General features: G+C 47.1%; 101 protein-coding genes (2 of these 101 running past the window's edge). 28 read left to right on the forward strand and 73 right to left on the reverse strand.

All coding sequences use genetic code 11. From position 1 onward, the window contains the following. The 14 genes from B9Y77_RS08645 to B9Y77_RS08715 all read right to left on the reverse strand — a co-directional run. A protein-coding gene (locus tag B9Y77_RS08645) for a glycosyltransferase family 4 protein (RefSeq protein ID WP_085491240.1) crosses the window boundary here: on the reverse strand, positions 1–584 show its 5' portion. It extends 628 nt beyond the left edge of the window; 584 of the gene's 1,212 nt are visible here — the first part of the coding sequence; the start codon lies at positions 582–584; its stop codon lies beyond the left edge, outside the window. Positions 585–589: 5 nt separating this feature from the next. Continuing rightward, positions 590–1,903 carry a nucleotide sugar dehydrogenase gene (locus B9Y77_RS08650; RefSeq protein ID WP_073423698.1) on the reverse strand — a complete coding sequence of 438 codons (1,314 nt, stop codon included), beginning with the start codon at positions 1,901–1,903 and terminating at the stop codon, positions 590–592. A 22-nt stretch (positions 1,904–1,925) separates the two neighbouring features. Continuing rightward, positions 1,926–3,296 carry a nucleotide sugar dehydrogenase gene (locus tag B9Y77_RS08655; protein ID WP_085491241.1) on the reverse strand — a complete coding sequence of 457 codons (1,371 nt, stop codon included), beginning with the start codon at positions 3,294–3,296 and terminating at the stop codon, positions 1,926–1,928. A gap of 90 nt (positions 3,297–3,386) precedes the next feature. Next, entirely contained in the window at positions 3,387–5,528 is a 2,142-nt protein-coding gene (locus B9Y77_RS08660; RefSeq protein ID WP_139829287.1) for a CotH kinase family protein, read from the reverse strand. A gap of 321 nt (positions 5,529–5,849) precedes the next feature. Further along, complete coding sequence (locus B9Y77_RS08665) at positions 5,850–8,510, reverse strand: CotH kinase family protein (protein WP_254899973.1); 2,661 nt, start codon at positions 8,508–8,510, stop codon at positions 5,850–5,852. Between the two features lie 179 nt (positions 8,511–8,689). Continuing rightward, the gene (locus B9Y77_RS08670) at positions 8,690–9,553 is read right to left on the reverse strand and encodes an EamA family transporter (RefSeq protein ID WP_085491244.1); all 864 of its coding nucleotides are present in this window, start codon (positions 9,551–9,553) and stop codon (positions 8,690–8,692) included. Between the two features lie 3 nt (positions 9,554–9,556). After that, positions 9,557–11,836: a lytic transglycosylase domain-containing protein gene (locus B9Y77_RS08675; RefSeq protein ID WP_085491245.1), complete on the reverse strand. Its 2,280-nt coding sequence runs from the start codon at positions 11,834–11,836 to the stop codon at positions 9,557–9,559. A gap of 17 nt (positions 11,837–11,853) precedes the next feature. After that, the gene (gene ptsP / locus B9Y77_RS08680; protein ID WP_073423704.1) at positions 11,854–13,686 is read right to left on the reverse strand and encodes a phosphoenolpyruvate--protein phosphotransferase; all 1,833 of its coding nucleotides are present in this window, start codon (positions 13,684–13,686) and stop codon (positions 11,854–11,856) included. Continuing rightward, complete coding sequence (locus tag B9Y77_RS08685; protein ID WP_073423927.1) at positions 13,658–13,930, reverse strand: HPr family phosphocarrier protein; 273 nt, start codon at positions 13,928–13,930, stop codon at positions 13,658–13,660. Before B9Y77_RS08685 ends, ptsP begins: the two co-directional genes overlap by 29 nt. A gap of 7 nt (positions 13,931–13,937) precedes the next feature. Beyond that, positions 13,938–14,858 (reverse strand): MlaD family protein, encoded by a 921-nt coding sequence (locus B9Y77_RS08690; protein WP_073423705.1) that lies wholly within the window; start codon positions 14,856–14,858, stop codon positions 13,938–13,940. Between the two features lie 61 nt (positions 14,859–14,919). After that, a complete protein-coding gene (locus tag B9Y77_RS08695; protein WP_073423706.1) occupies positions 14,920–15,576 on the reverse strand; it encodes a TrmH family RNA methyltransferase in 657 nt (218 codons plus the stop codon). Further along, complete coding sequence (locus B9Y77_RS08700) at positions 15,569–16,660, reverse strand: hypothetical protein (protein ID WP_085491246.1); 1,092 nt, start codon at positions 16,658–16,660, stop codon at positions 15,569–15,571. The genes B9Y77_RS08695 and B9Y77_RS08700 overlap by 8 nt, the downstream gene beginning before the upstream one ends. A gap of 19 nt (positions 16,661–16,679) precedes the next feature. Then, positions 16,680–18,197, reverse strand: coding sequence for a M16 family metallopeptidase (locus B9Y77_RS08705; protein ID WP_085491247.1), 1,518 nt, complete (start codon positions 18,195–18,197; stop codon positions 16,680–16,682). A 281-nt stretch (positions 18,198–18,478) separates the two neighbouring features. Further along, on the reverse strand, positions 18,479–19,507 hold the full coding sequence (locus B9Y77_RS08715) for a vWA domain-containing protein (RefSeq protein WP_085491248.1): 1,029 nt from the start codon (positions 19,505–19,507) through the stop codon (positions 18,479–18,481). Positions 19,508–19,753: 246 nt separating this feature from the next. On the opposite strand from B9Y77_RS08715, the gene B9Y77_RS08720 reads away from it, so the two are divergent. Beyond that, a complete protein-coding gene (locus B9Y77_RS08720; protein WP_085491249.1) occupies positions 19,754–20,926 on the forward strand; it encodes a GGDEF domain-containing protein in 1,173 nt (390 codons plus the stop codon). 150 nt (positions 20,927–21,076) lie between these two features. Here B9Y77_RS08720 and B9Y77_RS08725 read toward each other — a convergent pair whose 3' ends face one another. The 4 genes from B9Y77_RS08725 to B9Y77_RS08740 all read right to left on the reverse strand — a co-directional run bounded on the left by B9Y77_RS08725 (position 21,077) and on the right by B9Y77_RS08740 (position 23,948). Next, the gene (locus B9Y77_RS08725; RefSeq protein WP_085491250.1) at positions 21,077–22,180 is read right to left on the reverse strand and encodes a vWA domain-containing protein; all 1,104 of its coding nucleotides are present in this window, start codon (positions 22,178–22,180) and stop codon (positions 21,077–21,079) included. A 148-nt stretch (positions 22,181–22,328) separates the two neighbouring features. Beyond that, positions 22,329–22,652, reverse strand: coding sequence for an AzlD domain-containing protein (locus B9Y77_RS08730; RefSeq protein WP_083555496.1), 324 nt, complete (start codon positions 22,650–22,652; stop codon positions 22,329–22,331). Beyond that, complete coding sequence (locus B9Y77_RS08735) at positions 22,649–23,359, reverse strand: AzlC family ABC transporter permease (RefSeq protein ID WP_073423713.1); 711 nt, start codon at positions 23,357–23,359, stop codon at positions 22,649–22,651. The genes B9Y77_RS08730 and B9Y77_RS08735 overlap by 4 nt, the downstream gene beginning before the upstream one ends. 145 nt (positions 23,360–23,504) lie before the next feature. Next, positions 23,505–23,948 carry a hypothetical protein gene (locus B9Y77_RS08740; RefSeq protein ID WP_073423714.1) on the reverse strand — a complete coding sequence of 148 codons (444 nt, stop codon included), beginning with the start codon at positions 23,946–23,948 and terminating at the stop codon, positions 23,505–23,507. Between the two features lie 96 nt (positions 23,949–24,044). Here B9Y77_RS08740 and mltG point away from each other — a divergent pair, with 96 nt between their 5' ends. Next, positions 24,045–25,058, forward strand: a complete 1,014-nt coding sequence (gene mltG, locus B9Y77_RS08745) for an endolytic transglycosylase MltG (protein ID WP_254899974.1) — start codon at positions 24,045–24,047, stop codon at positions 25,056–25,058. 81 nt (positions 25,059–25,139) lie between these two features. Here the strand turns inward: mltG and B9Y77_RS08750 are convergent, their stop codons facing one another. From B9Y77_RS08750 to B9Y77_RS08820, 15 genes are all read right to left on the reverse strand, one after another. After that, the gene (locus B9Y77_RS08750) at positions 25,140–27,398 is read right to left on the reverse strand and encodes a patatin-like phospholipase family protein (protein ID WP_085491252.1); all 2,259 of its coding nucleotides are present in this window, start codon (positions 27,396–27,398) and stop codon (positions 25,140–25,142) included. Next, positions 27,370–28,377, reverse strand: a complete 1,008-nt coding sequence (locus tag B9Y77_RS08755; protein WP_085491253.1) for an ATPase, T2SS/T4P/T4SS family — start codon at positions 28,375–28,377, stop codon at positions 27,370–27,372. Before B9Y77_RS08755 ends, B9Y77_RS08750 begins: the two co-directional genes overlap by 29 nt. 11 nt (positions 28,378–28,388) lie before the next feature. Next, positions 28,389–30,041: a type IV pilus twitching motility protein PilT gene (locus B9Y77_RS08760; RefSeq protein ID WP_085491254.1), complete on the reverse strand. Its 1,653-nt coding sequence runs from the start codon at positions 30,039–30,041 to the stop codon at positions 28,389–28,391. Beyond that, complete coding sequence (locus B9Y77_RS08765) at positions 30,038–30,841, reverse strand: ABC transporter permease (RefSeq protein ID WP_085491255.1); 804 nt, start codon at positions 30,839–30,841, stop codon at positions 30,038–30,040. Before B9Y77_RS08765 ends, B9Y77_RS08760 begins: the two co-directional genes overlap by 4 nt. Then, positions 30,828–31,739, reverse strand: a complete 912-nt coding sequence (locus B9Y77_RS08770; RefSeq protein WP_085491475.1) for an ABC transporter ATP-binding protein — start codon at positions 31,737–31,739, stop codon at positions 30,828–30,830. The genes B9Y77_RS08765 and B9Y77_RS08770 overlap by 14 nt, the downstream gene beginning before the upstream one ends. 20 nt (positions 31,740–31,759) lie before the next feature. Further along, positions 31,760–32,077: a hypothetical protein gene (locus B9Y77_RS08775; RefSeq protein WP_085491256.1), complete on the reverse strand. Its 318-nt coding sequence runs from the start codon at positions 32,075–32,077 to the stop codon at positions 31,760–31,762. A 152-nt stretch (positions 32,078–32,229) separates the two neighbouring features. Continuing rightward, positions 32,230–33,051: a hypothetical protein gene (locus B9Y77_RS08780; protein ID WP_085491257.1), complete on the reverse strand. Its 822-nt coding sequence runs from the start codon at positions 33,049–33,051 to the stop codon at positions 32,230–32,232. A gap of 133 nt (positions 33,052–33,184) precedes the next feature. Continuing rightward, positions 33,185–33,709 (reverse strand): FISUMP domain-containing protein, encoded by a 525-nt coding sequence (locus B9Y77_RS08785; RefSeq protein WP_085491258.1) that lies wholly within the window; start codon positions 33,707–33,709, stop codon positions 33,185–33,187. A gap of 152 nt (positions 33,710–33,861) precedes the next feature. Beyond that, positions 33,862–34,617, reverse strand: a complete 756-nt coding sequence (locus tag B9Y77_RS08790) for a phosphoglycerol geranylgeranyltransferase (RefSeq protein WP_085491259.1) — start codon at positions 34,615–34,617, stop codon at positions 33,862–33,864. Between the two features lie 186 nt (positions 34,618–34,803). Beyond that, a complete protein-coding gene (locus B9Y77_RS08795) occupies positions 34,804–36,483 on the reverse strand; it encodes an FISUMP domain-containing protein (RefSeq protein WP_085491260.1) in 1,680 nt (559 codons plus the stop codon). Between the two features lie 9 nt (positions 36,484–36,492). Beyond that, the gene (locus B9Y77_RS08800) at positions 36,493–37,323 is read right to left on the reverse strand and encodes a TIGR02147 family protein (protein ID WP_073423724.1); all 831 of its coding nucleotides are present in this window, start codon (positions 37,321–37,323) and stop codon (positions 36,493–36,495) included. A gap of 287 nt (positions 37,324–37,610) precedes the next feature. Continuing rightward, positions 37,611–39,614, reverse strand: a complete 2,004-nt coding sequence (locus B9Y77_RS08805; RefSeq protein WP_085491261.1) for an FISUMP domain-containing protein — start codon at positions 39,612–39,614, stop codon at positions 37,611–37,613. Between the two features lie 8 nt (positions 39,615–39,622). Then, a complete protein-coding gene (locus B9Y77_RS08810; RefSeq protein WP_085491262.1) occupies positions 39,623–40,456 on the reverse strand; it encodes a TIGR02147 family protein in 834 nt (277 codons plus the stop codon). A gap of 316 nt (positions 40,457–40,772) precedes the next feature. After that, positions 40,773–42,368, reverse strand: a complete 1,596-nt coding sequence (locus tag B9Y77_RS08815) for an FISUMP domain-containing protein (RefSeq protein WP_085491263.1) — start codon at positions 42,366–42,368, stop codon at positions 40,773–40,775. A gap of 9 nt (positions 42,369–42,377) precedes the next feature. Then, a complete protein-coding gene (locus B9Y77_RS08820; RefSeq protein WP_085491264.1) occupies positions 42,378–43,211 on the reverse strand; it encodes a TIGR02147 family protein in 834 nt (277 codons plus the stop codon). A 321-nt stretch (positions 43,212–43,532) separates the two neighbouring features. Here B9Y77_RS08820 and B9Y77_RS08825 point away from each other — a divergent pair, with 321 nt between their 5' ends. Then, a complete protein-coding gene (locus B9Y77_RS08825; RefSeq protein ID WP_085491265.1) occupies positions 43,533–44,531 on the forward strand; it encodes a GSCFA domain-containing protein in 999 nt (332 codons plus the stop codon). A gap of 145 nt (positions 44,532–44,676) precedes the next feature. Here B9Y77_RS08825 and B9Y77_RS08830 read toward each other — a convergent pair whose 3' ends face one another. The 11 genes from B9Y77_RS08830 to B9Y77_RS08880 form a co-directional block, all read right to left on the reverse strand. Continuing rightward, positions 44,677–46,488: an FISUMP domain-containing protein gene (locus B9Y77_RS08830; protein ID WP_085491266.1), complete on the reverse strand. Its 1,812-nt coding sequence runs from the start codon at positions 46,486–46,488 to the stop codon at positions 44,677–44,679. 13 nt (positions 46,489–46,501) lie between these two features. Continuing rightward, positions 46,502–47,332, reverse strand: coding sequence for a TIGR02147 family protein (locus B9Y77_RS08835; RefSeq protein WP_085491267.1), 831 nt, complete (start codon positions 47,330–47,332; stop codon positions 46,502–46,504). A gap of 311 nt (positions 47,333–47,643) precedes the next feature. Beyond that, the gene (locus B9Y77_RS08840; RefSeq protein WP_085491268.1) at positions 47,644–49,131 is read right to left on the reverse strand and encodes a DEAD/DEAH box helicase; all 1,488 of its coding nucleotides are present in this window, start codon (positions 49,129–49,131) and stop codon (positions 47,644–47,646) included. 44 nt (positions 49,132–49,175) lie between these two features. Then, on the reverse strand, positions 49,176–50,264 hold the full coding sequence (locus B9Y77_RS08845) for a GGDEF domain-containing protein (RefSeq protein WP_254899975.1): 1,089 nt from the start codon (positions 50,262–50,264) through the stop codon (positions 49,176–49,178). Positions 50,265–50,439: 175 nt separating this feature from the next. Beyond that, on the reverse strand, positions 50,440–51,126 hold the full coding sequence (locus B9Y77_RS08850) for a methionine ABC transporter permease (RefSeq protein WP_085491270.1): 687 nt from the start codon (positions 51,124–51,126) through the stop codon (positions 50,440–50,442). Further along, positions 51,123–51,932, reverse strand: coding sequence for a methionine ABC transporter ATP-binding protein (locus B9Y77_RS08855; protein WP_085491271.1), 810 nt, complete (start codon positions 51,930–51,932; stop codon positions 51,123–51,125). The genes B9Y77_RS08850 and B9Y77_RS08855 overlap by 4 nt, the downstream gene beginning before the upstream one ends. 9 nt (positions 51,933–51,941) lie before the next feature. Next, positions 51,942–52,736, reverse strand: coding sequence for a MetQ/NlpA family ABC transporter substrate-binding protein (locus B9Y77_RS08860; RefSeq protein WP_085491272.1), 795 nt, complete (start codon positions 52,734–52,736; stop codon positions 51,942–51,944). 115 nt (positions 52,737–52,851) lie between these two features. Then, complete coding sequence (locus B9Y77_RS08865; RefSeq protein WP_085491273.1) at positions 52,852–53,301, reverse strand: zinc ribbon domain-containing protein; 450 nt, start codon at positions 53,299–53,301, stop codon at positions 52,852–52,854. Positions 53,302–53,564: 263 nt separating this feature from the next. Next, positions 53,565–56,213 (reverse strand): alanine--tRNA ligase, encoded by a 2,649-nt coding sequence (gene alaS / locus B9Y77_RS08870; RefSeq protein ID WP_085491274.1) that lies wholly within the window; start codon positions 56,211–56,213, stop codon positions 53,565–53,567. Between the two features lie 126 nt (positions 56,214–56,339). Next, positions 56,340–56,825 (reverse strand): hypothetical protein, encoded by a 486-nt coding sequence (locus B9Y77_RS08875; protein WP_085491275.1) that lies wholly within the window; start codon positions 56,823–56,825, stop codon positions 56,340–56,342. A gap of 117 nt (positions 56,826–56,942) precedes the next feature. Next, complete coding sequence (locus tag B9Y77_RS08880; RefSeq protein ID WP_073423739.1) at positions 56,943–57,983, reverse strand: family 16 glycosylhydrolase; 1,041 nt, start codon at positions 57,981–57,983, stop codon at positions 56,943–56,945. Positions 57,984–58,352: 369 nt separating this feature from the next. Between B9Y77_RS08880 and pflB the strand changes: the two genes are divergently transcribed. Beyond that, positions 58,353–60,608 carry a formate C-acetyltransferase gene (gene pflB, locus B9Y77_RS08885; protein WP_085491276.1) on the forward strand — a complete coding sequence of 752 codons (2,256 nt, stop codon included), beginning with the start codon at positions 58,353–58,355 and terminating at the stop codon, positions 60,606–60,608. A 119-nt stretch (positions 60,609–60,727) separates the two neighbouring features. On the opposite strand, the gene B9Y77_RS08890 is transcribed toward pflB, so the two are convergent. The 3 genes from B9Y77_RS08890 to B9Y77_RS08900 all read right to left on the reverse strand — a co-directional run bounded on the left by B9Y77_RS08890 (position 60,728) and on the right by B9Y77_RS08900 (position 63,366). After that, complete coding sequence (locus B9Y77_RS08890; RefSeq protein WP_139829288.1) at positions 60,728–61,399, reverse strand: MBL fold metallo-hydrolase; 672 nt, start codon at positions 61,397–61,399, stop codon at positions 60,728–60,730. 62 nt (positions 61,400–61,461) lie between these two features. Next, the gene (locus B9Y77_RS08895; RefSeq protein ID WP_085491278.1) at positions 61,462–62,394 is read right to left on the reverse strand and encodes a hypothetical protein; all 933 of its coding nucleotides are present in this window, start codon (positions 62,392–62,394) and stop codon (positions 61,462–61,464) included. Positions 62,395–62,418: 24 nt separating this feature from the next. Then, positions 62,419–63,366: a hypothetical protein gene (locus B9Y77_RS08900; protein WP_073423743.1), complete on the reverse strand. Its 948-nt coding sequence runs from the start codon at positions 63,364–63,366 to the stop codon at positions 62,419–62,421. A gap of 312 nt (positions 63,367–63,678) precedes the next feature. On the opposite strand from B9Y77_RS08900, the gene pflA reads away from it, so the two are divergent. Further along, positions 63,679–64,458: a pyruvate formate-lyase-activating protein gene (gene pflA / locus B9Y77_RS08905; protein ID WP_085491279.1), complete on the forward strand. Its 780-nt coding sequence runs from the start codon at positions 63,679–63,681 to the stop codon at positions 64,456–64,458. A gap of 241 nt (positions 64,459–64,699) precedes the next feature. On the opposite strand, the gene B9Y77_RS08910 is transcribed toward pflA, so the two are convergent. Both B9Y77_RS08910 and B9Y77_RS08915 read right to left on the reverse strand, forming a co-directional pair. Continuing rightward, complete coding sequence (locus B9Y77_RS08910; RefSeq protein WP_073423745.1) at positions 64,700–65,902, reverse strand: type II secretion system F family protein; 1,203 nt, start codon at positions 65,900–65,902, stop codon at positions 64,700–64,702. A 3-nt stretch (positions 65,903–65,905) separates the two neighbouring features. Then, positions 65,906–66,973 carry a type IV pilus twitching motility protein PilT gene (locus B9Y77_RS08915; RefSeq protein WP_073423746.1) on the reverse strand — a complete coding sequence of 356 codons (1,068 nt, stop codon included), beginning with the start codon at positions 66,971–66,973 and terminating at the stop codon, positions 65,906–65,908. Positions 66,974–67,024: 51 nt separating this feature from the next. On the opposite strand from B9Y77_RS08915, the gene B9Y77_RS08920 reads away from it, so the two are divergent. After that, positions 67,025–67,543 carry a TlpA family protein disulfide reductase gene (locus B9Y77_RS08920; protein ID WP_085491280.1) on the forward strand — a complete coding sequence of 173 codons (519 nt, stop codon included), beginning with the start codon at positions 67,025–67,027 and terminating at the stop codon, positions 67,541–67,543. Between the two features lie 111 nt (positions 67,544–67,654). On the opposite strand, the gene epmA is transcribed toward B9Y77_RS08920, so the two are convergent. Next, entirely contained in the window at positions 67,655–68,626 is a 972-nt protein-coding gene (gene epmA, locus B9Y77_RS08925; protein ID WP_085491281.1) for an EF-P lysine aminoacylase EpmA, read from the reverse strand. After that, positions 68,626–70,002: an FISUMP domain-containing protein gene (locus B9Y77_RS08930; RefSeq protein WP_085491282.1), complete on the reverse strand. Its 1,377-nt coding sequence runs from the start codon at positions 70,000–70,002 to the stop codon at positions 68,626–68,628. Before B9Y77_RS08930 ends, epmA begins: the two co-directional genes overlap by 1 nt. Positions 70,003–70,221: 219 nt before the next feature. Between B9Y77_RS08930 and B9Y77_RS08935 the strand changes: the two genes are divergently transcribed. Next, a complete protein-coding gene (locus B9Y77_RS08935; RefSeq protein WP_085491283.1) occupies positions 70,222–71,445 on the forward strand; it encodes an aminotransferase class V-fold PLP-dependent enzyme in 1,224 nt (407 codons plus the stop codon). A 25-nt stretch (positions 71,446–71,470) separates the two neighbouring features. Next, on the forward strand, positions 71,471–72,304 hold the full coding sequence (locus B9Y77_RS08940) for a tRNA threonylcarbamoyladenosine dehydratase (RefSeq protein ID WP_085491284.1): 834 nt from the start codon (positions 71,471–71,473) through the stop codon (positions 72,302–72,304). Between the two features lie 85 nt (positions 72,305–72,389). On the opposite strand, the gene B9Y77_RS08945 is transcribed toward B9Y77_RS08940, so the two are convergent. The 12 genes from B9Y77_RS08945 to B9Y77_RS09000 all read right to left on the reverse strand — a co-directional run bounded on the left by B9Y77_RS08945 (position 72,390) and on the right by B9Y77_RS09000 (position 83,352). Further along, the gene (locus tag B9Y77_RS08945; protein ID WP_085491285.1) at positions 72,390–72,875 is read right to left on the reverse strand and encodes a hypothetical protein; all 486 of its coding nucleotides are present in this window, start codon (positions 72,873–72,875) and stop codon (positions 72,390–72,392) included. 78 nt (positions 72,876–72,953) lie between these two features. Then, positions 72,954–73,547, reverse strand: a complete 594-nt coding sequence (locus tag B9Y77_RS08950) for an N-acetyltransferase (RefSeq protein WP_085491286.1) — start codon at positions 73,545–73,547, stop codon at positions 72,954–72,956. Then, the gene (locus B9Y77_RS08955; RefSeq protein WP_015731907.1) at positions 73,535–73,729 is read right to left on the reverse strand and encodes a hypothetical protein; all 195 of its coding nucleotides are present in this window, start codon (positions 73,727–73,729) and stop codon (positions 73,535–73,537) included. The genes B9Y77_RS08950 and B9Y77_RS08955 overlap by 13 nt, the downstream gene beginning before the upstream one ends. Before the next feature lie 240 nt (positions 73,730–73,969). After that, complete coding sequence (locus B9Y77_RS08960; RefSeq protein WP_085491287.1) at positions 73,970–76,273, reverse strand: AAA family ATPase; 2,304 nt, start codon at positions 76,271–76,273, stop codon at positions 73,970–73,972. A gap of 92 nt (positions 76,274–76,365) precedes the next feature. Next, the gene (locus B9Y77_RS08965; RefSeq protein ID WP_085491288.1) at positions 76,366–77,547 is read right to left on the reverse strand and encodes a PD-(D/E)XK nuclease family protein; all 1,182 of its coding nucleotides are present in this window, start codon (positions 77,545–77,547) and stop codon (positions 76,366–76,368) included. 107 nt (positions 77,548–77,654) lie between these two features. After that, positions 77,655–78,332, reverse strand: coding sequence for a hypothetical protein (locus B9Y77_RS08970; protein ID WP_085491289.1), 678 nt, complete (start codon positions 78,330–78,332; stop codon positions 77,655–77,657). Positions 78,333–78,356: 24 nt separating this feature from the next. Continuing rightward, positions 78,357–79,454, reverse strand: a complete 1,098-nt coding sequence (locus tag B9Y77_RS08975) for a PD-(D/E)XK nuclease family protein (RefSeq protein ID WP_139829289.1) — start codon at positions 79,452–79,454, stop codon at positions 78,357–78,359. 51 nt (positions 79,455–79,505) lie between these two features. Further along, positions 79,506–80,270 (reverse strand): hypothetical protein, encoded by a 765-nt coding sequence (locus tag B9Y77_RS08980; RefSeq protein ID WP_085491290.1) that lies wholly within the window; start codon positions 80,268–80,270, stop codon positions 79,506–79,508. After that, positions 80,267–80,842: a hypothetical protein gene (locus B9Y77_RS08985; protein ID WP_085491291.1), complete on the reverse strand. Its 576-nt coding sequence runs from the start codon at positions 80,840–80,842 to the stop codon at positions 80,267–80,269. Before B9Y77_RS08985 ends, B9Y77_RS08980 begins: the two co-directional genes overlap by 4 nt. Positions 80,843–80,851: 9 nt before the next feature. Continuing rightward, positions 80,852–81,541, reverse strand: a complete 690-nt coding sequence (locus tag B9Y77_RS08990) for a hypothetical protein (protein WP_085491292.1) — start codon at positions 81,539–81,541, stop codon at positions 80,852–80,854. 689 nt (positions 81,542–82,230) lie between these two features. Then, on the reverse strand, positions 82,231–82,761 hold the full coding sequence (locus B9Y77_RS08995) for a type II toxin-antitoxin system death-on-curing family toxin (protein ID WP_085491293.1): 531 nt from the start codon (positions 82,759–82,761) through the stop codon (positions 82,231–82,233). A 69-nt stretch (positions 82,762–82,830) separates the two neighbouring features. Next, positions 82,831–83,352 (reverse strand): phospholipase D-like domain-containing protein, encoded by a 522-nt coding sequence (locus tag B9Y77_RS09000; protein WP_085491294.1) that lies wholly within the window; start codon positions 83,350–83,352, stop codon positions 82,831–82,833. A 113-nt stretch (positions 83,353–83,465) separates the two neighbouring features. On the opposite strand from B9Y77_RS09000, the gene B9Y77_RS09005 reads away from it, so the two are divergent. From B9Y77_RS09005 to mnmA, 4 genes are all read left to right on the forward strand, one after another. Then, entirely contained in the window at positions 83,466–84,482 is a 1,017-nt protein-coding gene (locus B9Y77_RS09005; RefSeq protein ID WP_085491295.1) for a helix-turn-helix transcriptional regulator, read from the forward strand. A 361-nt stretch (positions 84,483–84,843) separates the two neighbouring features. Continuing rightward, the gene (locus B9Y77_RS09010; protein WP_073423763.1) at positions 84,844–86,130 is read left to right on the forward strand and encodes an O-acetylhomoserine aminocarboxypropyltransferase/cysteine synthase family protein; all 1,287 of its coding nucleotides are present in this window, start codon (positions 84,844–84,846) and stop codon (positions 86,128–86,130) included. A 25-nt stretch (positions 86,131–86,155) separates the two neighbouring features. Next, entirely contained in the window at positions 86,156–87,088 is a 933-nt protein-coding gene (cysK, locus tag B9Y77_RS09015) for a cysteine synthase A (protein ID WP_014545807.1), read from the forward strand. A gap of 208 nt (positions 87,089–87,296) precedes the next feature. After that, on the forward strand, positions 87,297–88,397 hold the full coding sequence (gene mnmA / locus B9Y77_RS09020) for a tRNA 2-thiouridine(34) synthase MnmA (protein WP_254899976.1): 1,101 nt from the start codon (positions 87,297–87,299) through the stop codon (positions 88,395–88,397). A gap of 4 nt (positions 88,398–88,401) precedes the next feature. Here the strand turns inward: mnmA and B9Y77_RS09025 are convergent, their stop codons facing one another. From B9Y77_RS09025 to nifH (B9Y77_RS09035), 3 genes are all read right to left on the reverse strand, one after another. Next, positions 88,402–88,803 (reverse strand): DUF2442 domain-containing protein, encoded by a 402-nt coding sequence (locus tag B9Y77_RS09025; protein ID WP_085491297.1) that lies wholly within the window; start codon positions 88,801–88,803, stop codon positions 88,402–88,404. A 1-nt stretch (position 88,804) separates the two neighbouring features. Further along, entirely contained in the window at positions 88,805–89,050 is a 246-nt protein-coding gene (locus B9Y77_RS09030; RefSeq protein ID WP_073423768.1) for a DUF4160 domain-containing protein, read from the reverse strand. A gap of 200 nt (positions 89,051–89,250) precedes the next feature. Continuing rightward, entirely contained in the window at positions 89,251–90,096 is an 846-nt protein-coding gene (gene nifH / locus B9Y77_RS09035; protein WP_014545810.1) for a nitrogenase iron protein, read from the reverse strand. Between the two features lie 411 nt (positions 90,097–90,507). Between nifH (B9Y77_RS09035) and B9Y77_RS09040 the strand changes: the two genes are divergently transcribed. The 7 genes from B9Y77_RS09040 to B9Y77_RS09070 all read left to right on the forward strand — a co-directional run bounded on the left by B9Y77_RS09040 (position 90,508) and on the right by B9Y77_RS09070 (position 98,701). Further along, positions 90,508–91,380: a radical SAM protein gene (locus tag B9Y77_RS09040; RefSeq protein WP_014545811.1), complete on the forward strand. Its 873-nt coding sequence runs from the start codon at positions 90,508–90,510 to the stop codon at positions 91,378–91,380. Beyond that, entirely contained in the window at positions 91,373–92,683 is a 1,311-nt protein-coding gene (locus tag B9Y77_RS09045; RefSeq protein WP_085491298.1) for a nitrogenase component 1, read from the forward strand. The genes B9Y77_RS09040 and B9Y77_RS09045 overlap by 8 nt, the downstream gene beginning before the upstream one ends. Before the next feature lie 10 nt (positions 92,684–92,693). Then, positions 92,694–94,163, forward strand: a complete 1,470-nt coding sequence (locus tag B9Y77_RS09050; RefSeq protein WP_014545813.1) for a nitrogenase component 1 — start codon at positions 92,694–92,696, stop codon at positions 94,161–94,163. A 408-nt stretch (positions 94,164–94,571) separates the two neighbouring features. Continuing rightward, a complete protein-coding gene (locus tag B9Y77_RS09055) occupies positions 94,572–95,729 on the forward strand; it encodes a trans-sulfuration enzyme family protein (protein ID WP_085491299.1) in 1,158 nt (385 codons plus the stop codon). 10 nt (positions 95,730–95,739) lie between these two features. After that, positions 95,740–96,651 (forward strand): PLP-dependent cysteine synthase family protein, encoded by a 912-nt coding sequence (locus B9Y77_RS09060; RefSeq protein ID WP_085491300.1) that lies wholly within the window; start codon positions 95,740–95,742, stop codon positions 96,649–96,651. Positions 96,652–96,689: 38 nt separating this feature from the next. Then, on the forward strand, positions 96,690–97,559 hold the full coding sequence (locus B9Y77_RS09065) for a class I SAM-dependent methyltransferase (RefSeq protein ID WP_085491301.1): 870 nt from the start codon (positions 96,690–96,692) through the stop codon (positions 97,557–97,559). Positions 97,560–97,696: 137 nt separating this feature from the next. Continuing rightward, entirely contained in the window at positions 97,697–98,701 is a 1,005-nt protein-coding gene (locus B9Y77_RS09070) for a DsrE/DsrF/DrsH-like family protein (protein ID WP_073423775.1), read from the forward strand. 11 nt (positions 98,702–98,712) lie between these two features. Here the strand turns inward: B9Y77_RS09070 and B9Y77_RS09075 are convergent, their stop codons facing one another. The 7 genes from B9Y77_RS09075 to nifH (B9Y77_RS09105) form a co-directional block, all read right to left on the reverse strand. Continuing rightward, positions 98,713–99,477, reverse strand: coding sequence for an ABC transporter permease (locus B9Y77_RS09075; RefSeq protein ID WP_085491302.1), 765 nt, complete (start codon positions 99,475–99,477; stop codon positions 98,713–98,715). Next, positions 99,474–100,289: an ABC transporter ATP-binding protein gene (locus B9Y77_RS09080; RefSeq protein WP_085491303.1), complete on the reverse strand. Its 816-nt coding sequence runs from the start codon at positions 100,287–100,289 to the stop codon at positions 99,474–99,476. Before B9Y77_RS09080 ends, B9Y77_RS09075 begins: the two co-directional genes overlap by 4 nt. 9 nt (positions 100,290–100,298) lie before the next feature. Further along, the gene (locus tag B9Y77_RS09085) at positions 100,299–101,327 is read right to left on the reverse strand and encodes an ABC transporter substrate-binding protein (protein ID WP_085491304.1); all 1,029 of its coding nucleotides are present in this window, start codon (positions 101,325–101,327) and stop codon (positions 100,299–100,301) included. A gap of 17 nt (positions 101,328–101,344) precedes the next feature. Next, positions 101,345–102,556, reverse strand: a complete 1,212-nt coding sequence (locus B9Y77_RS09090) for a hypothetical protein (protein WP_085491305.1) — start codon at positions 102,554–102,556, stop codon at positions 101,345–101,347. A gap of 442 nt (positions 102,557–102,998) precedes the next feature. Further along, positions 102,999–104,351 carry a nitrogenase component 1 gene (locus tag B9Y77_RS09095; protein ID WP_085491306.1) on the reverse strand — a complete coding sequence of 451 codons (1,353 nt, stop codon included), beginning with the start codon at positions 104,349–104,351 and terminating at the stop codon, positions 102,999–103,001. Between the two features lie 17 nt (positions 104,352–104,368). Continuing rightward, positions 104,369–105,973, reverse strand: coding sequence for a nitrogenase component 1 (locus B9Y77_RS09100; RefSeq protein ID WP_085491307.1), 1,605 nt, complete (start codon positions 105,971–105,973; stop codon positions 104,369–104,371). Positions 105,974–105,999: 26 nt separating this feature from the next. Next, the gene (gene nifH, locus B9Y77_RS09105; protein ID WP_014545823.1) at positions 106,000–106,845 is read right to left on the reverse strand and encodes a nitrogenase iron protein; all 846 of its coding nucleotides are present in this window, start codon (positions 106,843–106,845) and stop codon (positions 106,000–106,002) included. 402 nt (positions 106,846–107,247) lie between these two features. Here nifH (B9Y77_RS09105) and B9Y77_RS09110 point away from each other — a divergent pair, with 402 nt between their 5' ends. From B9Y77_RS09110 to B9Y77_RS09150, 9 genes are all read left to right on the forward strand, one after another. Next, positions 107,248–107,658 (forward strand): NifB/NifX family molybdenum-iron cluster-binding protein, encoded by a 411-nt coding sequence (locus B9Y77_RS09110; protein WP_085491308.1) that lies wholly within the window; start codon positions 107,248–107,250, stop codon positions 107,656–107,658. A 1-nt stretch (position 107,659) separates the two neighbouring features. Next, the gene (locus B9Y77_RS09115; protein ID WP_085491309.1) at positions 107,660–108,160 is read left to right on the forward strand and encodes a GNAT family N-acetyltransferase; all 501 of its coding nucleotides are present in this window, start codon (positions 107,660–107,662) and stop codon (positions 108,158–108,160) included. A gap of 15 nt (positions 108,161–108,175) precedes the next feature. Continuing rightward, positions 108,176–109,162, forward strand: coding sequence for a PLP-dependent cysteine synthase family protein (locus B9Y77_RS09120; protein WP_085491310.1), 987 nt, complete (start codon positions 108,176–108,178; stop codon positions 109,160–109,162). A gap of 245 nt (positions 109,163–109,407) precedes the next feature. Then, on the forward strand, positions 109,408–110,160 hold the full coding sequence (locus B9Y77_RS09125) for a hypothetical protein (RefSeq protein WP_085491311.1): 753 nt from the start codon (positions 109,408–109,410) through the stop codon (positions 110,158–110,160). 16 nt (positions 110,161–110,176) lie between these two features. Then, on the forward strand, positions 110,177–111,274 hold the full coding sequence (locus tag B9Y77_RS09130; RefSeq protein ID WP_085491312.1) for an ABC transporter substrate-binding protein: 1,098 nt from the start codon (positions 110,177–110,179) through the stop codon (positions 111,272–111,274). 168 nt (positions 111,275–111,442) lie between these two features. Next, positions 111,443–112,531, forward strand: a complete 1,089-nt coding sequence (locus B9Y77_RS09135; protein ID WP_014545829.1) for an ABC transporter substrate-binding protein — start codon at positions 111,443–111,445, stop codon at positions 112,529–112,531. 15 nt (positions 112,532–112,546) lie between these two features. After that, entirely contained in the window at positions 112,547–113,533 is a 987-nt protein-coding gene (locus B9Y77_RS09140) for a PLP-dependent cysteine synthase family protein (protein ID WP_085491313.1), read from the forward strand. A 69-nt stretch (positions 113,534–113,602) separates the two neighbouring features. After that, positions 113,603–114,565, forward strand: coding sequence for an ABC transporter permease (locus tag B9Y77_RS09145; protein WP_014545831.1), 963 nt, complete (start codon positions 113,603–113,605; stop codon positions 114,563–114,565). Further along, positions 114,559–115,343, forward strand: partial view of an ABC transporter ATP-binding protein gene (locus B9Y77_RS09150; protein WP_085491314.1) — the 5' portion only. Its footprint extends 19 nt past the window's final position; the window shows 785 of its 804 coding nt (coding positions 1–785); it begins with the start codon at positions 114,559–114,561; its stop codon lies off the right edge, out of view. Before B9Y77_RS09145 ends, B9Y77_RS09150 begins: the two co-directional genes overlap by 7 nt.

The following is a 115,343-nucleotide window of genomic DNA, read 5'->3' on the forward strand; positions in this document are numbered from 1 at the left end:
ACAATCGTCACATCCTCTTCGCGCTTTTTGCCGCGACGCATCGCAATTTCCTTGTACGATTCATTCGTGACTATGGCATGCTTTGCAAAGAAGTACGTGAGGCGTTCCACAAGAATCATCGCGCGGTAGCCAAGCCCTTTCTTGCCAAACTTTGCAATCCAGAGTTCCGGGTTGATGTCGTGGTGGTCAAAGAGGAACTTGCAACGCGTAAACGTAAAGAACAAGAATGCCGCAATGAAAATCAAGTCCGGCGGATTGCAAGCATGGATCACATCCTGCACGCCCTGCTTTCTAAACACCTTGAACAAGAGACGAGTCTCATGATAAAGGGCACAGAAATATTCCTTGAAATAATCAAGCGTCCTGTTCGCTTCCGGCAAAGGATGGCGATAAATCTTGATGCCCTCGAGTTCCTCGTATTCTAGGGGATACTTTTTTGTCTGGGGACAAATGACCGTCACCTCAGCGCCCGCTTCATGCAAAGAAGTCGCTTCTTGCCATACGCGACGGTCAAAAGGCACCGGAAGATTTTCAACAACAATGCAAACTTTCTTGCCAGAAAGTTCCTTCAAAGACTGATCCATAAAAATTACCAGCAAAAACCTTCGTAATTAGGCAGCGTTTCCACGGACGAATCCTTCACGCGCACCAAGTCCAAAAAATGTATTTCGGGGTTCTTGCGAATAAGTTCCGGAATTTCCGGATTTCGAACAGTAATAATGACAAGCGAAGTGGACTTCACGACATCTTCAACTTTTTGCACCAAAAGCGGGAGCAAGTGCGGGATGCGCTTATTAAGTTCACGCAGGTTTGTTTCCTTTTCGCGAGCGATATTCAAATAGCGGTCATAAATGCTCAAAGAGCACCCCTTACCAAGCACGCCTTCAGCCAAACGAATCGCAGCCGAGTTGCGCAAGTCATCCGTACCCGCCTTAAACGTCAAGCCGATAATGCCCACAGAACGCACGCCAATCTGCTGCACGCGTTCCAGCACACGTTCAATGTGCCTATTGTTGCTGCATTCAATCGAAGAAAGCACAGGAACTTCAACCTGGTTCGATTCCGCCAAGAAATTCAGACCTCGCAAATCCTTCGGCAAGCAAGATCCGCCATAAGCAAAGCCCGGCTTGAAGTAATACGGAGAAATGTTCAGCTGCGTATCCATGCAGAACAAGTTCATGACGCTATGGCTATCGATATCGAGCTTTTTGCAGATAGCGCCGATTTCGTTACCGAACGTGACCTTCAGTGCATGGTAGGAGTTATTGACAAATTTTATAATCTCCGCCACCTTAGGTTCCACTTCGACAATTTCACTGCCAAGCGATTCATAAATTCCCTTGAGGCTATCCAGGGCACGGCGGCTATTGCAACCAATCACGGTCAACGGCGGGTTCAGGTAATCGGCAACAGCCATACCTTCACGGAGGAATTCCGGGTTCGAGGCCACGGCAAAGTTGATTCCTTCACGCTTGCCCGAAATCTTTTCAATCAAGGCAGTTGCAAGAGCGTTCGTTCCAGGAGGAACAGTACTGCGGATAACCACAATGTGGAACGTCGACTTTGAACGGATAGCTTCAGCAATTGCACGAACTGCAGACATCAAATACGTCGTGTCCAAACGACCATCTGGAGCATTAGGAGTACCCACGCACAAAAACGAAATATCAGTCTTTGAAACCGCTTCAACCGCAGACGACGTCGCCGAGATCAGTCCCGCCTTAAAGCCATCCTGCATAACTTCATCGATATCTCGTTCTACGATTGTCGGAAGCCCATTGGCGATCCGGCGAACCTTGTTTTCATCAACATCGTAGCCAACAACCCGGTGTCCAAGTTTCGCAAGACAGGCGATTCCAACGCAACCCACATAACCCAGTCCAAAAACACTAATAGAAGCCATAACCCATTTTCTCTTAAAAAAACTACTCCGCCTTACCCTTACCGATACTCGTCACTTCAAACCCAATCTTGCGAAGAGCATCGGCATCCAAAATATTACGACCATCAAACACAAAGGCTGGCTTTGCCATCGTACTGTAAATGCGTTTCCAGTCGAGTTCAGCAAAGCACTTCCATTCAGTACAGACGACAACAGCGTGTGCACCTTCGGCAGCCTTGTACGGATCTTCTTCAAACGTTACCTGTTCAATCACATCCTTGAGGTCGCGCTTTGCGTCCGGGATAGCCTTCGGGTCAGTCACGACAGGCAGTGCATGTTCGGCGAGCAAGTCGCGTACAACGAGGTTCGCCGGGCTTTCACGGGTATCCCCCGTATTTGCCTTGAACGCAAAACCGAACACGGCAATCTTCTTGCTCGCAATCGTGTTGAACATCGTCTCGAGCATACGGTCCACCACGCGGTGGGTTTGCCACTCGTTGATCTTCACGACACTTTCCCAGTAGGCGGCCACTTCGGGGAGTCCATAGTAACCGCACAGGTACACGAGGTTCAAAATATCTTTCTTGAAGCAGCTACCACCGAAACCGATGGATGCCTTGAGGAACTTGGAGCCAATGCGGCGGTCCTTGCCCATCACGTAAGCCACTTCATCGACATCCGCGCCAGTACGTTCGCAAAGAGCGCTAATCGAGTTGATAGAACTGATGCGCTGAGCGAGGAAGGCGTTCGCCGTAAGCTTCGTGAGTTCGGAACTCCAGAGGTTCGTCGTAAGGATGCGGTCACGCGGTACCCAGTGGGCATACACGTCCACGAGCTTCTGGCAGGCTGCAAGGCCCGATTCCGTCTGATGGGAGCCGATAAGCACGCGGTCCGGTTCAAAAAGGTCGTTGATGGCGGTACCTTCGGCCAAGAATTCCGGGTTAGAGAGCACTTCGAAGTGGAGTCCCTTATCGTTGGAATTCAGGATTCGTTCCATGGCGGCGGCAGTACGCACCGGGAGCGTCGACTTTTCGACGATAATCTTGCCTTCATCGGCAATTTCCAAAATGTTGCGGGCGGTCTTTTCCCAGTACTGGAGGTCAGAAGCCTTGCCGGCACCATGGCCAAACGTCTTCGTCGGGGTATTCACCGACACAAAGATGATATCCGCTTCCTTGATAGCGGCAGGAATATCCGTGCTAAAGAACAGGTTACGGCCACGGGCGCGCTTTACAACGTCATCCAGACCTGGTTCAAAAATCGGGAGATTTTCGCTATTCCAGGCATCAATACGCGACTGGTTGATATCAACTACGGTAACCTTAACATCGGGGCACTTATCGGCAATAACGGTCATGGTGGGGCCACCGACGTAGCCAGCACCAATGCAAACAATTTTAGTTTCGAAACTCATGATGTTACAAAATAGCAATTACAACATGTGTAAATAACAACTGTACTCAAAATGTGCGTAATTTATAAGCCGTTTAGAAGGCATAAAGGCTTATTTGAAGACAGCAGTGAGCTCGCTTACGTATTGTGGCTGTATCATACGCAAAGGAGCCGTCTCGCCATCACTCCACCCTACAAAAGTACTTCCAGAATGCGGCTCCGCATAGAGCGTTACCGGAGAATCTTCAAAGAAATTCACAGACATTTTGACCTCATCTACAGGGAGATCGTGCACAAGAATCCTTCCCGAGCCTTCCACCGCTAAAGTGACAGACGCCACATCCCCTAATCCAAAGAATTCCTGGAGTTCCTTCGTCATTACCGCCGCACGAGTTCTAACAAATTCTTCAACATTTTCCAGTTCCGTTTCCATTTCAAAAGCATTATGCTCCCAGCGTTTCTGATCGCGAGAAATTTCGGCCTGGATTTCAGCCATCATCTTCTTTACACGTGCAAGCAACTTTGAGCTTTCAAAATTCTTTTGGAACAGTACCGCCAGACGATTTATAAAAGCAGATTTAAACCCAGGATTTTCCAGCAGCTTACGCAACAGGAACGTGTATTCCGGACCATTCGGCCAGGAATTTCCATCTTCTGCCGTAGCATATTCAAATACATTGTTTGCATACAGACTAAGTCCGCTATCAAATCCAAAATCCAAATCGAAAAGGAACCATTTCCATTTTGTCTGCAATTTTGAATTTCGCCATTTTTTGAGATTATTTGCCGGCCAGTCGCGATTGTCTACATACAGTTCCGTATGCACATAATTGAGGTAATTATCAACATCTATTTGCGATGCTACATACGCATAATTTTCATCATCAGCAAGGCTATGCGATTCCAGCCAATCTATCAGAGCCTCATAATCAACCGCAGAGCCCGCAGACACTGCATTTTCCGCATCAAGCAAGTCGATATCGTCCGGATTCATTCCATAACGCGTTTCAAAGTAATATTCATTCGATCGTTCACGAAGGTCCTGAATGCCATAGTATTCGCCATTGTAGTAAACAACCGCATAACGTCCATGACGGCTATCAAGTCCAAGATCATCACCTATAGAACTTCCAAGCCTGTCGCGGACGTAATCCATTCCAAAATTATTGCCAAAATTGCGCAAAATAAAACTCTTGTATTTGTGCAGTTCAGGGTAATCCGGGAACAGCGCATAATCCAAGCGCTTATCGCCATACTTTTCGCGGAACGTTATAGCGACAGACTTTTCCTTTTTGATGCGGCTGTAATTACCATAAACCTGAAGCCCAGCTAGTTTCACAAACGAAGGAGCGGCAGCGTCCTTTTCCATCAATTCTACAACTACAGGAATTTCCTTGTCCTGCCAATAATTCGCACCTTTTTCAGGTACTTTCCCATCGGGAAAATTTCCCTTCATAAAAAGTCCAGAGTCAGGGTCAAAAAGAGATTTCGGATCAGTCGTCAAGAACACCGCAGGAATGGTTGGCGCACTCTCAAAAACATAAGTACGCACAAGTTCTTCTCCACTCAGCGCCCCCGCGACAAAAGAAGCGCAACGGATAGTCTTTGTAGTGTCAATTCTCAAAGCAGTCGTCACCGGGCTTTCCGCCGTAGGGAGAGCCCCACCCACAGCACAACGCACTGTAGCACTCTTCGGAAACGATACCACAAACGGTTCTGCATAAAATCCCGACGGAGGAAGTTTCACCAAAAAATCCACCGAAGGCGAACGTGTCGGCACAACAGTTCCTACCGTTTCTCCATAAGGAGAAGGCTCGCTATAACCAAAGTCCAACGAAATACCATCACTCAATGTTCCAAGCGACCATGACATTTCAGGCGGCAATTTCGGATACTCGACATAATCAAGAATTTGACCATCGCCATTGACAAGGTAAAGGTTTCCGCCATCCTTATCGAGCTTAAAACCTGCATGCGGTTCAAGCCCACCATTTCTCGTCACGGTTAAATTTTTTCCAGACATGAATACAATCATGAATTCATCTGGGGAAATTTTCACGTCGCCAAACATCCATTTAAACGGCTCTTCAGAATCATCCGTCAAATACTTTCCAGACAAGTCCACCGTATCCGCAGATCGATTGAAAAGTTCCACCCAGCCCGCATCGCCACCGTCGTAATCTTTGTACACTAGGTTAACGGTATTGATTTCAGAAAAGACAACAGGAGAACGCTCCGCCAAAGGGAGTTTCATAACAGGCTGAGTTTTATTTGAAATATTTTCTGAATCCGTAGCGACCGGATTCGAATCGGAACATGATGCAAAAAATGCAAAAGCTCCGAGTACCAACAAAAACAGGGAAAATTTTTCTCTCACCCAACACCTCAAATATCCGCATCTAAATATATATGCGACATGAGGAGCTAGAACTTTTTTAAAGACTATTTTTGACGCAAAATTTCGGGAATAAGCTTGCTAAAAACTCACTCGAAACTTACTTTTTTACTTCGGGTTCCGAAAGAACAACCTTTTTTCTTCTGGGTCTGCGAACGATAAAAAATATTCCGTTCCTATTTATTTGAAGATGGCCGTAACTTCACTGACGCATTCCGGCAAAATCACCCGTGTGGGGCTAGATTCGCCATCACTCCAACCTGCAAAAGTACTTCCCATAAGAGGCTCCGCACTGAGCGTCACCGGGAATCCCGTAAAGAAATTCACAGTCATTTTCGACACATCAACAGGAAGATTATGCACAAGGATCCGCCCAGAGCCACTTACAGACAAGCTTACAGCAGCCGTTTCGCCTAGTGCAAAAAATTCCTGCAATTCACCATAAACGACACTAGGGCGGTTCATCGCAAAATTCTTGATGGCGTTGAGCTGTTTTGTCATTTTCGAAGCGCTCAGCCCCCAGCGTTTTTGATCACGAGAAATCTCCGACTGAATTTCAGCCATCATTTTTTCAATGCGAGCAAGCACCCGCGAACTTTCAAAATTCATCTGCAAGAGTACCGCCATTCGGTTGATAAACGCGGCCTTGAAGCCTTCATTTTCGAGCAAACGTCGGAACAACAAAGTTGATTCAGGTCCATTTGGCCACGATTCACCATCTTCTGCCGTCGCAAATTCAAATATGTTATTCTTATACTTACTATAATCATTACCAAATCCAAAATCAAGATCATACAGGAACCATTTCCACGGAGTCTTGGAACTTGTATTACGCCACTTCTTGAGATTATTCGCGGGCCAGTCGCGGTTATTTGCAAAGAGCTCCGTATGCATGTAATTGATGAAATTGTCGACATCTATTTGCGATGCGATATAAGCATAGTTCTCTTCTTTATCTAGATGGTTGGATTCCAGCCAATCCATCAACGCCACATAATCAACAGCCGAGCCCGCAGAAACAGCATTATCCGCCTTGAGTAAATCTATTTTATCCGGATCAAGTCCGTAATGCGTTTCAAAATAGTCTGCCGTTGAGCGTTCACGGATGCTGTGGATGCCGAAGTATTCTCCGTTATAATACACAACGGCAAATCGTCCGCGCTGATAATCGACGCCAAGCCCTTCGCTCACGGAACTTGCCAAGCGGTCGCGTATGTAGTCATTTCCGTAGTTGCTCCCGTTGTTGCGCAGCAAGAACACCTTGAACTTGTTTAGCTCCGGGAATTCAGGAAACAGCGGATACTTCAGGTGAGAATCACCATACTTTTCACGGAACGTAATCGCTACCGACTTTTTATCATTTTGCCTGCTGTAATTACCAAAAATTTTGAGTCCAGCATTTTTCGCAAACGCAGGCGAACTCGTTCCCGGCTCCATCAACTCCACCGTCACAGGGATTTCCTTATCGAGCCAGTAATTAGCTCCGTAGTGAGGTTCCTTGCTCTGAGCATTTGGACCTTCCATATAAATACCAGTATCCAGATCAAAAAGTGAATTCGGGTCAGTCGTGAGAAATACCGCAGGCACTGTAGACGCAGCCTCAAAAATGTAAGTACGTGTCACCACATCGCTCGGAAGGCTTTGCGGAGCGATTTTTGCACAGCGTATTACCGTCGTCTTGTTGATTAAAATACTCTTCTGAAATACAGTCTCTTCCGAAGGCAATTTGCCACCTGTTTCGCACACGGCATTATTCGTACTTTCAAGATTTAGAACAAAAGGTTCTGTATAAAATCCCGAAGGCGGAAACAGTAAAGTGTCGATATTCTCTTCGCGAGTAAATGTCAGCGAACTACTATAACCATACGGTGAAGGGTCGGCATATCCCCAACTTCCCCCATAATTCCATGTTTTCCCGAGAGGCAATTCCGGATACGACACAGAATCCACAATTGAAGCATCGGCATTTACCAAATAAAGCGAGCCTCCCTTTTTCGAAAGCTTGAAGCCTGCGTGTGGTTCATGGCCGCGGTTCCGCGCAATGTAGCTGAAAACCTTAAGGGTTACTTCTTGAGATTCACTTGCCTCGGGGCTCAATCGCGTCCCATAAATATTCGCCAAATCAGGGAATGTTGTTCCTGTAGGGAGCGCCATACGGTAAACCGTCGAAGAATCTCCAGTTCCTTCAAGAACCATCTCGTAACCTTTCCAGTCATCAATATCGGGCTGTGCCAAGCGAACCGAAACATTGCGGCCCTTTGTAATGTACGCCTGTATCAAAATTTCATTTGCCGCCGAAATATCCAACACATCCGAAGGGTCACTACTCCCCGTTCCTACGAAAAACGAAATGGACGACCAACCAAGTTCCTCGTTTTCACCCAGTTTCATCACCGTACCAATGCGACTCTGTCCATTTTCACTAAAGCATTTTTCATCGTATCCCGGCAACGGGTCGGCATAGCTGTAGCCCGGAGGATCGCTCTCAGCATCCGTCCAAGTCCAGCAACCAGACCCAATCATATCAATAGAATCATGCGGCATTACGTAATCGGGATAGTTCTTTCCCGAGAGGAAAATGACCAAAAACGAGTTCGGCGCCATTTTCACATCGCCCAATTTCCACTTGAAGGGTTCTTCCCACGAGTCCGTCAAGTACATTTCAGACAAATTTACTGTATCAGCAGATGTATTAAAAAGTTCTACCCAACCGGCGTCATCGCCTTCGTGGTCCTTGAAATCAACGTTAACCGGGTCGACCTCGGTGAACATCACAGGGCCGCCAACAAACGGAAGTTTCGTGCCACCCGCATCACCACTTGCCGAAGAGCTGCTTTCCATATCTAAAATCAACGAACTAGGGTTATCGTCAGTACATGCCGACAAAACCAGCGCTACAAAAAGAAGAGACCCAAAGGCCCTGTAGACCCGAGCTGAAAAATCATTCCAACACACCATAATGTGGAATATATATTATGCTTGAGTATTTGGAATGCTAGGCTCGGAATATAAGAAAAAAACTACTTCTTAATTTCGGGTCCCGAATCGGCCACCTTTTTTCTTCTCGGTCTGCGAACGATAAAAAGGCAAGCGCCAATCAGCACGAGAGTGACAGAAATCACCTTGCCCATCGGGAACGCTTCGTAAAAAACGAGTGCGCCCGCAAGCGTCGGAACAGCGGCACCGACCGCAGCACTGAATGGGATAATGAACAACGCACGCCCACGAGAGAAAGACACCTGCGAATACAAGAACGCAATGCTGTAAGTCGCCACATAGCCAAGCGTTCTAAAATCCATGAGCAGGTTTACCACCGACGAAAAATCGATATTGTCGAGGTCAAAGTCCATCGCCAAGCTCTTGTAAAAAGCAGCCGAAAGCCCAAAGCCAACGCCCATGATAAGCGAGTCCACCATTTCACGGTCTTTTACCCAGAGGTGCGCAATGAGAGTCGCAAAGCTAAGTCCGCCCGCATACAGCCAAAGCGTCCCGATATTCTGCACCGCCGTCGATTCCCCTAGATTTTCAACGGAGTAAAGGAGGCCCGCCACGACAAAGCAAATTGCCACCACAATGCGCTTGGTCAAGACTTCCTTGAGGATGCAAAATCCCATCAACGCCGTCAGCACCGGATTCAAGACCATCATCGGCTGCACCTGACTCAAGTCATACTGAGCCATGGCAATGTAATAGCCAAGCGTTGCAAGCCCGGAACATGCAATGCCGAGCCACCAAAACTTATTCGTGATAACGCCCTTGAAAAATTCCCAGGGCCTAGAAGTTCCGCCCGTGCGCTTGCCAACAGTGGACACCCCGGACTTTTCTAGGATGTTTCCACAAGCAAATAAAAACGCAGGACCAATGGTTAAGAGTAGGAATAGCATTCGCTAAATCCCGTCATAGATTTCTTTGTAGATCCAGTAATTTCCCATGACGCGCTTGACGTAGTCGCGGGTTTCCCAGTAGCTGATTTCTTCGACGCGCAAATCCCACGGGAGGCCTTCGCTTTCAGACTGCCAGCGCTTCGTCGGCTTGGGACCTGCATTGTAGTTGCAAAGCACATACATGTAGTCGTTCTTGTACTCATCCTTGAGGTCCACCAAATAGCGGATCCCCAAGCGGATGTTCATGTAGGCATTGTACAAGCGTTTCGGATTAAAGCCAGAAATTTCTTCCTTGTCGGCAAGCATCTTACCCGTCGCAGGCATAATCTGCAAAAGGCCGCAGGCGCCCGCAGGCGATGTAATCTGGAAATCGAAAATGGATTCCTGACGCATCACGCTATACACAAAGAACGGATCGATGCTCGTGCCCGAATAGTAAACCACAGGGTCAGCATACGGAACCGGGAACAAATAATGCAAAACATCTATCGGCGGCGTCATGAACAGGCGCCTATCCATCTTCGCCTGGAACTGGCGTGCAAGCCTGTAACCGGCAGCCGTTTCGCCCATCTCGTAGAACAGTTTTCCGTATTCGTACAAGAAATCCATGCGCTTGAAGTTTTTCTTCTTGACTTCGTCATACAGCCTAAACGCTTCTTCTTCAAAACCATACAAGAAGAGCCTCTTGATGCGTTCGTAACGTTCCTTGCTGTACGAGGCATCCGGCTTTCCGAGCTTATTCACCGAGCGGATCCATTCGATCGTCGCCGCATGGGACATCGGCACGCCATGAGCATACGGGATCTTGTCCGCAGGCAACAAATGATTGTCCAAAAGCTTCATGCGGCTGCGGTGTGCATAATACGAAAGCGGGAAGTCCTTGATGCAGTCGAGATAAGCTTCACGGGCAAGCGAATCCTCGCCCATCTTCTTGTAAGTATCGCCAAGGAACATTCTCGAAGCACTACCGCTCCAGAGGAAAGGATCCTTCGTCGCATCGCGGAAGTATGCCGCAGCCTCGACCCACATGCCGCGCTTAAAGTAGCAGTAGCCAATGCGGAATCTCGCCCACTGGCGTTTCAGATTGCTCTTGAAACGCTTATGGATGAGTTTCTTGTAGCAGTCAATCGCCTTATCGTACATCAGCTTCTGTTCAAATTCAAAGCCGCGCAGCCAGAGGTTATTGGCGTTTTCGGTGCTGAACTGGCTCACGTCCTGCAAAAGCGAATCGTAAGTGTGGATTTCTTCGTCAAATAGCCCTGCCGCTTCCTTGCGGTAAAGCTTGAGTATTGCCTGAATCCAGGAAGGACGCGCTTCCACATTTTCAATCAAGTTGCGGTACTGTTCAATCGCATCTTCATTACGGTTCAGAGAACGGAGTGCCGCCGCACGCTTTTCCCACAGCATAATGCGCGTGTTCAAATCTAGCGTGCTCTTTTTCAGGCGTGCATAAGCCGGGTCATCAAGCACCACCACCGAAGCAGGATTTTTCTGCGCCTGCTGCGCATCCAAAATTTGGATAGAATCGAGCAGGTCGATGCAGTTCTTCATTTCGTCCTTGGTGCAGGCAAGCTTGGCATAGGCCACTTTTTCGGCAAGCGATTCAGGCGCCCCCAGCACTTCCCTCAAGCGGCGCACAGAAGCATAAGCGGAATCCTTATACGATGTACGGCTCGTGAGGAGCTTCATGTACATGCGTTTTGCCTGTTTCAGCTGGTAAGAATCTTCCAAATATTGGGCGTAACGGTACTTCAGCGGATCCACATCGTCGCCATCCGGATTTCCATTGAGGTAGACCATCAAGGAGTCCGCACGAGCAACATCATTCAGCGAATAATCCGCCATTGTCGCTTCAATTCTCAAGCGGTCCGCCGCATCACGCCAAGCCCTGTCGTTTTCCAGGCTCTTTTCGAGTCGGAGCGTTTCGCGCATCTTGGCATACTTTTCCTGCTTGAAGTTTGCCTTCGCCATGCGGAGCACAACAGGTCCAAGCAATTCCGGTTCACGCTTACGCAAGGAATTATAGGCAGCATAGGCACTGTCCCACTGGCCACTGTAATAGTAATAGGCAGCGCGGGCAAAATCGCGATGGTTCTGCGGAACTGAAATATCGTTCATTGTTTTCTTCGCACGGGCAGCACGAACAACCACATCCTGGAACTGGTCCGGAGCAATCATTTCCTGATCCGCGAACGGAGACTTGTAGGTGGAATATACCGAACCATCCACCTGAGCATACAAGGCGGCTGTACACGCAAACAATAAAGAACAAAATAATTTCATCAGCAAACCAACAATTTTTATTTTTCGACTTGTCCCACAAATCCAGATATACCAAGTTCCATAATGGTTTGTGCATACTTTTTATGCAAAAACTCATTTACACTCTCGGCATCATCCATTTGCAAGACAGTCAAAGCCGCATCACGAACATCTTCAAAGTTGATCGAGCGGATAATCTTCTTCGTCGTCATCACGCTCCACGGCGTCATCGAAAGTTCATCGACACCGAGTCCAACCAACAAAAGCACACTCATCGGGTCCGTACACATTTCACCGCAAACCGCCACAGGGATTCCTTCACGGTGCGCAGCCACCACAGTCTGGTAAATCATGCTGAGCACTGCCGGATGGTGCGGCTGGAACATGTCGGTAATAAGTTCGTTCGTACGGTCAACCGCAAGCGTAAACTGGATCAAGTCGTTAGTACCCAAGCTAAAGAAATCGACTTCCTTAGCAAGTTTGTCCACAATCATCACAGCGGCAGGGACTTCGATCATCGAGCCAATTTTAACGACCGGGAGCTTATGCCCTTCATCTTCGAGCTGCTTGCGGGCTTTCGCAATGCACGCCTTTGCACGCCTGAGTTCCGTCATGCTCGAAATCATCGGGAGCAAAATGCGCAAATTGCCCTTCGTATTTGCAAGCAACAAAGCGCGCAACTGCGTAATAAACACATCTTCGCGATCCAGGCACACGCGGATAGAGCGCCAACCCATAAACGGGTTCGATTCATTCACCGCAGAAACCCCAGAAACAAGCTTGTCACCGCCCGCATCAAGCGTACGGATTACAACCGGGTGCGGCGCCATCTTTTCAAGGATATGCCTGTAGGCGCTTTGCTGTTCCTTTTCGGTCGGAGTGCCTTTTCTAAAGAACAGGAATTCTGAACGGTAAAGACCGATACCGGTAGCGCCAAAGTCCGTGACCTTGTCCGCTTCCGTCGGGATTTCAATGTTCGCGTGCAACACAATATACTTGCCATCGCGAGTCATCGGTTCCAGCTGGCGCATCGTGAAAAGTTCACGGCGCTGGCGTTCGAACATTTCCTGGCGTTCATGGAACTTGCGGATATCGTCTTCATTCGGATTGATGATGACCTTACCATCAGCACCGTCAACGATAATCGTATCGCCACTCTTGACAAGGGCAGCCACATTCCTAAGGCCAGATACAGCCGGGATCTGCAACGCTCTAGACAAAATAGCGACATGGCTTGTACGGCCACCCGTATCCATCACGATAGCGTTAACTTGTCCGGGCTTCAAAGTCATCAAGAAGCTTGGAACAAACTCATGGGCCACGAGGACAACGCCATCTTCATGAGACACGTCCTCCAATACCGGTCCGGAGTCATCCATCGCAGACATCAGGCGGTTGTACAAGTCCCTGAGGTCTGCCGCCTTGTCACGCATGGCAGGCGAATCAATTTTTTCGAACTTTTCGATGTAGGCGCTAAAAACAACATGCACCGCCCACTTCGCGTTCTTGTGCTTTTTCCTGATTTTGTCGAGGACTCCATTCACGAGCCCCGGATCCTGCAAGATCATCAGGTGCGTTGCAAAAATCAGGCTGTCCTTGATGCCAGCTCTGGATTCTGAAATTTCTTTAATCTGGGCGATTTCCTTGGAGGTCTTACTAATCGCCTTCAAGAACATCTGTTCTTCTGTAGCAAGCCTGCTTTCCGGAAGAGTCTCATCGACCACCGAAAATTCGCGGTTTGCAACAGGGAACACCGTCCCCATGGCAAAGCCCGGAGACGACGGAACACCAACAAGCTCTATCCTCTGGGACTTCGGCTCATTGGCAGTCTTGGCCACAAAATCAGCAGGGTTCTTCGTTGAAGTGGTCATCAAAAAGCTTTTCCAACTGCTGAACGACGAGCTCTTCATCCTCGCCATCGATTTCGAACTTGACTTCGGAACCCGCAGGGATGGCAAGCATCATCACATTAAGGATGCTCTTCGCATTGGCCTTCGAACCATCAAACACGATGGACACATCACTCTTAGCCTGCCCCGTGATATCAACAATCATTCCGGCCGGACGGGCGTGAATGCCCAGTTTGTTGGAAACAGTAAGTAACTTTGTAATCATCAATTCCTCAGAAGAAATCCACATTAATATCAAGACCATCCTGCAAGATAATCTTGAACAAGCTGTCCGCAGAGCGCACTGTTTTGACAAGGTCGTCGTGAAGCTGTCTGTCGTTCAGCAAAATCCCGACGGTATTGTCTTTCGAATCCATCTTGGACTGCACCTTGGCAATAAGTCCATCCAAATGCTTGGTCACGCCTTCAAGTTCGGAGATCAAGTGGTTTGCATTCCCCATGACCTTGTCCGTTCCGGCAAAAAGACCGTTGATCGGTTCCTTGACGCCATCGACAAGTTCGTTTACCTTGAGCGTCACCTTGTTCAGGTTTGCAAGGCTCTTTTTGAGCTGCGGGTCGGTCGTTGACACAAGCGACATCAAGCGGTCTTCAAGATTTTCGGCCTTCACCAAAAGTGTCTTGAAACGGTCCTGGAATTCCGGGTTTGCAATCGTTCCGTTCAAGGCAGTCTTTACCGCTTCCAAGAGCACCTTCGTCGAATCGCAAACTTCACCGGCAAGGCCAAGCGCTTCGGCAATGCCCGCATCGAACTGTCCCGTGATGGTATCGCCCGGCACATAGTATTCTTCGGAATCGCCGAGGATCATGCCAATCTGGCGTTCACCCATGATGCCGATGTTCTGCACACGAATTTCGGAATCCTTCGGGATTTTCACATTGGACTTGAGCCTGACCGTCACCACAACGCGGTGTCCAGAAAGTTCGATGGATTCCACACGACCAAGCTTCACGCCATTGATTTTGACCGGGTCATCCAAAACAAGCGTACTCACCTGCGTAAAGCGCAAGTGGTACACGTCGAAAGTTTCACGCAGATCCTTCTCGTTCAAAAAGAACATGCCAAATATCAAAATGAAAATGGCTAAAAGAACGACAAGTCCGACGGAAAAGTATAAAGCGGTATTCTTTTTCATTCTAAAAACAATCTAGCATATTTTGCGATTGGCATTGGCTGCATCTTGAAAAATAAGAGGATTATCCCTCCACCCTCACGATGGGGCTATTCGTCTCGATGCCGTTCACATGGCGATCCAGCCAGTCGAGCAACAAGGCGTCGCGTTCAGCCTGCGGCAAGGCAAACTTTTCACGGCCCTGCTTCTGCATAAACACGTCGAGGTACGTCATCAGTACGCCACCAGCAACAGAGACGTTCATCGATTCCGTAATGCCGTACTGCGGGAGCTTAAATTCATAGTCCGCATGGGCAAGCGTGTCCGGGTGGTTCCCGTGGAATTCACTGCCCAGGTAAAAAGCCATCGGCTGGCTCAAATCGAGGTCAAGCACAGAGTTCGTCGTGTTCGTGCTCGCCACTGCAATCTTGTAGCCCTTCTCGCGGAGCTTTTCCATGCAGAGCATGCGCTTCTTGTACAGATAAAGGCTCATCCACTTGTAGGATCCCTTCAAGATGGACTTGTTCACGCTGTAGGCGTTGTCTTCTTCAATGATGTGAACATCCTGGAGGCCAAAGACTTCTGCAGTACGGATAACAGCGGAAATGTTATGCGGGTCAAACAGGTCTTCGAGCACCATGCAAAAGTGACGCGTACGGCGGTTGACGACAGAAGTCAACAATTCACGACGACGTTCCGTCACACGTGCAAGCAAAGTTTCCAAATCCTTAGGTTCACTCATTTTCTAAATCCTTTTTAATAAAAGTATTTGCCTTAAATTCAGCAGGTTCAGTCGTTTTTTCTCTAGGTTCAGCCGGCCTTACGACAGGCTTGGGCTGGCTAAGTTCAATCTTCGAGCGGTCTATGCGTTCAGCATCGCCAAGTTTCCAGGATCCACCCGCAACCACTTTGTCAAATTCAGCGATATGGCGCTTATTTTCGGGAGTCTGCAACTTGGCATTTTCCTTCAGCGGTTTTCTGTTCCCGCCATAGTACATCGACGCCGCTTTCTTGATATCGTTTACAACGTCGTCAATCTTGGAATTCACGACACTCTTGAAAACACGCAGCTGCATAATGGAATTCAAAACAGAATTGCTCGGGAACACGACTGCAGTAAGTTTGTACTTAAGTTTTCTCGGTGCCACCAAGTCCATATCCAGATAAGCAATTGCAGTTCCCTTAAGAGACCACTTCAAAATCTGTGCATAGCCAAATCCAAAGAACATGTTGCGAAGCATGGGCTTTGCCCCCGCACTGTCCTGCAACGCCCAGTAAAAATCCCCCGAAAGTCCATGACCGTTACTGCCCGAAAAATAGCGACGGTTCAAGCTATTATACTCTAGCGTATAATCCGATTTCAGATAAGCGTTAATCAAATCTGCCGTGAACGGCATATTGTCAAACAGGAACGTAATTTCATTGACTTCTAGCGGAAGTGTACCCTCGCTTTCGTAAATGGCTCTATACTGGCGACCGAGACGCATAAACACGTCCATCATCATCGGAGCCTTGATGTCCGTCGAAAAGCCGCGCTTGACAATTTCCTTGTACGGTCCGCAGAACTCGTTATCATACTCAATCTTGGGCCACGGTTTCAAATCCGTTTCCGTACAGGCTTCGTACTTGATATCAAGGCACTTATACATTCCCGAGCAGAACGAGCGCATGTTATCGGCATTGTTCTTCGTTTTCATCAAAAGCTGCCGGCGGGAAACTTCGGACGAAGAAACACTCTTCGTTGCGTAAGACATTGACGTGCCCAAAACGAGCACTAAGCCAATGCACATACTCAATAAAGAGAATCGCAAACCATTACACTGCATAAGTACCTCCCTTTAAGGTTTAACGGAACTCAAGACTGTCCAAAGGAATTACCGTGAACGGTTTCAGGGAATCGAACATGGCAACAGGACCGACAATCGAAATCGTCATCTTGCTCTTATCAAAATACTTAGCAATCATTGCCTGGACCTGTTCAGCAGTCACAGCATTGATTTCTGTCACATAATCTAAATAATGATCATCCGATTTGCCAAGTAATTCGCCCTTTGCAAAGATAGAAGCCGTTGAGGAAGGCGAATCAAAGAGGCTCGGCAAGCTTTCAACCAGGGACTTTTTCGCCTGAGAAAGTTCTTCAGGAGTCGGGCCGTCCTTTGCAAGCTTTTCCACTTCTTCAAAGATGAGCTTCATCGCAAAGTCCACCGTTTCCACCTTAGTCTGGAGTGCAATCGTCGTCATAGCGGTATCGCGGTAGTCGTTACCCACCGTGCTATAGACACTATAGGCAAGGCCTTCGTCGCTACGGACGCGGTTCATGAGTCTGGAGCTAAAGCTACCACCGCCAAGGATAAAGCTAGCTACCGCCGTCGGGTAATAATCCGGATGCGGACGCTTCACGAACGGCTGGTTCATAGTGATATTCGCCTGCGTGATATCCTTGTCGACCACATAGACGCCAGGCTTGCGGGCAAAAGTAAGCGGAACCGGCTTCGGTTTTTCTGCAGATGCTGCTTCGACCTTCCAATCGGCAAAGAACTTCTTGAGAGTCTTTACCGCAGATTCCTTGTCCACGTCACCGGCAAGAGCAAAGACGATACGCTTTGAGGAGAACACGCCCTTAGCAAGACGCTTCACATCGGCAGCGGTCACAGCCTTGTATTCTGCAGAATTGGCATCCCAAAGTCTCGGGTTCGGAGCGTAGTTCACCTTGGACTTGAGAGCAGAAAGCACCTTGGCAGGCGTTTCAAAACGGCGTTCATAAGCAGTAACATAATTCGCCTTCACGATTTCAAGCTGATTCTTGTCAAAAGACGGGTCCGTGAGTACTTTCTTTGCCAGTTCAAGCATCGACGGGAAGTCTTTCGAAAGGCAATTGATATCAAAAGCCGAGAGGAACGTACCAACGCTCGTGGAAATCGAGGCGCTTACAAATTCCAGAGAGTCTTCGAGCACATGCGGAGAAATTCCGCCACCAGAACCACGACGGATCATGGATCCCACCATTTCAAAAGCGGCTTCGTCCTTGAGGACCTGTGGCAAGTTGTTTTCTTCAAAATAGACCGTAAAATCCACCAGCGGGAGCGAACTGTCGCTCACAATGTAGCCCGTAATGCCCTCGGCGATTTGCACACTGAAATCTTTGGGATACGGTGCCACGTACTTATATTCCGGGAATTCAATCTTGCTATAATGCTCAGGCAAATTGCTCGGTTGCACAAAAGAACTGGAACTTTCCACAGCAACGGCATACATATCCGGCACATGTTTAACATGAGATGTCTTTTTAGGCATCATGGAACAAGACGTCATCGCCACTAAAGCCGCAATAGCAGCGGCAGGAATCATATAATTCGTTTTCATCAAGTAGAAAATAGTAAACTAATCGGGAACATTCCAAAATAGACCAACTATTTTAAGGTTTATCTATCCCCTTTCCGTAAATAGACATATATTAATACTTGAGCCTTCCTAGTGGCCACAACAAGCGTAGCAAGCCCACCTCCGGCTTCCGCACAGTTCTCCAGTCGAGACACAAGCCCCACCAGGAAGGCTTCTTCAATCCCTCCTATGAAAAAGACCCGACGCGAGCGCGCCGGGCCTTTTTTGTGAAAAACTAATGACCAACGACCATTGACCAACAACTAGCTAAATCTTCCATTGAGCTGTTTGCGGCGACGGCCGCGTTCCGAAATAACAGCCTCGATCAAGAACAGGAGGGCAGCAAGTCCAAGGAAAATCTGGTAACGGTCCTGGTAATTTTCCATGCGGTCACTGCTTTGGTCTTTCTTTTCGAGCGAAGCAATTTCAGTCAAGACTTTTTGCAACTGGAACTCGCCCGGGCTTGCGTAGAAGTAGAGCGCACCCGTCACACTAGCAATCTCCTGAAGCGTCCCTTCTTCGAGGCGGGTGGTCACGATATTGCCTTGCATGTCCTTCTTGTAGACACTACTGCCATTCTTGCTTTTGAGCGGTATAGGAACGCCTTCGCGGGAACCAATACCAATCGTATAAATTTTGATGCCGAGTTCTGCAGCTTCTTTTGCTGCATTCACAGCAGCGGCTTCAAGTTCTTCACCATCGCTCATGAGAATCATCACGGAATGCTGACTTGCGCCACCGGAGTTTTTGAACAAAGTCATACCCTTGCGGATAGCACTTTCGAGGTTCGTGCCCGGCATGAGCCAACCCGGATTCAGTTCGCGGAGCACCATCTGCACCGTACCGTAATCAAGCGTCAAAGGCACCATGACCTGAGCTTCACCACTGAACGCCACAAGACCCACGCGGTCTCCCGTAAGCGATTCCAAGAAAGCCGAAATTTCGTGACGGCTACGCACCAAGCGGTTCGGCTTCACATCTTCGGCAAGCATCGAAAGCGAAATATCCTGCAACAGCACAAGATCCTGACCACGGCGTTCCACATGTTCCATCTTGCGCCCCCACTGCGGACGGGCAAGAGCGACAAACAAGAAAGCTATGGCAAGGAGCAACAGCAAAACTTTAGTCAGGCGCCTCCACGGCGAAACGCTCGTCGAGAGCTTCGAAAGCATAGGGAGCGACACAAAGCGTGCCGCCAATTTTTTACGGCGATGGTAAGCATACACAAACAGAAGCGCAAATAGAGGCAGAGTAAAAAGGCCCCACAAAAAGTTCGGTTCGGCAAATCTCATTATCTACTCCGGTAAAACATCTTGTATCAACAAGCACCAAGAATATACAAAAGTGCAAGGGAAAAAGTTAAATATCGGTCATTAGTCATTAGTTATTAGTCTTTAATCAGATGCCTACGGTGCAATTCTAAAAACGATCGACCATTGACCAACAACCATTGACTAAGTTCAAAATTCTTTTCATAATGTCTTCATACGAAAAGCTTTCAAATAATTATATTTCAAGTCAAGGTTCAGGTTGCGAGAATGTCTTACATAGGCTTGATAGAAATCAACATCATCTGTATTGCGGTACTCATCATTACACTGCTGCAGTTCAAGGATAGTATTCTCAGGCATCTCGAAGAACGCATTCTCGGCTTTACCATCATCGACACCATCATTTACATCGTGTTGAGCACAGTAACCAAAATGCTGTACTCGGTTCACGCGCAAAGCGACCTATATACAAGCAACCAAAAGATTTGCGTCATTTACGCCGTCATGTACGCATTGAGCTTGAGTTCTTCGTTGTTGCTTGCCCAGCTGTGGTTCTCCTTCATCTTCCTCCGCATCCGCAAAAGCGTTTACTCTTACAAGCACCTGTTCCCGCTGTTTTCGACTCCGAGTATTATCGGCATATTCATCTGCATCGGCATCAGCATTTACGGATTTACCAACGACTGCCATACGACGTCGCTCCAGTTCAGGCGCCTTTTGCCATTCCTCATCGGGCTGAACTTCATTTACATCATCGCCACCATGGTTCTCGGCATCCAGCACGCCATCGCCCAAAGAAACTCCACGAACCGGAAAGAAGCCTTTTACCTCTCATTTATCGCTCTAGTTCCTAGCGGATCCTGCATTATCCAATATTTTGTCCCGAACATCCCGCTAACCGACCCAATTTTCGCACTCACGCTCCTGCACGTTTACGTCACATTGCTGAAGTACAGAATCACCTCGGACCCGCTCACGGGCGTGAACAACAAGATTCGACTGATCGACTATCTCCAGTACATCACACAGCACCAGGATTCAAGCAAGCGCCTGTTCATCCTCGTCATGGAAGTAGACTTTTTCAAGGATATCATCCGCAACTTCGGTTACGAAATGTCCGACCGCGTCATCGCAGACTTAGCATCGTTCTTCAAGCGCCAATGCAGAGGGCAAAACGCCTTTTTGGCAAGGACCGGCGACAACCAGTTCGCAATTGTCATGGAACGCGATGAAGTTTCTGAAATCGAATCATTCTGCCAAAAGCTCGTGCGCGAATGCGACCGCGACAGCATGCAATCCGACATGATGACCACGTGGAAAATTTCGTTCAGCCTGCATTACGCTGAAATTTCAAACATTTCCACAAGCAATATTTCTCAGATTTTCGCCGAAGCCAAAAAGAACTGCTACAAGCCAGAAACTCCGGCACCGAAGGATTAAAACAAGCACGTCATTCCGAGTCCGTTAGGACGATATAGAATTGTTAGCAACTTGTTGCTTTACAATTCTTAGGTTCGAAGGAGCAGAATCCAGTCATTTCTTGAAACTAGACTTTACTGGATGGGGGCAAGCCCCATGACGAGCTATCCCTTACGGGATTCTCACGAATCTGGTGTTCGCGAGGACGAGTTCAAGCAGAATAAGGAGCGCCCCGACCAAAAGCCACGGGTAGAATTTTTCGGCATAGCGGGCGTAAGCAATCGTTTCGATTTCCGTCTTTTCGAGTTCATCGATTTCAGAGTAAATCTTTTCGAGTTCAGCCTTGTTTTCGGCTCGGTAGAAACGACCTCCCGTCTTTGAAGCAATCGCCTTGAGCACGTCTTCGTCGATGCCCTCTTCAGGTGTAATGTCGCGTTCGCCCCAGGAAATTTCACCCGTCCACGGGTTCTGCTGGAACGAAAGGATCTTGCCGGACTTTTTGCCGACACCGACTGTATAGACCTTCACACCCAGGGACTTCGCCACTTCGGCGGCACGCACCGGCGGAACGACACTAGCGTTATCACGACCATCGGTCAAGAGAATCACAACGCGGGACTTGGCATCGGACATCTTGAGCCTTGCGAGAGCGTTCATCAAACCGTCGCCAATAGCGGTCCTGTTATTCACAAGCGTATCACGAGCAAGGTCGTCGCTAGCCTTCAAGATTTCGAGCAGGGAACCGTAATCCATTGTAAGCGGGCACTGCGTAAACGAACGAGCGCCAAAAGCCGAAAGCCCTATTCGGTCGCTATGGCGTTTGCCAATGAATTCGGCAATCACGTCCTGCGCGTAACCAAGGCGGCTGTATTTCCAATATTCACCTTTTTTCAAGATGCGTTCGGCGTTCATCACACCAAGCTTTGCCTGTTCGGTACGGGTAAGCATGTCGAGCGTCCCCATAGACCCCGAGACGTCAAGCGCAAGCATGATATCGACACCATCCGTCGAAGTGTATTCGACTTCCATCGCGTTCTGCGGGCGTGCAAGCGCCACCACAAAGCAAATGAGGGCTGCCAAACGAAGCGCAGGGACGATATGCCTAAACTTCACACGACGGCTCGGCACAGCCTTCTTTGCAAGCGCTAGTGCCGGGAACTTGATTGTACTCTTGCGACGCTGCTGGCGGTAAACATAAAGCGCAATCAACAGCGGAACAAACAACAACAGCCAAAAGGCTTCGGGATTTTGAAAATGAAGGGCTCCAATATCCATTTCAGCTCCAAAATAACGAAAAACGGTAAATTACACGCAAGAATATACAATTTAGTGGCTGTAGAAACTTGTGTTTTGGAGATTTTTTAAATAATAAAAGGCGTGTGGTTACTGGTCATTAGTCAATGGTCAATAGCCATTGGTTAAACTACAGCACCAGCATGAGTCCGTCGACGCCGAGCACAGTGAGGCAAGAGACCGCAGCAACAGTCACGAGTCCACCACCGAAGAGCGAAGCGACCACTGCAGCAAGGAGCGCACAGGCGCCCGTCAAGCGGCTATCCGTCGCAAAGAAGATTGCTGGCACGGTCATAGCGCTGAGCACGGTATAGGGCACGTAAGCGAGGAACGAGCTCCAGAACACGCTCTTGAGCTTTTTACGGAGCAAAATGAACGGTACCGCACGCAAGAATAGCGTCACACCAGCCATCACGAGCAAGTAAATCAGGTAGGTCTGCATGTCGATATTCATTTGGCAACCTCGTCATCTGCATTGACGTTTTGCATCGGGAAGAGCCATGCCGCAATAAAGGACGCCACAAGTGCGCAAATGATAATTGCAAAACCGACTGACACGCCGCTCAGCGGCGGGAAGAACTTGAATGCGCAACTGAGCGCCACAGCAATCACGACCGCAAAAACCGTCGGGCCATGCACCTTCATCTGCGGTACAACAATCGCGACAAACATGCCATAAAGCGCAACACCAAGGGCATTAGTCACCATTGCCGGGAGAATTTCACCGCAAATCGCACCGACCAACGTTCCAAGCGACCAGCCAATGTAAGGGAGCGTCGAAAGCCCAAGGAAGTATATCGGCGTCACACGCTTCTGCGACATCGCCACCGCAAAAATCTCGTCCGTGATGCCCGTCGCGAGCAAAAGGCGCTTCACCGTACCAAAATCCGGCGAAACCTTCTGAGAAAGTGAAATTGCCATCAGCGAATAGCGAAGGTTGATAAAAAACGTTGCAAGCGCCATCTCAATAAACGTGCCGGCAGCATCCGCCATGATCTGGAGCCCAGCAAACTGACCAGCCGAGGTCAAGTTCGTCATGGATATAAGTGTCACAAGCGGCCACGAAAAGATCTTCGAGCCTGCGATACCAAAAGAGAACGAAACGGCAAAGTAACCAAGCCCAATCGGGGAACCGTCTTTTAAGCCCTTCAAATAACTCATGGGCGCAAAGATAGCATTTTTAAGAGACTTTGGGGCAATCTATGCAAATATTTAAATACATGCAATTTTAGTAGGAAGAAGCCCCAAGCATAAAAAAAGCCCGCAGCGTTAAGCCGCGGGTCCAACATTCTTGAACGTTCAACAACTAGTTTTCGCCGTTGCGCATTTCAGTCTGTTCACGGTCCATCGTGTGCTGCAAGTATTCCTTGAAGTCACGGTCGATGTTCACACCGTCGAAGTCGATGTCGTCGTTTTCCAACACGAACACGGCGCTCGGGTTATCGAGCCAGCCCACAATGTCCACGTCTTCCAACTTCATGGACTTGTCGCCAGCCTTCTGGGCAACGTATTCAACCTTGGACTTCGGAACCCAGCCCTGACCGCAGGCGCCCTTCACGAGGACTTCGGTATCACCTTCTTTCAACACGGTCATTTCGTCATTGAAGCTAGCCGTGCAAACAACGGAGCCACCATCTTTTTCTTTGGTGAGTTCCACATCGCCCAGCTTGGACTTAACCTTCTTGGCTGCAAAGGAAGAGGCAACCAACAAAGCGAAGGCGACAAACATAATTTTTTTCATCATTTTCATAGCGAATCCTCAAAACAAGGGAAATATTCAACAATGCAATACGAATATACCTTTTATTTTGCCAATCCGTTGCATTTTCTTTTAAATTTTTACGCAATGAAGAAGATTTTTTCAATTATCGCTATTATCCTCGTTCTAACCGCCGGTTTCGCGTATTTCCACGTAAATCAACGGTTGAGCGCCGTTTCACTCAACGAAAATACCGTCATTTTGGAGATTCCAAAGGGCAGTTCCCCAACAAAAGTTTTACAAATTTTACAAGAAAAAGGGGTCTGGACAGACGACCTGGCGTACACTTTGTGGTGCAAAATTAACAAACCGTCCCTCAAAGCAGGCTGGTACGAGGTCCCCGCCCACCAGACGCTCGATGAACTCGCCGAACTGTTCCAAAGTGGCAAAAGCGCCGTCCGCAAGGTGACCATCCCCGAAGGTAGAGCCTCCTGGGAGATCCCCGCCTACATCAAAAAGAGCTTCCCGAACCTCGACACCTCCCGTTGGAATAAACTAGTCCAGGACCCGAAGTTCGCCCACTCGCTCGGCATCGAAGGGAACTCGCTTGAAGGCTACCTCTTGCCGGACACCTACCCGTTTGCCATCAACTCCGACGAAGAGTCCATACTGCGACAGATGGTCGCCGCCAACTTCAAAGTCCGCGACGAAATGAAACAGCGTAAAGGCTCCAAGTGGGAAACGCTTGGCAACTGGCACCGCGTGTTGACGCTCGCCAGCGTGGTCGAAGAAGAAACGGGCATCCCGGATGAACGTCCGCTCATCGCTGGAGTTTTCCATAACAGGCTCCGCATCGGCATGCCTCTCGGAGCAGACCCGACCGTGCGGTTCATCTTCAAAAACTTGACCGGACCTATCTACAAGAGCCAGTTGAATAGCGACAGCCCCTACAACACCCGCAAATTCCCGGGACTCATGCCGGGACCGATTTCCAATCCGGGACGCAAGGCAATCGAAGCAACGCTCTTCCCCGATAAGACCGAAGCAATTTACTTTGTTGCAAAAGACGACGGTTCGCACACGCATTTCTTTAGCACGAACCTCGCCGACCACAACAAGTATAAAGATGTCGCCGCTAAGAACCGCGGCGAGAAAAAATAATTAGACGAGAGAATAAAGAAATCATAAATCATCCCTCTCTAGTCTCTCGTCTGCAGTCCGCTTTAGCGGACGTTCTTTCGTCTAAAAAAGATTGTAATCACCGATTCGTATAAAGTATCGGTATTCTTTAAAGCGTTTGACATCGCTAAAATTGTCCGTATCCACAATACGGTTTAACCCAGCATAAACCGTAAATGAACGATACTTATAGCGGAGCGCCGGTTCAAAAACAAACTTATTAGAATTCAGCTTTGCAGTCGCCTTGTCTTCGAAATCATGGATATAGGCGAACGAAAGCCAAGCTCCAAAACCGTAACGGTGAACGCCACCATTTAGACGAAGCATCGCATAGCCATGCGTTGCAAGCTCAGGGTCCTGCCAATCCTCGGACCACGGCGTTGCCGCCACATGCAGGCGATAACGGTCGTCCATAGCCGTATTATCAAAGTTCTTCGGGAACTTAAAATGTCCATCGCGGTAAGCATCAAAGCCCATCGCCGCACCAACCGTTACAGAAGTATTCGATGTTGGAGAATAGGAATACCGACCGTCAAAAGAATAAGTACCGTAAATCGGACCTCTCTGGTGGAACCCGACACCAATCAAGTTCAAGCCCAAATAAGCATTTGCAGCAAAGCCCTTAGACGCAAACCAGTCGTCATCGACGCCACTCAACAAGGAATAGTGAACGCTCTGCGTTACAGGAGTCGTCTCATAATTGCTGCTTGTGTTGACATATTCATCATCAAAGAAATCGACTTCCGGTACAGCACTTGGGGCAAGTTCGAATTCGCGATTGCCAAACAGGAACTTGACCTCAACGGATTGCATATCGTCGAATGCATACCTTGCCGACAAGAAAAGATCATTGCGCTTTTCGTATTCAATGCGATTTTCTTCAGGGATATTGTCTTTTTCGAAAGTCTTCAAAAAGCGCAAATCCATCAAGTCATAACCAAAGCTGAACTTCCAACGGTGACTGATCAAATTCGACAATTCCAAACGCGGACGGAATCCATAAGAAGACATGCCGTAAAAGCCAGCCAACTTCAAATTTATTTCCATCTGGTTCACGTAATTCAGAGAAATCTCACCATAGGCATTTGCACCAATCACGTTAGAGCCAAAGCCGCCAGCCGCCACATCGACAGTCGGATGCACGCCCACATCAATCAGCAAGTCCCCATCGGGCTGCATATTGAACGAAACGGTGTCATACGGCACTTTAGAGGCAATGGCATAGGCAAAATTTTTCGGAGCCACAAAACCCGTATCTTTGGGATTCCAATAAGACGCCACAGACGAATGGAGCTCCGCCGAAAGACTATCAAAAACCGGGTTAAATTCAAACCACGCATCGGACTTTTGCTTTTCGGAATATTCACGACGCCCATCGACCACAGGGATGATTTCACGCAGACCATGTTCCACCGCCGTGAAGCCAGCCTGAATCATAGACTTGCGGGATGTATCCCGAATAGAATGCGGCCTCACAAAAATGCCCTGATCGACCAACTTCGACAAGATGTTCTTCTTAAGCGTTCGCGTTTCCACGTTTCCATCAAGTTCAAAACGCACCGGATCGGAAACAACAATCAGCGATGCTTCTTGTGGATTCTTGGACAACGGGAGTGCAAGGTACGGACAAAGTTCACCAGATTTTTCGTTCCCTGCAATCGGAAGCGACGCTACGATATCAGCGTATGACGGATTTTCAATGAGGCTATCGCAAGTGGAAAGCGTAAAGGGAATACGGTAAGTACCACGCTGGCGGTATAATGATTCTTCAAAGCGAAGGCGCGAAAGAGAGCGCTCAATAGAGGCGGTATCGGGCACAAGCGCATGCATGCTGCGATAGACATTCCCTGCCGTATCTGCATAGAACGAGAACCTTTGACGAAGCGACGGAATCCCCTCCACAGAAATCGGGAGGCTAAAAGCATCGTGTTCCGTTTTATCATGAATCGTATTCACGCCAACAAATTCGGCAATCGTAGAATCCATCATCAAGCGCTGGATATCGTCAATCGAGACGCCGAGCGACCAAAGAGCCCCCATCCAGGCGCCCCACGAAGTGGCGACAATGGAATCGACAGGAATCTTGTATTCTTCCAAAGCGTACAAAGCGCCCAAATGGAACCATGGCGAACGCTCGCCACCGCCGAGATAAAGCACAGACTTGGTCTTCTTGGCCTGCAGCGAATCGGGAACAAGCTGCATAGCGCTCAAAAGCGTTTCATCAGCAGAATGTGCCGCCTCTACAGGCGCCACGTAAACAGAGGCAATCGCCGCCGTCAAAAGGAGCGTTTTTTTAAGCCAGCCGAGCGGGGTTGGAAACATACCGACCTGCCTCTGCGGCTGTCACATAGTTAGAGCGAACCAGTTCCGCCAAGCAATCATCCATCAAAAGCATGCCTTCGGAAGCAGAGGACACCATCACGGACGGAAGTTTGAACTGTTCACCGCTGCGAATGTAAGCAGCCACGTTTTGCGTGTTAAAAAGGATTTCCCAAGCAGAAACGGTTCCACCGCCTTCTGCCGCTGCGGGTAAGAGTCTCTGCACGACAACCGCCTTGAGAGCAGCCGCAAGCATCGTACGGACAAGGTCTCGATTTTCGGGAGTGGCAGCGGAAAGGAGAGCATCGACAACGCCAACGGCGTTACCCGCCGTCACGTTCATGACCACCAAGGCGCCCGATTCTGCAGCACGTAAAATGGAAATCAACGACGAGCCGTCAAAATCGCCAAGCCAGAAAAGATCTGTTCCACTGCGAAGACCCTGTTCCAACTTTTCGGAGGTCGAGCCGACCGTATTCACAAGCTTTAAGCTTTCACCCGTTTTCACAGGCAGTTCACGGCTTTCATCCAAATCGCAGAACCGCAAAATGCCAGAACTGCACAAAGCCGAAACATAAGACGTCGCTGAGACCGTTTTCCCGGAGCATGCGGGTCCTGCAAAAATCACGAGACCGGAACTGAGACCGAGCAAGCTATCAAGCGAGGCAGGCGCGCCAAGAGCCGTAAAATCCGGACATTCCGCCATAAGCGGGCGGAAAATTGCCGCATTGCCAAGCGCTTCGCGGAAGTACTTCACGCGCCACTTGGTGTTTACCCAAGGGCCACCGACAAACGTTCCGGACTCGCCATCAAGCGCGCCTAAAAACTCAAGCAGAGAACCAAACGGGAGTGCTGTAGATTCGGGGACCGCACACACGCGACCCGCAAAGCGCACCGCCGAAGGAGCGCCTTCAGTCACAATCAATTCGCTCGCCCCGATGTTCAAGGCGTATTCCAAAAGAGATTCAATTTCTGATGCCATGATGAACCTCGCTAAACCTTGCGGTAAGACGCAAAACGGCGGCTGTCGTTTGCACGTTTCCAGGCTTCGTTGCCTTCGATGTAACCGGATTCTACGCACATCTGCAAAGAATCGTCGAGCGTAATGCCTTGATCTTTCTGGTTGCTAATCGCAGAGAGGATCTGCGACACATCGCACTTGCGGATCATGCCCGCAATCGTCGACGTGACCTTCATTGCTTCGGTTGCAAGCACAAGTCCCTGATTTTGCACCGCCGGAATCAAGTGCTGCACGATGACACCCTTGAGCTGTTCAGCAAGCGAGCACGCAAAGGCACTGCGGTTCTCGCTCGGCACAGACATGAGGAGGCGCGAAAGAAGCGCGTTGATGTTGTTGCCGCTCGCGACTGCAAACACGAGAGCACCCGCGTTCGAAGCCTGCATGAGCAGGGAAAGTTCTTCCATCGTTTCGAGATGGTCAAAGAGAATCACGTCGGCGCCGGTGCGGATGGCGAGTTCGATGCCTGCGGCACCGGAGCGCACATGCAAGCCAACTTCGCGCTGGGCGATGGAGCCGTTCGGATTCTGGAGCAAGCGTTCAATCGGCTTTTCGACCGTCTGGATGAACACCTGACGATTCGCAGCAATGCACTCGGCAAAGGCGGTCATCGTCGTGGAGCGGCCGCTCGACGACGGGCCCGCAATGAGCACAAGCCCGCTATTGAGCGTCGCAAACTGCATGCTGAATTCGGGCAAGTAAAGATTTTCGAGCGCCACCGATTCCATCGGAATGATGCGAATGGAAATGCTCGGCGTGACGTCGTTCCACGTCACGGAAATGCGGGCGCGACCGGCACCGGGGAGGCCCATTGTCTTACTGAAATTGCGACCGACCACAATCTTGTAGCCGTCTGCAAAGCCTTCGGCGGCTTCGGTCAGGCGGTCCATCAAGTGCGTTTTTTCGAGCACCTTTTCGGACGCGATAAAGAGCTTGCCAGATTGGCGCATGGTAATCTGGCGGTCGGCGTAAAGGTAAACGTCCGTGACGTTAAACTTGCGGGCGTAAGCGATGATTTTTGCAAGCGGTGTAATCGGATGCAAGACATCGGGAGCTTCAACGGCTTCGCCTTCGCCGGTAGCAACGGCGAACTGCGACGGAAGTTCTTCGGTCGCAGTTTCTTCGGCGGGCGTTTCGCTTTCGACCGGAACTTGCACGCTCGCCATGCTCGTCGTTTCGAGACCTTCGACTTTTTCGATGACGACCGTCGAAGATGAGGCTTCGCCGTAAAGGCTGCTGTTGCCTTCAATCTTTATAGCAGGTTCTTCCTCCGGCTGCGGAGCAGGCGCAGCAGAAACTGCGGGAGCAGGCTGTGCGGGAGCGGCAGAATGCGCCGGGGACGAGGGCTGTGCAGGTGTTGATGCGGAATGCGCCGAGGCTGTAGCAGGCGCAGACGGAGACGCCGCGGGCTTTTCAACAGGCTTTTCAGCAGGCTTCGCGCTTTTCGCTTCGAGGTTCTTCACAAAGGTAAGAACCTTATCGTACATGGACTGTTTCAAGATTCCCGCACGAACAAGAACCTGACCGATATCCATCGAGTCGGAGATTTCGCCCCAGTGAGCCTTGACCTGGTCCTCGGACACAACCTTGTTGTGCACAAGGACTTTTGCCATGTACTGATTTCTCATAGGAAATCCCTCCGACTAAACCACCAACTTGCAATTGCCAAAAACACACCGATGTAACCAAGAGCATACACACTGTTCCAGAACACATACATGTCCGGGAGTGCCACTCCATGCACCACATAGTTCGTCACGTTAAAGCGATAAAGTCCAGGGAATACGGCGTGAATCACGACAGCAGCCTTTTCAAGAATGGCTGAAGACGTTCCCTGCAATTCGCCCATGCGGCTTGCAAACCTGACCTGTTCCAAGAGTTGGTCGCTCAAGTGGCCCGCAAAATAAACACCAAGCGTAAAGAGAGCCGAGAGCACCGTGCTACTGAAACTGCTGAATAGGAGTGCGACCGCAATCACGACCGCCATCTCGCAGAAGATGAGATAGATTGCCGTCAGGAGGCTCACCGTCGGGCTAGAATTTGTAATCCACAGAATCGCATAATAGATTCCCGTGAGGAGCACGAGATGCACAGCGACAACCGCCAAAAGCCCAAAGTACTTGCCCACGATAAACGCGGCACGGCTAATGGGCTTTGACAAAAGCGTGAGCACCGTACGGCGCTGGATTTCCTTTTGCACAAGGCTAATGCCCACGAAGATGGAAATCAAAAGGCCCGAAAGGCTCATCACCGAAAGCGTCGTGGACTTGATGACATAAGCGCGGTCAAACACCGACCACTCGCCAAGCACAATGCTAAAAAGCGTAAGTGCAATCGCCAAAAAGCCAATGTTATAAAGAATCTTATCGCGAATGGATTCGCGGAACGTATTGAGGGCAATAATGCCGATATGCTTAAGCGTCTGCACGGGCAATTTCCTCCGTCAAAATATCTTCGAGACTCGGACGCTTGTGGTCCATCTTTTCTACGGCAATCCCGTTCGAGAGGCAGAAGCCGAGCAAACGGTCGCGGGCGACATCGTCGGCGCAGATGTATTCTTGCGGGTGACCGGTAAGCGTTACACCGCGAGGCAAGTCCGCTTCCAAAATAGCCTGGCGCGTCCGCACATGATATTCCACACCGCAGGATTCCGTGATATCATCGACGGTCCCTTCGCGGACAATCTTGCCATCGACAATCATCGCCACGCGGTGGCTGATGCTTTCCACGTCGCTCAATAAATGGCTCGAATAGAAAATCGTCACGCCATCGCGGTTGAGCTGCTGGATAGCCTCGCGCACGTCGCGACGTCCCATCGGGTCCAGGCCGCTCATCGGTTCGTCGAGAATCAAAAGCTTCGGCTTGCCAAGAATCGCCTGGGCAATGCCCACGCGCTGCATCATGCCCTTGGAATACGAACGCAAGCGGCGGTCGATCCAGTCCTTGTTCGCGTGCAAAAGTTCAAGAGCCCAGCCAATGCGGGATTCGAGTTCCGCACCCTTGAGGCCCACGAGCTTTCCGTAAAAACGCAAAAGTTCACGACCCGAGAGATAATCGTAAAAATACGGCTGTTCCGGAGAATAACCGATATACTGGCGGCTCTTCACATCGCGCGGGCTGATGCCGTTTACAAGCACCTTGCCCGAATCAAAATTCAAAAGTCCCGTCAGAACCTTGATCGTGGTGGACTTGCCCGCCCCGTTAGGTCCAATAAATCCATACACCTTGCCCGCTTCGACTTTGAAGCTCACATCCTTGAGCGCAAGCTTCGGCTTCATCGTAAAGCCACTGCGGTACGTCTTGTGCAGGTGCTCAATTTCAATCATCAAATCGCTCATACACGCAATCACTTGTTAGAATTTTCGTCGGAATCGCTAGTTGCATCTTCGCTAGACTCATCATCGGAATCGCCGAGGCCAGCCGCCTTGTAAGATTCTTCAATTTCACGACGGCGACGATCCGCCTTCTCTTTCTTGTTGATGAAAAAGTAAATGACGGCACCGATCAAATACACGATAATGCCCGAATAGAAAATCGGGTTGATAGATTTGCCCTCAAGACCGGGGAAAACGTTCAAAATAATTTCGTGACCAAAAAGCGAAAGCAGCACCAAGATAAAACCGAGCACCCTAAGCACATGAGTGACAATCACAATTTTTTGCATCGTAAACCTCTAAACGATGCCGTACAACCCGCACGGCATTCACATTTTGAATATATGTATTTATAGATGAAAAAGGCGAGCAAAATCGCGAATATCGTGCGATTTTAAGCGATTTACACGCAAAAAAGGCCTTGCGGCGGGATGCGTTCTGTTCAACGAATATATTTATAACGGCCTAGAAGGTCGAAATAACGAGCTTTCGTAGAAGTTCTTATCACTGGGCGACGTTTTTTAATGGCCGTAATTTCGTCATTTGAATGATAACGCATAAAAATCTGCCTATAATGTATATCCCCATTTTTTTCTTCAAACACAAAACCATTATCTGATTTTTTATAAGCATACTTGTAATCTGAGGTATCTTTGCCGTCTTTATATTCTTCACATTCGTAATCATCATTAGAATTTCCAACTATATAAAAATATCTAGTTGAAGGATGGTCTGTATTATAATGATTTATCTCCATAAATACAACGGAATCATTTCTAAGAACCATCTCGCTATAGTACTCATCATTTAAAACACCAGACGAGTAAGAACGTATCCATCGAGATTTATAGTTCTTGGCTATTTTAGTTATTATGTCCACACTAAATAGACCATCTTTATATTGTTTTTCAACAAAAAACAAAGTGTCTTTATAAGAAGAATCGGAAAAAAGAATTTCGCCCCCTTTTTTTGAAAGAACCTTTTCATCTAACGAGCGATAAAAATTATAAGCAGTCGTATCGACAACATCACCGATATATATAGTCACAAATCGTTCAATTATTTTATTGCGATAATAATACTTGCCTACATTTTCATAATTATGATCTTTACCTAAATTAACTTTTTCATAAACTGAATCTATTTGAGGCTCTCCCTCAACTGGATAATAATCAAAACCTTTTCTTTTGAAATAAGCCTCTGTACATGTATTTGCGGCAACATAAGACGTCAAAAGCAACAAAAAAATCAGAATATTCTTCATATTACACTCCTCCAAACAGAATACAACTTATCTATGCTAATAAATATAATTAAAATATTATCAAAGCAAAAAGAAAGTCACCCTAAACAAGCATGATAGGGGCGAAAGCCGTTCAGGGTGACCTAGAAAAAAATTACTTGACTTTGACGCAGCGGACGGAGGCAGCGATGGTCTTGTTGTAATGTTCGTACGTTACTTTATCCTGTACGCGGACCATCACAGCGCGGGATTCGTCGAATGCATCAGCAGTCCAGAAGCTTGCACTCACGTTTTCGTCGGCAAACTTGCCATCGTAATAGCGGAAGCCATCCTTGCCGATGTTGAGCGCCTTGAGGTCAGCCTTTTCAAAGTCAGCCTGTTTCGGGAGTTCCCAGCCTGTGGGGCATGCGTCATTGGCGGATTTCCAATCGTAGAGGCGGCCATACTTTTTGCAGTTGTCGAGGTTATTGCCGTAGCAGTAACTGGAATCAAAATTCAGAAGGTTGGCGTTTTCAGCCATCCACACGCGGCCACCCGTTTCGACGGTGGAATAGGTCTGGCCTTGGCATTTGAGCGTCTTGGCGAATTCATCGTAATGGCAGTTTTCAACTTTTTCGCATGCAGTAAATGCAATTGCGGTTACAAAAAGAGCCAATACGGCAACGAACTTGAACTTCATATGTTCAATCTCCTTAAGATTGTTTTTTTGACTTTTTCAAGAGCTCTTTTTTTTCGGGCACAAATGTAGATGGAATTAGCCGTTTTGACTAATACTTTCTTTCGATTAGATTCATAATTAAAAATTATGAATTAGGGTTTTTCTATAAGGAGCTATCCCTTTACATGTATTGCGGCGGCGAATTCTTTGAGAAGTGCAGGATCGTTGACTTTTTCCCAAAGGGTGCCTGTGACGATGATCTGGGCGCCGGCGGCAACGCGGACGGCTGCGGTCTGCGGGTCCTTGATTCCGCCACCGGTGATAATCGTCATTTCGGTTGCCTTGCGGGTGTAGGCGATGTGTTCGACCGGCACAGGTTCTTCTGCACCGCTACCCGCTTCGAGGTAAACGTAGCGCATGCCCATGAGTTCTGCGGCGATGGAATTCACCATGCTGAGTTTCGGCTTGTTGGCCGGCACCGGCATCGTGTTGCTGATGTATTCGACCGTCGTGCGCTTGCCACTGTTGATGAGCTGGTAAGCCGTCGGGATGGCTTCCATGTTGAGTGCACGCACGAGAGCACCACCGCGCACCTGTTCGTCAATAAGGTAGTTCGGATTGCGACCGCTCACGAGCGTCATGAAAAGCATAGCATCAAAGCCAGGAACGACCTGAGAAGCGCCACCCGGGAAAAGAATCACCGGCAAGTCGACCGCAGCCTTGAGGGCTGCAACCTGCTTTGGGAGCGTGAAATTGCCGAGGTAAGAACCGCCGACCAAAAGCAAGTCTGCACCATTTTCCGCAGCCATCGTGCCAGCCTTGACAAAGGCGGCTTCGTCCGAAGTATCCGGATCCAAGAGCACAGCAAAAAGTGCACCGCGCTTTTCGATATCAGCATTCAAACGGAGTTCAGTCTTACCAGGTTTCATAACAATTCCTTTTCACACATAATGCGCAAGATAGAGTAAAGATACAATATTTCCTCAAAAAAAGGAGGCAGACCGAAGCCCGCCTCCTCCTTTTCCTCCTCTCTTTTCCTATCCTCCCAAAGCAAATTCACGTCTAGGCAAGGATATCTGATTCTTCTGATGTTACACCTGTCATAACAACCTCCTTTAATTTTTGACGCATCGGATACTTATACGCACATCCGGATCATCAGACACTCGGTAATCATACGGCTTCCAGTTATCCATTGTAAACGACCACACAGACCAAGAACCCGCTTCATCCTGTTGCAAGAATGTCATGTATTCCATAGTGATATCGCCAAATCCAATCTGGTGCAAATACCTAGAGGCATACCACCCAAAGCCCTCATACACTTCAAATTGTTCTCTGCAATCATGGGAATAACATTCACCACTTTCTTTTTCAGCAAAGTAAAACACACGAGACCATTCCTTACGTGTCGGGATATGCCACCCGTCCGGGCAAAGCCCCTGGAAACGTCCATTTTCCATTACAATCGAATCGCCACCAATGACGTCAGAAACAGCGTATCCCGCATAAGTTTCCCAATACGAGGAATCACGCGAATTGATGTATTCTTCAAATTCACCATCGCGGCCCTGATTTTTAACAAAGAAAGCCGAATCAATTCCCAAAACAGGCTGAATAAGCGAATCGCTATACCTCAGGTTTTCAGCAAGCCAGGTATAAGTTGAACCCTCGAAACTGTACGTTACCGTCTTATAGACCTTTCCATCGCGAGCATCCGTCATCGTCCCTTTCGTAATGGAGAAAGCTTCTTCCAGCTGTTCCGGGGTATTCTTATCCAAAATAGTCCACGCTCCCGACACACACGTAATGTCCTTAAATAGCCTGGATTCACACGGGAGTTCCTCGGTATGCCCCTCCAGTTCCGGCGTACATTTTCCAAGCCCATAAAGGGTCGCCAAGAAACCATCCAAAAATGCGGAATTCCCATAACCGGCACTCATACCAGTTCTGAACGAATAAGCACTCGCCGCAAAATAATCCCTTATCGAATCTACCGATGTAAGCGTTCCCGATGTTCCAAAAGCATCCGCGATGATCAAAGGAGAACTTTTCCTCAACCAGCAAATTATAAACGCATTCATATAAAGCATCGCGGTTTCATATTTCGGCTTTTTCAGATAGGAGCCATCGTCGAAAGAAAAGACACCATCCGGCAAGCCCAAGGATTCAAGAATTTCACGATCAGCCTGTTGTTTTGCAGCCGCGAAGTCCATTCCTTGACGGACAAGATAACGCAAGCGAGCGGTCTCCAAATAAGTCATGATGTTGATATCAACGCCACCAGAATCCCGCACATCAACGATTGCGCTATAGGTTATGGTGTACTCTCCCCAATTTTCATTATACTCATCGAAAGACCATGTTCCGTCCCATTTCCAATAACCGTCCTCTACATACGGCGCTATTTCAAGCATGACATACGGACTATTCAACGAAACACTGTCAAAGCTGAATTCGCCATTATACCCCTGGCACTTGGCATAATAAAACACGCCTGTCGTGTCCAAAGTCACTGAATCCAATTCAGCCATCCTTATGATGGTTCCTTTTTTGGCAGAGATGCTCCACGTACCCATAGCAGAGCTATCGACGACTTCAGAACTTTCAACATTACGTGCAATCAATTTTGCGCTACCCGAGACAAATACATTCGGGAGCAACGCCTGGATGCCTGGTTCCTCAGATGATCCGCCTAAATCGCAAGTTTCTTCGGTGGAACCGCCCAAAGAACAACCGGCAAGCGCTACAGCAAACAACGTAGCGATGGCAATGTTTATTTTATTTAAAAACATGATATCCTCCTAACCCTTTTTAACACTCTTTTTTGTCAACGGAAAGAACTGAACGTTCAGTCGGTAGACCTCGTCCGTTTCGTCATCGCGCGTGGCAATCGCTATGATGCGTTTGCGAAATGCGGCGATTTCTTCAACAATTTCATCGTAGGCAGATTGCGTGATACCGAGCGTGAGGCCAGAAAAATGGCGTTCATCTTGCGGCACACCTTCAATAGCATCAAGAGCAAACTCACCCATCTTGCGATGCATCCCGCGAACCGCCACAGGAGTCACATCCATTGGTCCTGTCGTTACGGATTTTTCAGTCTGTACGTAATTGCCATTTTCGTCTTTTTGCAGCAAATTCGCCTTGACCAGAAAGCTCAGCGATTCGCTGACTTCGGCGGCGGTAATATCCGGTCGGCAAGCTTTAGCAAGCGCAAGCGGTTTTGCCCCCGGCATGGCTGGAGCTAGTTCACGGAGCACCGGATTTTTCCAGCTATTGAAATAGCGGAAAGAATCTCCCTCAAGAATTCTCACCTTGTGGATGTCGGCGATGGCAAGCATTTTGTTGAAAATGGACTTTTTCTCTTCGTCCGTTTTGGCATGGTCGAACTTGACCATTTCGCAAAAATAATCCAGCTCGTAATTTACAAGACCCATCGCGAACGCAACTTGACCTGCTGTTTCTTCGCTCAAGTTAGAGCGGCCTTCGCTCACGTATTTAAGGAACACTGGCGACGAAAAACCAGCCGCTCGCGTAAAAGTTTGCCAAGTAAACGAGGATTTCGCCTTTTTCTCAGCGTAGTAATCCGCGATGTATTGGTGATAGTTTGTGTACTCTAGTACATCCTTCATTGTTTCCTCCAAACAAAACAGCCTCTTGGTCCGAAGACCCGTGTTGTTTCCAATTTGAAATATAGCCTACAAAATTCAAAAAGTCAATAGTTTTATGATAAATAATTCATGTTTTTAAATAAATTTAGGCATTTTTACAAATATTCTATAAAAATCTATCAATTTTAAGGATATAAATAAAATAATCAAATAAAAGAAAAAAGAAGACGGGGCGAACCCCGTCTTCCCTTTTCCTCCTCACCTTATTGTCTCTCCCAACAAAAATCGCCCATGTTACGTCGGAAGAATCAATTTTTGATGCAGCGGACAACAACCTCCGTGTTCGGAGCGTAAAAAGGAACATTTCCATTTTCATCCCAATCTGGCACAAAGCCATTTGCGATATAGTAGTATAGTGACGGTCCTCCTACAGGAATTTCCGCATCAGGAATCGAAGCAAACCTAGCCCCGTCAAGGACGGTTCCAACATCAAGATTCCACTCCGGTCCATTCGATTCAACACGATTCCTCGTCCTCGGTTTCACAAAAGCAAAACCACTTCCTTCATCATCAAGCGCCGCACCTAAACTTTTGATTTTTTCAGACAAGATATTCCAATCTTCCTTATTAGGAATCCTCCATCCATCTGGGCACACACCCTGATGATTTGCTGGCTTCGATGGAGTAACCAAACCAGACAAATCCATACGGCATCCCCTCCAATATCGCCTAGAGCAATACTCATAAACATTAGCAGCCGTATCAAGATACAAGCATTCACCCGTAGACGATTTTTGCGAACAATATTCATACGCAACGTCCGGACCATCACGGAAATCTCCAGGATATTTATGATAGAATATTCCTTCAGTTTCATAAAATCTTTCAGGCAAGCAAGCTTCTTCAACAAATACTTCTTTCAAAGAATCTACCGTATTTCCATCAACCTCCACAAAATCAAGCACAACAGACGTCATCGCCAAGGAAGCCCAATCCACGTTTACCGCAGCGCGCCACGTATAAAAGCGTCCAAACAATTCACATGACGGGTCTCCATTCCAGCATCTCGTATTCCCCGGCAAATTATTCGCAACACCATTGACGTTTGCAGAAACACTATCAACAAAATTGAGATTCTCAGCCATCCAAGTTTGCGTAACGTTACCCCAATTATACGTCACAGTCTTATAAGTTTTGCCATCTCGATCATCAACCATAGAACCCGTTGTATAATCGACTTTCTTTTTTCCCGGCACCCATTTACCCGAATGGCATACAATCGAAGCTCTATCAATACGGCTTGTATCGTTCTCTCGAGAGTCCGTGCATCGACCAATATCACGCAAACGCGCGTAATAGCCTATTTCGTACACAAGAGTTTTGACCGTATTCTCATAAGTCTTTTCCGCAGCAGAACCCAAAGCGGCAACCATAGCAGGAGAAACGCCATAATAATAATATTCAATATTATACGGCAAATCGTCTATAATTCCAGATTCCCAACGGACTATATCGCCCATCATTTTTATTACATAAGACAATTCGCCCCTAACGCTCTTAGCATCTTCAAAGCTTCCTAAATCTTCATAGACACCATAATTTCCAAGAATTTCACTTTCTGCTTTTTTACTGGCATCATCAAAAGACATCCCCTCTGCGAAATATTTTTTCAACAGCGGAGTTTTCATATAAGTTAACGAATTAATGCTAATTTCACGATTTTTTCGCACATCGACAACAGCATTCAAAGGTACAGGATACATCGTGGAATCCAAAACCCCACAGCTAGAGGGCAAAGCCGCCGCCCAGGAGGAATCTTCAGCGATCAAAGCGTCATAATCACACGGAACATCACGAAATTCAGGATATGACGAAGACCCCCAAACACCACGTTCATGACAATCAAACGCAATGCAAGAATCTTGAATTCCAATTAACACATACGGGCTCGCCAAAGACGAATCCAGCAATTCAAACCGACCTTCATCATTATCAATTGTATCCGTAAAAGTACGCCCCGTTGGATCAAGCGTAAGCGGGTCCAATTCTTGAATAATCACGACCGTTCCTTTTGCAGCATTCAAATAACCGTCATTACTTTCGGGCACCGAATCATGCCCTTTCAAGTCCATCACTTTGGGAACCACATCGCCCACGCGACCCACCAAGGCATAGACACCTTGTTCCTCCGTGTAGCCGCCGTCTTGCGCAAGCGGAGAAACGCTAGGTTCATCAGAACAAGCTGCAAACATAAAGGCCAGCAGCATAGCCATTTTGCAGGCAACCAGCCCGCTGAATTTAGAGTAATTCATATTTCCTCCTAACCTTTTTTATTAATACTTTTGTTTGTCATCGGAAAGAGCTGCACATTTAAACGGTAGACTTCGTCCATACCGCTATCTTGCGTCGCAATCGTAATAACCCTCTTGCGGAATTCAGCTGTTTCCTGAACAATTTTTTCGTAGGCATCACGCGTGATACCAAGCGTAAGGCCTGAGAAATGGCGTTTATCTTGAGCAACGCCTTCAATGGCCTCCAAAGCAAACTCGCCCATCTGGCGGTGCATTTCGCGAACCGCAATCGGAGTTACTTCCATCGGTCCCGTTGTCACGCCTCTTTCGGTCTGCTTGTAATTTCCGTCTTTATCTTTTTGGAGCAAGCCCGCCTTGACGAGAAAATTCAACGTTTCAGTCACTTCGGCGGCTGTAATTTCTGGGCGGCAGGCACGCGCAAGTGCAAGCGGCTTTGCGCCAGGCATCGCAGGGGCGAGTTCACGGAGCACCGGATTTTTCCAGCTTTCAAAATAGCGGAATGAATCGCCTTCTATAATTTTAGCCTTGACAGAATCTGCAATTGAAAGCATTTTGCCAAAAGCATCTTTTTTCTCGGCGTCCGTTTTTGCGTTGTCAAACCTGACCATTTCGCAAAAGTAATCTTGTTCGTAGCCGGCAAGATGCATGGCCTGCGCCACGCGCAGCGCGGCCGCATCGCTCAAGTTGAGCTTGCCTTCGCTCGCATACTTCAGATGAACTGGCGAAGAGAATCCCGCAGCTCGCGTGAATTCCTGCCAAGTGAATGCGGATTTCGCCTTTTTGTCGGCATAGTAATCAGCAATATACTGACGATAACTAGTGTATTCTAGTATATCTTTCATTGTTTCCTCCTAACGTAAACAGCATCTCGACTTACAGGTCCGTGCCGTTTACAGAACCAAATATAAATCACAAATTTCAAAAAGTCAATAGTTTCATCATAAATTTTTAGTGTTTTTAGTAAAATTTAAGCAATTTTTATTATTCATTAAAAATTTTAGTCATTTTTCACAATATAAACAAAATAACTATCATTTCTACAAAACGAGATACCGATCCCGGCACAAGGCTGGGATGACAGCGCAAAAAAGAAAGGCGGGCCGAAGCCCGTCTTCCCTTTTCCTCCTAACAAATAATTTTTATGCGATTTTAAATGGTTTAGTTTTTGATGCAGCGGACTGGCAGCCTTTCTGAGGACTCTGAAAATCCATATCCCTCCACTAGAGATAAATAGACGCTGTTTTTGACGTCCGTTTCTCCAATGTCTTCATCCGGATCTATTGCCAATCTTGTTGTATAAGAACCAACTTGCACCTTCAATCCAAAACCCACGGGATTTCCTAAATCCGCCATGTCAAACAGGTAAAACTGCACGGTGCCTTCGGGAACGGCATAATAATCTCGTACAGATGACAAGAGTGTCTCCCAATCGGTTGATTTAGGCACTCTCCATCCATCAGGACACACGTTATCCATCAAAGCTTCGTTCGAATAGTAGCAGCCTTCGACTATGCTCCATTTTTCATTACACGACGAACCTTCTTGTGCATCGAATCTCAGATTTTCTGCCATCCAAGTTTGCTGCGCTCCGCCCACATTAATCGTAACCGTCTTGTAAAGTCGTCCATCGCGCGCATCTGTCATCGTTCCTTCGGTATGTTCCTTTTCGACCATCGTTATCCGCCAGCTTCCTGAGCGGCAAACCAAGCCGTAATCTGCAATACAGGATTGATGATAATCTGGTTTAGGTGCGTTGAAAGTTTCTCCTTCGCGAGCTTGGTCGCAGCGTCCAATACCAAATACAACAGACAGCATATTTGCAAAATATTCTACCACACGTTGTTCTGTCCTGTAAAAACGAACTCCTTCTTCTCCAGTTTGTTCGAAGTATTCATACGGGGTAGCTAAGGTAAGTTGCACAAGGCTGATATTGGCGTTAACGATGTCCACGAAACCCGAATCCACAGATGCATCAATATTGTGGAACGAGCCATGCTCGGCAATAGCGTCAAAAAGCATTTCGAGAGGTTCACCTCCAAATATCAAGCTTTCAGGATATATCCCTTTATGGTCATACGTAGGCAAGACAACGGATAACGCATAAATCAATGCCGTATATTCCATGGGGTCTTCGTTCATGATATTATCAGACAATCCATAGATGCCAAAAGCGTTCAAGATTTCTGTTCTAGCCTGTTGCTTTGCTTGTGAAAATCCAATTCCCGTTTTCACAAGATGCAGGGAGCGCAGGGCCTCCAGATGTGTCAATACGTTAATTTGTACTTTTCCCGTATCGCGTACATCGGCAAAGACGCTATAGGCGTATTCGGTTTCAGGAAAAGGCCTTTCTGCCGTAATAAGGATGTATGGACTTGTCAAGGTCACATTCTGGAACGAGAAGTCTCCGCTGTCATTCACGATGGTATCTTTAAGTACGACGCCTGTATTTGTGAATGATATTGAATCAAGTTCATAAAGGGTAATCACGGTTCCTATTTCAAGACCCCGCATGTCAATCTGTGGGAGTCCTCCGCCTTGGTTTGCCAAAGCTATTTTGGCCATCCCGGAAATCGTCAAGTTTTCCAGACTGGCATACACACCTTGTTCTTCGGCGGCTCCGCCATGGGCACCGTTTATCGGAGAACTGTCTTCGGAGCAACCCGAATATATCATAAGAAGAGCAAACGCCATCGTCAAGCAGAACGCCGCCCCGATAAAATCACGCACAAGCGTGTTACGATTCAAGTTTTTCATAGTTTCCTCCTAGTCCTTTTTGTTTAAACTTTTGTTTGTCATCGGGAAGAACTGCACGTTCAAGCGATAGACTTCGTCTGTCGCAGGTTTACGTGTCGCAATCGCGATGATGTCCTTGCGGAACTCGGCAATTCTCTGCACGATTTCTTCGTACGCTTCGCGGGTAATACCAAGCGTAAGGCCCGAAAAATGGCGTTCGTCCTGCGGCACGCTCTCGATAGCGTCGAGCGCGAACTCGCCCATCTGGCGGTGCATTCCGCGAACCGCTAGCGGTGTAACGTCCATCGGGCCGGTCGTTACGACTTTATCCGTTTGTGCGTAATTGCCGTCCTTGTCTTTTTTGAGCAAATCCGCCTTGACCAGAAAGTTCAGCGATTCGCTGACTTCGGCAGCAGAGATCTCCGGGCGGCAGGCATGAGCGAGCGCCAATGGCTTTGCGCCGGGCATGGCGGGAGCAAGTTCACGGAGCACCGGATTCTTCCAGTCTGCGAAAAAGCGGAACGATTCGCCTTCCAGGATTTTCGCCTTGTTCGCATCCGCAATCGAAATCATTTTGCTGAACGCCGCCCGCTTTTCATCATCGTTCTTCGCATGATCGAACTTGACCATTTCGACAAAGAACGCGCATTCGAAATCCGCAAGATGCATGGACTTCGCCGTGCGCACGGCAGCTTCTTCGCTCAAGTTGAAGCGGCCTTCGCTCACGTATTTAAGGTAAACCGGCGAAGAGAAACCCGCTGTTTTGGCGAACTCCTGCCAAGAAAACGTAGTCTTCGCCTTTCGATCGGCGTAGTAATCTGCGATATACTGGCGGTAGTCCGTATATTCAAGTATATCTTTCATTTTTCCTCCTTACAAAACGGCCTCTTCTAGCAACTTTTTCTGACAGTTGTTCTAGCGGGCCGCCTGTTGATACTCTAAATATAACACATTGTTTTTGAAAAAGCAATAATTCCACAATATATTTTATTGAATTTCCTTAAAATTTTAAGGATTTTTATTAAATATTTAAAAATTATTAGTTTTCACAATATGACAAAAAGTAAGCACGAATCTCCAAGATTACGCCATTTTATATAAACACCCGTCATTCTCCACCGATTTTTCGATATTTCTAGACATCGGCATTTTCACCATACCATTCACTATACTACATTCTACGCTATGGACTTTTTCACAAAAATCGACATTCCCGCCATAGATTGGCAAATCGACTACAATTCTAGGCTCGCGTTTTTCGGGTCGTGTTTCGCTGACAATATTTCGGCGCAATTTGCATCGCGGAAATTCAACGTTTTGGCAAATCCGTTCGGAACGGTTTACAACCCGCTCTCAGCGGCAATGCAGATCAAGGCTATTGCGAACGGGAAAAAATTTGGAGGTCCCGAAATTTTTCAGGACGCACGCGGTCCGTGGCACTGTTGGGATGCGCATAGTTCACTTTCTGCAGCAACACGTGAAGAGTGTATCGCAAAATTGAACGAAACGACCGCTAATGCACGGGAGTTTTTGCAGAAAGCCGATACAGTGTTCATCACGCTCGGGACTGCGTTCGTGTACTTTTTGAAAGAAAACGGGGTTGCCGTTTCGAATTGCCACAGGCAAAATCCAAACATGTTCATCCGGAAAATGATTTCCGTGGATCATGCAGCTGAAGCGTTGAAAAGCATCGTGCATGATTTACTGAAAATAAAATGCGACAGGATCGGCGAGAATCGCGACCTTCACATAGTCTTTACGGTTTCACCGTTAAGGCATTTAAGCGACGGCGCTCATGAAAACACGCTTTCAAAAGCGACATCGCAGTTAGCGATAGAGAAGGTCATCAGAGAAATCGTCACAGAGTCTGCGACGACCATCAGTTATTTCCCGAGTTACGAGATCGTGATGGACGAGCTACGCGACTATCGTTTTTACGACGATGACATGATTCATTTGTCAAAGACGGCAGAAGGCTACATTTTCGAGCGCATGGCAGAAACGTATTGCAGCGAGAAAACGCGCGAAGACATCCGCAAGGTGGAAAAGTTCATGAAAATGGCGAACCACCGCATTGTCGATCCGCAAACGCCCGCCTCACAGGAATTTGCACAAAAGATTATTGCGCAAGCTGAAGAACTAGAAAAGGAAATTGCTGGGCTGAAACTCAATAATGAGAAATAACTGGATCCTGCTCCTACGAACCTAATTCAACTAAGGCTCTAAAGAGCCTAGTTTCATATATCGGGCTTACGCCCTCAGGATGACGAGATGAAAAGAAGGCGGGCCAAAGCCCGCCTTCCCTTTTCCTCCTTATTATTGATTATTCTTAATTCTTGATGCAACGGACAGAAGCTGAGCCATACGGTTCATAAGGATTCCCAATATCCGTATCATTCGAGTATTTTTCAAGCTTGTACACAAAAGCATGCTTACCAGAAGAAGCGCCATCAAGTCCGAATCCAGATCTATCATTATTAAATAGTTCCACAACAAACCAAGGATCATCAACAACTAGGAAGCTATTATAAAAAGAACCTCTCCTATAGCGTACCACATTAAAGAGATCATCATACGACAGCAAGACCGAGCTATTCAGGCCAAAACCGGTCGCCACTTCATCGTAAAGAACAGGTATTACATCACTATAATCAACGCCATACAGCCCCCCAAAATGACGAAGCAAAGAAGCCCAGTCATCCGATGTCGGAATCCTCCAGCCATCTGGACAAATTCCTTGATAAGAGTTTACTTCCGATTTCTCTACAATATCCGCAAAATTCGAGTACCAATTTCTATAATACGTGTCGCCATTCGAGGAGTCCACCACATCAAAAAATAAAGTATCGCAAGGATTTTCTTCAAGCCAAAATGCATCCACGCACTCTTTTGTCATAAACGCCGTATCACCTTTTGCGCTTATAGAATACACTTTCAAATCATCATAATCTATTTTCATTGCGGCAAGCCACGGATACTCACGTCCATACAATTCGCAGTCCGGTTCACCCAAACTCTGCACACAAGACACACCATCAACATCCGTAAAATCAAGATTTTCAGCCATCCAAGTCTGCGTACCATCGCCCCAATTATATGTCACAGTCTTGTACTCTTTTCCGTCACGATTATCCACCATCGTTCCATTTGTATGTTCTATCGATTTAAATCCCATAGTCCATCTCCCAGAACGACACACAACATCAAAAAATGTTCCGTTCTCTCGGCCCTTTATCTTACCGACATCATTTTCACGAGATTCCGTACACTGTTCCAAGCCATTTAATTTAGCCGCATAACCAATTTCATAATCAATCATTTTCAAAGAATTCTTATAATACCGCTCCACCAACTTACCCTTTCCAACAAAATTTTTAGGAGATGCATACAAGATGAATTTTTCTTCCCTTTCAATATAAAATCGAAGATTAAGATCATCATACCACATCAAAGCACTTACATAAGGCAGTTCTGATTTTTCCTCATTCAATGTTTCAAACGCGCCTAGATCCTCGTATATGCCGAAACCTTCAAGAATTTCGCGTTCTGCCATTCGGTTCGCTTCTTCAAAAGTTTTTCCATCCGCAATAAATTCTCGCAAAAGCGGAATTTTCGCGCTAGTCAATGAGTTCACACTTACACTTTGAGTTTTTCGCAAATCAACAATAGTTTTAAACGCCCTATATTTAACAGTGGTATCAAGTTTTGCATTCCCTAAGTCCACACGTACACTAACAGAATCATAAGGTTCTCGTTTTTCAATCAGCACATACGGACTATTTAGAGCCAGCGAGTCAAACGCAAAGCGCCCTTCATCATCAACTGAATCAACAAATGAGCGACCGGTTTCATCAAAAGTTAAAGAGTCCAATTCATAAACAGTAATAACAGATCCCTTAACCGCAAATACCGAACCCTCATACCTTGGGGATTCTTCTGTCGACCCATCAGAACCAACCATTTGCAACAACTTGGGGTAGATATCGCCTACTTGCCCTGCCAACGCATAAACGCCCGTTTCTTCGACGGTGCCACCGGCAACATTGTTTCCTGAATCCGTTTCGGAGCACGCTGCAAACATAAAGGCGAGCAGCATCGCCATTTTGCAGACAAACTGTCCGCTAAATTTTGAGTAATTCATGATTCCTCCAACTCTATTTTTTTAATTCTTGTTTTTGCGTCAGCGGGAAAAGCTGCATGTTCAGGCGATAGACTTCGTCTGTAGCGGCGTTTTTCCGAGCAATGGCGATAACTTTTTTACGGCAATCGGCAATTTCTTGCACGATTTCATCGTATCCTTCTTTAGTGATGCCGAACGTGACACCCGAGAAATTTCGCTTGTCCTGAGCAACGCCTTCAATCGCCTCAAGCGCAAGCTCGCCCATTTGACGGTGCATCGTGCGGACAGCCAGCGGCGTTACCCCCATGGGGCCCGTCGTCAAGGATTTTTCCGTTTGTACGTAATTGCCTTCGCCATCTTTTTTCAGGAATCCGCCTTTGACGAGGAAGTTCAGCACATCGCTGACTTCGGCGGCGGTAATTTCTGGGCGGCAGGCATGTGCAATTGCGAGCGGTTTTGCGCCAGGCATAGACGGTGCAAGTTCACGTATGACCGGATTTTTCCAGCTTTCGAAAAAGCGGAACGCATCGCCTTCCAAGATTTTAGCCTTGTGGGAGTCTGCAATTGCAAGCATTTTGTTGAATGCAGACTTCTTCTCGGCATCCGTTTTGGCGTGGTCAAACTTGACCATTTCGGTGAAATATTCGCGTTCGTAATCGACCAAGCGCATAGCATCTGCCACGCGGGCGGTCGCCGAATCGCTCAAGTTAAAGCGGCCTTCGCTCACGTATTTCAGATAAACACGTGAAGAAAAACCAGCTTCGGTAGCGAACGTCTGCCAGGTAAACGCAGAACTCGCCTTTTTCTCAGCGTAGTAGTCTGCAATATACTGGCGATAGCTCGTATATTCTAGTATTTCTTTCATTTTTCCTCCTTACGACAATCCCTAAATTTTTTCAGGGTCCGTAAAAACAAACGAATTGCGGCTCTTTTGTCCGTTTCGTTCTTGAAATCAAATATACAACATAAATTTTAAAATTGCAATAGATTTACAACACAAAATATTTGTTTTTATAAAATTTTTAAAGATTTTAGAAAATATTATAAAATTTTAAGCATTTTTCACAACACAAACGTATTGTAGATTTTTTATTCCAATAGGGAATGGCGATCCCGGCACAAGGCCGGGATGACAATGTAAAGGAAATGCGCGGGTATTGCGCCCGCGAGCGAGATTTACTGCTGTTGGGATTGCGATTCGCGCATGCGGCGGCGAGCGCGGGAACCCGGGCGGTTGCGGCGATGACGGCGACCGCCGTTCTGCGGATTCGGGGTGTTATCGGCCGGAGCGTTTTGTTCGGGATTGCGCGGCGCATTGTTACGCTGCGGATTTTCGGCATTTGCATTACGGGCGTTCTCGAGACTTTCTTTGCGATTGTCCTTGCGACCGCGAGGACCGCGATTATCCTTATGCGAACCTTGTTTATTGCGAGTTTCCGCAGCGCGGGCCTGAGCTTCTTCGCGGGACATACGACCACGAGAATTACGCATCATGCTTTCGGCTGTTTCTTTTTGCGGAGGCGGGAGTTTCTCGTAAATGCTCTGATCACCTTCCGGGATTTTCACGCGTGTAAGCTTTTCAATTCCACGCAAATCGGATTCTTCGTCCGGAGAGCAGAACGAAATGGCAACGCCTTCCTTCCCTGCACGGGCCGTACGGCCAATGCGATGCACAAACGTTTCATGTTCATTCGGCAAGTCGTAATTGAACACATGGCTCACATCGTCCACGTCAATGCCACGTGCTGCAATATCTGTAGCCACGAGCACTCGAATTTGTTCGCACTTGAAATTCCCGAGAGCTTCCTGGCGGCGGTTCTGGCTCTTGTTCCCATGAATAGCGGCACACTTGATACCCGCCTTTTCGAGCACACGCACAATTTTATCTGCACCATGCTTTGTACGGCAGAACACAAGCACCTTTTTCATTTCAGGGTGTTCTGCCAAGAGTTCCTTGAGGAGAGCCCCCTTGCGGCGCTTGTCAATGCGATAAAGTTCCTGACGAATGCGTTCAATCGGAGTGCTCTGCGGCGCGACTTCAACTCGCACCGGATTCGGGCGCAAAATCGTCGCTGCAAGTTTCGAAATTTCTTCCGGCATCGTAGCGCTAAAGAACAAATTCTGTCGGTCTTGCGGGAGCATCGCTACAACCTTGCGGATATCATGGATAAAGCCCATATCGAGCATGCGGTCAGCTTCGTCGAGCACAAAGAATTCAAGCTTCTTGAGAGACACCGCCTTTTGCCCAATTAAATCCAACAAACGTCCCGGAGTCGCGACAAGCACATCGACACCGCGAATAAGTTTTTGCTTTTGCGGATTGTCGTTCACGCCACCAAAAATACACGCCGTTGAAATTGCCGTGAACTGCGCATATTCCTTGAAGCAGTCTTCCACTTGGATGGCAAGCTCACGTGTCGGCAACAAAATCAATGCACGGCAAGTTTTGGGAGAACGGAACTTCCCGGAATCCAAAAGTCGCTGCAAAATCGGGAGTGCAAATGCGGCCGTCTTACCAGTCCCCGTCTGAGCAATTCCCAAGAGATCCTTGCCTTCGAGAAGGCTCGGGATGGAACGTTCTTGAATCGGGGTCGGGGTTTCGTAACCAACAGCGCGGACAGCCCGCTGCAACGGATTTGCCAAAGGAAGTTCTTCAAATTTCATACTGCGCAAAGATAGAAAAAGAGAGGCTCACGTCTCTCGAAAAGTTAACGCTTACGGCGATTCATTTCAGCATGAGCGGCATAGAACGCTTCTTTATCCTCGTACATGCGCTCATCAACAGCGTTAATAAAGGCATCCGCACTTTCGTTCTTCATGTCGAACTTGTGGAATCCAACGGAAATAAAAAGTTTGTAAGGTTTGTCCGTTTCTTTATTGAATTTATCAAAAGAGTGGCGAATTCGAGCAAGGCAATTTTCTATCGCAACGTCATCTTGAGTATTCAACAAAATAATAAATTCATCGCCCGCATAGCGAACTACGCTACCTGCGTTACCCACCGCCGATTTCAGGATTCGGGCCGTTATCACCAACGCATCGTCACCCACCGCATGGCCTAATTCATCGTTGATACGCTTGAACCCATTCAAGTCAATCATGATACCCGTAATGTTCAACTTCGTCCGGTCCGTAAGTTTGTCCAACAGGTAATTCAAATAGGAACGGTTAAAAAGACCTGTCAGTTGGTCATGGTAAATCATCTCGTTCTGGAGGCTCGCAAGCACGCCCGCAATCGAGACGGCGATACTCGTCGGAATCACAGAAATGCCATAATAAAGCGACTGCACCACGCCACCGACGAGAATCGGCGCGAGATAAACCCAAATCGGGAAAAACTTGAGAATGCCGCCTTTCGCGCGCGCCTTGATATAAACCACAACGCTATAAACGACAAACAAGTAATCTACCACTAAGAAGAAAGCGTACAGATCAGTTCTCGAATAAAGGTTGTTCTCGTCGATAGAAAATACAATCGGCGTAAAGATATTTATCAAGAGCAAAGTAATGCCAACGGCAACAATTGAGTCGAGCACAATTCTAGAACGGCGCGGGATTCCACCATTCAAATGGAACGACAAAAAGCGCACCCAGAAAAAGCTTGCAAGCATATTCGCCGCAAAAAGCCACGTACTCGTCGCATAAACGGCAATCTTTGGAACAAGGCCGGGCACGCCCTTCATCGAATAAGAAATCGGGTCGGCTATGCAGCTCGTGAGAGCAAGGAACATCATCAATAGCAAATTCCGGTCCGCACGGCTACGCGTCTGGAAACGCCATAAATTACAAACAATCATGACAGCAATCAGAACTATCCCGATTACGTTTGTAACATAAATGCTTTCTAGATTAAATAACGGCTCCATATTTCCAACCTGTTTCCTAATTATACATTATAATTAGGCAATCTTGGCAATAAGGGTTCCGCAGAAAAACGCTTTTTGCAACAAAAAAAAAAGAAGTTTCAATAAATTATTTAGGACTTTTCTGGCGTCCAAAACTCCCGATAGGGTATTTCACCACCAAAGTTGCCGCCTTGTTGCCGAGGAACTGGATAACCTCCACCATCGCAATGATGATAACGACCGATTCGATCATTACGTCAGTACGGAAACGCTGGTAGCCATAACGGATGGCTAGATCACCAAGACCTCCCCCGCCGATTGCCCCCGCCATCGCCGAATAGCCAATCAGCGTGATTATAGTCAAAGTAACACCAGAAATAATCGATGGAAGCGCTTCGGGAATCAACACTTTTCGCACCACCTGACGTTTGGATGCGCCCATGGCAACAGCCGCCTGGATTACGCCCTTGTCCACCTCGTTCAACGCCGTTTCGGTCAAGCGCGCAATAAAAGGAGCCGCCGCAATGGATAGCGGAATAATCGTTGCCTCAGTTCCAATCGCCGTACCCAACACCACACGGGAAAGCGGGAACAGCACAATCATCAAAATCACGAACGGGAACGAACGCAGCACATTCACGATACGGCTAATTAATTGATACGGAATAATTTTGGGAGCGATACCGCGCGGGGATGTGACAAATAAGAAAATTCCAAGAGGAAATCCGAGAAGAATCGCGAACAACGTCGAAAAGAAAACCATGACGACAGTTTCCCAAGTCGATTGCAAAACCAGTTCTATTATAGGACTCATCTTTTGTTCACCTCGTAACCTTGAGCCTGCAAATAAGCGATAGCGGAATCCACTGTGATTTCTTCGCGACGGATGTTCGACAAAAATTCACGAGTGATTTCGTGCCTGGGCGAACGGAAAACATCCGACACCGCACCCGTCTCGATAACGTAACCTTTGTCTACAACAGCGACATATTGGCAAGCATCGCGCACCACTTCCATCTGGTGCGTAATCATCACCACTGTGAGATTCATTCCTGCGTGGATTTTCTTAATCAAGTCCAGAATTTCGTGAGTCGTCTGCGGGTCGAGCGCACTCGTCGCTTCGTCGCAAAAAAGAATGTTCGGCCGCGGCGCCAAGGCACGTGCAATCGCCACGCGCTGTTTTTGACCGCCCGAAAGTGTTGTAATCGGCGAATTCTCGCGGTCTTCAAGGCCCACAAGCGCAAGCATCTCTTTGACGCGAGCGTCGATATCGCGGCGGTTCCAACCTGCAAGTTCCAGCGGGAACGCCACATTCTTGCCTGCCGTGCGAGAACTGAACAAATTAAAATTCTGGAAAATCATTCCGATTTCGAGCCTACGGCGGTTCAGCTCTTTTTTTGGCAAATGGTCCACACGAACGCCATCGTAATAGACCTCGCCCCTATCGGGAGTTTCTAACAAACTCGCAAGCCGCAACAGCGAAGATTTGCCAGCCCCGCTCTTGCCGATAATGCCGATGATGGAATTATCAGGAAAATCAAGGGAAACATCCTTGACTGCCGTGACGCTTGCGCGTTTTGTCGTGTATGTTTTATTGAGATGTTCGAGCCTAAGCTGCATTGACGCAATCTAAAAAACGGGAACCACTTCGCCCTTGGTGTACTTGCCCTTAATCCAATTCTTGACCTTTTCGCTCTTGAGTGCGTTCACCAAGGCCTGAATCTTTGCAGACTTCTCGTTACCCGCCTTGACCGCAATAACATTCACGTAAGGCGAACTCGCATTTTCAACAAACAAACCATGAGACGATGCATTAAGACCTGCCGGAATCGCATAGTTGCCGTTGATGGCTGCCGCATCCACATCCTGCAAAATGCGCGGGAGCGAAGCCGCCTCCAGTTCCTTGAACTTCAGCTTTTTCGGATTCTCGGTAATATCAATGGGAGTTGCAGTGATGCCAGACTTTGGATCAAGCTTAATAAGGCCAGCAGCCTGCAACAAAAGCAAGGCGCGCCCTTCGTTGGTCGGGTCGTTCGGAATCGCAATCGTTGCACCTTTCTTCAAATCCGCAAGCGATTTGACCTTTTTCTTGGAATTCTTCGACGGATAAAGTGCGAAAGGTTCCACATGAATGCCGCCCGCATTCACAAGATGCGTTCCCTTTTCTTTATTGAAACTTTCGAGGTATGGCAAATGCTGGAAGTAATTGGCATCTAATTCGCCAGATTCCAGCGCCTCGTTCGGAGTCACGTAATCTGTGAACTCAACAACCTTGAGTTCATAACCAGCCTTGGCAAGGTCATCCTTAACCAAGTTCAAGATGGAAGCATGCGGCTCCGGAGTCGCACCAACCTTGATGACTTCGGCAGAAAACGTAGCAACAGCGGCAAAAGCAACAGACAAAATAATCTTACTGATATTCATTTTTACTCTCCTTTTTTTTTCGCACAAAAGATAGGATTAGCAAGAGTTATCAGCAAGATATATTTAACTATAGCGTTTTATAGGATTTTTCTATATGTATTTTGTGCAAAACGCTTTACGCTTGTTTCCAATGCTTTAGTTGCGAGAGGTGTTTGTCGAAAAAGGCGCGGCGTTCTGCGTCGGGAGTATTGTCGGGATTGGGCATGTGCGAAAGCAGAAAATCGAGGAGGGCCGACTTGTCGTTGTAAACAAACTTACCGTCGGTATAGCACCACTTGCAATAATCTTCGTTGAATTCGCCGCTGGGTTCACGGCTGATCATGGAATCTTCGCTGAGAGGCATTCCGCAGCATTGGCAGAAGAGTTGGCGCGGAGCGCCGAGCAACGTGTTGATGGACACGTCGAATTCACGGGAGATGACTTTGAGCATTTCAGTATTCGGCTGGGTTTCGCCAGTTTCCCAGCGGCTCACAGCTTGGCGCGTTACATGCAAGCGTTCGGCCATCTGGTCCTGGGTCAGGTTTTGATTCGAGCGCAACTTAAGCAAAACTTCTCGTACTTCCATAATATTCTCCTTTTGCAAATAAAATATTTTTAATCGTTTATCATTTCTTTTGACGAGTATAATATAGAACCAAGCTATAGCAAAAGCAAGCAACAGGCTGTTGCTTTTTTACGAGAGGCGTGCAACCGAGAAGCGCACAACCGAGAAGCGCGCGGCCCCCCCCCCGGTCCACAAACAAAAAAAGGCGACCCTAAGGCCGCCTGAAAATTTTGAGATTCTTTCGTCTCTCGTCTGTAGCCGCAACGCGGCGTTCTTTCGTCTAACTAAGCACCGAGCTTGGCGCGAATCCAGTTGTTAGCGTTAGCGATAGCTTCGGCAATCTTTTCCGGTTCGCGGGTACCAGCCTGAGCACGGTCCGGACGGCCACCGCCCTTACCGTTGCAAGCCTTGGCGAGATCTTTGACGATGTCGCCAGCCTTGATGCCCTTGGCCTGAACGTTCTTGCCAACCATCACGGCGATGCTACCGGAACCATTGTCCTTGTTTGCAATCACAGCAACGCTATCGACGTCAAGCTTGTTCTGAACGCCGTCCAGCAAGTTCTTGTACTTTTCATCCGGGATAGAAAGTTCGCGAACGTAGAGGTTCACGCCAGCCACGTTGATGCCACCGTTCAAGAGTTCGGCAGCGGCAAGTGTTGCAAGTTCGAGCTTTACGGACTGGAGGCTCTTTTCGAGGTTCTGCGTCTTGGCAAACGTCTGCTGGATGCGGTCGAGAACTTCGGCATCCTTGCAGCGGAGCTGTTCGCGGAGAGCGTTGAGGATCTGCGTACCAGCGCGGAGGAGGCTCAAGGCGCCACGGCCAGAGACAGCTTCGATACGGCGCACGCCAGCGGACACGCTAGATTCAGAAACAATCTTCACCATGCCGATGTTACCGGTGTTCTGCACATGCAAGCCACCGCAAAGTTCGCGGGAGAATTCGACGCCAGCGTCACCCATCTTCACGACGCGGACCTTGTCGCCATACTTTTCGCCGAACAGAGCCATAGCACCGCTAGCCTTAGCTTCATCGACGTCCATCACGTCGGTGTGGACCGGCAAGCATTCCATGATCTTGGCGTTCACGATGTCTTCGACCTTCTGGATTTCTTCAGCGGTCATGGCGTTGAAGTGGCTGAAGTCGAAGCGGAGGAGTTCGTTCGAAACGAAGCTACCCTGCTGCTGCACGTGAGTGCCAAGCACTTCGCGGAGAGCGGCCTGGAGCAAGTGCGTTGCGGAGTGGTTCTTGCGGATATCAGCGCGACGATCGTTATCGACAGTTGCCATAAACACGGCGCCCATCGTCTTTTCGTTAGCTTCGCCCTTCACGACCTTACCACGGCAGAGAGCAGTATCGTTCACCTTCACGGTGTCGAACACCTGAATTTCGAGGTCGGCAGAAACGAGCGTTCCCTTGTCACCAACCTGGCCACCCATTTCGGCATAGAACGGAGAGGTTTCGAGGACGATAGAGAGCACGCCCTTGTCTTCGCGCCAGCGGACAACCTTCGTTTCGCAAGCGGAGAGTTCATAACCGACAAAGTTTGTGCTAGCTTCGCTGTACTGCGTCCAGCCTTCGGTACCCATCGTGTTGATGCCCTGCTTCATGTTAGCGCGGGCGCGTTCCTTCTGTTCATTCATGCACTTTTCGTAGCCTTCTTCATCGATGAGGAGGCCCTTTTCTTCGGCGAGAATGCCAGTGAGGTCCGGCGGGAATCCATAAGTATCATAGAGGAGGAACACCTTGTCGCCCGGAATCTTGTCGCCCTTCTTGAGTTCGGCAGAGATAGCGGCGAAGCGTTCGAGACCAGCGTCAAGCGTACGGATAAAGCTTTCTTCTTCGCTCTTGATCACGCTTGCAACAAATTCCTTGCGTTCACGGATTTCCGGGAAGGCATCGCCCATCGTGTCGGCAAGCACCTGAACGAGCTGGCAAATGAACGGCTTCTTCTGACCAAGCAAGCGAGCAAAGCGGCTTGCGCGGCGGAGAATGCGGCGGAGCACGTAGCCACGGCCTTCGTTAGACGGGAGAGCGCCATCGGCAATTGCAAACGAAATAGCGCGGATGTGGTCGGCAATCACGCGGTGCGGGGTGCCGGCTTCGCCATCGTTGTAGGGAACGCCGGAGAGTTCAGCGATCTTTGCGATAATCGGGGTGAACACGTCGGTATCATAGTTGCTGGTCTTGCCCTGGAGAATAGCGCAGATACGTTCGAAGCCCATACCGGTATCGACGTTCTTGGCCTTGAGCGGAATGAGGGAACCGTCGCTCACGCGTTCATACTGCATGAACACGTTATTCCAAATTTCGATGTAGCGGTCGTTTTCGCCGTTCACGCCCTTGATCGGGTCCTTGAACGTTTCGGCCTGCGTAGCGAGGTCGCCACGGTCGTAATGGATTTCGGAGCAAGGACCGCACGGACCGGTGTCGCCCATTTCCCAGAAGTTGGAGTGAGCGTCAAAGCGCATGATGCGGTCATCCGGAAGACCGGACACGTCCTTCCAAATCTGCCAGGCTTCGTCATCGTCCTGATAAACGGTCGCAAAGAGGCGTTCCTTCGGGAGCTTCCAAACTTCAGTGAGGAGTTCCCATGCCCAGGAAATAGCTTCCTTCTTATAGTAGTCACCGAAGCTCCAGTTACCGAGCATTTCGAAGAAGGTGTGGTGGTAGTTGTCGCGGCCCACAACGTCGAGGTCGTTGTGCTTACCAGACACGCGGAGGCACTTCTGGCTGTTGCATGCGCGCTTCCAACCCTTCGGATTGTCGCCAAGGAAAATTGCCTTGAACTGGTTCATGCCCGCGTTCGTGAACATGAGCGTCGGGTCGTCATGCGGAACCACCGGCGAAGAACGCACGAAGAGGTGGCCCTTGGATTCGAAGAACTTGATAAAGGATTCGCGCACTTGCGCAGAAGTCATTTTTTCGGACATAGCTATTCCTTTGATTTTTTACGAGCCCAAAGATAGAAAAAAAGAGATGCCCGCTCAATGGCGGGCATGACAATGTACCAATAACTAATAGCTAATGACCAATGACTAACGACTATTGACCAACTACTAGTACAGTTTTTTCATGTCGGTGAGGTGGCCTTCTTTTTCGTGGAAGAGCGTGAGCGAGCCACCCTGAATCTTCTGGAAAATCTTGGTGAGTTTTTCAATGGCGACGGATTCTTCAAAGCCAATTTCGTTGTACGCCGTTTCGCCAATCACGATGCCCACGTTCATCATATCCGGAGCCTTGCGACGCAAGTAATTCAAGAATTCCTCATCGCTATTGAGCACGTCTGTCGGCGTAAGCTTTTCAAATTCCGACGGGTCACGCGTACTTGCATGCAGCGGGTACATGTCATCAGCCACAATCTGCCTAGAGTTCAAATAGAACACGTTTCCAACATACAAACTAATAGAGTCATTCAATACCTGACGAACTTCAATCAGCACGTCCCTAGTAATCGAAGCTTCTTGGATATCGAGTTTGGAAGGGGCGCAAGCCATAAAAGCAAGCGAAATTGCGGCAATAGCCGTAAGGAAAAATTTTTTCATGATTACCTCTTTTTAAACCAATATACAATCATTTACATTCCAAAAAAAGCAAAAAATGTTTTATAAAAAAAGCCTCCCGGATTGCTCCAGGAGGCTTGCTTCTATACACCAAACTTGTTAGTTAGCTTCGTAGTCCATGATGAGACGGCAAACACCGTTTTCAACAATGACGTTGTCCGGGCGGAGGTTCACGCGTTCCATTTCCCAGTTGCCACGGTCCCAATGCTTCGGATCAAGATCTTCGCCATCGAAGTCATCCTGCCAGAGCACCGTAAAGCCCTTAGTGGCTTCATCGTAAGAGTACACGCGGACATAGTCGATCTGCTGTTCAATCGGGAGACCGATACCGCCATCCCACTTGCCCGTCCATGCGGCGCTCTTGGAAGCCCAGAGGTTGAAGCGGAGGGACTGTTCTTCAGTCAGGAACTTGACCTGGTCAGCATCGGCGTGAGTACCACGGCTGAGACCAATCTCATCACGACGAACTTCGACGCTGTCGATTTCCCAAGAAACGTATTCCGGAGTCCAGACGATAGCGTAGAGGTGGAAGTCCTGCGTGGCATCAAAACCAAATTCATGAAGCGGCTTGCTTTCGGAAGCGGTATTTGCCTTGATAGACGGATCGCCTTCACGTGTAATGATGTTGGACTGCCATGCGTCTGGAGCCTTGCCCAAAACTTCGATATCGATTTCGTTCCAAGGCTTTTCACCCTTTTCCCAGGAGTCATCATAATAGACGAACATGGAGCTCACCGTGCCAGAGATAGCAGCCATCTTCATGCGGGCTTCGAAACGGCCATACTTGAACTGGTCACGACCCGTAAGTTCTGCACCATAGAAGGAGTACGACTTAGTCGGATCAATAGCGGTCAGCGGCGGAACACTGTAGGTAAACTGAGCAGCGCCATTCGAGCTAGAGGAAACTGCCGGGAGAGCATCCACAGAGCTGGAGGATACGCCAAGAACATCGACAGAGCTAGAAGAAACTCCTGCAACCGGAGCAACAGAGCTGGAAGATTCACCAACCGGAAGGAGAGCTTCGGAGCTGGAGGATGAACCCGCAGTCGGATTAGAAGCAACCGGGTAGGTGGGGGCGTTGGTATCAGAGCAAGCGGCGAAGAAAGCCATTGCAACCATCGGGATAAGAATCTTTTTCATTGTTGACCTCATAATTTCTTTAACTATAAGATAGCTTCTAAAACGGCAGAGCGTACGACTAGCGACAGGAAATTTAAAATCATCTGTATCAACCGTATTTTACATATTCTACCTACGTTTTACATAAAAAAACGTACTTTTTCAAAAATTGGTCATGTAATATTTCCGTAAGTATTTTGCAAGGTCACTTCAGATTGAAAAGCCTCATTTTATACCTTGCCTGCCCCTTTTTTAATATGTATATTGCGTTTTACAAAAAAAATCGATAGAAAAAAGCACATTTTCGGGCCCACCTTTTTCTACAACGCTTAAAAGTTAAACAACTTTTTAATTGTATTGACAGCCGGGTTCGAGACAAAAGAGGTTACTATGCAGGAAGCATGGACAGGCTTTAAAGGCGGTCGCTGGCAGGAAGAAATTAACGTCCGCGACTTTATCCAGAAAAACTATACTCCCTACGATGGCGACAAGTCGTTCTTGCAGGGACCGACTGAAGCTACGAACAAGCTCTGGGCAGAACTCCAGGAACTACAGAAGAGAGAAATTGCAAAGGGCGGCGTCCTCGACATGGACACAGACGTCGTCTCCACTCTTACAAGCCACAACGCTGGCTACATTTCCGAAGAAACCAAGGATCTCGAAAAGATCGTAGGTCTCCAGACCGACAAGCCGCTCAAGCGCGCATTCATGCCGTTCGGCGGCATCAAGATGGCTGAAGAATCTTGCAAGAACTACGGTTACACACCGAGCGAAGAACTTCACCGCATCTTTACTGAATTCCACAAGACACACAACCAGGGCGTTTTCGACGCCTACACGCCGGCAATGCGTATGGCCCGCAAGGCCCACATCATTACGGGTCTTCCGGATACTTACGGCCGTGGCCGTATCGTCGGTGACTATCGCCGCGTTGCCCTTTACGGTATTGATTACCTCATCGCCCAGAAGAAGGCCGACAAGGCTCTGACCGATGAAACGGATATGCGCGAACACGTGATCCGCCAGCGCGAAGAACTCGCTGAACAGATCAAGGCCCTCGAAGGCATGAAGGTCATGGCCAAGATTTACGGCTACGACATTTCCAAGCCGGCAACAAACGCCCGCGAAGCCGTGCAGTGGCTCTACTTCGGTTACCTCGCCGCCATCAAGACGCAGAACGGTGCAGCCATGAGCGTTGGCCGCGTTTCGACCTTCCTCGACATTTATATGACCCGCGACTTGCAGAACGGCGTCATCAACGAAACCGAAGCTCAGGAAATCATCGACCATTTCGTGATGAAGCTTCGCATGGTCAAGTTCGCCCGTATCACCAGCTATAACGAACTCTTCAGTGGTGACCCGGTGTGGGCTACGCTCGAAGTTGCTGGCCTCGGCCAGGATGGTCGCCATCAGGTGACCAAGAACGACTACCGCTTCTTGCACACGCTCGTGAACATGGGTCCGTCTCCGGAACCGAACCTCACGATTCTCTATAGCCCGCGCCTCCCGGCAAGCTTCAAGAAGTTCGCTGCAGAAATCTCCGTGAAGACCAGCGCCATCCAGTACGAAAACGATGACACGATGCGTCCGATCTGGGGCGACGACTACAGCATCTGCTGCTGCGTTTCTGCAACTCAGACCGGTAAGGAAATGCAGTTCTTCGGCGCTCGCGCAAACCTCGCCAAGACGCTCCTTTACGCCATCAACGGCGGTAAGGATGAATGCCTCGTGAAGGGTACGCAGGTTGGCCCGGAATATCCGCCTATCTCTAGCGAATACCTCAACTACGACGAAGTTGTCCACAAGTTTAGTCTCTACATGGATTGGCTTGCCCACTTGTACGTGAATACATTGAACTTGATTCACTATATGCACGACAAGTACTACTACGAAGCTGCCGAAATGGCTCTCATCGATACCAACGTTCGCCGTACGTTTGCAACGGGTATCGCAGGCTTCAGCCACGTTGTCGATAGCCTTTCTGCAATCAAGTACGCCAAGGTCAAGGTCATCCGCGATCCGGCTACCGGCCTCGCTCAGGACTTCCAGATCGAAGGCGACTTCCCGCGTTATGGAAACGACGACGACCGCGCAGACGATATCGCCGTTTGGCTCCTCAAGACGTTCATGGCCAAGATCAAGCAGACGCCGACTTACCGTGACTCTGAACCGACCACATCTATCCTTACCATTACAAGTAACGTTGTTTACGGTAAGGCAACGGGCGCTCTCCCGGATGGTCGTAAGCAGGGCGAACCGTTCTCTCCGGGTGCAAGCCCGAGCTACGGTGCCGAAAAGAACGGTCTCTTGGCATCCCTCAACTCTGTTGCCAAGATTCCGTACGAATACGCTCTTGACGGTATCAGCAACACGCAGACGATCAACCCGGACGCTCTCGGTCACGACGACGAAGAACGCACTAACAAACTCGTGCAGGTTCTCGATGGTTACTTCGGCCAGAGCAGCCACCACTTGAACGTGAACGTGTTCGGTGTCGAAAAGCTCAAGGACGCTATGGAACATCCGGAGAAGGAAGAATACCAGAACTTCACGATCCGCGTTTCTGGCTACGCCGTGCGCTTCATCAAGCTCACTCGCGAACAGCAGCTCGACGTGATTGCCCGCCAGGCACACGGCGTGCTCTAATCGCTTGGAAAAAGCTTAAAAAGGTTCCCGAAAGGGAACCTTTTTTTTGTTTCTGGGGAATGCCGATTTTTGAGGGAATGCGCGCGTTGAAATGCGGCGAAAACGCGAAGGCGCCGGCTCTACGCCACAATATAATTTTCGTTCTTTTGGCGGCGAGCGTAAACAGATTCTAAAAACATGAGGACTGAGGTTTTGTCGCGCACAAGCCCACGCTTATGACTCAGGCAAAAACGCGACGCCGAGAGTTTCTTCAATAGTTTTATCTGCTCGCCCAAAATTTGCACATTATAAACGTCAGGAGAGCCATGCCCCACCATCGGGTAAGTCGCATCACCCAAAAAAACGTAATCGTCAACGATAAGCGCAAGCGAACCCTTGGCATGGCTATTGGGCATCGGTAAGATTTGAATCTGTACACCATCGTCAAACGCAAGCGGTTCCATCACGACGTTCTTTGAAACGCCTTCAATTTCACCGAACGTTTTTGAAGTGTAGGCGCCCACGTAAAGTGCATCGATGTCTAGCGGAACTTCGCCACTGCACATGCGCTGGACATTCAGCAAATGGTCTCGATGGAAATGCGAAATGACGACGTTCTTTGTGAGATTCGCCGCATCGTTTATGGGAATGCGCGGCAGTTCATTGATAAACTGCACAGCCTCATCGCATGCGCCCACGTCAAAAATCCACCACGCGCGATTGCCACGCACAGCGATGACATCCGCACTCAGCGGGTCATTCGACATCTGCAAATAATGGATTCTATCGGTAAGTTTAACGATTTTGGGCACGGCGCCAAAGATAGAAAAAGGCTCCCTTTCGGGAGCCCTCTCCAACAAAAACATCTATCAAGTTATCGGTTGTAACGGCGGAACTTAACAGGCTTCTTGCCCTGACGATTGCGATTCCAAGAATGGCGAGAATGCGGAGCGTCAATAATGCGAGAAATAAACTTGCCATCGCCTACGCTGACTTTGGAAACGTAAGAAAGGCACGGATAAAGCTTCTTAGCAGAGCCATCTTCGACTTCGCAATAAGCTTCAGCGACACTGCCGACTTCAACCTTTTCAGCCTTCAACTGTTTTTGTTCACCGTCTTCATTAAAGACTTCAATGCGATCGTAATCAGCAACAAGCACGGAATCCAAGGTCGCCTGATTTTCTGCAGCGTCATCATTCGTCGTCAAGATTTCAGACGTCGTCTTCAAATCCTGCATAGCGATGTTAGCATTCTGCACATGACCATACTTGTCCGTCAAAACAGTCAAGAAGTTCTTGTCATTGCGAACCACACGACCATTAAAGACGCGCTTGAACTTAAATGCATAACCATCAATTTCGACCTTCTTGTCCATCGAAGCAAGATAGCGCTTATCAATAGTTACGAGCTTAAACTGGTCCGCATATTCGCTCGGCAAAACAGCGCTCAAAATCTTGTTGGCGCTCAAATTGCGATCGGATTCCAAATCAGAAAGGTCAACTGTCACGTTACCTTCATTGAACCAAAGAACGTTCTTTTCGTGAGCAGAAACACGAACGCGATAATTTTCGCTCAAGCGATTTTTCAGGTTCTTTTGAGTCTTATCCGAAGATTCGTCAATGGCAACCACAAGAGACGAAGCTCGAGCAGGAGCCTTCATGCCCTTCTTGTTAAAATTCTTGGCATCGAAATGATTGCGTTCCGTCAAGAACTTCTTTGCCTTACTATTAACGACAAGACTCGGCTTGGCAAAGCCAACAGAAGTAAGCATAGCCATTGTCAAAATTGTAATAAAAGCCTTTTTCATTATATTTCCTCTTTTAAATTTTTACTAGTATTCCGGTGTTCCAAATTCCTGATAAAGGATATACATGGAATAATTCGTACCTTCCTTACGCGGGTCTAATCCCACTTCGTATGTACTAGAGAACTTTTCTGCGCTACCATCATGATAACGACCATGCTGGTCTGTACCCGCCATAAATGCGATTGCAGGAGTAAAGCCCGGAATATGTCCAGCACCGGCATTCATCCAAACTTGATCGAACTCGTTAAAAGTCCTATTATGAGCCCAATAATAAGCTTCCCAAAGAGTAAAATCATTTTCAATAAAGTATTCAGCAAAATACTTGTACTTCACATGCTGATACACTGTAACGCCATTCGATGTATAATAAGGATCATCTCTCCCTAACGAATAATAACCTAAAATAGCATGAACGCCAATAAAAGCCCCATACAAATTCATAAGTTTATTATTATCCAATGGGCTCGGGTTCGAATAAAGCGGGACATTAAGCTGTCCATCTTTATTAATATTCAGGACTTCACAAGCATCATAGAACACCCATTTGATATCTCCACCATAAGGTTTTTGAGAAACAGCCATCGGCTGATCATAAAAAGCCAAAGTCTGCTGAGCACCATGACCAGCAAAGAAAACAATATTAGAGTGATAGAGTTGAGCGTTCTTAAAGTTTGCCTTAGTAGCACCGCTATTGTTATACATATAGTCATGAATAGGAGTCGGCATATTTGGATACGCTCTATTAGCCGATTCTTCAATATACTGAATAAACGCATTTTTGGTACGCACCCTATTACTAAGGTTACTTGCGCTACCACCCGTAAAATGCGAGTAGTCATCCACTGCATAAGCACTTATATGCAGTCTATAGATCGGAGCATTTTCAGCCCATCTCCATGTAGGTTCATATTCCAAGGCAAGCGAACTTGCCGCCAGTGATAAAGCAATTGATGTAAGTAGTAATTTATTCATAGTACGTCGAATATAAAACAAAACAAATTAATCGTCAATATATTTTGTACTAAAAATCTTATTTGTAAGAATAAAAACATTTTATTTATTATCAACAAATAAAACAAACAACATATTCACACCAAAGTAATGAATTAATTCGTATAATTTAAATTACAACAAACAAAATCGCAAAAATTGTTTTATATTAACAATCCTTATTATATACTCACACAAAACAAGGAGCTCAAGCACCTACAGAAACATCATCAAAAGCACATTTCGCAAAAAGCTAATCACACTAGCTCACGCATATTTTTCTATTTTCGAGTCATGACTCTCGGAAGAATCAACAAGCTCGAAACGTTCGGATCGGTCGATGGACCGGGAATCCGGTTTGTCGTATTTTTGCAAGGCTGCCCGATGCGCTGCAAGTTCTGCCACAATCCAGAAACATGGGATTTCGGAACAAAAAGCGCAAACGGAACAGAGAACGGCTCATTCGAAATGAGCGCTGAAGACCTGCTAAAAAAAGCCGTGCGCTACAAGCCATATTGGGGAACCGATGGAGGTATTACCGTGAGTGGCGGCGAGCCACTCGCGCAAATCGACTTCATGATTGAATTCTTCGAAGCGGCAAAAGCGGCGGGAGTTCAAACATGCATCGACACTAGCGGAGTCACATTCAGGAGCACTGGCGAACAGTTTGCCAAGTTCGAACGATTGATGAAATCCACCGACCTCTTGCTCGTGGACATCAAGCACATCGACGCAGACGCGCACAAGGAACTCACAGGCCACGGTAACGAAAACATCATCGAGTTTTTCCGTTACCTCGACCGCATCCAAAAGCCCATCTGGATCCGTCACGTGCTCGTTCCGGGAATCAGCGACAACGACGAAGCGCTCACGCGCACCCGCGACTTCATCCGTACGCTAAGCAACGTCAAACGTGTCGAAGTTCTCCCCTACCATGCATTTGCCCTCAGCAAGTATCAAGAACTCGAAATCGACTACGCGCTCAAGGACACGCAAACGCCCACCGCCGACCGTGTCAAGAACGCCAACGAAATTCTCGAAACCGCCAAATATACCGGCTGGATGAAGAAATAGGAAGGATTGCGCTATACGAGATGGCGATCCCGGCACAAGGCCGGGATGACAGCGCAAAAAAGGAGATGCCCGCTCGGAGGCGGGCATGACAATGCAAAAAGACGAGGCGTGCAGCCCCGTCTTTAAATTTCAAATGAGATTTCGTCTAAAGCCTAGCGAGAGCAGGAATCAGCTTCGCGTAGCGTATTGTTATACGTGAGCGAAGCTGTGACGAACTATCGCGACGGCTTTCGGCGAAAGATCAGCCTTTAATGGCGTCGCCCATGCTAAACATCGGCATATACATTGCAATCAGGAGACCACCGACGGCGCCGCCCAAGAACACAATGATAATCGGTTCAATCATACTCACGACCGCATCGACAGCGGCGTCCACTTCTTCATCGTAGAAGTCCGCAAGCTTCAAAAGCATACCGCCAAGGTTACCAGTCTTTTCACCAACGCCCGTCATCTGGATCACCATGGGCGGGAAAATGCCTACTTCTTCCATCGGTTCGGCAATTGATTTACCGCCAGCAATACCAATCGATATCTTATAAATCGCCTTTTCCACAACTTTGTTACCTGCAGTAGACGCAACGACCTTTAGCGCATCCATCACAGACACACCAGCATTTAAAAGCGTTCCAAGCGTTCTCGAGAAACCCGCCGTTGCAGACTTAATCTGCAAATCACCAAGTTTCGGCAATTTCAACGTAAACTTGTCCATTGCAAATTGCGCTTGCGGTATTCGCATAATCATCTTATAAGCAAAGATGACAATGATAAGTGCAATAAAAATAAACGCACCATTGTTTCGTATAAAATCAGATATGTTCATCACAACCTGCGTCGGAGCAGGGAGTTCAGCGTCAAGGGCGGCGAACTGTTCAGCGAACGTCGGCACCACGAACGTCATAAGGGCAATCACAACGAGAATACCCACAATGATAACCATGATCGGGTACGTCAAAGCCTTTTTCACTTTACGTTTGAGGCGCTGGTTATTTTCGAGAGTTTCCGCCAGACGAGCGAGAATGCCTTCGAGAATACCGCCCGCTTCACCGGCAGCCACCATGTTACAATACAGGGAGTCAAAGACCTTCGGGTGCTGCGCCAAAGCATCAGCCAAAGAAGAACCACCGTTAATCGACTGCGTGAGCTTATGCACAACGCTCTTGAGCTCCGGGTTTTCACACTGAGCTTCAAGAATGTTCAAGCACTGAAGCATCGGAAGACCTGCCGAGCACATAGACGAGAACATACGCGTAAAACGGGTAATGTCTTCGGTCTTGATACCAGAACCAATCTTAATCTTGATTTCAGTCGGTTTCTTTTTAAGGCTCGTGATGACCAATCGACGACGGAGCAAGAGGGCTTCGGCTTCCGCCTTATCCTTCGCTTCGAGCGTACCTTCAAAGCTGTTGCCCTGTGAGTTTTGGGCCTTGTACAAAAATTCTGCCATCGATTACACCCCTTCCTTTACAAACAACTGTTCCAACTGATCCGGACTCGACGAGCGAGCCAGAGCATCGAAACGGTCGACCTTGTGGTTCTTGACAAGTTCGCACAAGCACATGTTCATCGTATTCATGCCAAACTTCTGACCAATTTCAATCATGGATTCAATCTGATGCACCTTGTCATCGCGGATCAAAGCGCGAATACCCGGCGTCACATTCATGACTTCGTACGCCATCACGCGACCGCCGCCAATTTTCGGCAAAAGGGTCTGACAGATAACGCCCTGGAGCACAAACGAAAGCTGCGTACGCACGGTCTGCTGTTCTCCCTTCGGGAAGGCGTCGACCACACGGTTAATCGTCTGCACACAGGAGTTTGTATGAAGCGTAGCAAACGTCAAGTGACCGGTTTCTGCAATCGTCAGTGCGGCACGGATCGTTTCCAAGTCACGCATTTCGCCGATGAGCACCACATCCGGGTCCTGACGGAGAGCCATCTTCAATGCCTGGGCAAAGCTATGTGTATCACTACCGACTTCACGCTGGTTGATCATGCAACCTTGATGCTTATGCAAAAATTCGATCGGGTCTTCGACCGTCAAGATGTGGTCGTGACGCTCCTTGTTGATCTTGTCGATCATTGCCGCCAGGGTCGTGGACTTACCAGAACCGGTAGCACCCGTCACAAGCACAAGTCCAGAAGGGCGGGTCGTGAATTCAGCCATGATCTTCGGGAGGCCGAGATCCTTGAACGTCTTAATATCCAGCGGAATAATACGGAGGGCAAGCGCCACGCAGCCACGCTGCAAGTAAGCGTTCGCACGGAAACGCGCAAGATTCGCAATACCGAATGAAAAGTCGCATTCCTTTTGCTGTTCAAAAGTCTTTTTCTGGGCTTCGTTCATCAAGCTGTAAGTCATACGCATGGTTTCGTCGGGCTTGAGCTTGTTCTCCCCAATGGGGGTAAGCTTGCCGGAAAGACGAATAAGAGGAGGTGCGCCGGCTGTAATATGCAAGTCGGACGCCCCACGTTTGACCATTTCTGCTAAAAGATCTTGAATGTTATATGCCATGCACTAGAATATAATTTAAAAAGCTCAAAAATTTCATAAATTCTTTATGCAATGCGTTCATCCACTTATAAAATTCTCGCATGGGTAGGGGCAATTATTTTCCTCGGTTTCGCGTTTTATGCGTTCGAGGCAAAATCCCGCTATAACCTGAACTTCCCAGAGACCGTTGCAAACTTCACGGCAGACGATGTAATGGGGGGCAAATCGGACTACGTAAGCGAGAAGGGGACAGCAACGCTTATTGTTTTGACCGCATCCTGGTGCCCATCCTGCCGGGCAGAACTTCCCATCCTCAAGCAGTTCCACGAGGAATTTGGGCCGAAGGGTCTCAAGATTTTGATGATCGACGAAGACGATTCCAAGAAGGTCGCCCGCAAGTACAAGAAAAGCATGGACATCCCGTGGACGATGCTCCACTGGAACTACGACGCACTCAAGGCGCTAGGAAGCCCGGGCGTGATTCCCGTAAGCTTTGTGGTCGATAAGGATGACAAGATCCAGCACGTCGATGTCGGAGTGCTCAACGAACTGAAGGTCCGACACGAACTAAAGCGACTGCTGGGACAGTAATACGAGATGGCGACCCCGTCCCCATTCGCGGATCATGACCACATAAGAACTAAAGTTCTAAGTGGTCAAAGAGAATAAATCCGGGGTGACAAGCCAAGTGACAACCAAGCGTTAAGCAATGGGGCTTGGGAAGAGGATCACGTCGGCAATTTTTTCTTTACCGAGGGCGAGCATGAACAGGCGGTCGAGTCCGAGCGCCACACCAGAGCAAGCTGGCATACCCGATTCAAGAGCTGCAAGGAACCGTTCGTCAATAGGCGGTAAGGGCTTGTTCATCCCCTTGCGGATTTCCAAATCAGCATAGAAACGGCGGCGCTGTTCCACCGGGTCCGTAAGCTCCGTGTAACCATTGCAAAGTTCCACCTGGTTCACGAAAAGCTCAAAGCGGCGAGCCCACGTATAGCCCTCAGCATCCACGTAAGTCTGCGCCAAAGCAGCCTGCGACGGCGGGTAATCCAAGATGAACTCGGGACCGTTACTAGCGAGTGCAGGTTCCACCAAGAAAACCATGAGATAGTCCCACCAGTCTTCGCGCGTGAGCGTTTCGCTCTTTTCGGGCACAGGAATCTCTCGAGCGCGGCAAGCATCCGCAAAGTCTGTAAGCTTTTCGCAAAACGGATTTACGCCAGCGTAATTCTTGAACGCATCAATCCAGCGGGTGCGGCGGGCATTTAGTTTGGTCCCAATGATTTCGCTCACAAGGTCTTCGACTTCGTCCATGAGTTTGTCCTGAATCATACCCACGCGGTACCATTCCACCATCGAGAACTCGTTGTTGTGGTGGCCGCCAAATTCATCCTTGCGGAAAGACTTTGTAATCTGAAAGATGTCACCGAACTTTGCCGCAAGCAAGCGCTTCATGTGAAATTCCGGGCTCGTCATCATGAACCGCTTCGGGTCTTCAATCTCAAAGTAATCGAGCTGCGGGTCCGTTCCGCCGTATGCAGAAAGCACAGGCGTCTCGACTTCGAGCGCATTACGACGAACAAAGAAATCACGGACACGGGCCATCAGCGCCTGGCGCTTGACCCAAGTTTCACGCGTGCAAGTGGGCGCAAACGCGCCCGAGTTCAAATTTTCCATTACTCAGCTCCGGCTACACAACGGACCGCAAGATAGAAACTCGGGTCCACGGAGATGGAGCCGACATCCTTATCGGAGCTGAACATTGTGCGAGCCTTGCCACGAGAATCTTCTTCGGAATCGGCTGTCCAGAAGTAGGCGCCCTCGCCCATCGTCGTGCAGACGCCGGTCTTGTTGGCGTAGCCACCGAACATGGCCGTGAATGCATAATCGTCGCTGCCGTTGCTCTTGAGTTTGAGCGCCGCTTCGCGTGCGCCACCGGCGTACTCTTCAAGCTTTTTCCAGTCTGTATCCGTGGCGAGATGGTAGCCTGCCGGGCAAGCCTTCTTGGCAGCTTCTTGCGTGTAGAGGCGACCGAACGTCTTGCAGTTCGCATCATCGCGGTCATAGCAAATCGAGCCATCCGGATCGTTGTAGTTCAAGTTCTCGACGAACCAGTCCACGCCACCGATTTCCTTGACCTTGTAAACTTGTTTGTCACGCTTGTCCACAAAGTTCTTGAACACCGGGCAGCGAGTGCTGAAGCCTGCTTCAGAAAGAATCGGATCGACCTTGCCCTTCCAAGCGGTGCAGAAGCGGAACAGCTGACCGCCCGGAAGCGAAGCGCCCTTATGCTTGGCAGCCCAAGTCTTCACGTAATGGAGGCCCGTCACAGCGGTATCAGGAATCGAGAGCACCTTGGCATACTTGCCAGCGAGTGCAGCATACGTCCCGGCAACAGACATCGGAGCCTTCCAGAAGCCATCGGAAAGACCTTCGCGCAAGCTTGCAAAAACCGGGGACGGCTTATAGACCTTGATTGTCTTATCGACCATCTGCTCCGGATTCTTTTTGCAGTTCACATCATGATTGATCGCCATCAAGGAATTAGCATCTTCCTTGCACTGGGCAATGCACTTTGTTCGTGCAGCGCCTTTCTTGGGGCACGGTTTCCAGACCGTGGTATCGACACTCACGAGAGACTGTTTTCCAAAGGCCTTCGTCTTCGTTGCAGCCTTAGCCACCTCGTCTAGCGTTTTGAGAGCCTTCGTACTCCCCTTTTCGCCATCGGCGAGCAAATACTTGATGACACCCGAGCAGGCGTTCGCGGCATTTGCCATCGAGCACACCTTCGGACCAAAGCCATACGCAAACTGGGACGGGCAAGCGGCAAACGCCTCATCCGGCATCTGCTTAAAATGCTTGCCATAAATGTTCGTTGCATTCTTTGCCGACATCTTGCCGCAATAGATTTCTTCGAGCTCGCCGGAATTGACAATCTTTTTAACCTTTTTCCAGTTGTTGGAATCAACGGCCTTGCGGAGCGCTTCTTGGGCAAAACTACCCTGTGCCAAAATTGCAGAACAAACCAAACTTGCTATAAAAAGATTCTTCATCTAAACCTCTTTTAAAACTTAACTGGATCCCTCGACTTCGCTCGGGATGACAAATCCTAAGTCGGGATGACATTCCTAAGTCGGGATGACTCTATGAATAGTTTTAATATATAACGAATTATAACCAATCCCTAATGAATAATCAAAAAAAATCTTGAACCCTAATAATATTTTACTTGAATTTGACTCCGGCTATAGAGGATTTCTATCTTTTGGATCATGAACGCAGAAGTCTTACGCAATGAATTCCCGATGTTGGTCGCAGGCGACAAAGAAGCAAAGCCGCTCGCCTTTTTGGACAGCACAGCCACAACCCAGAAGCCCGCAAGCGTCATCGACGCGATGGACGATTTTTACCGCGAGCACTACAGCTCCGTGAAGCGCGGGGTTTACCGCCTCAGCGCACGCACCACTGAAGCCTTTGAAAAGACCCGCAAAGACGTTGCGAAGTTTATCAACGCAAAATCCGAAGACGAAATCGTCTTTACTCGCGGCACCACCGAAAGCATCAATCTCGTTGCTTGGAGCTACGGACGCAAGTTCTTTGAAGCGGGCGATGAAATTTTAATCAGCGGTTTGGAACACCACGCAAACATTGTGAGCTGGCAGCTCGTCGCCGAAATGAAGGGTGCAAAGATCAAGGTCATTCCCGTCCGCGATGATGGCGATTTGGACTTGAGCAAGCTCCCCGAGCTCCTCACGCCACGCACCAAGATGGTCGCCGTCACCCACGTGAGCAACTCCGTCGGCACCGTGAACCCCATTGCAGAAATCATTGCAACCGTCCGGAGTCTCGCCCCGCAAGCAAAAGTTTTGATAGACGCCGCCCAGAGCTCTAGCCACATCAAGATTGACGTGCTGAAGCTCGACTGCGACTTCCTCGCTTTCAGCGGTCACAAGATGTACGGCCCGACCGGCATCGGCGTTCTTTACGGCAAGTACGACGTGCTCGACAGCATGCCGCCTTGGCATGGCGGTGGCGAAATGATCAAGAACGTCACGTTCGAAAAGACGACATACGCCGACGTCCCGGCACGCTTTGAAGCAGGCACGCCTGCCATTGCCGAAGTCATCGGTCTCGGAAAAGCTATCGAATGGCTAAACAACGTCGGCCTCGACAACATCCGCAAGCACGAAGAACAAATTACGCAGTACGCATTGAAGCAGCTCGCCGAAATCCCGCAAGTGAAAGTCCTCGGCAACCCGAAGGAACGCGGAGCGCTTATCAGCATTACGTTGGACGGAATTGCCGTCGGTGATGCCGCCATGATTCTCGACGAAGAAAACGTCGCCGTGCGTAGCGGACACCACTGCGCACAACCGGTGATGGACCGCTTTGGGCTAGATGCAACGCTCCGCCTGAGCTTTGGCGTGTACACACTCGAACGCGACATTGACCGTTTTGTTGCCGGCATCAAGCGCGTCGTCCGTCTGTTCGCCTAAATTCCGCCAGTTTTGCAGGATTCTCATGGGAATTGAAAAAGGCATTTTCAACCGCACATCGCTCCTTCTCGGAGACGATGTTATGGACTGTATCTACCAAAAACGCGTCATCATTTTTGGACTCGGCGGAGTCGGCAGCTGGTGTGCCGAAAGCCTGGTGCGTTCCGGCATCAAGGAACTCGTGCTCGTCGATTCTGACCGCGTGTGCGTCACCAACGTAAACCGCCAGCTGATGGCCACCACCAAAACCGTGGGCCAAGTCAAAGTCGAAGTGCTTAAAAACCGCTTGTTAGAAATCAATCCGCACGCAAACATCGTCGCATTGCAGGACATCTACGAAGAAGCGAATACGGACAAGTTCCAGCTAGACACATTCGATTACATCATCGACGCTATCGACAGCCTCGAAAACAAGATGCAGTTGCTTTGGCACGCCACGCACACCAAGGCAACCGTATTCTCGTCGATGGGAGCCGCCCTCAAGATGGACCCCACAAAAATCAAGGTCGCCGAATTCTGGAAGGTTACAGGTTGCCCGCTCGCACGCGCACTTCGCGACAAGTTCAAGCGAAAAAAATTGTGGCTCAAGAAAAAAGTACTTTGCGTTTATAGCGACGAACTCTTAAAAAATCGCGGTCAAAATTCTTCTTGCGGAACCGCCGCCTGCATGTGTCCTAAAGTCCGCCAAGAACGCAGCGAAGCGGAACTCAAGAACGCCGAACTTGTCGATCACGAATGGTGTAGCAGCAAGGCTCAAATCAACGGCACCATGGCACATGCCACGGCCATTTTCGGCTTTATGATTGCAGGTCTTGTGATGAACGACATTTATCAGAAAGCGCTAACGCAAGCTGAGTGATTTAACTTGTTCTTAACCTTTTTAACTTAATAAGTTAAATTAAAGTTAAATATCAATCTCATCTCGCGGATCTGTGAAAAACGAGTTATTCATAGTCAATACCAATCCAGACGTTTTGCGGGATTAGCATAAAGTGTTTCGGACTTTCGTTCGTTTCTTTTGCGGAGAATTCCACAACACCATTGGTAAAAGCTTTTACCGTTCTTTCTGAGTAAAAATCAGGGTACTTCGAAACCCAAGAAGTTGAATCCCATTCAGAACACGTAAAGCAACTAAGAAATTCGCGGAGCTTGGCGACCGTTACAGGAGATTCCGTGTCTTCGCAGCGATATTCAGCCACGTCGCAATAAAGAACAATATACGGAGAATCCTTTTTGCAACTGTTTACAAGCAGCCGGCAATGTTCCGTAGCAGCGAAATCATCCCATTCTTCGCCAACCTCGTCCTTGAAAACGTCAACATCTTCCCACACGGGACAATTACCGAGAGTTGCAACAATTCTCTCACTAAGTTCTTTGCCATGCACAACGCAAAACAGGTCTTTTGCTTTTAAAAATTCTTTGATAGTCATAAATCCTCTTTTTTTGAGACTATCAAGAATGTAGATTCAACGGACGACAATTAACGTCGTCCGACATACCAACAGAATTTAATTCGACAACAGCATCAAATCAAAATACATCATGCGAGTATGCAAAGCGGCAGACGATTCTATATTCCGATACCGACACTCCTGTTCTTCAGATGAAAACATGTACCGAAAGCCATTAGCCTCATAAAACGAAAGCGGAACAGGCTGATTGTACGCATCAACCACTAGATAACGACATCCAGTTTTGTTATCAGGATCAACAAACCACTGTTTGATATAATCAAGCAGTTCGCTTCCGACATGCTGTTTCTTAAAAGGTACACCTACACCAAGTCGACCTATCAACACAGCAGGATATATCAAATCCCGTTTTTCCCAAGGTAGATTTTTGCCTATCTGTTTCTTTCGTGCATTTGGAAGATAGTTCGTAAAAATACTTGCATTAGATACAGTAAAAGCACAAACTACATCTTTCAAAGTAGAAGAATCTACAAAAACATAGGTTTTACCCATCAGCTGTTGGCTATACTTAACGGCATCCCTAGAAAAGAACGAATCAAGGTCTTCGTTACCACAAGAAAAAGTATTACAACGATTTAAAACTGATGGAGTCAGAGCCGTGCGAATGCAATTAGATTCTAAAAAGGCCATTTTCCTTCAGCCCTTAGTTTAGCAATTCGTGCAGCATTGCGCATATCAAACCCACTCCACTCAGAATGTTGCCGAGTAAAGTCGATAGATCCGCGGTTACGTTCTGCCTCTTCCGCATTTTTCACGAAAGATTCCGCCACCGCATCCGTCAAAATTGGGATATTGCTAATTGCTAAGGCCATATTTGTTCTCCTAATATACATTTTACCGTTTCGATTTGCAATTCTAAATACCGCCGTTGCCGGAATCCAACTGAATACGAACGTGTTTTTTCTTGACTCATTTAGCCTCCTAGTTTTGAAAAAAGAAAAAGCATCCGAATTTTTTTCGGATGCCTGAGGCCTTTTCAAGGGTCATGCATTAATGTATCAATATTTGAATATAGTAGCAAGCGGCGATTTGTAACTTTACTGTAAAATAAATTACAGCCCCAGCCGGCGTCCTTGATGGTCATCTTTGTTGGCGATTTCTTCAAGCATGTTCTGCATAATCAGTTCTCGCGTGCGCAAGTCGGCGGGAACGTAGACAAGTTTACGGCGAACATTCTGAAAATCGCTAATGGACACATTATCGCAAGCAAGAACTTCTCTTGGGCATTTATCCCCAAAAAACGATGTCCATGTTTTCGAAACCTGCTTAGAGTCCATATAGTCAAACGCCAGCTTCAGCTGAAAACGCCGACGGATTGCCCAATCCAAAACATTCTCGTAATTCGTCGCCGCGATAAGCATTCCGTTGAAAGAATCCATTTGGCATATAAACTCATTTACCAAAGTCACTTCCCAGTGATTTTTTGCATTGCCACGATTTTCAAAGAAGCTATCAGCCTCGTCAATGAAGAGAATAGCATCGCTCTGTTCAGCTTCTCTGAACATTTCACGAATGTTGCGTTCCGTATCGCCCACAATTCCGCCAAGGATATCGCTTGCACGCTTCACAAGCAAATCTCGACCAAGAATATCTTGAGCAATATGCTTTGCATAAGCCGACTTCCCTGTTCCCGGAGGACCGTACAAAAAGATGTTCAAGTTTTCTCTACGTCCATTCAATTTCGAAGATCGCCATTGCGCATCAAAATTTTTAAGCATCGGAATGACATAGTCAATATTCTTTATATCCCCGCTAGAAATGCGGACGCATTCCATATTGTATTCAAATTCTTTCGTCTTTTGCGAGCCCATCGATATGCCCAAAAGTTTGGCATGAGACGACGCAATTTCACGAACCACATTCAACGGGGAAAAATCCACCGCCTGCATCCGCTGTGCCTGACGAACCGCCAAAGTAATGCTCCCCGCCATTACAGGAATTTCCTTGGCAATATTCTCTATTTCGTCGTTGCACAAAATCGATTCAGCCTGCTGCGCTTTAAGAACAGACTGCCAAATTGCAACACGTTCCTTATTGCTGAACGTGAAAAATTCCAGCGAATAGTCAAACCGACGACGAGTACTATTTTCAATACACGCAATATTATTCGTAATCCAAATAACAGGTGTTTTCAGATTTTCAAAAATGATATTCAGCAAACCTTTCTCCGCCTGATTCAAAACCAAATCAGCCTCATCCATCAGGATTATACCACCACTCCGTTCACATTCCCAATCGGCAAGCAACATAGAACGCAAACGAGTCTGCAAAAGAGATTCCTTATCCATAGATTCATCGCCCATGCCCACAGCAAGCAAAGGGACATTCAATTCCTGAGCAAGCGCTTTCGCAAGTTCCGTTTTTCCCGTCCCTTCACGACCGTAAAAAAGGATATTGAGCGGAGAACCCTTCTGATGAGTTTTCAGCATCTGCAAAACAAAAGGTGCCTGCGGATTCGTCTTGGCAATTTGAGCATAATCAACACAAGGCTTTGGCGCCGTTTTCAAATCCATAATCCTTGACATATCCGAAAATCCATACAAGAAATCGCTTACCTCGCTCGCCAAATACAGTTCACGCCGCTTGATTTTCAAGTCTGAATTTCGATTTGTTTCCTCCATACGCACCAACTGAAACTTGATAAGCGCGCTCTCCTTTGAACAGAGCTCATGCAACGTTTCCGGCTCCAACCCCGCAATCAAAGAAATTCGCCTAAGCGATCCCCGTTCGGATGGATCAAAGTAATCGAACATCTTTGAAATCTTTTCAACCTTAAAAAACATGTTATGATGATCGCGAAGCCATAAATACAGCACAAGATCCAAGGCTTCATCCGAAAGATGGAAAAGACGCTTCAATTCAAAAGCCCTCTGCATCGACACATCGCTTTCATCGCATCCGCCAGCAAGCCAATTTGCGGAACACTCTTGAATCGACAGAGAGAGCAACTGACGTGTATAGGCATCACCATCGCCCCAATGAGCAACAAAGTCCAGGAAATGCCTAGCAAAAATGATTCTTCGGCTTTTATGGAATTCTTCGAGAAGGTCCTTTGCCTTGTACCACTTATTCTCAATCTCCGTCGTAATTCCAGTAGGAAGTTCAATGCGTTCACGGGCTTCATACACTCTATCCAAAAAAGTCGCAACGCATTCATCTGTTATATACTTGTCGCAAAAGACCCGACAATCCCCATCTAGATAATACCGCATAAAGCGGCTCCAAAATTCCATAATTTTCAAGTCTATAAAAGTCGGCTGACCGCTCAGAGACTTTTCAGAGACACCTTCTTTACCAAGCATTTCGCGCTTATTTTTAAAGTAATTTTCGATTGTATTTTCGTAATGTAACTGCATGGTTTTAACCTCAATTTTGCACCATGCAATATAAAAGAAACGCACGACAATTAATGTCGTGCGAGAAAATTTTTAAAAGATTACATTAAAGCTCATGTTAATTCATTTGCTTCTTTCTTTTCCTTTGCCTTGTTTACAATTTCTATAGCTTTTTTGTACACATCATATAATCCATCTACAATTTGACCATCATTTCCATCTATAGATTTTACAATAACGCACCATTTATCTTTCGGAGGTTCATGTGTTTTTCTTGGATTATTGAAGTATTTTTCTATCAAAGATTCATACAAATCTATTCTTTGTTTTTGCCCATCCCATTGCCATATAGTTAGCGAAATGTTAAATAATCCATCAGCAAAGCCAGCCTCTATTCCCAACTCGTATTTAGAATTATTTTTTTCAAAACAGTCTCGCAAATAATGCCATCCTTGCCAATCACCTATCTCCAAATTGATATTTTCTTTTTCAGCTAGAAGTTTTTTAATAATATCAATATGTTGATTTTTTTCGTTTTTCTGCTCTTCCTGAAACTGATTCCTTCTTGTAATCAAACTATCTAGAATTCTATTATTTTCGTCATTAAGAAAGAAATCTTTTTCTTCTGCAGTAAAATCAGACATACAGCCTCCCTTTCTGTCTAAAAATAAGATGAAATCGGTTAAATAAGAAAGATATTTAGAATTACATTGAGTTACATAAGCTCCTAAATTTCGTTTTAACTTTTCTAGAAATTCTCTATAATAAATGGTTTTGAAATTAGGATTTACATCCTTATACTCAGCCTTTTCACACAAAGCCAAAAGAATGCACACCGTATGTAAATTAAGAGATTCGCGCTCTTTCTTTACATAATTATAATAATCTTGAAAATCATTATCCGGAGGAGCATCAATTTTATTTTCAATGCATACTTTTAAGCAATCTGTTGTTAAAAGCAAATCAATACGATTGCCATTCTCAGTATATTTTTCTGTTTCAGCAAAAACGCTTCGAGTATACAAGATGTTTTTCTTGTCAAAATTTTCGATTTCAGCAGAATACTTTTCTTGATAAACCTCAAGAAGAGTATCAAAAAAAAGTGTTCCAACCCCATGCGGATTTCTAGTATCAAAGAAAAAAGCGAACAATCTCGAACATATTTCTTCAAGTCGATTCCACGGATATTTGCAAAGTTCCAAGTAAGTCGGCTCATACATCGGCTTGGGAAGAAATTTGTTAAACTTGTTAAGAAGTTCTTTAAACTTTTCAAGCTGATTTTCATCTTTTTCCATAAATAAATCCTTTTGACATTAAATATGAATATATCAGACTATCAAGAATGTAGATTCAACACATGACAATCAACGTCGCCCGTAAGGTCTTTTGCCTTTTTGACGATTTATTTCCACAGAGAGCAAATCTTCTGAATTATTTCATTTTCACCTTTTCCCTGTGGATGCGGGACGACAATGCAGCGATGCATTTTTCCAGATTCGCCTACTAGGGTAAATTCGCCCGTAGATTCGTTTTTAGACTTCAATTGACCGCAGGGTTCCCAGCGTTCAAAGAATCGACCAACACCTTTTCCACTTTCGTAGATACCGGTCAAGAAAACGGAAAAACAAGGAACTAAGTCATCCATTTCAGCAAGCAGTAATCGAGCGCATTCATTAATCTGTTCACTTCTTAAGTTCTGAGTGGTTCCCTGTTTCGCACGAAAATTGATTTTATACAAATCACTCCAATAAAAATCATGGTAAACGTTCGAACCGTACGACTCCACACGAACTCGTTCAAGAACATGACCAATCACTCGCCAAAACGGAGAATCGTCAAAATAATAACCATCCCTAGATTTAAGCCAATCTAGTTCATCGCATTCATAATCAGTCACAAGCGGAACCTTGTCTTGCCCAAGACCGTAGGTATCACGACCAACGAACATCGGCAAACCTTTCTTAAAACGACTTCGTGGACCAACGAAATGCGTTGGCATGATGCCCAATTCGTTACTATTGGGCAAAGATTTCGCCTTTTCGTAAAGAATTTTGTAAAGTTGTTGAACCTGTGGTGTCATAAAGAGATTTCCTCGTACCCATATTTAGTGTTGCGTAAGATTTTCAGAACTACGCCATTGAATAATCTTTTTCAATTCTGTCACAATGAATTCAGCATCAGAAACACATTCCTCAGCATCTTTTTTTCGTTTCATAATTGTATATTTATTTCCAGATTCTTCAAACGATAAACTAGAAGAATCGCATGGAATACGATCTAAATCTTTTAGCTTTTTACTAACGACGCGAATCTGAAGTTCATTAGACGAATCTTTCCATAAGATTGAATCTATATAGCAATTGTCTGTTATGTGGATATAATCTGAAATACAATAAGCCCAATTCTTTATTTCATTTAAATCAGATGACTCGGCGTCATAGTTATATACTCGGCAAATGTTCCTTGCTTTGCGACGACATTCGTCCTCGTATTGTTTTCGACAATCGTTTAATCTACGTAAATGTTCCGAATACTCATCAAAAAAATCTTTATAGAATTCAGGGCAGTTCAAATCTTTTATTTCATTCTCCATAGTTTTTACCCAATCCTCCAGCACATTCAAATATATTTCACTATTTTCTGTTGCATGCTCATTCAATTTATTTTTTATTGATTTTATAAAATCTTCATAAAATACTGACATCCAACCATCAAATTTCGCATTACTCTTACGAGGTTTTAATAAAATACAATAACATGAACAATCGGCATTTTTTTTATCATTCTTAATCCGTTTTACTTCGCATTCATATTCCTTAAAATCATTATTTGCAGGCGCCCATATTTTATTTTCAATGCAGATGATATTCTTGTCACCGATAATTAGCAAGTCAATCTTTTTACCGTTATCAGTTTTATATTCTGTTTCTATCTCAAAATTTTGTTCAACACTGATTTTTGATTTGCCGTTTTTTTCCAGCAATTCATTCAATGAATCCAAGAACATCGTTCCAAAGCCGTGTGGTTTATTAGGATTAAAGAAAAAAGCAAACAAACGACTCCATATTTCTTCTAAACGAGTTCCTGGATAACGACAAAGTTCCATATATGTCGGGATTGCATCCGGAATTTCTAGCGGATTATGTTCCTTTATAAGACTTTTTAGTTTTCCCAATGTTTCTGAATCAAAATCAGCATTCATCTTTGCGTTTGGTCCCTTGAATCAATCTTCACCAACTTGATTATAAAATCATTATGAGCCAAATTTAATCGTAAATGCAAGATCTTTGACTACAAGAATTTTTCTCACAACTTTTGATTTTACATCTGTAGGTAATAAACAAGACAATGGCGTAGTCATTTTCAGAGCATTAGCCAAACCGTCAAAGTTTAATGCCAAATTAAATGTATTGGACGCAAACTTACGAAAAGAATAGCTACATGAATATTCCGTCATTAAATTTCCTTCTGGATTTCGATCTTCAAGCAATGTTTTGAAATCACCATCATGTTCTAAACAATTTTCTTTCATAAATTGTTTAGCCAATTCGTACTCTTTCGCACTATATAAACATGTCTCTTTATATTTTTTTTCAAATGAAAAACTTTCTATATCAAGCCCCATTTTTTTCATACATTTTAAAGACTTTCCCGACAAAGCCCCCTCTTCTTCCTTAATTTGTCTTTTGGATTTATCCGAAAAAGATATTTCTGTGGCTCCCAATTTATGAGCAAATGAAAAAAACAGATTCAATCTATCATGTTCAAATTTTTTCAAAGTTTCACAAGTTTCTTCAACATATTCATTTCGCTTAAAAGGATTCCTTATATAACATTTTCCCTCTTGTGGGACACAACAACTTTGACCATCAGAAAAAATAATCTCTTTTGGCACATCTTTAATAGAAAGAACCTTAATATCAGTCAAATTGGTTTTGCTATATTCATCATACCACTGATAATTAATACTTTTTTCTTCTGATTGCAAAATCAGCATTTTTTCATTTATCGTACTCATTTACGCCTCATAAATTTTTTACGTTTCATCCATTTTTTTGTCAATAAAGCCACGTTTGTCGCAGTCCAAAAGCCAAACCCAACAAGAGCTCCCAAAGCAAGAATTGTATCTTTAGGAGTAATAGCATAGTCGCGTTTCAACCAGTAGGTAGAGCTATTGCATTCATTTAAATTGACTCGAGCAAAAACATCATTAAAATCTTCTTCATCAAAATATGTTTTTGAATTAACAAGTTCCATACATTTCAACAACTCTTTTCGAACATGCTCTAGAAAGAACCAATCTATACGTTGTTGGCTTTCACAAATAAAAGTATAAGCTACATATCGTCCTACAGAATCTTTCTCATCAGTAATTCCATCAACATATAAAACTTGTTTCTGAGGATACAAACAGCAACTTATTTTCGTTTTAGTTGATTCAGATATCAAAAAATCCTTCTTTTTGAACGAAATCATTTCTTCTGGAATTTTTTCAAATGAAGAAAACGAACCGTTTATAATTACCATATTTTTTTGAGATTCATCTTTTTTTTGAATCCAAAAATAAGTATTGTATTTATTTTCAATCATAGTAAGCCTCTAATTATTTCCATATTTTCTAAAGCACTTTCGAATTTCATCTCCAGCATGCTCATCTAGCAAATTCAAAAATTTCGTTTCTTCAAAAATTCTACTATACATTTTATCTTTCAAAAACATTTTCAATTGAGAACGGATTTGAGTTTCATCTTCCTTAACTTTATCAATATGTGTAACCAAAACAATAAAATTTCCCTCATCATCACGATTATTATAGATAAATTCCAATCGAGCTAATACATCTTTTCGTTCACTTTCATTCGTTAAAAATTTTTCCACATTGATAAGGAAAAATACAACATTCTTTCCCTTCATGAGAGAGCTATATCGATTCATTAACTCAGTCCCTCCAGGAATATCCTGTCCCTGATTTTTATTCAAATTGCCAAAATCTGGAAACAAATCTTTAAATTTTTCCCACGCACCCGCTGCGGTATTTACAGCCAAATCAGTACGAAGGAATTTATTCTTTTTTGTCCAAAACGCTTCAAATTCAGGAACGGACGCCCGCAATCCAGTATATCTATAGTCTTTCTTTTTTACAACACCATTTTGTAACAATTCAATAAATGTTGACTTGCCACTTTCTTCTGAACCTAAAATGGCAATTTTAATTTTCGTTTTCCTCAAACGATTCACAACATCAGCAACAACCGGAGCTGCTAAAGCAATGATTAATGGAGCAGGCATTCTTCCTCCTTATTTTTAATGATACATTCCAAAAAAAACAAAACAATGTTAACTTCTATATTTTGAGTCATTGTAAATCTCCCTATGGACCGTTTTAAATGGTGTAAGTAGCCCATCTCGTCCAGCAAGAAGCCTCTTTATAAGATTACCAAAATCTCTTTCAGCCATATTTACTTTCCCCTTCTTAAAAAGAAATATATCCCCATTTTCAGGAAATAGCATAAAAACAGATCCGAAATCTTTAATTCACCCTCCTATATTCCAACCGAAAACATTCAACGGTTCTAGCGCAGTATTTTCCTGCGTTTCTCTCATTTTCCATAAGTCCTCGCATTTATCCTTTGGTTTTGCCGACCATCACTAATATAAAATGGGGCCACGACAATTACAGTCGTCAGCCCTTGGCATGCATTTTTTCCCACAAAAAAAGCGTGGAGTTAGTGCTATTACTCATTCAAGGTTCGGCAAAACCATCACGGAATAAATGCAAAAACCCACGCCACATGGCGTGAACCAATGCATCTTAGTCTTCCGTGAAACAAAATTTTGCCGATTCTGAATGAAAGCCAAGAGCAAAGCTCAAACTTATGTCAAAAACTTGATTACCTTATGAAAACCTCTTTTTTCAGTAATATAATCAAATTTTCACAAGGCATGCACGCAAAAGCGCGTTTTCTACACTTTTTCCATCACAGAATCAAGTTCACGACGAGCTTGACCATGGTTTCGCGCTCTTCGGGTTTGCTTTCGGCGATGAGCAGCGTGAGGGCGACGAGAGCGCCATCGCTCAAAATTTTGGAGCCATCCACGCGGTAGAGGATTTCGTTGCGGGACATGTACCACAAGAAAATGAACGCGGCAATGCGCTTGTTGCCATCAATAAAGGAATGATTCTTGACGAGCAGATAGAGGAGCGTTGCGGCTTTCAGCTGTACGGTCGGATAAAGGTCCTTGCCGTCGAAGGTCTGGTAAATTTGTCCGAGAGAACTTTTGAAAGAGGCATCTTTTTCGACGCCGAAGATGCCGCTGTCGCGGAACTTTTCCTTGAGCACAGCGATAGCGTCCATGGCGAGTTCGTATGTTATGGCACCTTTCGTTTCGGCGTAGTCGCCAGCCTTGGGGATTTCAAGTTGTTGATGGTCGTACCGGTCCAATGTTTCGAGGGCCGTTCTAAAGTCGCTGATGACGTTTGCAATTTCAATTTTTTCGTTTTTTCCCATGACGTACTCCTTTTTGTAGGGGAACACCATGAATATAGAATGACGATGCGACAATTAATGTCGCTTAGATTACTTGATTCGATCGCTGCAGAATTCTTGGCGACCGCATTTTTCGCAGTGGGCGCCCATCCAAAGTGTATCAAATTGTTCGATGGCGGGTTCGACGATTTGCGGGTCATTCGTGAGGATTCCCGCTTCGAAGTTGCGACGGAGCGAGCTTTTCATGCCGATGCCGGCTCCAGTCAAGTTTGCAGAGCCGATGTAGGCGGTTTCGAGGTCGAAAATTATCATCTTGAAATGCACTCGCGGACACATGACGCGTTCGAGATCGGTCGCGAGAATCTTATAGCGGTCGAAATCTTCGCGGAAGTTCGGGCCGGGTTCTTTAGCGTGAATGAGTCGCACGCCCACGCCACGCTTGAGGAGTCCTGCGAGTTGTCCGAGCAACGGGATTGATTCGCCGTTCTGTTTGACGTAAACATCCTTGATGTCGGCGGTACCGATCCAGAGCGTTTCGCGGACTGTTGCGATACGGGAAATCACTTCGGAATAGTGTTCTTCGTTTTGGATGTACTTGGTAAACGTGGACATAGAAAGAAATATAGTATTGTCGCGCGACAATAAATGTCGTAGGATTTATATATATTGAAAATACAAGATGGCGATGCCGGAACAGTGTCCGGCATGACAAGGACGGAGGTCTTATGGAAAATCCGGGTCGCGGCGAACGCATGGTGCGAATTTTTGTGTACCTGATGGCACACTATAACAATCGTTATAGCGTTACGGATATCATGCAGCATTTGGATATTCCCGCAAATGAATTGCGAAGCGTGCAGCGCGATATGCAGGCATTGACAAATCTCGAAAGCCATTACATCCAACGCATTACCGACAGCGGCAAGACTTATTACCAGGCGGCGCTCGAACGTGCAAACAAGCTCGTATTTCCGGAGTTTGGCGACATGGTTTTGCATTTCGTCTTTTTGCAGCGTATCGCGAATTTGTACCCGGCAACAGCAAGCCTTATCGATGACCTCACCAGAAGAATTACGCAGGATTTGCCCGCGAAGCAACAAGATGTTCTGAAGAGCTATTCGAAAGAATTGAATGGTCGTATTCTCTTTATGGGGACTCCGCCCAATTACGACGAAGACGTGAGCAAGCACCTGCCGACTATTCTGAACGCGATTCGTCAAAAGCGTAAAGTACAGATAAAATATACAGACAACTGGGGAACGCCATCGGATAAGCCACGCGTTCCGTTGATGGTCGCCATAAGTCATGGAGACATTTATATCGGTTGCGTTTCGCAGCACCACCCCGACAAAACTTACGCGTTAAAATTGCAACGCATCGAGTCAGTGAAATTGCTGAAGGAAACTTTTGAAGAAGACTCGAAGGTGGTCGAATCGTTGCGCAAGCGCATCCGCACGGGATCTTTGCTTTTGGGCGACCAGAATCCGCAAGAAGAAAAAGTCGTCATTTACTTCCCGAAATACGCCAAGAACTTTTTGAAGGAACGTCCATACCACCGCTCCATGAAAATGGAAGACGCGCCAGGCGACGAAATCCGCGTGACGATGAAGGTCGAGGTAAACGAGCTGCTCAAGCAGTGGATTATGTATTATGGGAACATCGCGACGGTCCAACAGCCGAAAAAACTGAGGCAGATGATACTGGAAACGGCAAAAAAGCTGGTGGAAAAGTACGAAAAGTAAGGAAAATCCACTCGTTATTACCAAAATTACGGTCTTGTTATAGCTTTTATTTATATATAAGTAACTTTTCTAGAAAAATTTTATAATTCACCCTACTTTCCTATTGGACTAGTAGGGTTTTGTTTTTAAATTATGCACATCAAACGAACGAGGCACCCCGAAAGGGAAAAGCCTGGAGGATTTCGCTATGCGATGTCGAATGTGTAACCAAGCTGAAGGCGGGCGGGCCTAATACCGCCAAAATTTAACGCTCAGAATTGAGCAAAACTATTAACTATCGCGTCGCCCGACGCCAACAGTAACAAAACGTTCGGGCGAACGCGAAAATTTCGCGCCAAGCGCACAAAAGGATTTAAATAATATGACGACTCAGAATAAGCTCCATTTCGAAACTCTTCAGCTCCACGTTGGTCAGGAACAGGCAGACCCGGCAACCGATTCCCGCGCAGTTCCTATATACCAGACCACCTCTTACGTGTTCCACAGCGCTCAGCACGCTTCTGACCGTTTCCATCTGAAGGATGCAGGCAACATTTACGGCCGCCTCACCAACACCACGCAGGACGTTTTTGAAAAGCGCATCGCTGCTCTCGAAGGCGGTATCGCAGGTCTCGCAGTCGCTTCCGGTGCAGCAGCTCTTACTTATGCCATCACGGCTCTCGCTCGCAAGGGTGACCACGTGGTCGCACAGCGCTCCATCTACGGCGGCACCTACAACCTCTTGGAACATACGCTTTCCAAGTTCGGCATTGAAACGACTTTCGTTGACATCCACAACTTGAAGGAAGTCGAAGGCGCTATCAAGGACAACACGAAGCTCGTCTTTATCGAAACTCTCGGCAACCCGAACTCCGACATCCCGGATATCGAGGCCATCTCCGAACTCGCTCACAAGAACAAGATTCCGGTCGTGATCGACAACACCTTTGGTACTCCGTACTTGATTCGTCCGCTCGAACACGGTGCTGATATCGTCGTGCATTCTGCAACGAAGTTCATCGGCGGTCACGGTACGACTCTCGGCGGCGTGATTGTTGACGGTGGCAAGTTTGATTGGGCTGCATCTGGCAAGTTCCCGCAGTTCACCGAAACGAACCCGAGCTACGGTGTGCCTTTCACCGCAGCAGCTGGCGCTGCAGCTTACATCGTTTACATCCGCGCTATCCTTCTCCGTGACGAAGGTGCAGCAATTTCCCCGTTCAACGCATTCCTTCTCTTGCAGGGCACTGAAACGCTTTCGCTCCGTCTTGACCGTCATGTGGAAAACACCAAGAAGGTTCTCGAATTCCTCTCGAAGCACCCGAAGGTCGCTAAGGTCAACCACCCGAGCTTTGCAGATCATCCGCAGCACGCTCTCTACCAGAAGTACTTCCCGAACGGTGCAGGTTCCATCTTCACATTCGATGTGAAGGGCGGCCAGGCAGAAGCCTTCAAGTTCATCGACGGGCTCAAGATTTTCAGCTTGCTCGCTAACGTTGCCGACGTGAAGAGCCTCGTTGTTCACCCGTATACAACGACCCACTCCGAACTCACTCCGGCTGAACTTGCCGAAGCTGGTATCTCTCCTGCAACGATCCGTCTCTCCATCGGTACGGAACACTACGAAGATATCATCAACGACCTCGCACAGGCTCTTGACCAGATTTAATTACAAATAACAAAAGGATTCTACCATGTCAAAAATTTACGCATCTGCTGACCAACTTATCGGTCATACCCCGCTCCTCGAACTTTCCCACATCGAAAAGGAAAACAATCTCCAGGCTAAGATCGTGGCAAAGCTTGAATATTTCAACCCGGCTGGATCTGTCAAGGATCGTATTGCTAAGGCAATGATTGACGATGCCGAAGCTTCAGGCAAGCTTAAGCCGGGTTCCGTGATTATCGAACCGACTTCTGGTAACACTGGTATCGGTCTCGCTTCCGTCGCAGCAGCTCGCGGCTACCGCATCATCATCGTGATGCCGGAAACCATGAGTGTTGAACGTCGCCAGCTCATCAAGGCCTACGGTGCAGAAATCGTTCTCACCGAAGGTGCTAAGGGCATGAAGGGTGCAATCGCTCGCGCAACAGAACTCTCTCAGGAAATTCCGAACAGCTTTATCCCGGGTCAGTTCGTGAACCCGGCAAACCCGGCCGCCCACAAGGCAACGACGGGTCCGGAAATTTGGGAAGACACGGATGGCAAGGTTGACATTTTCGTCGCAGGCGTAGGTACTGGTGGAACGGTCACGGGTGTCGGTGAATACCTCAAGTCCCAAAATCCGAATGTGAAGGTTGTCGCAGTTGAACCGGAATCTTCTCCGGTGCTTTCCAAGGGCACGGCTGGTCCGCACAAGATCCAGGGTATTGGCGCAGGCTTTGTTCCGGATACTTTGAACACCTCCGTCTATGACGAAGTGCTCCCGGTCAAGAATGAAGACGCATTCGCTGCCGGCAAGGCAATTGCCAAGGCTGAAGGCATCCTCGTGGGTATCTCTTCTGGCGCTGCTTTGCATGCCGCAATCGAACTTGCAAAGCGTCCGGAAAACAAGGGCAAGACGATTGTCGCACTCCTCCCGGATAGCGGTGACCGTTACCTTTCCACTCCGCTCTTCGCTGACTAAGTGTTAGATAAAATTTATTCGGTAAGTGCTTCGCGGTTCCATTCGCCTCGCAGTAGAAACCGAAAAAAAAATTAAGATGATTCATTATTGAGTGAAAAACGCTAGAAGGTTCCATTCGCCTCTCTAGCGTTTATTTGTGTTTTATACAACGCATTGTCATCCCGGACTTGTGCCGGGATCACCAATTTTCAAAAAGAACGGTTTTAACATGTCACAAAAAAAGCGTGTCGCTGTTGGATTGTCGGGCGGTGTGGATTCCGCTCTTTCGGCGTATTTACTGAAAAAGCAAGGTTACGAAGTTGTCGGCATGACGATGGCAACGTGGGACGGCTCCGTGAAAATGCCTGCAGTCGAAGGTCGCGAAGGCTGTTACGGTCCGAGCGAAGACAAGAATATCGAAGAGGCAAAACTCGTTGCCGAGCGTCTCGGGATTCCGCATTACGTTGTTCCGGTTGCCGAAGATTACAAGCGTGAAGTTCTCGACTATTTCCGTGCGGAATACCGCGCAGGGCGGACGCCGAATCCGTGCGTCCGTTGCAATCAGAGCATCAAGTTTGGAGCGCTACAGCATGCGGCACGCAAGCTCGGGATTGATTTCGATTACTTTGCGACGGGGCATTACGCGCGGCTCGATTTCAAGAATCCTGATGTTCCGTTCTTGTACGAAGCATTGGACGAGCATAAAGACCAGACGTACTTTTTATCAAGACTCTCGGCAGAGCAACTTTCCACTGTGATTTTCCCGCTCGGCGGAATGCAGAAAGCAGACGTGAAAGCGCTCGCCAAGGAAATCGGCTGGGACGATTTTGCAACAAAGCGCGAAAGTCAGGACTTTATCGAGTGCGGCGATTACTCGGTACTGTTCGACGAGAGCGACAACGTTCCCGGAGATTTTATCGATGTGAACGGAAAAGTTCTCGGAAAGCACAAGGGCATTGTGCATTACACGATCGGGCAACGTAAGGGGCTCAACATCGGCGGGCAAGCGGAACCGCTTTACGTTGTGGCGATTGATGCGCACCACAATCAGGTGATTCTCGGACCTAGAAGCGCATTGAGCTGTACCGAAGTTTCTGCCGTTGACTTAAACCTGATGGTTTCGGAGACATCCCCACTTTTGAAGGAGCCGCTCACGGCACACATTCGCCTCGGGCATAAAGGAGCAACGGCAAGAATTACTGCTTTGGACACTACAGCCGGTACAATCAGCGTGAAATTTGACGAACCGCAATTCGCATCGGCACCGGGTCAAGTACTCGTGCTCTATGCAGACAAAGGCGTGGTCGCGAGCGGGATCATCGGGAAGTAAAAAATCAAATTTCCAAAAGCTCTCGCCCGATTTTACGGATTTCTTCGCGAATAAGTTTTTCACGTTCAGCAGACGGCTTTTTGGAACCGTTCATATATGCAGCCATCAATGACTGCTGTATTCCTAGCCGTCTTGCCACCTCAGACATATTAAGCGATTTAAATTTCGCCGAACCACGCAACGAATGTGCTTGCGGTTCAAAAATGCTATCGTAAGAGAGATCTTCGTCTATTTCATCCCAGCGCAAGCCCCCAAAAGACAATCTGAAAGCGGCACGCTGTTCAGCACTAGCAGAACGAAGTCGCTCCGAATCACGGAATTTCAAAAGGGCTGTACGCCCGTCCTTTGCCGTAAGCAAAATTCCACCCTTCACGAGTTCAGCGCTTTCAATGTCCCTTTTGTGCATATTACGCATCCTTTCCAAAAAAGCGATTCCATTCCTTTTCAAAAATTTCCTTATTCTCTTCGATAATGGACTCCGCTAATTTTAAGTCCTTTATTTTTAGCCCTTCATTTTTTATCAATAAAACTTCTCCGTTTTCGATTCCATATTTCGCTATTCCATCAGAACTCTCTACATGAATATGAAATGGCTCATGATCATTAGAATAGAAATAGAATCTAAGACCGAAGAGGATTAGCAATGTCGGCATTTAATCTCCTTTGAATTTAGGATATAATTTTATATCCGTCAATATGGTGTTACGATTTTTAGAAGTTTTTTGAGGCTTCTATATTCTTAACACGCTTTTTTCGGGGATTTGTACCACATTTTTTTGTAAAAAAAATGCAAAAAAAATCCTACCCGATTGGGTAGGATTTTTCACTTTGAGATAGTTGGCAATAAAAAGTTTTAAATGGAGTAGTCCTTTTCCATCATGCCGTAGTCGATGAGAATTTGTTCCAAGCGGTCCTGCGTCATCGGAGTCGGGATGGTAAAGAGTTCGTTTTCGTCGATGTTCTTTGCAAGTTCACGGTAGACATTAGCCTGGTTGCAGTTCGGTTCGAAATCAATCACAGTCTTCTTGCGGATTTCTGCCTGCTGCACGATGTTGTTGCGCGGCACGTACTGGATGAGCTGCGTGTTGAGTTCCTTGGTGAATGCGCGGAGCAAGTCAAGTTCGTTATCGACGTTACGGCTGTTGCAGATAATACCGCCGAGTCGCACTTCACCGCGTTCAGCGTACTTGGCAATACCCTTACAGATGTTGTTTGCAGCGTAGAGGGCCATCATTTCGCCGGAAGCAACGATGTAGATTTCCTTTGCCTTGCCTTCACGAATCGGCATGGCGAAACCACCGCACACAACGTCACCGAGCACGTCGTAGAAAACGTAGTCGAGATCTTCGGTGTAAGCACCGAGCTGTTCAAGCATGCTGATGGAAGTGATGATGCCGCGGCCTGCGCAACCCACGCCCGGTTCCGGGCCACCGGATTCCACGCAGCGAACGCCCTTGAAGCCAACCTTTTCAAGGTCAGAGAGCTGGATTTCGGTCTTGTTATCGCGAATGGTATCGAGCACAGTCTTCTGATGGAGGCCACCGAGCAAGAGTCGAGTAGAGTCTGCCTTCGGATCGCAACCGACAACGAGCACGTGCTTGCCCTGTTCCACAAGGCCTGCGGTCAAGTTCTGAGTTGTAGTGGACTTGCCGATGCCGCCCTTACCATAGATAGCGATTTGACGTAATTTCTTTGACATATTATAAGTGTCTCCTTAGGATTTTCCTATAGAAACGCTAGGCAAGAACAAGTTTAGAATTTGCGTCTACCCTTTTCAATACTTTTTTAGCCCATTTCGTCACAATTATTCTTTTTTGTGCGTTGCTATAAAAACTTTTTATAACCCCATTCAGCGGGAATCTATTGCACGCCCAGAAAAAACATTTTTTTTAATTTTCACCCCTTGTTTCATATTGTCTTTCGCTATACCGCTTTTTAAATTTTTGCCCGAACTTCTTCGACAGGGAAGTAAAAGAATTAATCACACAACAGAACGCTAGGCAAACCGTTCATCATCTTCCACATAAACTAAATCGGTATTTACCGCTAGTTTAGCGCAAGGCTTTTATGCCTTGTGTTTACCACGAATCTTTTGCCTTTGTGAGGTTTTATGGCAATCGATCAAGAAACAGTTTTTAGAGAGCACCCCTGCTTTGGCGCATGCAAGAATCGTAAAGGGCGTATCCATTTGCCCGTCGCTCCGGGTTGTAACATCGAATGCCGTTTTTGCGACCGTCGCATCAACGAAGACGCACAAGTTCCGGGAAATACAAGTAAAGTTATCAAACCGGAAGAAGCATGTGGCTATATTCGCAAGGCTCTTGAATTCGTACCGGATCTTACTACGGTGGGTATTGCTGGCCCTGGCGACACGCTCGCGACACCTTTTGCACTGGATACTTTCCGCCTCGTCAAAAAGGAATTTCCAAACCTGATTCGTTGCATGAGCACAAACGGACTTTTGCTGAACGACAAGGCAGACGAAGTCATTGACGTGGGCATCGATACGCTTACGGTCACGGTGAACGCCGTTGACCCAGAAATCGAAGCAATGATCAATGCGAGAATTTTCTACCACGGCAAGACCTACACGGGTGTCGAAGCCGCTGAAATCTTGATTCACAACCAGCTGGAAGGCATTCGCAAGGTTGCAAAAAGCGGGACACTCGTGAAAGTGAATACGGTTCTTTGCCCAGGCATCAACGACAACCATATCGAAGATGTGGCCGCTACAGTCCGCGAAGCGGGAGCGATTATATACAACATCATTCCGCTGATTCCGCAAAACGGATTCAAGGATCTTCCGGCCCCGACTCCGAAGGGACTCGCAATTGCACAGGAACAGGCCGGCGTATTTATCAATGTTTTCAAGCACTGCGCTCACTGCAGAGCAGATGCTGTTGGTGTTCCCGGCGTCTATGACGTTGGTTCACAAATCTACATGGATCGCATCCGTGTAAAGGAGACTTTCTCTCATGGCTAAAATATTGGATCAGGCGCGCTACAAATGCGCTTTGGCAGCAATGCAGACCGTGCAATCAATTCCTGGAGCAATTCCCGTTTTGCATTCCGGTCCGGGATGCGCATCCAAGCTAAATGATAACAACGGCACGAGCGGCAGATTCAGCCCCAACATTTACCCTTGCACAAGTATCAGCGAAAAAGAAGTCGTGTTTGGCGGTGCAGACAAGTTGCGTTCAACCATCAGCAACGCTCTCAAAATCATCGATGCCGACCTGTTCGTGGTTCTTTCCGGTTGCACGGGTGAAATCATTGGTGACGACATTCAAGAAGTCGCAGAAGAATTCGAAGATGCCGAAAAACCTGTCATCTGGGCAAAGACGCCGGGATTCAAGGGCAACAACTACATCGGCCATGATTGGATTTTGAAGAGCATCTTTGAACAGTATGTGAGAAAGTTCAAGGGCGAAGCCCCGAAGGAAAAGGGACTTGTCAACTTGTTCGCTGGCGTGCCACAGCAGGATCCGTATTGGCTTGGCAACTTGCGTGAACTCGAACGTCTTTTGCAGTCCATCGGTCTCAAGACAAATACGATTTTCGGTTTTGGTCGCGGGCTTGAAAACTTGCAGAAGATTCCGGCGGCAGAATACACAATTCTAGTTTCGCCGTGGGCAGGCCTCGAAAGCGCCCAGTATCTCGAAAAGGAATTCAACATTCCGCTGTTGCACTACCCGATTTTGCCAATTGGTGCGGCCGAAACGACAAAGTTCCTCCGTACGGTCGCTGAATTCACGGGCGCTGACAAAGAACTCACGGAGTCCGTTATCCAGCAGAACGAAGCGCAGTTCTTCTACTACCTGGAACGTTACGCCGATACGATTCTTGAAAGCCGTATCGTGAGCAAGCGTTTTACCGTCGTGAGCGAAGCCCAGTACGTAATTGCTGTGACCAAGTTTCTCGTGAACGACATGGGTCTTTTCCCGCAAAAGCTGTTCGTTACGGACGACACGCCGGAAGCATTCCGCGAAGAAGTCTCGCAAGAAACAAACACGCTGAATTACGACATCAAAACAAAAGTCGAGTTCACCACGGACGGTTTCGACCTCCAGAATCAAATCCGCAAAATGGACTTTGGCGGCTCCCCGCTCATCATCGGTTCGAACTGGGAAAAGAAACTCGCCCACGAACTCAAGGGCCATTTCGTGAACATCAGCTATCCGATGATCGAAAAAATCGTCATCAACTCGCATGTGGCGGGTTATTCCGGCGGTCTTTACTTGTTGGAAGACATCTACTCTGCAGCACTTTCCATGCTGAAAATTTAAGGAGGATCTAATGCCATTTAATTTTAAAAATGCAAACGTCGGTGTTCGCGAAAACCGTCTTGGATCCATCACTGGATTTTCGGGCGACTTGGAAACGCTCGCACACCGCTCACAGTGCGGTTCCGTCAAGAATCGCGAACGTTGCTTTAGCCAATCCAGTTCTTGCCTTTCGGGTTGCGCTTTGGACCAGCTCATCAGTATCCGCAATGTGGCTGTCGTCTATCACGCTCCAGCCGGTTGCGTTGCACTTGCACAAGGTGAAGATGTCAAATTCCGCCAACTCGCCGAACGCATTAACGAAAAGACAAATTCCGTTTACGTCTGCACGGACTTGAACGAAAACGATACAGTCTTTGGCGCTATCGAAGCACTCCGCAAGGCAACGCAGTACACGTACGAAAAGTTCCACCCGGAAGCGATTTTCCTCTCGTCTTCTTGCGTATCGGGCGTGATTGGCGAAGACGTTGACGGTCTCGCCGACGAACTCGCAGATGAATACGATATTCCAATTATTCCAATCCATTGCGAAGGTTTCAAGAGCCGCATTTGGGCTAGCGGTTTCGATATCGCAGACCACGCCGTTTTGCAGGGCATCGTGAAGCCGCCTGAGAAGAAGAACAACAAGATTATCTTCAAGAACTTCTTTGAAAGCGCTCGCCCGCAGATTACGGAACTTTTCAAGGAAATCGGCGCAGAACCGCAATTCGTTTATTGTAACTCCACTGTCGAAGAACTTTCGCACTTGAGCGAAGCCCAAGCAATGGTTTGCATTTGCGGAACGCTCGGCACCTACCTCGGCAACGCCCTCGAAGAAACTTACGGTGTACCATATGTGCGTACGATTAACCCGAACGGCATTACCGGTTTTGAAACTTGGTTCCGCGCCATCGGCAAAACGATTGGCAAGGAAGCCGAAGTAGAACGTTACATCGAGCGCCAGCGCGCCATTTACTTGCCGCAAATCGAAGAAGTCAAGAGGGAACTCAAGGGTCTTCGCGCCGTGATCGGTATGGGCCCGGGCTACACCTACGAAGTTTCGCGCGTATTGCAGGAACTCGGCATGGAAGTGGTTCACGGTCTTGCTTGGCATTATGACTACAAGTACGATAACGGCCAGATTCCGCCAGCACTCGAACATTTGCTGAAGACATCGCCAAAGGGGCTCAAGCTCACTGTGGCTGACCAACAAAACTACGAAGTGATGAGCGTATTGAACTATCACAAGCCGGACATTTACTTTAGCCGTCATCCAGGTTCAACCGTATGGGCCATCAAGCAGGGTTACGCAGCGCTCTTCGTCGCCGATGAATACATGATTTTCGGTTACGAAGGAACACTCAACTTTGCCAAGAGCATCCTCGATACCATCAAGAACCGTAGCTTTGAAAAGAGTCTTGCCGCTCGAATCAAGTTACCCTATACCAAGTGGTGGTACGAACAAGATACAGACAAGTTCTTGAAGCCGGAAGGCGCAAGATAAACAATTTTTTTGACATGGTTTCTCCTGCGGGAATTTTTTCCGCAGGAGATTTTTCTATGCAACCAATTTCAGCTGAGTTTCAAATTCAAAAAAACACAGAAACAAAATGGCTATAGAAAATCGTTATCACCGGTTCTAGAAAAATAGTATAAAGAAATCTCTTGCCAAAACGAAAGGCTTTATCTAAATTAACCCACAAAAGAAATAGGATATAAAAAATGAATTTCCCGTTCAATAGCTTAAATTTCGCTTGTTGTTGTCGATGTCGGACGGGCATCTAGTTTTTAGGCTATTCTTTTAAACAGATTCCCGCTCGGTTTTATGTTCCGTAGCGGGATTTTTTTATTCAAAAAAATTTAAACCACAAAGGCGCTAGCATTTAATAGCGTCATAGGAGATTATTATCTTATGTCAAACTTCAACAATATCGAAACAAAACTCATTCACGGTGGCATTGATGGCGACAAAACAACAGGAGCTGTAAACGTCCCTATCTACCAGACTTCCACCTACAAGCAGACAGGCCTTGGTGAAAACACGGGTTGGGAATATTCCCGCACAGGGAACCCGACGCGCGCAGCGTTGGAAGCGCTGATTGCAGAACTTGAAGGAGGAGTCGCAGGCTTTGCATTTGCAAGCGGCATGGCTGCAACAACAACCGTCCTTTCGCTTTTTAAGCAAGGAGACCGCATCATCATTTCGAGCAATGTCTATGGCGGCACTTTCCGCGTTTTGGACAAAGTTTTCAAGAATCTCGGCATCAGTTATTCCATCGAAGACACGACCGATTTGAAATTGCTTGAATCCAAAATAACACCCGATGTGAAAGCATTCTTTGTCGAAAGCCCTGCAAATCCGCTCTTGACGGTAACGGACTTGGCTGGCGTTGCCGCAATTGCCAAGAAGCACAACATTTTAACCATTGTCGATAACACATTTATGACGCCGTATCTGCAGCGTCCGATTGAATTGGGCGCCGACATCGTCGTGCATTCTGCGACAAAGTATTTAGGCGGTCACAGCGACTTGGTGGCAGGCCTTGCTGTTGTCAATTCCAAGGAGCTTGCCGAAAGACTCGCTTTTACGCAGAACGCAACCGGTGCTGTACTCGGACCTTTTGATTCGTTCCTCTTAATTCGCGGCATCAAGACGCTTGGCGTCCGCTTGGATCGCCATACTGAAAATGCCGAAACCATCGCAAAGTATCTCGAAAAGCACGAAGCCGTAAAGCACGTTTATTATCCGGGACTCCCGACAGCACAAGGCTACGAAATCAACAAGAAACAGGCCAAGAACGGTGGCGCCATGATTTCGTTCGAACTTCGTGAAAATTACGATATCAAAAAATTCTTCAAAGCTCTAAAACTCGTTTCTCTTGCTGAAAGCTTGGGCGGCGTCGAAAGCCTCGTATGCCATCCAGCCACAATGACGCACGCATCTATCCCAAAGGAAATTCGCGAAAAAGTCGGCATCACTGACGGGCTCATTCGCTTATCCGTGGGCATTGAAAAAGTTGATGACATCATCGCAGATGTTAACGCAGCCATTGAAGCCGCAAAAGCATAAGGAACAAGATATGCATTACTACGAATCCATGAAATCCCTGATTGGAAAGACACCGCTCGTAAAGCTCACGCATGTTGGAGTTCCTGAAGGCGTAAATTTATTCGTAAAACTTGAATTGTGGAATCCTTCGGGCAGCGTAAAAGACCGCGCCGGCCTTTATATGGTCGAAGACGCGTTCGCCAAAGGGACGCTCAAACCTGGCGGAACGATTATCGAAGCAACCGCAGGCAATACCGGGCTTGGAATTGCATTTGCAGCATTGAACCGCGGAGTGCGTGTCATTTTTGTAGTACCGACAAAATTTTCGCAAGAAAAGCAGACGCTTTTGCGTGCGCTTGGCGCAGAACTCATCAACACCCCGCGTGAAGAAGGCATGCTCGGCGCCGAAAAGAAAGCAGAAGAACTGCTGAAGCAAATTCCGGATTCCGTTTCTCTCAGACAATTCCACAACATGGCAAATCCGCGCGCCCATTATGAAACGACAGGACCTGAAATTTACGACGATCTCGATGGCAACGTCGATTATGTTATTGCAGGCGCAGGAAGCGGCGGAACGTTCTCGGGCATTCTCAAGGCGCTCAAGGAACGCAACCCCAAAATTCAAGGCGTGCTCGCTGACCCTGTAGGCTCTACAATGGGCGGTGGCGAACATGGAGACTACAACATCGAAGGAATCGGAAACGATTTTATTGCAGACACTATGGACATGTCGCTTGTGGACCGCGTCATCAAAATTAACGATGACGACGCTTTCGGTGGTTCCCGTGAACTCGCGCAAAAAGAGGGAATTTTTGCGGGATCTTCTTCGGGCGGCGCTTTCGCAGCAGCCAAGAAACTGATTGCATCGGGCGCTCGCGGGAACATTGTCTTTGTAGCCCCAGACCGTGGCGATCGTTACTTCAGCAAAGGTTTATACAAATAACATAAAAAAATTCATCTTTAATTAGAGTGCACAAGTTTATGATTAGCAAAACAGCGCTTTTATGCGCTCTTGCCCGAGCTGTCCACACTCACGCTAAAAGTGAAAAAATTTTTGAAGACGAATTTGCACAGGATTTTGTGGGTTTGAAGGAATATCGCCACGCACGCAATCTTGCAAGGCAGTTCCTTCCTGCGAAAAAGTCGAAGCCCAAAGATTACCCGGCTAAGAATTTTATTGACCAATACCTTCTCCCAATCATTCTTCCACGAAATCGATTTGCAGAAGACATTGTCGATGCCAAGCAAAAAACAGGAGACGTGCAATACGTTCTCTTGGGTGCGGGCCTAGATTCCTTTGCGCTTAGGAACAAAAGTCAAAACGTAGATGTTTTTGAACTTGATTTGTACGAAACTCAAGTCTTCAAAATCGAGCGAACACGACAACTTTTCACAAAGAAGCGCCCAAAAGTTCACTTTGTAGAAATTGATTTCAACAAGGATAGCATCATCAGCAGATTGACAAACGCTGGTTTTAATCCGAAAAAACGCTCCGTCTTTTCGATTCTCGGCGTATCCTACTACATTCCTATTGAAATCTTTTTCAAGACGATTGCGGAAATTTCTAAGATAGCAGCACCCAATAGTGCAATAGTATTCGATTACTACGAAAAAGAGCGGGACAGTGCGGACAGCATAACCAAAATCAGCCGCTTAAAACAAATAACAGCATCGTGCGGCGAGTGTATGGTTGAGGGATACGATCCCGTTCAAGTTGAAAATTTGGCCAGGAAATCGGGTATCCAATATTGTCACGATCTTTCTCCCAAAGATATCGACGATGCCTTTTTCAGCACATCAACTGGATTGTCCGCATTCGAGGGCGTTCATCTGATGTATTGCGGTTTGTAAAGCAAATCGTTAACAAGATAACTGACTGTTTTGTTATCGAGAAAGTCGATATTTCGCTATTAAAAAAAAGTATTAGAAATAGACTTCACATGATTCTATTTTTATCTGGTTAAAATAAAATCGGGAAAGGTAAAGTCATGTCTGAAGTCAAAATACTTGCTGCTAGAGATTTTTACAAGATTGATTTACAAAATTCAACTTTGCTTGATGTTCGCGAACCAAGCGAAGTGATTGTCCGACCTATAAATGGCGCAGTTCAAGTTCCATTCTTTGAACTTTCAAAAAAAGTAGATTCCATTCCCAAAGACAAACCCGTTTATGTGTTCTGTTCGACAGGTGACCGCTCCGAACAAGTTGCAGAAATTCTTGCCGACAGAGATTACGAAGTCTACAATCTCGAAGGCGGGCTAGAAGCCTTTTCTAAAGTTCACTTCGTTGATGCCAAAGGGGCAAAATGCCCCGGCCCCATCGTTCAAGTAGACGAGGCCATCAAAAGCGTTTCGCCTGGCGAAGAAGTGCAAATAGAAGCAACCGAAAAGGCTTTTTATTCGGACATACAAGTTTGGTGCCAGCGCACCGGCAACGAGCTAAAATCGCTCACAGAAAGAGACAATATAATTTATGCGACCGTCGTAAAGCGCAACGCCCCCGTCGCCGAAAAGCGAGAATTTGAACATGGCAAAACATTTGTCGTATTCAGCGGGGATTTAGACAAAGCAATCGCTTCGTTCATTATGGCAAATGGCGCAGCCGCGATGGGCCGCCCAGTTACAATGTTCTTTACCTTTTGGGGTGTAAGCCTTTTACGCAGACCAGAAAAAGTACGCGTCAAAAAATCGCTTATCGGAAAAATGTTCAGCTTTATGCTGCCGCGAGGTTCCAAAAAGCTCGGACTTTCACGCATGAACTTTGGCGGTATCGGTGCAAAAATGATCCGCGCCGTGATGAAACAAAACGGAGTTTCTTCGCTCGAAGAACTGATTGAAAGCGCAAAGCAAAAAGGCGTAAAGTTCGTTGCATGCCAAATGTCGATGGAACTCATGGGAATTACCGCCGAAGAATTGATTGACGGCGTGGAACTTGGTGGCGTTGCGACCATGCTCGGCTCTACTGAAAAATCCGACCTAACATACTTTATATAACACTCGTCGACTTAATTCGCCTTCGTCCAGAATAGCACCTTGCGTTTTACAAATTCAAAAAATTCCATGATCGCAAGGACTACAATGCCAGTCCACAAAATTCCCGCAACCATGTTGGGGTAATCGGAATAGTCAGCGTAGAATTGCACAAAGTGTCCAAGGCCTGTATTTTCGCCGAAGAGTTCAGCAACGGTGAGCATGATGAACGAAAGTCCCATGCCTACGGAAAGCCCGGAAAATATGGACGGAAGGCTTGCGACAAATGCAATTCGCCACAAGTATTCAAAGCGACCGATGCCGATAATGGCGGCATTTCGCCTGTACTTTTCAGGAATGTCCGCAGCACCCGCGGCGGTATTCAAGTAGATAGGCCAAAAGGCCGCAATGAAAATAATGAAAGTAGAGGACAAGTAAAATGTCGGCAAAATCGCAATGGCGTAAGGGATGTAAACGTTAGGCGGAATCGGAGCCGCGAATCGTGAAATGGGCTTTAGCATAGTACCCACCCAAGGGACAGACCCCGAAACAATTCCGAGAGAGATTCCGACGACGGCAGCCGCGAAATAAGCAGGGACAAGTTTCAAAAGCGACGACCACGCACTGCGCAAAAGTTCCTCGCGAGAATTGAAAAGCGCCGTCAAAATCGCTTTAGGTGATGGGAACAAGTATTGGCTGCTCCATTCCGGGCCACTACTGATGAACGTCCAGATTCCAATCAAGAACAGAAGGAATAAAAATCCTGAAAATTTAGATAGATATTTCACAAAAATTCTCATATACTTGCGCCCTCCTGTACGGTATGCCCGAGTTTTTCAAGGATGTCCTTGTGGTAAGCTTCTTCAATTTCAACGATTGTCTTTTGGACTTTTTCGTTGCGGAACCATTCGCTACGGCTCTTTTTCACTGGAAAATCCAAAGGAATATCTGCGATGATACGGCCTGGCGTCGATCCCAAAACGATAATTCGACTTCCGAGATAAACGGCCTCGCGAATGTCGTGCGTCACAAACAAAGTCGTAATTGCACGGTCTTTAGAGCCTCGGCAAAGCTCCAAAACCAAATCTTGAAGGCTTGCACGATTTACAGGATCAAGCGCACCAAAAGGCTCGTCCAAAAGAAGGGCATCTGCGCCAACGCTCAACGCTCTTGCAATGGCCCCGCGCTGACGCATACCGCCCGAAAGTTCAAAGGGATATTTATGAAGGCTCCCCGAAAGCCCCACTAAATTCAGGTATTCTTCTGCCAAATGTTTTGCAAAACTCCCCTTGACCTTTTTCGTCTTTTTAATGGCAAGAGAAACGTTCTGGAGAAGCGTAAGCCAAGGAAAAAGAGTGTAGTCCTGAAAGACCACGCTCCTTTCTGCGGAAGGCTTTTCAATTTCCTTCCCGTTCCAATAGACATGGCCCTCATTTGGCTTGGTCAGCCCTGCGAGAAGATTCAGCAAAGTGGTCTTGCCACTTCCGCTTTCGCCTAATAGACATACAAACTCGCCTGGTTTGATTTTCAAGTTGATGTCTTTCAGGATGGGTTTGCCATCATAGGAAAAAACGAGATTAGTCGCTTCGAAACCACTTTGTATTTGAGTCATTTTAGTTCCTTAATTTCTAGATAGGAAAATCTTTTCAGCCTGCGCGTAGAATTCAGATTTGGGCTTTTGCTTGCGAAGTTCTGCAAGAGCGTCACGATAGTAGTTCGTGAGGACATATTGAGAGACCTTCTTATCGGACTTGATGAATTCCGCATCCTTCAAGAAATCCCAAAAGAATTCAACGCCTTTCACATTCGGGTCGGTATCCTGCGTCACGTAACCGCTGTAGAAAGCCTTGTTGACGAGAGCCGTATCAAGCTTAATCCACTTTGCGATAATTTCAACGCTCTTCTTGTGATCGTTTGCGACAAGTTCTTCGGCTTCAATCAGCGACTTGACCAAGCGCTTGTAAATGTCGTCACGGCCTTCAAGTTTGCGGAGCGATGCAATGAGGCGGCAGCAAATATGACCGGGATTGATGTCCTTGCTGCGGAGCACCACGGAGAGACCCGCTTCTTCGGCACGGAGGTCGTGCGGTCCCCATGTAACGCCGGCATACACACTGCCGTTCTTTACCGCTTCGATAACTGCAGGCGGATTCTTGAGTTCTACAATAGTAACATCCTTACGCCAGTCAATACCTTCTTTTTTGAGGCCTCCGCGAACAATGGCATCCGCTGTTCCCAAACGGATTGTAGCGATTTTCTTTCCCTTGAGATCGCTCAGTTTTTTGACGGAGCCTGCGTTTTCCTTGCGGGTAATCACAGCCTGGTCGCCACCCATGAGGCCGCCAATAACGCGAATATCAGCACCCTGCGAAACATGGATAAGCGGAGCAAGAGAGCCAAATGCACCAGCATCGAGCTTTCCGGCACGAACGGCAGCAATGCCATCGCCGGAATTCGAGAATTCCACCAATTCTACGTCAAGGCCGTTCTTCTTGAAAATGCCCGCATCTTTTGCGATGAAGAATTTTCCCTGGCCCGTAGAAGAGAGGTAGCCGATGGAAAGTTTGTCTGCGGCGATTGTGGAAGTCACGCAGGCGAGAACGAACAGGAATGCCGTTGCAATTCGAGTGTGTAATTTATTCTGAGTCATTGTAGAATTCTCCATTGTTAAAAGGCGTAAGTTGCAGAAAGGTGATAACGATTCAGGTCCGCTTCTTTTACCGTATTGGCGATCAAGTAATCCGTTTGAACGTGAAGGTATTCGAATCCCAACGAGAATGCGTCTGTCAAATTGTAGGTCGTGTTGGCAAAGAACGAGAAGTTTTGTTCACGGCCACCGGCTTTTCTAATATCTTCACGTTTTAGCTTGTCAAGTCCGGCACCCACATTAAAGGCCAACTTTTGGATAAATTTGGCTTGCAAGGCAATCCATCCACCGTAAGCACCAATGCTTCTTACGCTTTCGGGGTCTTCAGTATTCGAAACCAGTCCGCGTCCAATACCGGCTGCGTATGTATCGAGATTAGCACCGACAAAATACTCACCAAGGAAGGTAAAGTTGCTTGTGATGGGGAGAGTCAAATCGACGTTAAAAGACCATGAGGGAATATCCTTAGTATCACCAGTGGCATCCAAGTCAACTTCTTCTTGGCCATAATGACCAGAAATACCTAAACCGAACTTTTTGTTTTCAACCCAAAGCGGAATGGCAATACCGATGCGTCCCTGAATGGTAGGAACGTCTGCATCGACACCGGTCTCTGAAGCAGAAGAAGTGTTGTACGGCTGCGTTTCGCCGATAGTGCGAACAAGAGCAACGGCAAAGTCTAAAGAGCCATTACCAACAGGAACTTTTTCGGTCAGTCGGAGTTGTGCTCTGCGAAGGCCCGGATCACCAGAGTTGTTAAGAACGCCAGCATTGAGCGTTGGAGTCACGAGGGGAGAAATCAAATCCCATGTCTGACCGCCCAAAATGGAGAAACCGGACTTGCCAAAAGAAATTTCGCCGTAACCATGACGGAGGCGTGGGACAGGCGCATTACCGGAACCGCCGCCGTAGAAATCAACTTCGATTTTACCGTTCGCCTTGAAGAACGAAGTATCGCTACCACTCGAAAGATTCAAACCGATTCGAGTGAGATTCGGCGTGAAATGCCAGCCACCATCGTTTTTGTTGGCAATATCCGATTGAGCAGCAAAGTTTGCAAAGTTGCCATTATTGCTCTTGGAATCTTCGTAGGCGGCGTTCAAAGACGCAAAACCATAGAGTGTAGCACTTACGCCAGATTTCGTGGTAACAGCAATAGGTTCAGCAGCAATTGCAGTAATTGAAGACAAAAGAACAATTTGAGCTATAAATTTTTTAATATTGAAATTCATGGAGAAACTCCTATTTTTTATGAGTTTAGTAACCACGCAGAGCAATATTCTGCGCACTTTTAAAATTGCCGATTAGCCTTCAAAAAGGCTTTGGCTTAGTTATTGGAGAATTTACAGCTACAACACATATAGGTATCCTCGTGTTGATTTGTGGAAGTTTCGGAACACAATGTTCTCGAATGCAACGCTTAAATTAGAAAAGAAAAAATGATTTGTAAAATACTTTATTTTTATCACACGATATAAGAAATTTATTTACATATAAAGTATAATTATACAAAATAAACTCAAATAGCAGTAGCCTATACATGTACAATAGATTTACGCCGGAGTTTATCATACGAGCATTATAAAAAAGGAAATGCCCGATCAAGTCGGGCATGACGTTCTCTTCTGTCACCCCGGCCACAGTGCCGGGGTCAACTTTTTACGGCATTTTTTATTATTTTCCGCCAACGGATGCGCTATAAATTTTTTCAAGCAAATTAAGCGCACCCTTATAACCGACGAAACTACGATTGATAATCAAAGTTTCGCTGGACGGAGGCGTAATTTCAAAGAACAAAGCGCCCTTATCATTGGCAAGATTGATTTCCCAAGAAGAAGCAAGAATCAACGGCTTTCCAGAAGAGAAATCAACTTCCTTGATAGCTTTTTCAATCAAGTAGCCATCTTCTTCGAATTCCACTTCAACATCGACACCTTCGCTGATGTTATGGAAAGCATCTTCGATGGTCTTGCGGAATTTCTGCGGAGGATCGTCCGTGATAATCGCCTTGCGCGGAATAAGGCCGATTTGGTCGGCAAGGAACTTGGTGTAGGCAAGCGTGTAAGCGGAATCAGCAGTAATTGCAAATTCACTCGGCATACCGTACCAGTATTCAGCAAAGAATTCAGAGAAGTGTTCCAAATAGTAGTAATAAATACCATTTTCTTGTTCAATGAACTTTTCGCTCTGTTCCTTATCGATTCCGGCAAAATCAACAACTTTGCGGATAAATGCAGCAGTTGCTTCGGCACCGATTGGAATTTCAGGAATATGGAGGAACGGCTGACCATATTTTTTCTCAAGGTGTTCAGCATTTCTCACGCCGACCCACGGAGAGACCACCAAGTTAAACTGAGCTTCCGGAATGCGCAACCAATCCTTGACACCGTTATTTTCAGGTCCAAAGAGCACATTCACTTCAAAACCAGCGCCACGGAGAATACGGGCAAGTTCCTGGTAATCACCGCGCCAGTTCTGGTTGTAATACGGAACTTCGAACCAAAGATTGATAAGACCCTTCTTGCGTTCGCCCTTGTAATCGCCCACAAACTGATCGACAATGGCGTTTACCACTTCTTCGTGACCGAAAAGGTTATTGCCCTTGAAGCCTGCGGTATCCACAGCCACAATCGGGTAACCCAAATCGCGATATTCATTCACCAAGCTGGGGACGTCATCACCAATGAGGCCGCCCACGCAACCCGTGAGAACAACATAAAGGTCGCCATCGAAAACTTTGAGTGTCGATTTGATTAACTGATCCAAAGTCTTGATGCCGCCAAACACGATATCGTTTTCGGTGGAGTTTGCACTCGGCATGTTACCAGCACCAGCGAAAATGCTGCCCTGGAAGCCGTTTTCAAAAGTGAGGAATGCGGTTTGCTTAAGCTGGCAACCTGGAGAGCAGTTGGCTATAGGAACTGCACCCTTGATGCCGACAACCGTATTGGACGCACCGACTGCACAAGAATAGCGGGGGTCCGAAATAGAATTGCTTTTTTTCTTTGTTTTAAGTGCTTCTGACATTTTCGAAATCTCCCTTATTATGCGTTTTCTGAATTAGATTCTTTGCCTCTGCTGAACTTGAGATTTCTCGGTTCAGGAAGGTCGTTAAGTGCTTCTGGGTGATGCGTCAGATAGAACGGATCGTCCTGAGCAAGCCACCAATCAGAATACGGGAGTTTCACATTACGCTTGAGAACTTGGTTAAACTTTGTACGTGAAAGAACGCCCTTGAGCATTTCACCAATGCGGAGGATACCTTCGTAGCCCACCGGAATATGTTCGTCGCCCATGGTGAGGGTCGGGAATCCGAGGTGGCCCGCGACAGATGCAAGGCCCGGATGGCGAATGAGCAAGAAGTCCGTCTTGGCACGCTTCAAAAGTTGCGGAAGCTGGAAGGCACGAGTCTTACTTACAGTATAGTGAGGAATGTCACCGTAAGTTTCCACAAGTTCCTTCAAGGTGTCTTGATGCTTTCCTGCACCATCGTAAATGGGGTCATGATGGAACACGAGAGCTGCATCGTGGCCTATTCCGAGTTCCGAAAGAACACTGATAAGGCCGTGAGCATAAGCAGAACCCGTCATTACGATGCCGTTCTTGCCCTTGAAAAATTCGCGAAGTTCAGCGAGCTTCGGAGCAATACGCTTATGTTCACTTTCGATATATTCTTCAGCTTCTTTTTCTTTGCCAACAACTTTTGCAATAGCGCGGAGCCATTCGTCAGTGCCCTTAATGCCATACGGTTGCGGAGCATCGATTTGCGGAACGCCGAAGGATTCTTCAAGTGCGGTAGCCATGTAACCACCCAAAGTATCGCAGAAGGTAGCAGTCGCGACAGCTTCAGAAGCCTGGCGGATTTCATCGAAAGATGCAGTATCCAAGAGGTAGTTGACGCGGAGCCCAAGCGGAGCAAGCATTTCAGAGAAATAGTCCGTTCCCCAAAGAGCAACAATATTGAGCAAGTCATTTTGCTTTTTGGTCGGATGGCGATTCACAATTTGACGGAGAACGCCATGGAATGCAATGTCGAAGCCCGTGGACCAATGCTTGGAGCGGAAGCCTTCACAGTGCAGCGGGATTATAGGCACACCAACTTCCGGTTCCATTTCTTCGGCGATGGAGTCGATGTCTTCACCGATAATAGCGGTAGCGCAAGCCATGCCAATGAAAATAGCCTTGGGATTGAAACGTTCCTTTGCATCACGAATCGTTTGACGAAGCTTTTCAGAAGCACCGAACACCATGTCCTGTTCTTTCAGGTTGGTGCTGATGTTCAAAGTATTCTGCAAAGGCTTGCCACGACGCTTAAGGCCCACATGCATAGAAAGGTTGAATTTGGAGTTTTCGCCGCTGCAGCCGATCGGAGAATGGTCAATCAAAGCGCAGTCCGTGAGGTTGCCCACCTGGCACTGGACAATAGCGTTAGAGCACATGGTTTCTTGGTTGAGCGGAGATTGCAATTCGCAAAGCTTACAGCCGGCCCCCTTGCCTGCGCAGCCACCGTGCTTTTTCGCGCTGCGTTCGTCGTAGGCAGATTCCTTGATCAAGTCGCTGGCTTTGCCGTCCCAACCGATAATGGTACCCAGTCGATATTCGCGGTTTTCGACCGAGGTCATATTTAAATTAATGTTAGTTGATGCCATAGATTTTTACCTCCTGCCGGTTCTCGCTAAATGGAGTAATCCTTTTCCATCATGCCGTAGTCGATGAGAATTTGTTCCAAGCGGTCCTGCGTCATCGGCGTCGGGATAGTGAAGAGTTCGTTTTCGTCGATGTTCTTTGCAAGTTCGCGGTAGACGTTGGCCTGGTTGCAGTTCGGTTCGAAATCGATCACGGTCTTCTTGCGGATTTCGGCCTGCTGCACGATGTTGTTGCGCGGCACGTACTGGATGAGCTGCGTGTTGAGTTCCTTGGTGAATGCGCGGAGCAAATCAAGTTCGTTATCGACGTTACGGCTGTTGCAGATGATACCGCCGAGGCGAACTTCGCCGCGTTCGGCATACTTTGCGATACCCTTACAGATGTTGTTTGCAGCGTAGAGAGCCATCATTTCGCCAGAAGCCACGATGTAGATTTCCTTGGCCTTGCCTTCACGAATCGGCATGGCGAAGCCACCGCACACAACGTCACCGAGCACATCGTAGAACACGTAATCGAGATCTTCGGTGTAAGCGCCGAGCTGTTCGAGCATGCTGATAGAAGTGATTATACCGCGGCCAGCGCAACCCACGCCCGGTTCCGGGCCACCGGATTCCACGCAGCGCACGCCCTTGAAACCGACCTTTTCGAGGTCAGAGAGCTGGATTTCGGTCTTGTTGTCGCGAATGGTATCGAGCACGGTTTTCTGGTGGAGGCCGCCGAGCAAGAGTCGAGTAGAGTCCGCCTTAGGGTCGCAACCGACAACGAGCACGTGCTTGCCCTGTTCCACAAGGCCTGCGGTCAAGTTCTGAGTCGTAGTAGATTTACCGATGCCACCCTTACCGTAGATTGCAATCTGACGTAAACGTTTTGCCATAATGAAATGTCTCCTTAGGTTTATTTACCTACAGAAACGCTAGGTTTGCGAAATTTTAGAATTTGCGTCTACCCTTTTCAATACTTTTTTAGCCCATTCCGTTCAAAAAAATCCAATTTACAACATTGTTATAGTTTCATTTTATCACCCAATTCATTTAGTTTCTATCGCAATCAAGAAAATCGAACTTTATTTATTGTTCAAACAGGGTTTTATATTGCATTTACCTATTACGCTTTTTAAATTATGCGGGACTTCGGAACAGAAGCAAAAATTTAAAAGAATACAGAACGCTAGGTAACCGTTCTTTTATATAAACTAAACCGGTACGCCGGGAGTTTAGCCACGTAGAAAATTCATCTTCGTGGTTCATTTTACATTTGCGTTAAGGAGGCTTTTTACATGGCTAAATACAAAGTAGCAGTTGCCACGAATGACGGAGTAAATGTCAATGTTCACTTTGGACACGCAGCCGCATTTGACATCTATGAAGTTGACGAAACAAGCGGAAAATATGAGAAAGTCGAAGTCCGTTTAAAGCCGGAACATTGCGATGGTTCTTGCGGAGACGGCACTTGTGGCCAGCGCGAAGTTCAGCATTCATCGATGTATGCAGCAGCCAAGAATCTAGCCGATTTAGATTACGTGCTTTGCGAACAGCTTGGTCCGCAAGCTATACAATCATTGGCCCGCTTCAATGTACGCGCATTCGATATCGCGCTCCCCATCAGCGAAGCCATTGCAAAAATCAACATTTACAGAAACAAAATCGCAGAACGCGCATTACGATTCAAATCAAATCACAACGACTAAAATGAGTCTAAGCAAATTTACGATAAGAAAAGCGACGCTATCCGATTGCAATGCGATTGCCGCAGTCGAAGCAACATGCTTTCCGCCAGCAGAAGCTGCAAAACATGAAGATTTCCAAAAGCGTCTGGAACGCTATGCGGACTATTTTTTGCTGATGTTCGATGGCGACAAGCTGATTTCATTCGTAGACGGATTTGTAACGGATATTCCCGATTTGAATGACAAAATGTACGAAGACGCCGGTATGCACAATCCAAACGGAGCATGGCAAATGATATTCGGAGTCAACACCATCCCCGAATACCGCCATCAAGGTTGCGCAGAAAAGCTATTGAGATTATTCGTCCAAAACGCAAAAGCAGAAAGCAGACGTGGCGTTGTTCTCACTTGCAAAGAAAAGCTCGTACATTATTACGCCAAAATTGGTTTTGTCGATGAAGGTATTTCGGCGGATTCGACTCACGGAAACGTTGTCTGGAATCAAATGCGACTGACGTTTTAACAAAGAGAGGTAAACATGTCACATATCCACCATTCTATTACAGAACTTATTGGGCATACACCGCTTCTTGAACTTCACAATTTCGAAAAGAACCACAACGCCCAAGGCCATATCTTGGCAAAGCTCGAATATTTCAACGCTACAGGTTCTGTCAAGGATCGCGCCGCCCTCAGCATGATTGAAGCAGCCGAACGCGAAGGGAAACTGAAACCGGGTGGAGAAATCGTTGACCTCACGAGTGGAAACACAGGCATTGCTCTTGCCGCCATCGCAGCCGCAAAAGGTTATAAAGTCACGATATTCTTTGAATCCGGCGGTTCCAAGGAACGCATTCAAGTCATCAAGACTTATGGCGCGCAGCTTTTCGATTACAAAGATATTCCCGAATTGAAAAAAGCTCTTGAAGACGGCACAATTTGCGACAACATCGTTATCGAGGCCATCACAAAGTACACCAAAGAACACAACGCATTTTTCATCAACCAATGCGAAAACGAAAACAATCCCCTCGCCCACTACAATACCACAGGGCCTGAAATATGGGAAGATACCGATGGCAAAGTAGATTTTGTCGTTTCGATGGCAGGCACAGGCGGAACACTGAACGGGCTTTCAAAATATTTCCGCGAAAAGAATCCGAATGTCAAAATCGTCGGTGTGCAAGCGACTCCGGACTCCCGCTATTTCACGCCAGAAGCCGAAAAGAATGGCGTTATCGACGGTGTCGCACCATTTGCAAATGTCGCAGAACCTCCTACGTTCTTGACGGATTCCTCGATTTATGATGAATACATCGAAGTTTCTACATTACAGGCAAAAGCTGTAGCGCACGAACTTGCCGAACACGAAGGGCTTTTCCTGGGCACATCAAGTGCAGCGGGCATTTATGCAGCCTCAATTGTCGCAGCGCGTCCTGAAAATAAAGACAAGAACATTATCGTTATTACAGCCGATAATGGGTTCAAATATCTTTCCACAAAAGTTTATGCTTTGAATAAGTAAGACTCATCGCATAAAACTCCTAATACTCCTTCTCGCTAATGCGGGAAGGAGTTTTTTTATATGTTCCGATAACATAAATCAATACGTATAATTGCGAGCGATAGCACCCAATACTTAAACAAAATTAGAATAAAATAATTTTAAATTATTTTGTTTTTTTCAATTGACAAAACTCTTTGACTGCGAAAAAGCGCTTTTTACTTTTAACCTGTCATTAAAAAACAAAACAAACAAGGAGTTTATCAATGAATATCAATGCAAAAAAAATTATTTCCGTTATTGCCCTTGCCACTGTCAGTTCATTTGCTGAATGGGATTATTACACTGTTCTCGACGAACATCAGGGTCAAGCACGAATCAAGGCAAACTACTGGTACAATGGAGATTTCCATTCCACATCTTTTGACTTGAACGCCCGCTATACAGTTGTCAAAGGATTAGAATTGAGCCTCACCGGTCTCGGCTACCAGCTTTTTGCCGATCCGAATGACAAAACAAAAGAAGGTGACGGATTCAAGGACTTTAGCGTGGGTGCAAAATACGCATTCAATCCCAACTTCTCCGTTTTCTTAGACGCCAACATTCCCGCCGGAAAAAAAGAAATTTCCAGCCAGGAATTTAGCCTCAAGGGCGGCGTTCAATGGTTCTTGCCCATCTCCGAACAGTTCGGTATCGGTAATGAATTTGGCTTGACCGTTCCTTTCAAGCATGATGGAGTCCAACGCGGTCTCGTTGCTGATTATGGTTTTGAATTCTATTATGCATTCAGCTCCGGTATTTCTCCGTTTACAGGCTTTGTATTTACGAGCCAGTTGACAGATTCAAAGAACGAAGACAAATCCGAATCCGGAACAGGAGCTTCCAACATTTCTTTCTGGGCCGGCATTTCTTACAACGTTAACAAGAACGTCAATCTGACGCTTTACACCGATATTGAATACGCTGCTCATGGCGCTTATCAATCCGGCTACATTTTCCAAACAACATTCAGCTTCTAAAAAGGAGGCAGCAATAATGAATTTTAAACACCTCATTAAAACAACACTTATAAGCGCTCTGCTTTTCGGAGCAAGCGCTTTCGCCGAAATTAAAACAGTTCGAATCGCACATTACACAGGAGTGTTGTGCAGTGCTCCGGTTCATACCGCATGGCTCAAAGGATTTTTCGACGAAGAATTCAAAAAGATCGGGCAAAAATACGAAATGGTACCGATTGCCGAAGGTTCCGGTTCCGTCAACGACTTGATTGTCGCTGGGAAAGCGGACGCAGGTAATGAACTTCTCGCCACTGAACTTCAGCCTATCCAAAACGGACTCCCGATTATCTTTGTAACAGGCGTACACACAGGCTGCACCAAGTTCTACGTCACAAAGCAATCGACCATCAAAAAACTCAAGGACCTGAAAGGGCGCAAAAGCAAAATTGGCGTCATTGGATTGTCCGATAGTTCAATTATGACATTTAAGCGAAAACTCCGTGACCTTGGTGTTGTCGCCGATGGCCCCGAAGCGGATGTCGAATTCGTTGTCTATGGCGCAAGCGACTTGCCATTGGCACTCCAAAAGGGAGCCGTGGACATTATCGCCCTTCACGATCCAACCGCAACAACAGCCGAAGAAGAATACGGTTTCCGTAAGCTTCTGGACACCGCCACCGATCCGAAATTTGCCGTAGAATACTGCTGCATCGCATTCGTGAGCCTCAAACTTTGGAAAGAAAATCCAGAAGGTGCAGCCGCATTCACACGTGCAGTCGCTCGCGGTTCCGCATTCGTCAACGCTAACCCGCGTGAAGCAGCAAGACTCCAGCTTGCAAAGGACATCGTCCCCGGAAGCGAAGATTTCAACACCAAACTGCTTGAAAGCTACACCCACATTCCATCCCGCAAAGCAACGATTCGCACATTCAGAACCGTCGCCACGGAACTCCAAAAAACGGGCGTACTCAAGAAAAAGTTGAACATCGAAAAGTTCATCACAAGCCACTTTGCCAATTTTGCGTCTAAGGGGATTCACGTTCCTGACGGTTACAAGTACGATAAGGATACAGGCACATTTACAGAAACGACCGAAGAACCGAAAACCTTAGCGAAAAATATCGTTGAGAACTAAAAAGTAGGAGCGCAACTAGGTTTATATAACCATAGCCTATAGCGCCCAATATACGAATAAAATTAGAACAAAGTATTTTTAAATTATTTTGTTTTTCCACCTTCAAAACATCTTTGATTTAGAAAAAGTGATTTATACCTTTTCACAATCAAAAATAGGGAATCAAAAATGAATTTACGAAGCATCATTAAGACTACGCTCATAAGCGCCCTCCTCCTCGGAACAAGCGCTTTTGCCGATTTCAAACCAGTCCGAATCGCACACTATACTGGTGTGTTGTGTAGTGCCCCGGTTCATGTCGCTTGGCTCAAAGGTTACTTTGACGAGGAATTCAAAAAGATTGGTCAGAAATTCGAAATGGTTCCTGTTGATGCAGGAAAGAATTCTGTGAACGAGCTCATCGTCGCAGGCAAAGTCGATGCAGGGAACGACTTGCTCGCTACCGAACTTCAGCCCATTCAAAACGGGCTCCCTATCGTCTTTGTCACCGGTGTTCATACGGGTTGCACCAAGTATTACGTCACCAAGAAATCGACGATTCAAAAGTTGGAAGATTTGAAGGGACGTAAAACCAAGGTAGGCGTTATCGGTTTATCCGATAGTTCCGTGATGTCGTTCAGACGCAAACTCCGCGATTTGGGTATCGTCGCAGACGGCCCGGAAGCGGATGTCGAATTCATCGTCTATGGTGCAAGCGACTTGCCGATTGCCCTTGAAAAAGGCGCTGTTGACATTATCGCCCTTCATGATCCAACCGCAGCAACCGCCGAAAAAGAATACGGCTTGCGCAAGTTGCTCGACACCGCAATCGATCCGAAATTTGCCGTAGAATACTGCTGCGTCGCATTCGTGACACTCAAGCTCTGGAAGGAAAATCCGGAAGGTGCCGCCGCTTACACGCGCGCTGTCGCTCGCGGATCCGCATTCGTGAACAGCAATCCGCGCGAAGCCGCAAGACTCCAGCTCTCGAAGGATGTCGTTTCTGGCAGTGAAGAATTCAACGCCCAATTGCTCGAAAGCTACGGTCACATTCCGTCCCGCAAGGCCGCGCTCCGCACGTTCAATATTGTTGCTGCAGAGCTTCAAAAGACGGGAGTCTTGAAGAAAAAATTGAACATCGAAAAGTTCGTCAAGAGTCACTTTGCTGACTTCGAATCAAAGGGTATCAAAATTCCGGATGGCTACTCCTATGATAAGGCCACCGATAAATTCACAGAAAATTTCGAAGAGCCGAAATCTCTTGTGAAAAACATTTAAAAAAGAGAGGTAACAATGTCCAATATTCACCATTCCATTACCGAGCTCGTCGGCCACACTCCGCTGCTGGAGCTCCACAATTTTGAAAAGAATCACAATGCCAAGGGCCATATCCTGGCAAAACTCGAATACTTCAACCCGTCCGGCTCCGTGAAAGACCGCGCAGCCCTCAGAATGATTGAAGAAGCCGAACGCGAAGGCAAGCTCAAGCCGGGTGGAGAAATCGTTGAGATCACAAGCGGTAACACGGGCATCGGCCTTGCCGCTATCGCCGCTGCCAAGGGCTACAAACTCACCGTTTTCTTTGAACCGGGTGGTTCTGAAGAACGCGTACAAGTGATCAAGACCTATGGAGCAACGCTCCTCGGTTACGACGCCCTTCCGAACGTAAGCAAACTCCTGAAAGAAGGCTCCTTCTCTGTTGCCGTCTTGCTCTCCGACGTCCGCAAGTATGCCGAAGAACACAATGCATTCTTCATCAACCAGATTGAAAACGAAAACAACCCGCTCGCCCATTACTACACCACCGGCCCGGAAATCGTTGCCGATACGGATGGCAAGGTAGACTTTATCGTTTCCATGGCAGGCACGGGCGGTACGCTCAATGGTCTTTCCAAGTACTTTCGCGAACACAATCCGAACGTGAAAATCGTCGGTGTGCAGGCCACTCCGGATTCTCGCTTCTTCACCCCGGAAGCTGAAGAACATGGCGTGATCGATGGTGTTGCCCCGTTCGCAAACGTTCCGGAACCGCCTCCTCTGCTGAACGATTCTTCGATCTATGACGAATACATTGAAGTCTCTACGCTCCAGGCTACAGGCGTTGCCCACGAACTTGCCGAACATGAAGGCCTCTTCCTCGGAACTTCTGGCGCAGCAGGCATCTACGCCGCATCCATCGTTGCCGCCCGCCCGGAAAACGAAGGTAAGAACGTTGTTGTCATTACTGCAGACAACGGCTTCAAATACCTTTCCACCAAAGTGTACGCATTGAAGAAGTAAGACTCATTGTGTACAAGCTCCTTCCCGTGACCTCACAAGGGGAGGAGCTTTTTTATTCAAGGAGTTTAAATGAAGAATAAACTAATAAACACATTAAGAAGATTTTTACCCTTTTTAGGTGTCATTGTCGCACTTGCCATCCACTTGCTTATTGAAGACAGCGACGAACACCCAGAAGCTGAAGAAGCTTACTACACCTGGATTTTGTATTTCTTTTTGGCCACTACATTCATCCTCGGCATCGTCTCCACCTTTGTCAAAAAATTGAAGAAAGGCCTGGAATATTCCGGTGCGTTTTGGGGAGGCGTCGGAATCGTCGTCGCCATCATTGACATTGTCATCGGAAAGCTCGCCCTCTTCCCCGTCTTGTTTTTCCCGAAATACGACAACATTCTCGCCCAGTTTTTCGAAGGCTACGAAATCATCCTCAAGTGCATTTGGCACTCGACAAAACTTTTAGTCACAGGATTCCTCTACGGTGCCGGATTCGGCTTTATCACAGGCGTTCTCCTTGGATTCAACAAAAAGTTCAATTATTGGATCAACCCTTACATCAAGCTGATAGGCCCAATTCCCGCAACAATCTGGATTCCGATTTCGTTGACAATTTTCCCGACAACTTTTGGCGCAAGCGTTTTTATCATTGCACTTTCCGTCTGGTTCTCGGTTGCGCTTATGACGAGCTCTGCAATACAGGCTGTCCCCAAAGCCTATTTTGAAGTTTCACGCACGCTCGGCGCAAGTAGCGCTTTCCAGATTTTCCGAGTCGGCATCCCGGCCGCCATGCCCTCCATTTTCCTTGGCGTATTCTACGGCATCATCAGTGCATTCTTGGCGCTCATGACCGCAGAAATGTTCGGCGTCAAATACGGTATCGGCTGGTACATCTCCTGGCAAAAGGCCATGCTCGTCTATAGCGGTGTTTACGCAGGAATCATCGTCATTGCAGTTTACTGCATGCTCATACTCACCCTGCTCTTTAAATTGCGCGATAAAATCTTGAATTGGCAAAAGGGAACTTTGAAATGGTAGCAGAAAATATCGAAAACGTAAAAGGCGCAATCCACATTGATAATCTTGTAAAGACATTTATCAGTAACGAAGGCGAAACCGTCGCCGCACTGAGCGGAGTCAATCTCGACATTCCCGCAGGCAGTTTCGTGAGCCTTATCGGTCCATCCGGCTGCGGAAAGACAACGCTCTTGAGGCAAATCGCAGGACTTGCCGAACCCACTTCGGGCGGCGTATTTGTCGATGGCAAAAAAATTACGAAGCCCGGTGCCGATCGCGGTTTTGCATTCCAGCAAGCAACACTTTTCCCATGGCTCAACATCCGCGACAACATTTCGCTTGGGCTCAGGGCCCGCCACGTGTACAAGGAACACAAGCAAGACGTTGACGAATTCATCGAAACGGTCGGGCTCAAGGGATTCGAAAAATCATACCCGCACGAACTTTCCGGCGGCATGAATCAGCGAGCAAGCCTTGCAAGAGCGCTTGTCGGCCACCCGGATATTCTCCTTTTGGACGAGCCTCTTGGTGCACTGGACGCTTTCACGCGCATGGCGATGCAAGACGAAATCCACCGCCTTTGGGAAAAGTACAAGACCACGATGGTGATGGTCACGCACGATGTTGACGAAGCCCTTTACCTCAGCAACTACGTTGTCGTGATGAAGGCCCGCCCCTCAAAAATCGAGCAGGTCATCAAAATCGAACTCCCGTTCCCGCGCGCACGAACACAGGACACGTTCATCCAATACCGCAAAAAGATTCTCGAACTGCTAAACTTTGCAGGAAAGATTCAGGA

It is taken from the genome of Fibrobacter sp. UWB13, from assembly GCF_900177805.1.
Taxonomy (GTDB): Bacteria; Fibrobacterota; Fibrobacteria; order Fibrobacterales; family Fibrobacteraceae; genus Fibrobacter.

Excerpts from the sequence above, each read along its gene's own strand:
- B9Y77_RS09085 (WP_085491304.1), bottom strand. The coding sequence starts at position 101,327 with ATGACTCAGAATAAATTACACACTCGAATTGCAACGGCATTCCTGTTC.
- B9Y77_RS08930 (WP_085491282.1), bottom strand. The coding sequence starts at position 70,002 with ATGAAGAATCTTTTTATAGCAAGTTTGGTTTGTTCTGCAATTTTGGCA.
- B9Y77_RS09030 (WP_073423768.1), bottom strand. The coding sequence starts at position 89,050 with ATGCCGACATTGCTAATCCTCTTCGGTCTTAGATTCTATTTCTATTCT.
- B9Y77_RS08860 (WP_085491272.1), bottom strand. The coding sequence starts at position 52,736 with ATGAATATCAGTAAGATTATTTTGTCTGTTGCTTTTGCCGCTGTTGCT.
- B9Y77_RS08950 (WP_085491286.1), bottom strand. The coding sequence starts at position 73,547 with ATGGCCTTTTTAGAATCTAATTGCATTCGCACGGCTCTGACTCCATCA.
- B9Y77_RS08800 (WP_073423724.1), bottom strand. The coding sequence starts at position 37,323 with ATGAAGGATGTACTAGAGTACACAAACTATCACCAATACATCGCGGAT.
- B9Y77_RS08840 (WP_085491268.1), bottom strand. The coding sequence starts at position 49,131 with ATGAAATTTGAAGAACTTCCTTTGGCAAATCCGTTGCAGCGGGCTGTC.
- B9Y77_RS08675 (WP_085491245.1), bottom strand. The coding sequence starts at position 11,836 with ATGAAATTATTTTGTTCTTTATTGTTTGCGTGTACAGCCGCCTTGTAT.
- B9Y77_RS08910 (WP_073423745.1), bottom strand. The coding sequence starts at position 65,902 with ATGGCAGAATTTTTGTACAAGGCCCAAAACTCACAGGGCAACAGCTTT.
- B9Y77_RS09145 (WP_014545831.1), top strand. The coding sequence starts at position 113,603 with ATGAAGAATAAACTAATAAACACATTAAGAAGATTTTTACCCTTTTTA.
- cysK (WP_014545807.1), top strand. The coding sequence starts at position 86,156 with ATGTCAAAAATTTACGCATCTGCTGACCAACTTATCGGTCATACCCCG.
- B9Y77_RS09040 (WP_014545811.1), top strand. The coding sequence starts at position 90,508 with ATGGCAATCGATCAAGAAACAGTTTTTAGAGAGCACCCCTGCTTTGGC.
- B9Y77_RS08845 (WP_254899975.1), bottom strand. The coding sequence starts at position 50,264 with ATGATTGTTTGTAATTTATGGCGTTTCCAGACGCGTAGCCGTGCGGAC.
- B9Y77_RS08955 (WP_015731907.1), bottom strand. The coding sequence starts at position 73,729 with ATGGCCTTAGCAATTAGCAATATCCCAATTTTGACGGATGCGGTGGCG.
- B9Y77_RS09110 (WP_085491308.1), top strand. The coding sequence starts at position 107,248 with ATGGCTAAATACAAAGTAGCAGTTGCCACGAATGACGGAGTAAATGTC.
- B9Y77_RS08785 (WP_085491258.1), bottom strand. The coding sequence starts at position 33,709 with ATGAAGTTCAAGTTCGTTGCCGTATTGGCTCTTTTTGTAACCGCAATT.
- B9Y77_RS08875 (WP_085491275.1), bottom strand. The coding sequence starts at position 56,825 with ATGAAAAAATTTTTCCTTACGGCTATTGCCGCAATTTCGCTTGCTTTT.
- B9Y77_RS09045 (WP_085491298.1), top strand. The coding sequence starts at position 91,373 with ATGGCTAAAATATTGGATCAGGCGCGCTACAAATGCGCTTTGGCAGCA.
- B9Y77_RS09005 (WP_085491295.1), top strand. The coding sequence starts at position 83,466 with ATGGAAAATCCGGGTCGCGGCGAACGCATGGTGCGAATTTTTGTGTAC.
- B9Y77_RS08655 (WP_085491241.1), bottom strand. The coding sequence starts at position 3,296 with ATGAGTTTCGAAACTAAAATTGTTTGCATTGGTGCTGGCTACGTCGGT.
- B9Y77_RS08715 (WP_085491248.1), bottom strand. The coding sequence starts at position 19,507 with ATGAGATTTGCCGAACCGAACTTTTTGTGGGGCCTTTTTACTCTGCCT.
- B9Y77_RS08665 (WP_254899973.1), bottom strand. The coding sequence starts at position 8,510 with ATGGAAAGCAGCTCTTCGGCAAGTGGTGATGCGGGTGGCACGAAACTT.
- B9Y77_RS08805 (WP_085491261.1), bottom strand. The coding sequence starts at position 39,614 with ATGAATTACTCTAAATTCAGCGGGCTGGTTGCCTGCAAAATGGCTATG.
- alaS (WP_085491274.1), bottom strand. The coding sequence starts at position 56,213 with ATGTCCGAAAAAATGACTTCTGCGCAAGTGCGCGAATCCTTTATCAAG.
- nifH (WP_014545823.1), bottom strand. The coding sequence starts at position 106,845 with ATGGCAAAACGTTTACGTCAGATTGCAATCTACGGTAAGGGTGGCATC.
- B9Y77_RS08720 (WP_085491249.1), top strand. The coding sequence starts at position 19,754 with ATGTCTTACATAGGCTTGATAGAAATCAACATCATCTGTATTGCGGTA.
- B9Y77_RS08790 (WP_085491259.1), bottom strand. The coding sequence starts at position 34,617 with ATGAAACCTGGTAAGACTGAACTCCGTTTGAATGCTGATATCGAAAAG.
- nifH (WP_014545810.1), bottom strand. The coding sequence starts at position 90,096 with ATGTCAAAGAAATTACGTCAAATCGCTATCTATGGTAAGGGCGGCATC.
- B9Y77_RS09120 (WP_085491310.1), top strand. The coding sequence starts at position 108,176 with ATGTCACATATCCACCATTCTATTACAGAACTTATTGGGCATACACCG.
- B9Y77_RS08970 (WP_085491289.1), bottom strand. The coding sequence starts at position 78,332 with ATGACACCACAGGTTCAACAACTTTACAAAATTCTTTACGAAAAGGCG.
- B9Y77_RS08750 (WP_085491252.1), bottom strand. The coding sequence starts at position 27,398 with ATGTTTCCAACCCCGCTCGGCTGGCTTAAAAAAACGCTCCTTTTGACG.
- B9Y77_RS08830 (WP_085491266.1), bottom strand. The coding sequence starts at position 46,488 with ATGAATTACTCAAAATTTAGCGGACAGTTTGTCTGCAAAATGGCGATG.
- B9Y77_RS08795 (WP_085491260.1), bottom strand. The coding sequence starts at position 36,483 with ATGTTTTTAAATAAAATAAACATTGCCATCGCTACGTTGTTTGCTGTA.
- B9Y77_RS09070 (WP_073423775.1), top strand. The coding sequence starts at position 97,697 with ATGTCTGAAGTCAAAATACTTGCTGCTAGAGATTTTTACAAGATTGAT.
- B9Y77_RS08700 (WP_085491246.1), bottom strand. The coding sequence starts at position 16,660 with ATGCAGTGTAATGGTTTGCGATTCTCTTTATTGAGTATGTGCATTGGC.
- B9Y77_RS08755 (WP_085491253.1), bottom strand. The coding sequence starts at position 28,377 with ATGGCATCAGAAATTGAATCTCTTTTGGAATACGCCTTGAACATCGGG.
- B9Y77_RS09065 (WP_085491301.1), top strand. The coding sequence starts at position 96,690 with ATGATTAGCAAAACAGCGCTTTTATGCGCTCTTGCCCGAGCTGTCCAC.
- B9Y77_RS08730 (WP_083555496.1), bottom strand. The coding sequence starts at position 22,652 with ATGAATATCGACATGCAGACCTACCTGATTTACTTGCTCGTGATGGCT.
- B9Y77_RS08940 (WP_085491284.1), top strand. The coding sequence starts at position 71,471 with ATGGGAATTGAAAAAGGCATTTTCAACCGCACATCGCTCCTTCTCGGA.
- B9Y77_RS08865 (WP_085491273.1), bottom strand. The coding sequence starts at position 53,301 with ATGGAAGTACGAGAAGTTTTGCTTAAGTTGCGCTCGAATCAAAACCTG.
- B9Y77_RS08900 (WP_073423743.1), bottom strand. The coding sequence starts at position 63,366 with ATGAATAAATTACTACTTACATCAATTGCTTTATCACTGGCGGCAAGT.
- B9Y77_RS08780 (WP_085491257.1), bottom strand. The coding sequence starts at position 33,051 with ATGAAGAATATTCTGATTTTTTTGTTGCTTTTGACGTCTTATGTTGCC.
- B9Y77_RS08740 (WP_073423714.1), bottom strand. The coding sequence starts at position 23,948 with ATGAAAATGATGAAAAAAATTATGTTTGTCGCCTTCGCTTTGTTGGTT.
- B9Y77_RS08705 (WP_085491247.1), bottom strand. The coding sequence starts at position 18,197 with ATGAAAACGAATTATATGATTCCTGCCGCTGCTATTGCGGCTTTAGTG.
- B9Y77_RS09135 (WP_014545829.1), top strand. The coding sequence starts at position 111,443 with ATGAATTTACGAAGCATCATTAAGACTACGCTCATAAGCGCCCTCCTC.
- B9Y77_RS08895 (WP_085491278.1), bottom strand. The coding sequence starts at position 62,394 with ATGAAAAAGGCTTTTATTACAATTTTGACAATGGCTATGCTTACTTCT.
- B9Y77_RS08760 (WP_085491254.1), bottom strand. The coding sequence starts at position 30,041 with ATGAGAAATCAGTACATGGCAAAAGTCCTTGTGCACAACAAGGTTGTG.
- B9Y77_RS08825 (WP_085491265.1), top strand. The coding sequence starts at position 43,533 with ATGGACTTTTTCACAAAAATCGACATTCCCGCCATAGATTGGCAAATC.
- mltG (WP_254899974.1), top strand. The coding sequence starts at position 24,045 with ATGAAGAAGATTTTTTCAATTATCGCTATTATCCTCGTTCTAACCGCC.
- B9Y77_RS08965 (WP_085491288.1), bottom strand. The coding sequence starts at position 77,547 with ATGGAAAAAGATGAAAATCAGCTTGAAAAGTTTAAAGAACTTCTTAAC.
- B9Y77_RS08935 (WP_085491283.1), top strand. The coding sequence starts at position 70,222 with ATGAACGCAGAAGTCTTACGCAATGAATTCCCGATGTTGGTCGCAGGC.
- B9Y77_RS08770 (WP_085491475.1), bottom strand. The coding sequence starts at position 31,739 with ATGATTGAAATTGAGCACCTGCACAAGACGTACCGCAGTGGCTTTACG.
- B9Y77_RS09000 (WP_085491294.1), bottom strand. The coding sequence starts at position 83,352 with ATGTCCACGTTTACCAAGTACATCCAAAACGAAGAACACTATTCCGAA.
- B9Y77_RS09075 (WP_085491302.1), bottom strand. The coding sequence starts at position 99,477 with ATGAGAATTTTTGTGAAATATCTATCTAAATTTTCAGGATTTTTATTC.
- epmA (WP_085491281.1), bottom strand. The coding sequence starts at position 68,626 with ATGGAAAATTTGAACTCGGGCGCGTTTGCGCCCACTTGCACGCGTGAA.
- B9Y77_RS08820 (WP_085491264.1), bottom strand. The coding sequence starts at position 43,211 with ATGAAAGATATACTTGAATATACGGACTACCGCCAGTATATCGCAGAT.
- B9Y77_RS08690 (WP_073423705.1), bottom strand. The coding sequence starts at position 14,858 with ATGAAAAAGAATACCGCTTTATACTTTTCCGTCGGACTTGTCGTTCTT.
- pflA (WP_085491279.1), top strand. The coding sequence starts at position 63,679 with ATGACTCTCGGAAGAATCAACAAGCTCGAAACGTTCGGATCGGTCGAT.
- B9Y77_RS08915 (WP_073423746.1), bottom strand. The coding sequence starts at position 66,973 with ATGGCATATAACATTCAAGATCTTTTAGCAGAAATGGTCAAACGTGGG.
- B9Y77_RS09090 (WP_085491305.1), bottom strand. The coding sequence starts at position 102,556 with ATGAATTTCAATATTAAAAAATTTATAGCTCAAATTGTTCTTTTGTCT.
- B9Y77_RS08880 (WP_073423739.1), bottom strand. The coding sequence starts at position 57,983 with ATGAAAAAGATTCTTATCCCGATGGTTGCAATGGCTTTCTTCGCCGCT.
- B9Y77_RS09125 (WP_085491311.1), top strand. The coding sequence starts at position 109,408 with ATGAATATCAATGCAAAAAAAATTATTTCCGTTATTGCCCTTGCCACT.
- B9Y77_RS09140 (WP_085491313.1), top strand. The coding sequence starts at position 112,547 with ATGTCCAATATTCACCATTCCATTACCGAGCTCGTCGGCCACACTCCG.
- B9Y77_RS08775 (WP_085491256.1), bottom strand. The coding sequence starts at position 32,077 with ATGCAAAAAATTGTGATTGTCACTCATGTGCTTAGGGTGCTCGGTTTT.
- ptsP (WP_073423704.1), bottom strand. The coding sequence starts at position 13,686 with ATGACCACTTCAACGAAGAACCCTGCTGATTTTGTGGCCAAGACTGCC.
- B9Y77_RS09100 (WP_085491307.1), bottom strand. The coding sequence starts at position 105,973 with ATGGCATCAACTAACATTAATTTAAATATGACCTCGGTCGAAAACCGC.
- B9Y77_RS08985 (WP_085491291.1), bottom strand. The coding sequence starts at position 80,842 with ATGATTGAAAATAAATACAATACTTATTTTTGGATTCAAAAAAAAGAT.
- B9Y77_RS08735 (WP_073423713.1), bottom strand. The coding sequence starts at position 23,359 with ATGAGTTATTTGAAGGGCTTAAAAGACGGTTCCCCGATTGGGCTTGGT.
- pflB (WP_085491276.1), top strand. The coding sequence starts at position 58,353 with ATGCAGGAAGCATGGACAGGCTTTAAAGGCGGTCGCTGGCAGGAAGAA.
- B9Y77_RS08920 (WP_085491280.1), top strand. The coding sequence starts at position 67,025 with ATGCGTTCATCCACTTATAAAATTCTCGCATGGGTAGGGGCAATTATT.
- B9Y77_RS09010 (WP_073423763.1), top strand. The coding sequence starts at position 84,844 with ATGACGACTCAGAATAAGCTCCATTTCGAAACTCTTCAGCTCCACGTT.
- B9Y77_RS08975 (WP_139829289.1), bottom strand. The coding sequence starts at position 79,454 with ATGAATGCTGATTTTGATTCAGAAACATTGGGAAAACTAAAAAGTCTT.
- mnmA (WP_254899976.1), top strand. The coding sequence starts at position 87,297 with ATGTCACAAAAAAAGCGTGTCGCTGTTGGATTGTCGGGCGGTGTGGAT.
- B9Y77_RS08945 (WP_085491285.1), bottom strand. The coding sequence starts at position 72,875 with ATGACTATCAAAGAATTTTTAAAAGCAAAAGACCTGTTTTGCGTTGTG.
- B9Y77_RS09095 (WP_085491306.1), bottom strand. The coding sequence starts at position 104,351 with ATGTCAGAAGCACTTAAAACAAAGAAAAAAAGCAATTCTATTTCGGAC.
- B9Y77_RS09080 (WP_085491303.1), bottom strand. The coding sequence starts at position 100,289 with ATGACTCAAATACAAAGTGGTTTCGAAGCGACTAATCTCGTTTTTTCC.
- B9Y77_RS08685 (WP_073423927.1), bottom strand. The coding sequence starts at position 13,930 with ATGATTACAAAGTTACTTACTGTTTCCAACAAACTGGGCATTCACGCC.
- B9Y77_RS08660 (WP_139829287.1), bottom strand. The coding sequence starts at position 5,528 with ATGAAACTCCCTTTGGCGGAGCGTTCTCCTGTTGTCTTTTCTGAAATC.
- B9Y77_RS09130 (WP_085491312.1), top strand. The coding sequence starts at position 110,177 with ATGAATTTTAAACACCTCATTAAAACAACACTTATAAGCGCTCTGCTT.
- B9Y77_RS08960 (WP_085491287.1), bottom strand. The coding sequence starts at position 76,273 with ATGCAGTTACATTACGAAAATACAATCGAAAATTACTTTAAAAATAAG.
- B9Y77_RS08835 (WP_085491267.1), bottom strand. The coding sequence starts at position 47,332 with ATGAAAGAAATACTAGAATATACGAGCTATCGCCAGTATATTGCAGAC.
- B9Y77_RS08855 (WP_085491271.1), bottom strand. The coding sequence starts at position 51,932 with ATGCAGCTTAGGCTCGAACATCTCAATAAAACATACACGACAAAACGC.
- B9Y77_RS09115 (WP_085491309.1), top strand. The coding sequence starts at position 107,660 with ATGAGTCTAAGCAAATTTACGATAAGAAAAGCGACGCTATCCGATTGC.
- B9Y77_RS08990 (WP_085491292.1), bottom strand. The coding sequence starts at position 81,541 with ATGCCTGCTCCATTAATCATTGCTTTAGCAGCTCCGGTTGTTGCTGAT.
- B9Y77_RS08850 (WP_085491270.1), bottom strand. The coding sequence starts at position 51,126 with ATGAGTCCTATAATAGAACTGGTTTTGCAATCGACTTGGGAAACTGTC.
- B9Y77_RS09025 (WP_085491297.1), bottom strand. The coding sequence starts at position 88,803 with ATGCACAAAAGGGACATTGAAAGCGCTGAACTCGTGAAGGGTGGAATT.
- B9Y77_RS08695 (WP_073423706.1), bottom strand. The coding sequence starts at position 15,576 with ATGAGTGAACCTAAGGATTTGGAAACTTTGCTTGCACGTGTGACGGAA.
- B9Y77_RS09050 (WP_014545813.1), top strand. The coding sequence starts at position 92,694 with ATGCCATTTAATTTTAAAAATGCAAACGTCGGTGTTCGCGAAAACCGT.
- B9Y77_RS08980 (WP_085491290.1), bottom strand. The coding sequence starts at position 80,270 with ATGAGTACGATAAATGAAAAAATGCTGATTTTGCAATCAGAAGAAAAA.
- B9Y77_RS08815 (WP_085491263.1), bottom strand. The coding sequence starts at position 42,368 with ATGAAAAACTTGAATCGTAACACGCTTGTGCGTGATTTTATCGGGGCG.
- B9Y77_RS09055 (WP_085491299.1), top strand. The coding sequence starts at position 94,572 with ATGTCAAACTTCAACAATATCGAAACAAAACTCATTCACGGTGGCATT.
- B9Y77_RS08995 (WP_085491293.1), bottom strand. The coding sequence starts at position 82,761 with ATGGGAAAAAACGAAAAAATTGAAATTGCAAACGTCATCAGCGACTTT.
- B9Y77_RS08810 (WP_085491262.1), bottom strand. The coding sequence starts at position 40,456 with ATGAAAGATATACTAGAATACACTAGTTATCGTCAGTATATTGCTGAT.
- B9Y77_RS08725 (WP_085491250.1), bottom strand. The coding sequence starts at position 22,180 with ATGGATATTGGAGCCCTTCATTTTCAAAATCCCGAAGCCTTTTGGCTG.
- B9Y77_RS08670 (WP_085491244.1), bottom strand. The coding sequence starts at position 9,553 with ATGCTATTCCTACTCTTAACCATTGGTCCTGCGTTTTTATTTGCTTGT.
- B9Y77_RS08650 (WP_073423698.1), bottom strand. The coding sequence starts at position 1,903 with ATGGCTTCTATTAGTGTTTTTGGACTGGGTTATGTGGGTTGCGTTGGA.
- B9Y77_RS09060 (WP_085491300.1), top strand. The coding sequence starts at position 95,740 with ATGCATTACTACGAATCCATGAAATCCCTGATTGGAAAGACACCGCTC.